This window comes from Bacillus yapensis (genome assembly GCF_005280205.1).
GTDB classification, from domain to species: domain Bacteria; phylum Bacillota; class Bacilli; order Bacillales; family Cytobacillaceae; genus Robertmurraya; species Robertmurraya yapensis.
In genome coordinates this window covers 1-115,343 of sequence record NZ_SUND01000009.1, presented here as the reverse complement: position 1 = coordinate 115,343, position 115,343 = coordinate 1, and the positions used below count along the sequence as shown (strand labels likewise).

121 protein-coding genes, 4 pseudogenes, 2 riboswitches and 2 other annotated features (1 of these 129 running past the window's edge) are annotated in these 115,343 nt (G+C 37.3%); of the genes and pseudogenes, 90 read left to right on the top strand and 35 right to left on the bottom strand.

Going from position 1 to position 115,343, the window contains the following annotated elements; genetic code table 11:
- The 4 genes from FAR12_RS12380 to FAR12_RS23450 all read left to right on the top strand — a co-directional run.
- Positions 1-1,154: the 3' portion of a recombinase family protein gene (locus FAR12_RS12380; RefSeq protein WP_126408974.1), read on the top strand. The gene continues 322 nt to the left of window position 1, outside the view; 1,154 of the gene's 1,476 nt are visible here — the last part of the coding sequence; its start codon lies off the left edge, out of view; the stop codon is at positions 1,152-1,154.
- A gap of 135 nt (positions 1,155-1,289) precedes the next feature.
- Positions 1,290-2,531, top strand: coding sequence for an IS91 family transposase (locus tag FAR12_RS12375; protein WP_126408973.1), 1,242 nt, complete (start codon positions 1,290-1,292; stop codon positions 2,529-2,531).
- Positions 2,506-2,748: a hypothetical protein gene (locus tag FAR12_RS12370; protein WP_126408972.1), complete on the top strand. Its 243-nt coding sequence runs from the start codon at positions 2,506-2,508 to the stop codon at positions 2,746-2,748. The genes FAR12_RS12375 and FAR12_RS12370 overlap by 26 nt, the downstream gene beginning before the upstream one ends.
- Positions 2,749-2,923: 175 nt before the next feature.
- Complete coding sequence (locus FAR12_RS23450; RefSeq protein WP_170972190.1) at positions 2,924-3,199, top strand: hypothetical protein; 276 nt, start codon at positions 2,924-2,926, stop codon at positions 3,197-3,199.
- 716 nt (positions 3,200-3,915) lie between these two features.
- Here FAR12_RS23450 and FAR12_RS12365 read toward each other — a convergent pair.
- The gene (locus FAR12_RS12365) at positions 3,916-4,374 is read right to left on the bottom strand and encodes a hypothetical protein (protein ID WP_126408971.1); all 459 of its coding nucleotides are present in this window, start codon (positions 4,372-4,374) and stop codon (positions 3,916-3,918) included.
- A 694-nt stretch (positions 4,375-5,068) separates the two neighbouring features.
- Positions 5,069-6,303 (bottom strand): annotated as a pseudogene (locus FAR12_RS12360) (IS110 family RNA-guided transposase).
- Between the two features lie 358 nt (positions 6,304-6,661).
- On the opposite strand from FAR12_RS12360, the gene FAR12_RS12355 reads away from it, so the two are divergent.
- Positions 6,662-7,699, top strand: coding sequence for a serine hydrolase domain-containing protein (locus tag FAR12_RS12355; RefSeq protein WP_126408970.1), 1,038 nt, complete (start codon positions 6,662-6,664; stop codon positions 7,697-7,699).
- Between the two features lie 192 nt (positions 7,700-7,891).
- Here FAR12_RS12355 and FAR12_RS12350 read toward each other — a convergent pair.
- Positions 7,892-8,023, bottom strand: a pseudogene (locus tag FAR12_RS12350) (IS110 family transposase); the annotation flags it as partial.
- A gap of 250 nt (positions 8,024-8,273) precedes the next feature.
- Between FAR12_RS12350 and FAR12_RS12345 the strand changes: the two are divergent.
- Positions 8,274-8,606 carry an HNH endonuclease signature motif containing protein gene (locus tag FAR12_RS12345; RefSeq protein ID WP_185819431.1) on the top strand — a complete coding sequence of 111 codons (333 nt, stop codon included), beginning with the start codon at positions 8,274-8,276 and terminating at the stop codon, positions 8,604-8,606.
- Between the two features lie 212 nt (positions 8,607-8,818).
- Here FAR12_RS12345 and FAR12_RS12340 read toward each other — a convergent pair whose 3' ends face one another.
- From FAR12_RS12340 to FAR12_RS12305, 8 genes are all read right to left on the bottom strand, one after another.
- Complete coding sequence (locus FAR12_RS12340) at positions 8,819-9,502, bottom strand: DUF421 domain-containing protein (protein WP_126408969.1); 684 nt, start codon at positions 9,500-9,502, stop codon at positions 8,819-8,821.
- 23 nt (positions 9,503-9,525) lie between these two features.
- Positions 9,526-10,104 carry a CBO0543 family protein gene (locus FAR12_RS12335; protein ID WP_126408968.1) on the bottom strand — a complete coding sequence of 193 codons (579 nt, stop codon included), beginning with the start codon at positions 10,102-10,104 and terminating at the stop codon, positions 9,526-9,528.
- A 171-nt stretch (positions 10,105-10,275) separates the two neighbouring features.
- Positions 10,276-11,793, bottom strand: a complete 1,518-nt coding sequence (locus FAR12_RS12330) for a phospholipase D-like domain-containing protein (RefSeq protein ID WP_126408967.1) — start codon at positions 11,791-11,793, stop codon at positions 10,276-10,278.
- A 299-nt stretch (positions 11,794-12,092) separates the two neighbouring features.
- Complete coding sequence (locus tag FAR12_RS12325; RefSeq protein ID WP_170972189.1) at positions 12,093-13,472, bottom strand: S8 family peptidase; 1,380 nt, start codon at positions 13,470-13,472, stop codon at positions 12,093-12,095.
- A 114-nt stretch (positions 13,473-13,586) separates the two neighbouring features.
- Positions 13,587-13,823 (bottom strand): hypothetical protein, encoded by a 237-nt coding sequence (locus tag FAR12_RS12320; RefSeq protein ID WP_246010380.1) that lies wholly within the window; start codon positions 13,821-13,823, stop codon positions 13,587-13,589.
- Between the two features lie 169 nt (positions 13,824-13,992).
- A complete protein-coding gene (locus tag FAR12_RS23445) occupies positions 13,993-14,298 on the bottom strand; it encodes a hypothetical protein (RefSeq protein WP_170972188.1) in 306 nt (101 codons plus the stop codon).
- 67 nt (positions 14,299-14,365) lie between these two features.
- Positions 14,366-14,713, bottom strand: coding sequence for a spore coat protein (locus tag FAR12_RS12310; protein WP_041903726.1), 348 nt, complete (start codon positions 14,711-14,713; stop codon positions 14,366-14,368).
- 13 nt (positions 14,714-14,726) lie between these two features.
- On the bottom strand, positions 14,727-15,008 hold the full coding sequence (locus FAR12_RS12305) for a hypothetical protein (RefSeq protein WP_041844980.1): 282 nt from the start codon (positions 15,006-15,008) through the stop codon (positions 14,727-14,729).
- A 692-nt stretch (positions 15,009-15,700) separates the two neighbouring features.
- Between FAR12_RS12305 and FAR12_RS12300 the strand changes: the two genes are divergently transcribed.
- The 8 genes from FAR12_RS12300 to FAR12_RS12265 all read left to right on the top strand — a co-directional run bounded on the left by FAR12_RS12300 (position 15,701) and on the right by FAR12_RS12265 (position 20,441).
- On the top strand, positions 15,701-15,907 hold the full coding sequence (locus FAR12_RS12300; protein ID WP_025910027.1) for a DUF1657 domain-containing protein: 207 nt from the start codon (positions 15,701-15,703) through the stop codon (positions 15,905-15,907).
- Between the two features lie 84 nt (positions 15,908-15,991).
- Complete coding sequence (locus FAR12_RS12295; protein ID WP_126408965.1) at positions 15,992-16,465, top strand: YhcN/YlaJ family sporulation lipoprotein; 474 nt, start codon at positions 15,992-15,994, stop codon at positions 16,463-16,465.
- 21 nt (positions 16,466-16,486) lie between these two features.
- Entirely contained in the window at positions 16,487-16,966 is a 480-nt protein-coding gene (gene spoVAC / locus FAR12_RS12290; protein ID WP_126408964.1) for a stage V sporulation protein AC, read from the top strand.
- Entirely contained in the window at positions 16,966-17,979 is a 1,014-nt protein-coding gene (spoVAD, locus tag FAR12_RS12285) for a stage V sporulation protein AD (RefSeq protein WP_126408963.1), read from the top strand. The genes spoVAC and spoVAD overlap by 1 nt, the downstream gene beginning before the upstream one ends.
- Position 17,980: 1 nt before the next feature.
- Complete coding sequence (gene spoVAE / locus FAR12_RS12280; protein ID WP_126408962.1) at positions 17,981-18,331, top strand: stage V sporulation protein AE; 351 nt, start codon at positions 17,981-17,983, stop codon at positions 18,329-18,331.
- A 12-nt stretch (positions 18,332-18,343) separates the two neighbouring features.
- Entirely contained in the window at positions 18,344-18,550 is a 207-nt protein-coding gene (locus FAR12_RS12275; protein WP_126408961.1) for a DUF1657 domain-containing protein, read from the top strand.
- 14 nt (positions 18,551-18,564) lie between these two features.
- The gene (locus FAR12_RS12270) at positions 18,565-19,425 is read left to right on the top strand and encodes a DUF421 domain-containing protein (protein ID WP_126408960.1); all 861 of its coding nucleotides are present in this window, start codon (positions 18,565-18,567) and stop codon (positions 19,423-19,425) included.
- Between the two features lie 431 nt (positions 19,426-19,856).
- Entirely contained in the window at positions 19,857-20,441 is a 585-nt protein-coding gene (locus FAR12_RS12265) for a YitT family protein (RefSeq protein ID WP_230131362.1), read from the top strand.
- 684 nt (positions 20,442-21,125) lie between these two features.
- Here the strand turns inward: FAR12_RS12265 and FAR12_RS12260 are convergent.
- Positions 21,126-21,491 carry a hypothetical protein gene (locus FAR12_RS12260; RefSeq protein ID WP_025910033.1) on the bottom strand — a complete coding sequence of 122 codons (366 nt, stop codon included), beginning with the start codon at positions 21,489-21,491 and terminating at the stop codon, positions 21,126-21,128.
- A 476-nt stretch (positions 21,492-21,967) separates the two neighbouring features.
- On the opposite strand from FAR12_RS12260, the gene FAR12_RS12255 reads away from it, so the two are divergent.
- The gene (locus FAR12_RS12255) at positions 21,968-22,411 is read left to right on the top strand and encodes a cell wall hydrolase (RefSeq protein WP_126408959.1); all 444 of its coding nucleotides are present in this window, start codon (positions 21,968-21,970) and stop codon (positions 22,409-22,411) included.
- A gap of 253 nt (positions 22,412-22,664) precedes the next feature.
- On the opposite strand, the pseudogene FAR12_RS12250 reads toward FAR12_RS12255, so the two are convergent.
- Positions 22,665-23,902 (bottom strand): annotated as a pseudogene (locus tag FAR12_RS12250) (IS110 family RNA-guided transposase).
- A 645-nt stretch (positions 23,903-24,547) separates the two neighbouring features.
- Between FAR12_RS12250 and FAR12_RS12245 the strand changes: the two are divergent.
- The 12 genes and pseudogenes from FAR12_RS12245 to FAR12_RS12195 all read left to right on the top strand — a co-directional run bounded on the left by FAR12_RS12245 (position 24,548) and on the right by FAR12_RS12195 (position 32,198).
- Positions 24,548-25,267 (top strand): hypothetical protein, encoded by a 720-nt coding sequence (locus FAR12_RS12245; protein ID WP_126408958.1) that lies wholly within the window; start codon positions 24,548-24,550, stop codon positions 25,265-25,267.
- A 122-nt stretch (positions 25,268-25,389) separates the two neighbouring features.
- Positions 25,390-25,683, top strand: coding sequence for a hypothetical protein (locus FAR12_RS12240; protein ID WP_126408957.1), 294 nt, complete (start codon positions 25,390-25,392; stop codon positions 25,681-25,683).
- A 21-nt stretch (positions 25,684-25,704) separates the two neighbouring features.
- Positions 25,705-26,373 (top strand): acetolactate synthase large subunit family protein, encoded by a 669-nt coding sequence (locus tag FAR12_RS12235; protein ID WP_170972187.1) that lies wholly within the window; start codon positions 25,705-25,707, stop codon positions 26,371-26,373.
- Positions 26,357-27,652, top strand: coding sequence for a replicative DNA helicase (locus tag FAR12_RS12230; RefSeq protein ID WP_170972186.1), 1,296 nt, complete (start codon positions 26,357-26,359; stop codon positions 27,650-27,652). Before FAR12_RS12235 ends, FAR12_RS12230 begins: the two co-directional genes overlap by 17 nt.
- 56 nt (positions 27,653-27,708) lie before the next feature.
- Positions 27,709-27,891: a hypothetical protein gene (locus FAR12_RS12225; protein WP_126408954.1), complete on the top strand. Its 183-nt coding sequence runs from the start codon at positions 27,709-27,711 to the stop codon at positions 27,889-27,891.
- 44 nt (positions 27,892-27,935) lie between these two features.
- Complete coding sequence (locus FAR12_RS12220) at positions 27,936-28,382, top strand: COG3415 family protein (RefSeq protein ID WP_126408953.1); 447 nt, start codon at positions 27,936-27,938, stop codon at positions 28,380-28,382.
- 87 nt (positions 28,383-28,469) lie between these two features.
- Entirely contained in the window at positions 28,470-28,985 is a 516-nt protein-coding gene (locus tag FAR12_RS12215) for a phage terminase small subunit-related protein (protein ID WP_126408952.1), read from the top strand.
- 427 nt (positions 28,986-29,412) lie between these two features.
- Entirely contained in the window at positions 29,413-29,553 is a 141-nt protein-coding gene (locus FAR12_RS23440) for a hypothetical protein (protein ID WP_156474937.1), read from the top strand.
- 98 nt (positions 29,554-29,651) lie between these two features.
- Positions 29,652-30,287 (top strand): annotated as a pseudogene (locus tag FAR12_RS12210) (hypothetical protein); the annotation flags it as partial.
- A gap of 328 nt (positions 30,288-30,615) precedes the next feature.
- Positions 30,616-30,789 (top strand): YozD family protein, encoded by a 174-nt coding sequence (locus FAR12_RS12205; protein ID WP_126408951.1) that lies wholly within the window; start codon positions 30,616-30,618, stop codon positions 30,787-30,789.
- 111 nt (positions 30,790-30,900) lie between these two features.
- Complete coding sequence (locus tag FAR12_RS12200; RefSeq protein WP_126408950.1) at positions 30,901-31,671, top strand: sporulation protein; 771 nt, start codon at positions 30,901-30,903, stop codon at positions 31,669-31,671.
- Between the two features lie 218 nt (positions 31,672-31,889).
- Positions 31,890-32,198: a YodL domain-containing protein gene (locus FAR12_RS12195; RefSeq protein WP_126408949.1), complete on the top strand. Its 309-nt coding sequence runs from the start codon at positions 31,890-31,892 to the stop codon at positions 32,196-32,198.
- Positions 32,199-32,234: 36 nt separating this feature from the next.
- Here FAR12_RS12195 and FAR12_RS23980 read toward each other — a convergent pair whose 3' ends face one another.
- Both FAR12_RS23980 and FAR12_RS23975 read right to left on the bottom strand, forming a co-directional pair.
- Positions 32,235-32,363, bottom strand: coding sequence for a hypothetical protein (locus FAR12_RS23980; protein WP_281275666.1), 129 nt, complete (start codon positions 32,361-32,363; stop codon positions 32,235-32,237).
- A 15-nt stretch (positions 32,364-32,378) separates the two neighbouring features.
- A complete protein-coding gene (locus FAR12_RS23975; protein WP_281275665.1) occupies positions 32,379-32,507 on the bottom strand; it encodes a hypothetical protein in 129 nt (42 codons plus the stop codon).
- Positions 32,508-32,647: 140 nt separating this feature from the next.
- Here FAR12_RS23975 and deoD point away from each other — a divergent pair, with 140 nt between their 5' ends.
- From deoD to FAR12_RS12170, 5 genes are all read left to right on the top strand, one after another.
- A complete protein-coding gene (deoD, locus tag FAR12_RS12190; RefSeq protein ID WP_126408948.1) occupies positions 32,648-33,349 on the top strand; it encodes a purine-nucleoside phosphorylase in 702 nt (233 codons plus the stop codon).
- Positions 33,350-33,521: 172 nt separating this feature from the next.
- Positions 33,522-34,364, top strand: a complete 843-nt coding sequence (locus FAR12_RS12185; RefSeq protein ID WP_425456173.1) for a M15 family metallopeptidase — start codon at positions 33,522-33,524, stop codon at positions 34,362-34,364.
- A gap of 124 nt (positions 34,365-34,488) precedes the next feature.
- A complete protein-coding gene (locus FAR12_RS12180; protein WP_126408946.1) occupies positions 34,489-35,976 on the top strand; it encodes a lmo1851 family serine protease in 1,488 nt (495 codons plus the stop codon).
- Positions 35,977-36,095: 119 nt separating this feature from the next.
- Positions 36,096-36,491, top strand: coding sequence for a hypothetical protein (locus tag FAR12_RS12175; RefSeq protein ID WP_126408945.1), 396 nt, complete (start codon positions 36,096-36,098; stop codon positions 36,489-36,491).
- A 681-nt stretch (positions 36,492-37,172) separates the two neighbouring features.
- Entirely contained in the window at positions 37,173-38,000 is an 828-nt protein-coding gene (locus FAR12_RS12170) for a hypothetical protein (protein WP_126408944.1), read from the top strand.
- A gap of 19 nt (positions 38,001-38,019) precedes the next feature.
- On the opposite strand, the gene FAR12_RS12165 is transcribed toward FAR12_RS12170, so the two are convergent.
- On the bottom strand, positions 38,020-38,268 hold the full coding sequence (locus tag FAR12_RS12165; protein ID WP_126408943.1) for a DNA alkylation repair protein: 249 nt from the start codon (positions 38,266-38,268) through the stop codon (positions 38,020-38,022).
- Positions 38,269-38,449: 181 nt separating this feature from the next.
- On the opposite strand from FAR12_RS12165, the gene FAR12_RS12160 reads away from it, so the two are divergent.
- Positions 38,450-38,908, top strand: coding sequence for a FixH family protein (locus tag FAR12_RS12160; protein WP_126408942.1), 459 nt, complete (start codon positions 38,450-38,452; stop codon positions 38,906-38,908).
- Between the two features lie 48 nt (positions 38,909-38,956).
- Here FAR12_RS12160 and FAR12_RS12155 read toward each other — a convergent pair whose 3' ends face one another.
- On the bottom strand, positions 38,957-39,478 hold the full coding sequence (locus tag FAR12_RS12155; protein WP_342772319.1) for an Hsp20/alpha crystallin family protein: 522 nt from the start codon (positions 39,476-39,478) through the stop codon (positions 38,957-38,959).
- Positions 39,479-39,525: 47 nt separating this feature from the next.
- Positions 39,526-40,887 (bottom strand): MATE family efflux transporter, encoded by a 1,362-nt coding sequence (locus FAR12_RS12150; protein ID WP_126408940.1) that lies wholly within the window; start codon positions 40,885-40,887, stop codon positions 39,526-39,528.
- 115 nt (positions 40,888-41,002) lie between these two features.
- On the opposite strand from FAR12_RS12150, the gene FAR12_RS12145 reads away from it, so the two are divergent.
- Complete coding sequence (locus FAR12_RS12145; protein WP_126408939.1) at positions 41,003-41,155, top strand: DUF2639 domain-containing protein; 153 nt, start codon at positions 41,003-41,005, stop codon at positions 41,153-41,155.
- A gap of 45 nt (positions 41,156-41,200) precedes the next feature.
- On the opposite strand, the gene FAR12_RS12140 is transcribed toward FAR12_RS12145, so the two are convergent.
- Both FAR12_RS12140 and FAR12_RS12135 read right to left on the bottom strand, forming a co-directional pair.
- Positions 41,201-41,761 (bottom strand): GNAT family N-acetyltransferase, encoded by a 561-nt coding sequence (locus FAR12_RS12140; protein WP_126408938.1) that lies wholly within the window; start codon positions 41,759-41,761, stop codon positions 41,201-41,203.
- 363 nt (positions 41,762-42,124) lie between these two features.
- Complete coding sequence (locus FAR12_RS12135) at positions 42,125-42,904, bottom strand: undecaprenyl-diphosphate phosphatase (RefSeq protein ID WP_126408937.1); 780 nt, start codon at positions 42,902-42,904, stop codon at positions 42,125-42,127.
- 160 nt (positions 42,905-43,064) lie between these two features.
- On the opposite strand from FAR12_RS12135, the gene FAR12_RS12130 reads away from it, so the two are divergent.
- The 6 genes from FAR12_RS12130 to dapF all read left to right on the top strand — a co-directional run bounded on the left by FAR12_RS12130 (position 43,065) and on the right by dapF (position 47,667).
- Positions 43,065-43,385: a DUF4870 domain-containing protein gene (locus tag FAR12_RS12130; protein WP_126408936.1), complete on the top strand. Its 321-nt coding sequence runs from the start codon at positions 43,065-43,067 to the stop codon at positions 43,383-43,385.
- Between the two features lie 138 nt (positions 43,386-43,523).
- Positions 43,524-43,688, top strand: coding sequence for a hypothetical protein (locus FAR12_RS23435; protein WP_170972184.1), 165 nt, complete (start codon positions 43,524-43,526; stop codon positions 43,686-43,688).
- Between the two features lie 48 nt (positions 43,689-43,736).
- Positions 43,737-44,510: a hypothetical protein gene (locus FAR12_RS12125; protein WP_126408935.1), complete on the top strand. Its 774-nt coding sequence runs from the start codon at positions 43,737-43,739 to the stop codon at positions 44,508-44,510.
- 125 nt (positions 44,511-44,635) lie between these two features.
- Complete coding sequence (locus tag FAR12_RS12120) at positions 44,636-45,211, top strand: TlpA family protein disulfide reductase (protein WP_126408934.1); 576 nt, start codon at positions 44,636-44,638, stop codon at positions 45,209-45,211.
- A gap of 110 nt (positions 45,212-45,321) precedes the next feature.
- Positions 45,322-46,596 carry an EAL and HDOD domain-containing protein gene (locus FAR12_RS12115; RefSeq protein ID WP_246010379.1) on the top strand — a complete coding sequence of 425 codons (1,275 nt, stop codon included), beginning with the start codon at positions 45,322-45,324 and terminating at the stop codon, positions 46,594-46,596.
- A gap of 81 nt (positions 46,597-46,677) precedes the next feature.
- Positions 46,678-47,667 (top strand): diaminopimelate epimerase, encoded by a 990-nt coding sequence (gene dapF / locus FAR12_RS12110; RefSeq protein ID WP_126408932.1) that lies wholly within the window; start codon positions 46,678-46,680, stop codon positions 47,665-47,667.
- Positions 47,668-47,697: 30 nt separating this feature from the next.
- Here dapF and FAR12_RS12105 read toward each other — a convergent pair whose 3' ends face one another.
- The gene (locus FAR12_RS12105; protein ID WP_126408931.1) at positions 47,698-49,527 is read right to left on the bottom strand and encodes a DNA ligase D; all 1,830 of its coding nucleotides are present in this window, start codon (positions 49,525-49,527) and stop codon (positions 47,698-47,700) included.
- Between the two features lie 149 nt (positions 49,528-49,676).
- Here FAR12_RS12105 and ku point away from each other — a divergent pair, with 149 nt between their 5' ends.
- The 6 genes from ku to FAR12_RS12075 all read left to right on the top strand — a co-directional run bounded on the left by ku (position 49,677) and on the right by FAR12_RS12075 (position 55,319).
- Positions 49,677-50,528, top strand: coding sequence for a non-homologous end joining protein Ku (ku, locus tag FAR12_RS12100; RefSeq protein WP_126408930.1), 852 nt, complete (start codon positions 49,677-49,679; stop codon positions 50,526-50,528).
- An 86-nt stretch (positions 50,529-50,614) separates the two neighbouring features.
- A complete protein-coding gene (locus FAR12_RS12095) occupies positions 50,615-51,535 on the top strand; it encodes a ketopantoate reductase family protein (RefSeq protein WP_126408929.1) in 921 nt (306 codons plus the stop codon).
- 42 nt (positions 51,536-51,577) lie between these two features.
- Positions 51,578-52,411, top strand: a complete 834-nt coding sequence (locus tag FAR12_RS12090; protein WP_126408928.1) for a nucleotidyltransferase domain-containing protein — start codon at positions 51,578-51,580, stop codon at positions 52,409-52,411.
- 1,016 nt (positions 52,412-53,427) lie between these two features.
- A riboswitch (ZMP/ZTP riboswitch) is annotated at positions 53,428-53,511 on the top strand.
- A gap of 34 nt (positions 53,512-53,545) precedes the next feature.
- Positions 53,546-54,388, top strand: a complete 843-nt coding sequence (locus FAR12_RS12085; RefSeq protein WP_126408927.1) for a bifunctional 5,10-methylenetetrahydrofolate dehydrogenase/5,10-methenyltetrahydrofolate cyclohydrolase — start codon at positions 53,546-53,548, stop codon at positions 54,386-54,388.
- Between the two features lie 180 nt (positions 54,389-54,568).
- The gene (locus FAR12_RS12080; protein WP_126408926.1) at positions 54,569-54,769 is read left to right on the top strand and encodes a cold-shock protein; all 201 of its coding nucleotides are present in this window, start codon (positions 54,569-54,571) and stop codon (positions 54,767-54,769) included.
- Positions 54,770-54,914: 145 nt separating this feature from the next.
- Positions 54,915-55,319, top strand: coding sequence for a cytosolic protein (locus FAR12_RS12075; RefSeq protein WP_126408925.1), 405 nt, complete (start codon positions 54,915-54,917; stop codon positions 55,317-55,319).
- A gap of 38 nt (positions 55,320-55,357) precedes the next feature.
- Here FAR12_RS12075 and FAR12_RS12070 read toward each other — a convergent pair whose 3' ends face one another.
- Both FAR12_RS12070 and FAR12_RS12065 read right to left on the bottom strand, forming a co-directional pair.
- Positions 55,358-55,651, bottom strand: a complete 294-nt coding sequence (locus FAR12_RS12070; RefSeq protein WP_126408924.1) for a DUF6509 family protein — start codon at positions 55,649-55,651, stop codon at positions 55,358-55,360.
- A gap of 74 nt (positions 55,652-55,725) precedes the next feature.
- Entirely contained in the window at positions 55,726-56,349 is a 624-nt protein-coding gene (locus tag FAR12_RS12065; RefSeq protein ID WP_126408923.1) for a LysE family transporter, read from the bottom strand.
- A 320-nt stretch (positions 56,350-56,669) separates the two neighbouring features.
- On the opposite strand from FAR12_RS12065, the gene FAR12_RS12060 reads away from it, so the two are divergent.
- The 13 genes from FAR12_RS12060 (at position 56,670) to FAR12_RS12000 (ending at position 68,288) form a co-directional block, all read left to right on the top strand.
- Positions 56,670-56,870 carry a cold-shock protein gene (locus FAR12_RS12060; RefSeq protein WP_126409031.1) on the top strand — a complete coding sequence of 67 codons (201 nt, stop codon included), beginning with the start codon at positions 56,670-56,672 and terminating at the stop codon, positions 56,868-56,870.
- Between the two features lie 165 nt (positions 56,871-57,035).
- Positions 57,036-57,893, top strand: coding sequence for a metallophosphoesterase (locus tag FAR12_RS12055; protein ID WP_126408922.1), 858 nt, complete (start codon positions 57,036-57,038; stop codon positions 57,891-57,893).
- Between the two features lie 201 nt (positions 57,894-58,094).
- Complete coding sequence (locus FAR12_RS12050; protein WP_126408921.1) at positions 58,095-58,469, top strand: hypothetical protein; 375 nt, start codon at positions 58,095-58,097, stop codon at positions 58,467-58,469.
- A gap of 102 nt (positions 58,470-58,571) precedes the next feature.
- The gene (locus FAR12_RS23650) at positions 58,572-58,841 is read left to right on the top strand and encodes a hypothetical protein (protein ID WP_185819430.1); all 270 of its coding nucleotides are present in this window, start codon (positions 58,572-58,574) and stop codon (positions 58,839-58,841) included.
- Between the two features lie 234 nt (positions 58,842-59,075).
- The gene (locus FAR12_RS12040; protein ID WP_126408920.1) at positions 59,076-59,297 is read left to right on the top strand and encodes a hypothetical protein; all 222 of its coding nucleotides are present in this window, start codon (positions 59,076-59,078) and stop codon (positions 59,295-59,297) included.
- A gap of 160 nt (positions 59,298-59,457) precedes the next feature.
- Positions 59,458-60,510 (top strand): zinc-dependent alcohol dehydrogenase family protein, encoded by a 1,053-nt coding sequence (locus FAR12_RS12035; protein ID WP_126408919.1) that lies wholly within the window; start codon positions 59,458-59,460, stop codon positions 60,508-60,510.
- Positions 60,511-60,714: 204 nt separating this feature from the next.
- Complete coding sequence (locus FAR12_RS12030; RefSeq protein ID WP_126408918.1) at positions 60,715-61,053, top strand: SCP2 sterol-binding domain-containing protein; 339 nt, start codon at positions 60,715-60,717, stop codon at positions 61,051-61,053.
- Between the two features lie 76 nt (positions 61,054-61,129).
- Positions 61,130-62,266, top strand: coding sequence for an acyl-CoA dehydrogenase family protein (locus FAR12_RS12025; protein ID WP_126408917.1), 1,137 nt, complete (start codon positions 61,130-61,132; stop codon positions 62,264-62,266).
- Positions 62,263-63,465 (top strand): acyl-CoA dehydrogenase family protein, encoded by a 1,203-nt coding sequence (locus FAR12_RS12020; RefSeq protein WP_126408916.1) that lies wholly within the window; start codon positions 62,263-62,265, stop codon positions 63,463-63,465. The genes FAR12_RS12025 and FAR12_RS12020 overlap by 4 nt, the downstream gene beginning before the upstream one ends.
- A gap of 33 nt (positions 63,466-63,498) precedes the next feature.
- Positions 63,499-64,287: an enoyl-CoA hydratase/isomerase family protein gene (locus FAR12_RS12015; protein ID WP_126408915.1), complete on the top strand. Its 789-nt coding sequence runs from the start codon at positions 63,499-63,501 to the stop codon at positions 64,285-64,287.
- A gap of 57 nt (positions 64,288-64,344) precedes the next feature.
- A complete protein-coding gene (locus FAR12_RS12010; protein WP_126408914.1) occupies positions 64,345-65,187 on the top strand; it encodes an SDR family NAD(P)-dependent oxidoreductase in 843 nt (280 codons plus the stop codon).
- A 63-nt stretch (positions 65,188-65,250) separates the two neighbouring features.
- The gene (locus tag FAR12_RS12005; RefSeq protein ID WP_126408913.1) at positions 65,251-66,393 is read left to right on the top strand and encodes a thiolase family protein; all 1,143 of its coding nucleotides are present in this window, start codon (positions 65,251-65,253) and stop codon (positions 66,391-66,393) included.
- 56 nt (positions 66,394-66,449) lie between these two features.
- Positions 66,450-68,288, top strand: coding sequence for an AMP-dependent synthetase/ligase (locus tag FAR12_RS12000; RefSeq protein ID WP_126408912.1), 1,839 nt, complete (start codon positions 66,450-66,452; stop codon positions 68,286-68,288).
- A 47-nt stretch (positions 68,289-68,335) separates the two neighbouring features.
- On the opposite strand, the gene FAR12_RS11995 is transcribed toward FAR12_RS12000, so the two are convergent.
- A complete protein-coding gene (locus tag FAR12_RS11995; RefSeq protein WP_170972183.1) occupies positions 68,336-69,814 on the bottom strand; it encodes a response regulator transcription factor in 1,479 nt (492 codons plus the stop codon).
- Positions 69,815-70,292: 478 nt separating this feature from the next.
- On the opposite strand from FAR12_RS11995, the gene FAR12_RS11990 reads away from it, so the two are divergent.
- From FAR12_RS11990 to FAR12_RS11980, 3 genes are read left to right on the top strand one after another with little or no spacing between them, the layout of a single operon-like run.
- Positions 70,293-70,877: a DUF6230 family protein gene (locus tag FAR12_RS11990; RefSeq protein ID WP_126408910.1), complete on the top strand. Its 585-nt coding sequence runs from the start codon at positions 70,293-70,295 to the stop codon at positions 70,875-70,877.
- 27 nt (positions 70,878-70,904) lie between these two features.
- On the top strand, positions 70,905-71,372 hold the full coding sequence (locus tag FAR12_RS11985; protein WP_170972182.1) for a DUF6114 domain-containing protein: 468 nt from the start codon (positions 70,905-70,907) through the stop codon (positions 71,370-71,372).
- Positions 71,373-71,410: 38 nt separating this feature from the next.
- A complete protein-coding gene (locus tag FAR12_RS11980) occupies positions 71,411-73,051 on the top strand; it encodes a hypothetical protein (RefSeq protein WP_126408909.1) in 1,641 nt (546 codons plus the stop codon).
- 63 nt (positions 73,052-73,114) lie between these two features.
- Here the strand turns inward: FAR12_RS11980 and FAR12_RS11975 are convergent, their stop codons facing one another.
- Positions 73,115-74,410: an NCS2 family permease gene (locus FAR12_RS11975; RefSeq protein ID WP_126408908.1), complete on the bottom strand. Its 1,296-nt coding sequence runs from the start codon at positions 74,408-74,410 to the stop codon at positions 73,115-73,117.
- An 85-nt stretch (positions 74,411-74,495) separates the two neighbouring features.
- Positions 74,496-74,596: riboswitch (purine riboswitch) on the bottom strand.
- A gap of 176 nt (positions 74,597-74,772) precedes the next feature.
- Between FAR12_RS11975 and FAR12_RS11970 the strand changes: the two genes are divergently transcribed.
- The 4 genes from FAR12_RS11970 to FAR12_RS11955 all read left to right on the top strand — a co-directional run bounded on the left by FAR12_RS11970 (position 74,773) and on the right by FAR12_RS11955 (position 79,062).
- Complete coding sequence (locus tag FAR12_RS11970) at positions 74,773-75,879, top strand: glycoside hydrolase domain-containing protein (RefSeq protein ID WP_126408907.1); 1,107 nt, start codon at positions 74,773-74,775, stop codon at positions 75,877-75,879.
- Between the two features lie 129 nt (positions 75,880-76,008).
- Positions 76,009-76,581, top strand: a complete 573-nt coding sequence (locus FAR12_RS11965; protein WP_126408906.1) for a YkoP family protein — start codon at positions 76,009-76,011, stop codon at positions 76,579-76,581.
- A gap of 3 nt (positions 76,582-76,584) precedes the next feature.
- The gene (locus FAR12_RS11960; RefSeq protein ID WP_126408905.1) at positions 76,585-77,706 is read left to right on the top strand and encodes an MGDG synthase family glycosyltransferase; all 1,122 of its coding nucleotides are present in this window, start codon (positions 76,585-76,587) and stop codon (positions 77,704-77,706) included.
- A gap of 18 nt (positions 77,707-77,724) precedes the next feature.
- Entirely contained in the window at positions 77,725-79,062 is a 1,338-nt protein-coding gene (locus FAR12_RS11955) for an amino acid permease (RefSeq protein WP_126408904.1), read from the top strand.
- Positions 79,063-79,092: 30 nt separating this feature from the next.
- Here the strand turns inward: FAR12_RS11955 and FAR12_RS11950 are convergent, their stop codons facing one another.
- The gene (locus FAR12_RS11950; protein WP_126408903.1) at positions 79,093-79,953 is read right to left on the bottom strand and encodes a manganese catalase; all 861 of its coding nucleotides are present in this window, start codon (positions 79,951-79,953) and stop codon (positions 79,093-79,095) included.
- A 187-nt stretch (positions 79,954-80,140) separates the two neighbouring features.
- Between FAR12_RS11950 and FAR12_RS11945 the strand changes: the two genes are divergently transcribed.
- Complete coding sequence (locus FAR12_RS11945; protein ID WP_126408902.1) at positions 80,141-80,479, top strand: hypothetical protein; 339 nt, start codon at positions 80,141-80,143, stop codon at positions 80,477-80,479.
- Positions 80,480-80,529: 50 nt separating this feature from the next.
- Here FAR12_RS11945 and FAR12_RS11940 read toward each other — a convergent pair whose 3' ends face one another.
- A complete protein-coding gene (locus FAR12_RS11940) occupies positions 80,530-81,159 on the bottom strand; it encodes a LysE family transporter (RefSeq protein WP_126408901.1) in 630 nt (209 codons plus the stop codon).
- Between the two features lie 267 nt (positions 81,160-81,426).
- Here FAR12_RS11940 and hutP point away from each other — a divergent pair, with 267 nt between their 5' ends.
- The 6 genes from hutP to FAR12_RS11910 all read left to right on the top strand — a co-directional run bounded on the left by hutP (position 81,427) and on the right by FAR12_RS11910 (position 87,955).
- Positions 81,427-81,870: a histidine utilization transcription antiterminator HutP gene (gene hutP, locus FAR12_RS11935; RefSeq protein ID WP_126408900.1), complete on the top strand. Its 444-nt coding sequence runs from the start codon at positions 81,427-81,429 to the stop codon at positions 81,868-81,870.
- Positions 81,871-82,034: 164 nt separating this feature from the next.
- Complete coding sequence (hutH, locus tag FAR12_RS11930) at positions 82,035-83,555, top strand: histidine ammonia-lyase (RefSeq protein ID WP_126408899.1); 1,521 nt, start codon at positions 82,035-82,037, stop codon at positions 83,553-83,555.
- Between the two features lie 33 nt (positions 83,556-83,588).
- The gene (gene hutU / locus FAR12_RS11925) at positions 83,589-85,271 is read left to right on the top strand and encodes a urocanate hydratase (RefSeq protein WP_425456172.1); all 1,683 of its coding nucleotides are present in this window, start codon (positions 83,589-83,591) and stop codon (positions 85,269-85,271) included.
- Positions 85,268-86,536 (top strand): imidazolonepropionase, encoded by a 1,269-nt coding sequence (gene hutI / locus FAR12_RS11920; RefSeq protein ID WP_126408897.1) that lies wholly within the window; start codon positions 85,268-85,270, stop codon positions 86,534-86,536. The genes hutU and hutI overlap by 4 nt, the downstream gene beginning before the upstream one ends.
- Entirely contained in the window at positions 86,529-87,497 is a 969-nt protein-coding gene (locus FAR12_RS11915) for an agmatinase family protein (protein WP_126408896.1), read from the top strand. Before hutI ends, FAR12_RS11915 begins: the two co-directional genes overlap by 8 nt.
- Positions 87,498-87,604: 107 nt before the next feature.
- Positions 87,605-87,955: a rhodanese-like domain-containing protein gene (locus FAR12_RS11910; protein ID WP_126408895.1), complete on the top strand. Its 351-nt coding sequence runs from the start codon at positions 87,605-87,607 to the stop codon at positions 87,953-87,955.
- Between the two features lie 109 nt (positions 87,956-88,064).
- Here FAR12_RS11910 and FAR12_RS11905 read toward each other — a convergent pair whose 3' ends face one another.
- Positions 88,065-88,850 (bottom strand): CAP domain-containing protein, encoded by a 786-nt coding sequence (locus tag FAR12_RS11905; RefSeq protein ID WP_126408894.1) that lies wholly within the window; start codon positions 88,848-88,850, stop codon positions 88,065-88,067.
- Positions 88,851-89,372: 522 nt separating this feature from the next.
- Here FAR12_RS11905 and FAR12_RS11900 point away from each other — a divergent pair.
- Positions 89,373-90,365, top strand: a complete 993-nt coding sequence (locus tag FAR12_RS11900; protein WP_425456170.1) for a CAP domain-containing protein — start codon at positions 89,373-89,375, stop codon at positions 90,363-90,365.
- A gap of 178 nt (positions 90,366-90,543) precedes the next feature.
- On the opposite strand, the gene FAR12_RS11895 is transcribed toward FAR12_RS11900, so the two are convergent.
- Both FAR12_RS11895 and FAR12_RS11890 read right to left on the bottom strand, forming a co-directional pair.
- Positions 90,544-90,723 (bottom strand): H-type small acid-soluble spore protein, encoded by a 180-nt coding sequence (locus FAR12_RS11895; RefSeq protein ID WP_126408893.1) that lies wholly within the window; start codon positions 90,721-90,723, stop codon positions 90,544-90,546.
- Between the two features lie 66 nt (positions 90,724-90,789).
- On the bottom strand, positions 90,790-91,116 hold the full coding sequence (locus FAR12_RS11890; protein WP_126408892.1) for a hypothetical protein: 327 nt from the start codon (positions 91,114-91,116) through the stop codon (positions 90,790-90,792).
- A 192-nt stretch (positions 91,117-91,308) separates the two neighbouring features.
- Here FAR12_RS11890 and FAR12_RS11885 point away from each other — a divergent pair, with 192 nt between their 5' ends.
- The 3 genes from FAR12_RS11885 to FAR12_RS11875 are packed head-to-tail and all read left to right on the top strand — an operon-like array spanning position 91,309 to position 94,846.
- Positions 91,309-92,058 (top strand): DeoR/GlpR family DNA-binding transcription regulator, encoded by a 750-nt coding sequence (locus tag FAR12_RS11885; protein ID WP_126408891.1) that lies wholly within the window; start codon positions 91,309-91,311, stop codon positions 92,056-92,058.
- A complete protein-coding gene (gene pfkB / locus FAR12_RS11880) occupies positions 92,055-92,981 on the top strand; it encodes a 1-phosphofructokinase (protein ID WP_126408890.1) in 927 nt (308 codons plus the stop codon). Before FAR12_RS11885 ends, pfkB begins: the two co-directional genes overlap by 4 nt.
- Positions 92,978-94,846 (top strand): PTS fructose transporter subunit IIABC, encoded by a 1,869-nt coding sequence (locus FAR12_RS11875; RefSeq protein WP_126408889.1) that lies wholly within the window; start codon positions 92,978-92,980, stop codon positions 94,844-94,846. Before pfkB ends, FAR12_RS11875 begins: the two co-directional genes overlap by 4 nt.
- A gap of 45 nt (positions 94,847-94,891) precedes the next feature.
- Here the strand turns inward: FAR12_RS11875 and FAR12_RS11870 are convergent, their stop codons facing one another.
- Positions 94,892-95,425 (bottom strand): DJ-1/PfpI family protein, encoded by a 534-nt coding sequence (locus FAR12_RS11870; RefSeq protein ID WP_126408888.1) that lies wholly within the window; start codon positions 95,423-95,425, stop codon positions 94,892-94,894.
- Between the two features lie 139 nt (positions 95,426-95,564).
- On the opposite strand from FAR12_RS11870, the gene FAR12_RS11865 reads away from it, so the two are divergent.
- Positions 95,565-96,392, top strand: coding sequence for a DUF2935 domain-containing protein (locus FAR12_RS11865; protein WP_126408887.1), 828 nt, complete (start codon positions 95,565-95,567; stop codon positions 96,390-96,392).
- 83 nt (positions 96,393-96,475) lie between these two features.
- Here the strand turns inward: FAR12_RS11865 and FAR12_RS11860 are convergent, their stop codons facing one another.
- On the bottom strand, positions 96,476-97,027 hold the full coding sequence (locus FAR12_RS11860) for a DJ-1/PfpI family protein (RefSeq protein WP_126408886.1): 552 nt from the start codon (positions 97,025-97,027) through the stop codon (positions 96,476-96,478).
- 168 nt (positions 97,028-97,195) lie between these two features.
- Between FAR12_RS11860 and FAR12_RS11855 the strand changes: the two genes are divergently transcribed.
- The gene (locus FAR12_RS11855; RefSeq protein ID WP_126408885.1) at positions 97,196-97,990 is read left to right on the top strand and encodes an alpha/beta fold hydrolase; all 795 of its coding nucleotides are present in this window, start codon (positions 97,196-97,198) and stop codon (positions 97,988-97,990) included.
- 6 nt (positions 97,991-97,996) lie between these two features.
- Here FAR12_RS11855 and bcbE read toward each other — a convergent pair whose 3' ends face one another.
- Positions 97,997-99,256 carry a bacillibactin exporter BcbE gene (gene bcbE, locus FAR12_RS11850; protein ID WP_126408884.1) on the bottom strand — a complete coding sequence of 420 codons (1,260 nt, stop codon included), beginning with the start codon at positions 99,254-99,256 and terminating at the stop codon, positions 97,997-97,999.
- 205 nt (positions 99,257-99,461) lie between these two features.
- Between bcbE and FAR12_RS11845 the strand changes: the two genes are divergently transcribed.
- The 9 genes from FAR12_RS11845 to FAR12_RS11805 all read left to right on the top strand — a co-directional run bounded on the left by FAR12_RS11845 (position 99,462) and on the right by FAR12_RS11805 (position 108,512).
- On the top strand, positions 99,462-100,100 hold the full coding sequence (locus FAR12_RS11845) for an MOSC domain-containing protein (RefSeq protein WP_126408883.1): 639 nt from the start codon (positions 99,462-99,464) through the stop codon (positions 100,098-100,100).
- 56 nt (positions 100,101-100,156) lie between these two features.
- Positions 100,157-100,407 (top strand) — a binding site (T-box leader).
- Between the two features lie 43 nt (positions 100,408-100,450).
- Positions 100,451-100,878: a binding site (T-box leader), on the top strand.
- A gap of 63 nt (positions 100,879-100,941) precedes the next feature.
- A complete protein-coding gene (gene trpE, locus FAR12_RS11840) occupies positions 100,942-102,330 on the top strand; it encodes an anthranilate synthase component I (protein WP_126408882.1) in 1,389 nt (462 codons plus the stop codon).
- Entirely contained in the window at positions 102,327-102,938 is a 612-nt protein-coding gene (locus FAR12_RS11835; RefSeq protein WP_126408881.1) for an anthranilate synthase component II, read from the top strand. The genes trpE and FAR12_RS11835 overlap by 4 nt, the downstream gene beginning before the upstream one ends.
- Positions 102,910-103,935, top strand: coding sequence for an anthranilate phosphoribosyltransferase (gene trpD, locus FAR12_RS11830; RefSeq protein ID WP_126408880.1), 1,026 nt, complete (start codon positions 102,910-102,912; stop codon positions 103,933-103,935). Before FAR12_RS11835 ends, trpD begins: the two co-directional genes overlap by 29 nt.
- Complete coding sequence (trpC, locus tag FAR12_RS11825) at positions 103,936-104,727, top strand: indole-3-glycerol phosphate synthase TrpC (RefSeq protein ID WP_126408879.1); 792 nt, start codon at positions 103,936-103,938, stop codon at positions 104,725-104,727.
- Positions 104,724-105,341: a phosphoribosylanthranilate isomerase gene (locus tag FAR12_RS11820; RefSeq protein WP_126408878.1), complete on the top strand. Its 618-nt coding sequence runs from the start codon at positions 104,724-104,726 to the stop codon at positions 105,339-105,341. The genes trpC and FAR12_RS11820 overlap by 4 nt, the downstream gene beginning before the upstream one ends.
- Complete coding sequence (gene trpB / locus FAR12_RS11815) at positions 105,338-106,540, top strand: tryptophan synthase subunit beta (RefSeq protein ID WP_126408877.1); 1,203 nt, start codon at positions 105,338-105,340, stop codon at positions 106,538-106,540. The genes FAR12_RS11820 and trpB overlap by 4 nt, the downstream gene beginning before the upstream one ends.
- A complete protein-coding gene (trpA, locus tag FAR12_RS11810) occupies positions 106,537-107,316 on the top strand; it encodes a tryptophan synthase subunit alpha (RefSeq protein ID WP_126408876.1) in 780 nt (259 codons plus the stop codon). Before trpB ends, trpA begins: the two co-directional genes overlap by 4 nt.
- Positions 107,317-107,417: 101 nt before the next feature.
- Entirely contained in the window at positions 107,418-108,512 is a 1,095-nt protein-coding gene (locus FAR12_RS11805) for an AI-2E family transporter (RefSeq protein WP_246010377.1), read from the top strand.
- Between the two features lie 40 nt (positions 108,513-108,552).
- On the opposite strand, the gene aroD is transcribed toward FAR12_RS11805, so the two are convergent.
- Together aroD and FAR12_RS11795 are read right to left on the bottom strand one after the other, a co-directional pair.
- On the bottom strand, positions 108,553-109,308 hold the full coding sequence (gene aroD, locus FAR12_RS11800) for a type I 3-dehydroquinate dehydratase (protein WP_170972181.1): 756 nt from the start codon (positions 109,306-109,308) through the stop codon (positions 108,553-108,555).
- Between the two features lie 250 nt (positions 109,309-109,558).
- Positions 109,559-109,657, bottom strand: coding sequence for a YjcZ family sporulation protein (locus FAR12_RS11795; RefSeq protein WP_126408873.1), 99 nt, complete (start codon positions 109,655-109,657; stop codon positions 109,559-109,561).
- A gap of 482 nt (positions 109,658-110,139) precedes the next feature.
- Here FAR12_RS11795 and FAR12_RS11790 point away from each other — a divergent pair, with 482 nt between their 5' ends.
- Both FAR12_RS11790 and FAR12_RS11785 read left to right on the top strand, forming a co-directional pair.
- Entirely contained in the window at positions 110,140-113,892 is a 3,753-nt protein-coding gene (locus tag FAR12_RS11790; RefSeq protein ID WP_126408872.1) for a S8 family serine peptidase, read from the top strand.
- A gap of 144 nt (positions 113,893-114,036) precedes the next feature.
- Positions 114,037-115,185 carry an acyl-CoA dehydrogenase family protein gene (locus FAR12_RS11785; RefSeq protein ID WP_126408871.1) on the top strand — a complete coding sequence of 383 codons (1,149 nt, stop codon included), beginning with the start codon at positions 114,037-114,039 and terminating at the stop codon, positions 115,183-115,185.
- Positions 115,186-115,343 lie beyond the last annotated feature (158 nt).

Here is a 115,343-nt window from a genome sequence, read left to right as displayed (position 1 = left end):
ATCTTACTCAGGAAAGTAATGAGATGTTATATTCGTTCCAGGCAATGTTGGCAAATTTTGAGTATAAGCAAATCAAAAAACGTCTAAGTCGAGGTCGATTAGCTGCTGCAGAACAAGGTAGATGGACAAACAGTAATAAGGCACCCTTGGGATATGAAAAGGACAAAAATCAAAGATTGGTCATTGTTGAAGAAGAAGCAAAAATAATTAGGTACATATTCCAAAAGACATTAGAAAGAGTTAGTGCGAATGAAATAGCCAAACAATTAGATACGCTAGGTTGGAGAAGTAGAATTGGAAAAGTCTTAACTTCCTCCCATATATCATCATTAAGAAGAAATGTTGTTTACTATGGTGTAGTTCAAGCATGTAGAAGGGTAAACGGTAGAGTTGTTGATGAGGTTTTCGTTGAAAATGCACACGAACCGATCATTGAAAAGCAACAATGGTTAGAGGTGCAAAAAATACTTGAAGAAAACACAGCAGGAAAATTTTTCAACAAAAAGAAAGCAACACGAAAACTACAAAACCTAATTTATTGTAATTGCTGTGAAAGAAAAAGATATATCCAAATAGATGGAAACGAAACGGATTATATCAAATCTTGTAGTTATAAAATAAGCAATAATACTTGCAGAGATAGGGGGCATAAATATCTTCCGGTGGAAGATTATGTGATTAATAAGGTCAAAGAAAAGAAGGTAGACTTAGAAAAGGCAATTCAGAAATTAAAATCTCTTGATACTTCGGATGAAGAAAATAAATTAAAAAATCAAGTCGATTCCTTAGGAAAGCAATTAGAAAAATTTGAAAAGAGACAAAAAAATTTAACAATAATGAGAGCAGACGGCGAAATTAGTAAGAGTGATTTTCTTGTAATGAGTGAGGAGAATGAGAGACAAATTAAACAGGTAAAGCAACAGCTGGAATTAGTGGATATTCAAATAAAAAACTTAAAAAACACTGAAAAAGAACAAAGAAGGTTAGAAAAAATTATTGATGTAATAGATAGGATAGAGATGCTTGACCCAGAGGAGTGTAATGCTTTCCTAAAAACGTTCATTAAAAAAATTTGGTTTTCAACAAATGCGATTGCAAATCATAATACTAAAACAGAGGTTCCTGAAGTAACAATTGAAATTGAGTGGCTATAAACAGCATGTTATGTACTTTTAAGTCTAGGTTAAATATTTACCTAGGCTTTTTCATTTGTTTAGGAAATTATAAATCCTCTCGACTTGTGGATAACCGTTCGATAAAATGTTCGTATAATAGCTAGGAGTATTGGTATGAGTAAACAAAGTAGTGGAGTTATTAAACGTATTCTGAAGGACCATTTTGATGGGTTTTGGAAATTGAACGAAAAAAGGTTTCCTGCTGCCTACCGAAAGGATATAAAAGAAACGGTTGAAAAAGCTATTCAATGTGGAACCCGTGATTTAGGGTATTCTCGATATGAGTGCTTAGGTTGTGAAGGGAGTCCTAGGCCTGTTTTTGTTTGCTTTACTTGTAAAAGTCGTTTCTGTCATAAGTGTGGCAAAAAATATACAGATGATTGGTCAGACAAACAACAGGATATGATTTTTGATGTTCCGCACCGACACATGGTGTTTACCATACCGAAAGAACTAAGAAATGTATTTTTTGAAGATCGAAAAAAGCTAAATGAACTTAGTAATCAAGTCGCAGAGGTATTTCAGTATCATTACCAAAAGAGAAGTAAAAAGCGTAATTTGAAGGTTGGGGTAATCACAGTTATTCATACCTTCGGTAGGGACTTGAAATTCAATCCTCATATTCATGCTTTAGTTACAGAAGGTGCCCTAGATAACAGGAATGAATGGGTTTCTAGTGGATTTATTCCTTATGAATTTTTGAGGAAATCCTGGCAAAAGGTCGTGTTAGATCTACTAAAGAAATGGTTTCCAGATAACCAGAGAGTCATCAATCTCATTAATGAATTGTACCAGAGATACCCGAAAGGGTTTTATGTGAATGCGGAAAAAAGGATGAAAGATGCCAAAGGTGCGGCAAAGTACATTGGGAGATATCTGGCAAGACCCGCAATAGCTGAGTATCGAATTGAGAAGTATGATGGGAAAGCCGTGAGTTTCTGGTATGAAGATCATCAAACAGGGAAACGAGTAGATGAAACCCTTCCGGTTTATAAATTTCTTTATAAATTAATACAACACATTAATCCCAAGCATTTTCGAATGGTTGGTCGCTTTGGTTTATACAGTAGACGAACATATGAAAAGGCAAAGAATGTTCTTAGTTTATATGCATTTATGAGAACTAAACAACTTTCATTACTCTTAGAGAATAAGAAGAAAAAGAAGACATATCGGGAAAGAATGATTGAAGCCTTTGATAAAGACCCGCTCCTGTGTCCTCATTGCCATCGTAAGATGGAATTAGTGGAAATATGGCATGCAGATTACGGATTTTTGTATCATTATATGGAAGATATGGACTCTATTAAAACAATGAGGAGGATAAATCTTGAGCAAGAACAAAGAGCAGGATGAGCTGTTAAAATGGCTCGATGAAGAAGATCCATTTGGACTAAATGAAGAAATGGAATTCATAATTTTTAAATGTATCGATTGTGGTAAAGAAGATGAAGTTCCAGATTATGTGGTGGAAGAGTTTCATTTTGATTTAGAAGAAGATGAAGAAGTGGAAGTGGTCTGCCCTTTTTGTAATGGAACAATGAGACAGGCGAGGAAAGACCCAAGTGAATAATCAACACTTGGGTCGTAATTGAGTCGCGTTAGCGATTTTGTTCTTAGAAAAAAATGCTACTCATAGGAACGTATGTTTGTTATGGTGTTAATGAGGTGATTTCATGCCATATCACATTATGTTGACAAAAAAGGTTTTTGATATAAAAGGTCAATCACAAATATAAGTCCAGGTGATGGATACAGCCGCTCCACAAATAATCTACTTTACACTGGATGAGCTAACAGAAGAACTAAAGGAATACATAAGGGTATTCTGCCTCAAATTAAGGCAGGTAGGTGGAGTTATGGATGGTAAGAATGAGAGTAATAAAAGGATTCAGACATTTACTGAATCCTTTTTTCATTGTTATTTTCTTTTAAGTGAAGAAACTACCATTAGATCAGTAATTGGTTTATCCGTTACAATAAATGATCTTTGGTATAGAGGATATTTTTCTACTATTTCTTGATAAGTTCCTGTATCTATTATAAATTCACGTTTGTATATAAAACATTTTACATGCAGTATCTGCGTAAACATGGTGTCAGTGTAGACTTTATCATTTCTCTTAAAAGGTTTCCTACATGCCATACATGAGGTTGAACTTTTTCCCTTCCCATAAAACACCCCCTTCCTGTCTTAAACATACACATTGTAAGGTAAGAATACTTGGAAAATCGGAAAAATTCATTTATCTTCACATGTCGATCCAAAAATTGTGAAGGATTGCACTTAAACAAACGGAGCCGGTTAGTGAAACAAGAGGGAGAAAAATCTACATGTCTTTTTACGTCGTATTTGAACCAAAATTCGAAATAAAGAGGAGCATTATAACCTCTTCTTCACCTAGCGACAAGATTTATAGATCTTCTGACCAGATGAAAAAAATAAAAACGTCCACCCCTAAACGTAAGGATGGACAGCACATCAAATATTTACCAAGCGACACTAGGAACGTGGCATGGATTTATTCTGTACATTAATTACAAAATAATACAATGGTTTACGTAAGATGATATGGAACCCATATTATGTATTGAACCAACAGGCGACCAAAAAAACTTTTATTTAAAGGGAAAAGTCGAGAGCATCAATCCCTCAACCACTAATAAGTATAGTGCTTCAAAGTAACGAATGTAATGGTAAAAACATCCAATAAATATTTATATTAATGTTGGACAGTTTTTAGTTTCTATACTTTGAACGAGTTATAAATAATTGGAATCCGTAGATAACAAGAGCAAAACTAATGGCTGTATAAAAAATGTGTTTCGACTTGAAATTAACTAATTTGTATACTCTTAATTTCTGCATTAACCAATTAATTGGGTATGCCAAAAATAAATCCATAAGTGCATTAACCATGATGTACAGCCAAAATTTCCCGAAAGTAAATCGGAAAATCCAAATGGTCCCAATAAAGAACGGTCCTAAAATCAAACTCAAGTCATTAAAAACCTTATTCAAATTTCCGCCTTTGACGGTCCACCATTTAAAAGGAACAGATAACATACTTTCAATTACAACAAGTAATGCTGCGAAGCTTGCAACAGGAGTATATTTTTTAAACTCATTTTTTGGAATAAAGAAAGTAGTTAACCAAGGAATTAAAAAAAGACCAGTTCTAATTGACGCTACTAACATTTTCATACTCAGATGTTTTTCTTTATCATGCTTATTATAGGAAGAAAAATACACTTTTAAAAAAAATGTCGCAATTCGAGGAAAGTATAACATGACAAAAATTGCACAAAAGGAACACCCAAAAGAAGGGGAGTCAGTTTGGGTGTTCTTACGACAAAATTGACTCTAGAATTCGGAGGAAATTCCGAGGCAGCGTCAATCCTATTATGAACAATTTTTAACCACGTAATCCGTAAGGTAGTCAATATTTAGTAAACTTTATCTCTGCCACAATCTTACTAAATTAAGTGGAACAATTTCTTTACCATTTATTTGTTTATGGATTATTGGATATTTGAAAGGATCATGAATTAGATCGTCTTCATTAAGATTAAGATAACGAGCTCGCACATCAACACCAAGAATACTTTTAATTTTATTACTATAAGTCAATTTTAATCATCTCCTAAATATTAACTTTAAATTATTATTTTTCTTGGGATTAAAAAAAATGCACTAAATATTTATTCATAATCAAGTACGTAGTTCGAGGATATTGTGAAGCAATGTACTTAAGCTAAACCAGCTAATAGTTTGTCAATATTTTTCAATAAAAACTTAAAATATCTCGTGCTATACTAAAAATGTGCATGCCAAATAACCTTCCGTTATTCTAATTTTGGAAGGTTTTGTGTTATTTAGTTTATTTTTGGTTCTAAGCTATATCTTGGAAAGTGGTTCTGTTCTTTAAAAGGGCAAATATCCAATGTAAGAGTTTATTTACACATGCAATTACAGCTACTTTAAAAGGTTTTCCTTCTCCACGTTTCTTGTCGTAAAACTCTCGCATTTTCTTGTTGCGAGGGATGATTTCGTCCGTTGTTTTCTTTTTACGGCAATCACGAATCGCACAACGAACAGCCATATATAAGGCGTGACGAAGCCTACTTGACCCTCGTTTTGTGATTCGATTCTTTGTGGCTGTAAACTTACCAGATTCGAATACACTTGGATCAACTCCAGCGAAAGCTACCAGCTTTTTAGGATCAGTAAATCGATCTATCTCTCCAATTTCTGAAATAATCGTTGCAGCGATTTTTTCTCCGATACCAGGGATAGATTTGATAATATTATATTCTTCAATTTCTTTAGCGAGGCATCTATCTCTGATTCCAACTTTGATAGGTGCTCTTTGTATTGAAGAATCATATTAATATACATACCAAGGCTTAAAATATGACTCTGGTAGATTGTCTTTTCAAAAGGGTTACGAGTTGCCGCAGCCTTAAGTTTAATCGCACTTTCTTTTGCCCACCTGATTGATCGACTTTTACATAATTCATGTATCTTATCTGTAATTGTTTCTTCACTTGCTTTAATAATATCCTCGGAAGAGGGGAACTCTGAAAGCGTTAAGAGTGATACCACCGAATATAAATCTCCAAAAACCCCCTTATATTCTGGAAACACTTGTTCAAGAACAGCTTGAAATTGAAGCTTCGTTTGGATAGTGACTCCAGTAATATTTTCATGCTGTCTTGTAAGATTCCGAAGGTTTAATAATTGGACACCACGCTTTTTATAAGGCTCTAACTCCTCTTTGTAGAACAACTCACAAAGAAGATAGGCATCTACGGCATCTGTCTTTACTTTTCTTAAACTTGAACCTCTTGCCTTGTATGAAATCAACGGATTGATAATAATCAATAAATATCCTCGTTCTTCCAAGTAATGAACTACAGGAGTTTGATAATGCCCTGTAGCTTCTAGAATGATTGAAGGCTTCTTACCAGACTCTTTTTTCACATCCTCCAGAAACGTTACAAGATAACTAAGCCCTTCAATAGTATGAGATACTTTAAAACTCTTACGATAAGGTTTCCCTTTATCTAAAAATGCTTGAACCTGACTTTCTCCTTTTGAAATATCCAGACCAACGACTGGATTCATTCTAAATCCTCCTCCTAAACTAGTATTTGCCAGTACCCCTAATTCCTCCATGCAGTGTCACAGCTTCGCTTGTTATACGAGATCAAAGTCCCAACCAGCCTCAATCATGTTTCTACAAGTAGGGGGCGAACGGTTTAGCTGACGGGGTCGAAGCCCCACGGGGCAGTTACGTTCTACCCTGGCTACTGATATAATAAGACCATAAAAAATAAGGTCAACCAGAAATATTTAGCATTCTGGCTAACCTTATAATACGAAGAAGCAGTTTTGTTCAATAGGAAATCTTGTTTCCAAATAAATACATCAGAACGTACATTCGTGTTATAATTTCATTATAAAGTTATCTAGGAGGAGAATAATGAAATTAAATAACATCAAAATTGAAGAACGAATGGAACATTATAATGTAAACGGTTTAAGTATTGCATTGTTCGAAGAAGGTAAAATCAGCGGAACAGAAAACTATCGTTTACTTGAAGTTAATAGTGATAGAAAAGTAAATGATGATTCTATTTTTAGTGCTTGTTCAATTAGTAAATTCTTAACTGGAATGTTAGCAATAAAGTTACTAGAAGAAGGGCATCTTAATTTAGATGAAATTGTAAATGAAAGACTTGTTACTTGGAAAGTGCCTGAAAATGAATATACAAAAAATAAAAAAGTTACTTTAAGAAACTTGCTTAGTCATCAATCTGGAATCAAGGACCCTGAAGGTAGTTTTTTAGAACTAAATTCAGATATAGGTTTTCCTTCGATGGTTGAATTGTTAGAGGGAAAATCCCATTATTGTAAGGTTCCTATTGAAGTTCAATTCGAGCCAGAGAGTGAATTCCATTATTCAGATGCAGGCTATTGTATTATTCAGCAACTAATAGAAGATGTAACTAAAAAGCAGTTTTATCAAGTGGTAAATGAGTTCATATTTGAACTACTAGGAATGAAAAATAGCCAATTAAATACAACAATGTCGGAATTGGATAGAGATAACTTTTCTTGCGGTCATAACAAAAACGGGGAATTAGTAGATGGTAAACATCCTATATATCCTTATCCAGCAGCTTCTGGACTATGGACAACTTCTTTGGATTTAGCTGAATTAGTTCTTGAGTTAATGAATGCAGTAAAAGGAGAAAGTAAGCTGGGTATTTCGGAAAGTTTAGCAAAAGAAATGATAACCCCGCAAAGAGGTGAAAGCTGGACAGGATTAGGTGTGTTTCTTGAAGGCTCCGAAAAAGAACTAGAAATTACATCACTCGGTTGGGGAGTAGGTTTTCAATGTATGATGGTGGCACATCCACACTTGGAAAAAGGTGCCGTTATTATGACGAATGCAGAATTAGGCGTTCATCAATTGGAAGGGATTATTGGAGAGATATATAAATCTCTTCTATCTTAAAAAGCGTTAGTTTTATAAAAATGACCGTGTTAAGGAATTAAATATCTTATTGAACTAAACCAGCTAATAGTTTGTCAACATTTTTCAATAAAAAGTTTATTAGACTCATGATATACTAAAAAAGTTCATGCCAAATAACCTTCCGATGTACTCTAATTGGAAGGTTTTGTTGTATTTAGTTATTTTTAGGTCCTAAGCTATATCTTGGAAAGTTGTTCTGCTTTTTAGTAAGGCATAAATCCAATGTAAGAGCTTATTTACACAAGCAATAATAGCTACTCTAAAGGGTTTTCCTTCTTCATGTTTCTTATCGTAAAACTCTCGCCGTTGGGCATAGATAGGGACAAACACCATTTCCCTTATCTTATAAAACCTTGGTTCATAGCCCTTGTAGCGTTTTTGTAATGTACTAGTCTTATCGGACATACATGCTGTTTATCCCTTTTTCTCGGAAAACCTCCCCATCAAAACGAATCTTTGTTTTTCTCAAGGCATCTATAATTACACTGCCAACGGCAGAGCAAAGATACACAAAACCCAGAAGGCGATTAACAAAAATGTATTAAGTTATCTCATGAAAAACTTTATTCCAAACCGCACGATTGAATATAACGATAATCGCGTTAGTCGGTTCATTGCCCAATATGGTAAATGTGCTGTTTCAGGAATTGAACTTGGCTTTAATGATTGGCACAGTCATCATAAAAATCCCTATCACCTTTCAAAAGATGATAGTTATTCAAATTTGATAGTGTTACATGAAGGTGTTCACCGACTCGTACACATGAAAGATATTGATAAAATCCAGTCTTTACTTAATGCTTTACAATTAAACAATAAGCAAAAAGAAAAGCTCAATGAACTCCGCAAACAGTGCAATAATAAAACAATCCGACTTGGAGAATAACTTCGCTTCATTAATATACATAGAAATTGAATGAATTGGATTAGTTGGAACGCCGTTGGTGAAAGTTTCATGTACTTTGTTAACAGGGGGAAAAGGCGGCGATAACTTCAAACCCTAACCTATCTGTATCAATAAGGAATAACAATGAAGAGCCAGAATTATGCAAGTTTATATTCACCAAGAAAATTGATATGCTCTTATCCTAACAAATTTTATTTAGGACTTACATGTATGCCTTCACTCTCTCGCCAATCTGCGTAAAGTATACGCTTTACATTATTATATCCATTGGTCGTTAATTGGTTATCTAACCACTGTTGATCAAATCCGAGTCCATGTAAATTATCCCATAAAATTTCCCCATCTATAATTAGCGATGTTGGGAGGTCTACTGGACTTTCTGGAAGATTGAAATCCTGCTTTTCGGGTTTTTGATACTTCGATTGTAATAATACACTTATTTGCCCATTAGCTTCCAATATACCGTATTTGACTTCGCGAACTGAAAAGACATTATTTTGACGGAGTATACTCAATACTTGATTTACATCCAATTTGTTCTTTGTAAGTAACTTTCTGTCCATAACACCATCTCGAATGATGATGTTAGGATTGCCTAATAAGAGAGAACGTGTCGATTTATTTTTTAGAGTCATAAACTCTATTCCCAACATAAGAAACGTCCACAATCCGATGGCATATAAAAAATGAAAAATCCCTACCTTATCTTCATAAATGGTATTTCCTAAAAAATCTCCAAGTACTAACACAAAAACTAAGTGAAACGGGGTTAACTGATAGATGGATGTTCTGCCTGTTATGGTAATGATAAAAAATAAAGTGGCAAAACCAACGATGACTTTGATCGTCAGTAAACCAATATTAACTTCTTCCAAAGTTTTTTCCTCCAATTTAAATTTTACTTAGTTGTAAGATCTTGAGGTCTAGATAAAGAGGCTAGTTTTAGTATTAAAGCTCGAGTTACAATTCCAACAATGATGTAATATATGAATGAATAGCTGTATCTCCACTCTAAATAATTAACAAGTTTGACCCACTCGCAAAAGGGTTCACCTATAAAGGCATATGTTAGTGCCATAATGATCTGGGCTAAAATAAAAGATTTCCATGTTCTAAAATATTGATATAACAACATATAAGCTACAGGTACCATTGAAAAATCAAAAGGAAAGGCCCGAGGAATAATAGGTAGGAATGCAATGGGGTAATCCCAAAAACTATAGTGTGCACCAACTACATCTAATAAGGTTGTTGTCAAGATAATGATGGTACCAAATAACAAAATTTCTAAAATAATGTCTCTTTTAACAAGTTTAGCCCATATAACCCAAGGCACAATTAAAAAAACGACTAGAATCCACCATTCCCAAGTTAAAAACTCATTTTTTAGCCAACCATTTAATTCTAAATGATAAAGCTTATCTTCTAATAAACGTATTTCCTTAAGATTTTCAAATATATTATTTATTGATATCACCCCTATATTTAAATTAAAAGGTAACAGATATTTTTGAATTCAAACTCTTTGGGCTGTCTTTTTAGTATTACCGATTTTTTGTAATGCATTTCCATCGTAAAAAGAAAAAAACCAATGTTGAAAGTTCTTCTAACACGGGTTTTTGACTTTTCAAAAACAGGATACATCTACTTATAATAATGGAGAAAGCAGGCGAGAACCCTGTTCAACAATGCGCTCGGTCAGGGATCGTTGCAACAAGTCTTCCATTCTTAATGGTACAGAATCAGTAAGATCCCTCTCGAACTGCTCTGTGAGTTCCCTTGCCACATCAGCACTGTACACGACTTGACACACTTCATAATTCAGGCGAAAACTTCTCATATCATAGTTTGCTGCGCCTACTTCTGCAATTTCCTCATCAATGATCATCAGTTTCGCATGTAACATTCCTTTATTGTACTGGTAGATTTGGACCCCAGCTTCTATAAGTTCCCCGTAATAGGTACGACTTGCAAATCCAACGATTTTTTGATCAATATGGCGAGGAACTAGTAATCTTACGCGTACACCACGAGCCACAGCTGTCTTTAATGCCATAATGATATCTGTTTCTGGTATAAAGTAGGGCGTTGTGATATCAATGGTTTTGGTTGCTTGTGTAATTAATATAAAGTAAGCTTGACGAATAACTGGTGTAGGAATTCCAGGATTTCCTTCCAACGTGTGAATGTATGCTTTTTGAAATTCTCCTGTCTTTGTTGGGGTATTGTCTGTTTTACCTTCTATAGTCCATAACTCAAATCCGAATTCAGCAGACCACCTTGAAAAATCTATGCTGCCGGTTGGATTGATTTCCTTTGAATTATATTTTGGGATTTTAGTGGGCTTTTTCGTTGCATCAGAATTTGTTTTTGACTTTATCTGTTCTTGTACAGCAATATTCCAATGAACGTCGAAGATAGTCTGCAAGTCGTCTGTTGCTTCCCCTTTAATTTGCAAATGAGTGTCCCTCCAAAATCCTACGTCTGGCTTTAATCCTGTATATTCATACCCAATGTTCATACCGCCAGTAAAGGATTCCTTGCTGTCAATCGTGACAATCTTACAATGATCGCGATAATTCCAATTGGATAAAATCCAGGGAAAGCGTAAAGGAAATATTGTCCGACATTCTATCCCTGCTTCCACCATCTGAAGAATTTTTTGACGCGGAAATTTTTTACTCCCCCAACCATCTCTAATAAAACGAACCCGCACTCCATTTACTGCTTTTTCAATCAGCAGTTCTGTGATGGTATTACCAATTTGGTCGTCCCGATAGATGAAGTATTCTAAGTCAATAGTTTTTTTGGCATTTTGCAGGGATTCGATAAGTTGTTCATATTTTGCTATTCCATTGTTAAGTACTTGGACTTTGCCGACTCGAAGCCCGTCTACAGTAAAATACTTTAAAGCATTGGCGATTATCGATGCTGAATCACTAAATGTATCAGGTAACTGATTAGCCTCATTATGAGAAGAGGTCAATCTTTTACGTTGAATAAACTTGGGATTTGATATGCTAAGATATAGTAAGAAACCAATGACAGGCAAAACAAGGACGATTACTATCCAATTCAAAGCTTTGGCTGGCCGACGAACATCCCAAGTTGCTATGAATAACATAAAGAACGCATTTAACAGGTATAGATAAAAAATCCACTCCAACTAAAATTCCCCCTTAGTTTTTCTCTTAACATGTACAAACTATGTAGCGAGTATACGTTGGGAATACAAAGAATTGTTAAGATACCTTTTCTTATGAAACACCTCAAAATATTTTGGAATTAGTTTATTTTGTAAAGCTCCAAGGATAAGAAAGCGGGGGTACAGGTCTAAACCAAGAGAAAAACCGCCCCTTTCTTCCATGATTTTGGAAGAAAGGGGCGGCAGATTTTCAGTTGGATTATTCATTTCCTCAGAGTTAGGACTACTTGGGGACACTATGTAGCGGTCTCAAAAAGGGATTATTGCCTTTTGCTTTGGGCTGCTTCCAATCCATTCTTTACATTAATTAAGCCACTACCGAATTCGTTATCAGCTCCAGGGATTCCTAAATCATAAGTAGAATTCTTAATAATGTCTATTACTTCTTGGTTCGTTAAATTAGGGTTTACTGAAAGCAAAAGACCTGCTAGTCCTGCTACATGTGGTGAAGCCATAGAAGTGCCTGAAAGGGCAGCATACTGCTGGTTAAAATAGGTGCTCGGAATTTGAACTCCGGGAGCTGCAACATCAATATAATCTCCATAATTTGAGAAAGGGGCACGTTGTCCGGTGTTACTTACGGCGGCGACACTGAGAACATTAGGAAAAGCAGCTGGGTAGCTCGGTTGCATAGTATTTTCATTTCCTGCTGCAGCAATCAAAACAACATTTTTACTGTATGCATAATCGATGGCCTCTTTTAAAAGGGAAGAATGCTGATAATTGCCTAAACTCATATTAATGACATCGGCTCCATGATCCGCTGCCCAATAAATCCCTTTTGCTATATCAAAGGTTGTCCCATGCCCTTCGGCACCCATTGCTTTTATAGGCATTATTTTGTTATACCAGGTAACACCCGCAAGACCTTCATGGTTGTTAGTTTCCGATGCAATGATTCCTGATACATGGGTGCCATGCCCGTTGTCATCATCAGGGAAATTATTATTCAACAGTACATTATAACCATTTGTTAATCGTCTTCTTAAATCAGGATGGTCCAGATCAACGCCAGTGTCTATAACAGCAATAATGATATGTTCATCCCCTTTGGTGATATCCCAGCCTGCTTCTGCTTGAATGGCCGATAAGTTCCATTGATATTGTTCTCTATACAGCAAATCATTAGGAAGTTCAATTTGATTTTGCAGATAAAGATAATTGGGTTCAGCAAATTCAACCATAGCCTGTCTGTTAAAATATTCAATAAGTTCCTTGGTCGAAAGCGTATTAGAACGAAAAACAATCGTAGAATTTAGATTTTTAAAGATAGTGCCATTGATCTCCTGTGCCATTCTTTCTAATTCCTTTGTTGATGGATGAGTCTTGAATGTAACGTTTACTTCTTTCTTAATATAATGACTCTCCGTTTTTTCATTGTGTTTAATTAGAAAAACGGAAGGATCATTTCTTAATTGATTCTTAATGGTTTGACCCATGGAAAGACTGTTTATTTGAAGAAGATTTTTTTCGTTTTCAACATTTTGGACACTAGTTATAGGGGGATTGTTTTTGACAGCAACTGTTTTATTTTCGTGATTCTCTTTGTTTCTTGTATTTTGTACTAAGAATAATAACCCTATAGATAAAAGAATAAGTACGGAAACCGTAACCAATAAGGACCTTGATATTTTTGTCATGAGACACCTCTATATAATTTTATGATTAGAAAATGCTTCGATAATCAAATTTCTAATGCGTCCTTGAATCTTAATACATAAAGAACACCGTTTGAGAACAAACGGTGTATAAACTTATTCATCTTTATTATCTGCGTCATTTACATCTTTAGGATCTTCAATTGGTTCTTCTGTATCAGTGTTGTCATTATTTTCATCAATAGTATCTGGATCTGTTGCGTCTTCAGGATCTTCAATTGGTTCCTCTGTCCCAGGAGTTACATCCTCAGGTGGTGGATTATTATCGTCATCTCCATTATTACACCCTAATAACAAGAACATTGAAAGAAAAACTGTTGATAAAAGTTTCATCCACTTATGATTCATCTTTACCGCCCTTTCGATTGTTGTAATTTCTAAATTATTTTTTACGTTTATTCTTTTTTTATTCAGATAGTCTAAAAAAGAAATTTGATGAAATACAGTAATAAAATTAAAAATGAGGCAATTATGTATGATAATATTACAAAGTTTCCCTATTTTATCCGATTCTATTTTTTGCTTTTTGAATAACCTCTACTACAAACTGATCTTTATTTTCTAATTCACCAAGTGTAAGTTCTCCATTAGCTAATTTTTCAGAGAGCACATTAATATCTTCCTGGACGGAAACAGGGATTTGATTTTCAGTCAACATTTTCTGAAGCTCATTTGCAATTTTAGTTTCTTGATTCATTTTTAACACAACCTTTATTTTAGTATTTATATGGCAGGATTTGAGCAATTTAATACTTTGAACACGTTTGTAGGAAGGTTCTAAAGAAGAGAAAGGTTGGTTAACATCCAACCAACCTTTTGTCTTGCATAATTATTGTTGTTTTACCCTGAGTTTGCTTTCCTTTAACACGTGTTCTTTATTGTATTAAATTGCCTCTATAAGGATCTTGACTTTGCATGTAGTTAGAAAATTGTTGAACCGATTGTTGAATAGTTTGTGGAGTTTCTTTTTCCAAAGCATACCATCCGTTTTTAAACATTAAGTTATATAGATTGCGGTGACAGTCTTCTGTTTCTTGGGAAATAGACGCAATTGTACGATACAACGACCCATGGCTTGCTTCTTTTAATGCAGTCGAATATGAGGAAGATATATATTTTTCCGTAGTTAAGGCATCGTTTAGAAAATCTCTATCGTTCATTTGCGGCGTCTTGGGAACTGGTGTTTCAGGATTCTTAATTTTGTTTGGAGTATTATTTTCCACTATCGTATCCTCCTTATTGATTCATATTTTGTGAAGGTTGAGTTACATACTGTTGCATCTGTTGAAGCAGCTGTTGATAGTGTCGGTCGTGCATTTGTCCAGCTTGTTCAAGTGCTGCTCTTACTTCTGGATTTTGACATTGTTGAGCGAAAAAATGCATTTTCTTCATCGCAAGTAGATTCCAGCTTAACATATCGTTTAAATAGAGATGATCCTTTGTTGACATTATTTCAGGCGGCTGCGTCATGAAAGCTTGTGCTTGTTGATTAACCATACCCGTCTGCGGTTGTTGCATGATGTTTCCTCCTTGTTAACAATGTTGTAATCACTTGGGTAGATTGCCACATAGTGGTCAAAAATATGCAGGTATTTTAGACTAGTGTTAAAGAACCAGCCACCTTTGGACATATCATCCCTTTGGTTTCACTATAGGCATTAAATACTCCCCACCTATACGCAGGTGGGGAGTATTTGTCGCTTAACTAAATATTAATTGATCCTATTCCAGATTCTGTCTAGATCCAAGGCAACATATATTTTATCACCATTAATTTCCTTATGTATGATAGGATGGGAAAAATACTGATTTATATTTCTATTAAATTGCTTAGACCTTGCTCGTGGTTTTGGTCCTGAAATCGTTTCAAGATAGTCCTTATACATACTCCGTCTACCTCTTTTTTATTATTTAATGAAAAATACAAACTGCATCAATACTCATTTCTAAATAAAAAAGCATACCAGTCTTACTTCTCGAAAAGAAAATTCCCCTCGAATGGTAAAACAATTGTACTTTCATCAGCTTTTATAAAAGTTCAACTGTCCAATTTACCCTATTCTCCCTTCCTTAATTTTTTCCTGCCAAGAGTATTTTTTCCTAAAAGATAAGAAGTATAATTTAAATTTTAAAAACTTTGTATGAATAAACATTTCTATCTTGAAACATTCTAAGAAAGGTTTCAAAGAAAAATATAGGAGGTGAAAGTCATGACAGTTATTAATGACGTTAAGACAGCTCTAGCGGGATTGAAAAGTGCGCAGGCTAGCTTTGAAACTTTTGCTCTCAGTACAGAGAATCAACAAGCAAAGCAACTTTACCAAGATGCCGCTAACCAAACTCAATCCGTTGTAGACAGCATTGAGCCACGTGTTCAAGAAATTGAACAAGAAGAACCTCAATACAAACAACAATAATTAATAAGGCAAAAAAAGGTTGGTTAAGTTTTTACCAACCTTTTTTAGACCCTTCAATATTGGATAAAAAACAGAGGTGAATTCATGAAAGACAAAACAACAAAATTGAAAATTTTTCTTTTGATTTTTACAGTCATCCCCTTTGGATCAGGATGTAACAGTAACCAAAATCAATTAGGTCAGGATCATAATGATTTGAGTATTTCACAAGTACATACCAGCAAGCCAATCGACCAATCTGTTGCTAATCATACAAAAGAAAAGATTATCACGAAGGATGGAATTTCTGATGTAAAGGCAGTCAATACGGATAAAGATCTTTTAGTAGGGATAAAGGTTGACAATTTTGATCGTTTTCAATTAAAGAATATTAAAAAGAAAGTACAATCAGACATAGAAAAAATGTATCCGGATCATCAAGTTACCGTTTCGACTGATCAAAAAATGTATTGGGAACTTGACAAACTAGAACAAAGATTACAAAAAGATAGCACGAATATGAAAAACTTAAAAAAGGATATTAATAAAATCAAAAGTCTTATGAAGGAACAAACGTAAAGAGAAAGAGGGTGTGTACCGATGTCAAATAATCAAAAGAAACAGTTATCACCTGTTCAACAGGAATACCAAGATATTCAAAAACAACGAGAAATAAAAAGGCCAGTAGTTAAAAATTGCATCAAAGCATTTTTAATAGGGGGACTTATCTGTCTAATCGGTCAGGTTATTCAAAATTTTTATATATATTATTTTGATTTTACAGACCAAACGGCTGGAAATCCAACTGTGGGAACTTTAATTTTTATTGCTATGCTTCTTACAGGTTTCGGAGTTTATGATCGAATTGCACAATTTGGAGGAGCTGGAACAGCTGTGCCTGTTACAGGGTTCGGTAATGCCATTATATCAGCAGCCATTGAACATCGAACCGAAGGATATGTGTTAGGTGTTGGTGGCAATATGTTTAAATTAGCCGGTTCCGTGATTGTTTTCGGTGTATTTTCAGCATTTGTAATTGCTTTGATTAAAACGATTTTGATACAGTGGGGTGGTTTGTGATGCTAGCAGGTCATCGTACATGGGTCTTCGAACAAAAGCCTGTAATTATTTCTACTGGTACAGTTGGGGGACCATTTGAAGCAGATGGGGCGATTGCAGAAGATTTTGATCTTCTTCATGCCGATTTATGGCTAAAACAGGATTCCTATGAAAAGGCGCATAAAGTTCTTTTTGAAGAAGCCTGTCAAAAAGCCATGGAAAAAGGGGGAATCCAAAAGGAACAGGTTCAGTTCATCCTCGCAGGAGACCTAATCAACCAGATTACCCCGACTAGTTTCGCAAGCCGAACGATTGGAGCTCCTTATTTTGGTTTGTTTGGTGCTTGTTCTACCTCTATGGAAGGATTGGCTCTAGGCGCCTATATTATTAATACAAAAGGAGCTAAATATTTGTTAACAGGAGCTTCTAGTCATGATACTGCTGTTGAAAAACAATTTCGTTATCCAACTGAATATGGCGGGCAAAAGCCCCCTACTGCACAATGGACCGTTACAGGTGCTGGCGCAGCATTATTAAGTGACTCCGGAGAGGGGCCGCGTGTGACTTCTGCCACAATAGGACGCGTTATTGATATGGGACTGACCGATCCTTTTAATATGGGAGGAGCAATGGCACCGGCTGCGGTTGATACCATTGAAGCACACTTAACGGAACGAAACATTGATTCAACTTATTATGATTTAATCGTAACCGGAGACCTTGGTCAAATTGGACAAGAAGCGTCATTGGATTTATTTAAAAAGCATGGAACCCCTATTAGTAAAGAACAATACCAAGATTGCGGTCTCATGATCTATCGAGAGGGGCAACCAGTCCTCGCAGGAGGAAGTGGCGCGGGGTGTTCAGCAACAGTAGTGTATGGTCATTTATTAAATCGCATGAAAAAAGGTGAATTTAAAAGAATGTTAGTAGTGGCTACAGGCGCTTTATTATCACCCCTATCCTTCCAGCAAAACGAAACCATACCTTGTATCGCCCATGCGGTCTCGATTGAATACGGGGGTGGACAATAAAATGATTTATTTTTGGGCTTTTGTTGTTGGTGGTTTGATTTGTGTAATCGGGCAAATTATGTTTGACGTATTTAAACTGACACCGGGACATACCTTAAGTACCCTTGTAGTGGTCGGTGCCATTTTAGATGGGGTAGGTTTATATGAACCCTTAATTGATTTTGCTGGGGCTGGAGCTACAGTACCCATTACAAGCTTTGGGAATGCACTTGTACATGGTGCCATGCAAGAAGCTGAACAACACGGCTTAGTTGGCATTCTTACAGGGGTGTTCGAAGTAACAAGTGCCGGTATTTCAGCTGCCATTATATTCGGTATGTTAGGGTCGTTGATTTTTAAACCAAAAGGATAAGGAGAATACTGAATGACTATTGCATCAAATGTAAAGCAGTGTCTTGCCAGTCTTAAAGGCGTAGAAGCCGATTTATCTAGTTTAGCACTCCGCACCGAGGATACGGAATCGAAGCGTTCCCTACATGAAACGATGATGATTGTGCATGAAGTGGTGACGGATTTAAAAAAACGCGTTGGAGAAATCGAACGAGAGGAATTGCAGTATAAAGGATTTTAAGGGAGGGTCTACTAATGCCTCTTTGGCTAAATGTTGTTTCTCGAGTTATTTTGTTTATGATTGTTCTGTTTTTTATCACAAAATTTCTAGGCAAAAAGCAACTATCCCAACTTTCCTTCTTCGAATATGTAACAGGTATTACAATAGGAGGAATTGCAGCAATCGTTATCCTTGAAGTAAGACATAGTATTATTATAGGAGGATTAGCCATTCTAGTTATGGCAGCTATACCATATATAGTTGGTCTTATTGCTTTAAAAAGTAAAAAATTCCGTGATTTTATAGAAGGGAAACCAACTGTCTTTATTAAAGATGGAAAAATTATGGAAGATAACTTAAAAAAGGAAAGATACACAACAGATGAATTACTAGAATTACTCCGAAAAAAGGATGTTTACCAGGTTTCTGATGTAGAATTCGCGATATTAGAAGCAACTGGTGATTTATCTGTCATGTTGAAAAAAGAAAATCAACCTTTAACAGCAAAGGATGTAAACTTATCGGTTGCATCAATCAAGGAGCCTCAAACCGTCATTATGGATGGCAAAGTATTGGATGAACCACTTTCGACAATTGGACGAAGTCGAGCTTGGTTACATATCGAATTGGAAAAACTGGGGGTAACGATTGAAAATGTTTTTCTTGGACAGGTAAATTCTTATGGAGAGTTAACGGTTGATCTATTTGACGATAAATTACAAGTGGCATCTCCTCAAGAAAGACCTTTAATTCTTTCGACCCTGAAAAAATGTCAAGCGGATTTAGAGATGTTTGCCCTTGGAACAGAAGTAAAGGAAGCCAAGGAAATGTTTACTAAAAATAGTGAAAAATTACAAGAAGCCATTGATAAAGTATTTCCAATTTTAAAAGGATAATCGTTTTATTTCATTGTGATGTACCTTTTTCGATTTTGGTCGTAATAATAGATGGATGTTTGGAAATAGACGTAAAAATAGAGGCATGATGCTTACAATTTGCCTAATAAAAATTTTAGATCTTAAATTTTTGATTCATTGCATCTACATTTAAATGAGGATAAATAAAACCCTTAGTCCCAATTTTGGACTAAGGGAGAACTTTCTTTACGAGGTGTTCAAAGTGTTCTTTTTTTAGTTAAATCAATTTTTATATATATTTGTTTAATGGAGCCGTGAAAATTTTAGGGAAATCGGCAATTGCACAGCTTACCCCTGACGATTTTGGGGCCATTCTTCAAGAATTACAGAACAATCAACTCATTCCCAATCTTAGCCTACTTCTGAAATATAATGCTTGTACATATAATAAGGTAAACAAATGATAAAAGGTGATTTATATTTTTCAAAAAGTAGCAGCTATTCTTATAGGTAGTTTACTAATAAGCATTGGAATAAACGGTTTTTTAGTTCCCCATCATTTATTAGATGGAGGGGTTACAGGAATTGCACTTATACTACATTATTACTTTAGTTTTCCAACAGGTTTAGCAATGTTCCTTTTAAGCATTCCTCTAATTATATATGCATGGATCTATGAACGAACATTCTTTTATAATAGCTTTCTAGGTTTGATTGTTTCTTCTATACTCATTGATTGGTTAGCGCCTTTAAGAAATCAATTTTCGCTTCCTACTTTTACGAGTTCGTTATTAGGAGGAGTATTCATTGGTATAGGGGTGGGAATCATGCTTCGATATAAGGCAAGTACTGGAGGAACAGACCTGTTAGCTCAATTTATTTCAGAATCTTTTTCTGTAAATATAGGGATTTTTATTTTGATGATTGATGGCCTTATCGTAATAGCAGCGTTTAATACGTTAGGACTAAAAGTATTTCTTTTTTCTTGCTTAACTATATGTATCGTAGGAATAATTACTTCATTGATCGCTAGACCATCGAAGATAACTATTTGAAATAACTGTAGCTTTAAGCGAAAAAAAGGTGTTTGGATGGAGGCTCTTTCACCCCTCTAAGAAACCAATCCATAGAATAACACACTTTAAATCTACATTTGAGACAAATGCCTAGTTCTTGGGGCATAAGCGGAACATCGAAGAACATAATAGAGGGCTTTTTTTGAAAGTGATATCCATATCATAAAAGTATATAATCCCTGGCCAAATCGCATGGTGTTACGCTGGAAAACAATGTAAGTTTTGCTTTAAAAAGTGTTCTTTCAAATTGAAATACAAACCGTTTCGCCCCTGACACAAAGCAACTGGAGCGTTTACAAGCCTGTATTAGTAGATGAAAATGATACTTTTATTAGCTCTTAGTTTTATGATTAATTGATGACTAAAAAACCTGAAAATCAAATAGATCTTCAGGTTTTTTTGTTATTCTTTTTTTTCATCTTCAATAACTTTAAAAGCTTTGTCATCTTTTTCTCTTCGCTATCTAATCCAATGCTCTTATAGTACTACAGAACATTTAACGTTGATTCTTATAACATGTGTTAGGTAACGGTGGAGATATGGGGGTGCTCATATTCTACTTCGATTTCCTTCCTGGTCCGAATATCTGTTCTTGGTAGTGCTACGAAATTTTTGTAAAATTCCTGTTTGGGTATTTCTAAATTAAAAGCCATTTGGATAAGTTCAATTATCAAGTTCTTCTACTGTGTCATTTTCCTGACCTAGTATTTCTATTCCCCTATCAAAGTTAGAGGACAACTCACCTATCTTCCTCACATCAGATTCAACTTCTTCTTTACAAGGTTGTGATTCTCTATATAACAGTTTATACTGATCATACAGATTTTGAGCTTTCTGATAGTGATCAAAGTCTTCTTTTAAATCTGCCTGTAATTTTCCTTTTAATTCGTTGTATGATTCTTCCCATTCCTCCAAACTTTTTAGATCAAATTGTTTTGAAAACCTCGGTTTCATTCTTTCCCAATCGGAATAAGTATCATTGCACCAATCTAATAACTTTTCAAGATATTGTTTTTGTTCTTTTTCCATTCATATCCCTCACTTAGTTAAATTTATTTTTAATATTCTTTCAAAACATTAATAAAGCATTTTGGGCAGTATCTCCGATAAGACGAAACCAATCGTTTGGTACCACAAAAGTTGACTTTTCCAGGAATAATATTCAAAACAAATGCACATCTCTATGTTTTCCTTCAAATAAACAACTCCCCATGATAATTTCATCTTCGTGAAGACCTTTAGCCTATATTACGTACGACTTTTGTCCTAGGTGTAGGCGTTTTCGTTATAATTTCTTTATTTGGGCTAAATTACCAAAAGTAACATTTGCTTGGAGACAACATACATTTAGGTAGATGCCACTCTTTTTATAACAAACAGGCAAGATATTAATTCTGATAATAAAAAAGAAACCCTTGAATCAAACAAGGGTTTCTCGTGATTTATTATATAAACAATAACATGAATGTAGGCTTTTTTTCATATTATATTTTTGGGGTGATAAAATGCCAAGAGTAAATTATCGAAGTCATGAAGTAGACGAAATGGCAAGGATGATGAGAGCAGAGGCCGAAGGTGAAGGAAAACAAGGTATGTTATATGTTGGAAATGTAATAGTGAATCGTGCAGTAGCAACCTGTTTAGACTTCAAAGATGTAAGATCGATTCATGATGTAATATTTCAAATTCAAGGAGGAAATTATTCTTTTGAAGCAGTTCAAAAAGGAAATGTTTTTTATCAAAGAGCAAGAACATCTGAAAGAAGATTAGCAACCAAAAATTTGAATTATTGGAGAGATCACCCAGCGAAATATGCACTATGGTATTTTAATCCAACGGCGCCTGGGTGTCCTCCTACATGGTACGATCAACCTTTTTCTGGTCAATTTAAAGAACATTGTTTTTATGAACCAAAACCTGGAACATGTGATAGTGTTTATAGAGGTTAAGCTTACTCTTTGAGTAAGCTTTTTTACATAATTAGAATATTTACACAAAATAGAATAATACTTTTAGTAATAGTTTTTATCCAAGAAAGCAAGATTGTGAAATATTGTACTTAAGCTAAACCAGCTAATAGTTTGTCAACATTTTTCAATAAAAAGGTTAATAGACTCATGATATACTAAAAAGGGCCATGCCAAATAACCTTCCGATTTACTCTAATTGGAAGGTTTTGTTGTATTTAGTTAGATTTAGGTCCTAAGCTATATCTTGGAAAGTTGTTCTGCTTTTTAGTAAGGCGTAAATCCAATGTAAGAGTTTGTTTACACATGCAATAATCGCTACTCTAAAGGGTTTTCCTTCTTCTCGTTTCTTATCGTAAAACTCTCGTAGTCTTCTATTGCGTGGAATGATCTCAACAGTCGTTTTCTTTTTACGGGAATCCCGAATACCACTTTGAACAGCCATATACAAGGCGTGGCGAAGCCTACACGAGCCACGTTTGGTTATACGGTTTACCGATGCAGTAAATTTTCCTGAAGCGTACACACTAGGATCTATTCCAGCGAATGCAACTAACTTCTTGGCATTATTAAAGCGATCTATCTCTCCGATTTCAGAAATAATCGTTGCCGCGATTTTTTCTCCGACTCCAGGGATAGATTGAAGAATCTCATATTCTTCAATTTCACTAGCGAGGGCATTTATTTCATCCGCAATATTGGATAGATGCTCTTGGTATTGAAGAACAATCTTAACCAAGATTTCAAGGTTAAAAATATGACTTTCGTAGAGATTGTTTTGAAAAGGATTACGAAGGGCTGCTTCTATTAACTTCTGTGCCTTTTCCTTTGCCCAAGATTCTGAACGACTCATACATAATGAAGCTATTTTATCCGTTACTCTTTTTCACTCACACTTAATACAGCCTCAGAAGTAGGGAATGCTAGTAAAGTAAGCAAAGATACCTTTGAATAGAGGCTCCCAAACACCCCTCGATACTCAGGAAAAACCTGATCGATTAAAGAATGTACCTGTAACTTTGTTTTGGCTGATATTTCTGCAATACTCTCTTGTTGCCTTGTTAGATTACGAAGGTTTAAGAGTTGAATTCCACGCTTCTTGTAAGGCTCTAGCTCCTCTTTATAAAACAGTTCACAAAGGTGATAAGCATCAATTGCATCAGTTTTTACCTTTCTTAGGCTTGAGCTCTTGGCTCTATGAGAGATAAGAGGATTGACAATAATATAAACATATTTTTGTTCCTCTAAAAACTGAATAACGGGAGTATGATAATGACCAGTTGATTCTAAAACAACCGAAGGTTGATAGCCGCCAGCTGCTTTTTCTACTTCTTGAAGGAACTCCAATAAATTTCCCAAACCTTCAAGATTATGTTCAATACTAAAGCTCTTACGATATGGTTTACCTTTATCTAAAAACGCTTGAACCTGGCTTTTCCCTTTTGATACATCCAGACCAATTACTGGATTCATTTTAATTTCTCCTCCTCCTAGAAATACATATTAGTCGGTAACCCCTAACGCTCCTTGTAATGTCATAGGTTCGCTTGTTAAACGGGATCATGGTCCCAACCAGCCTGAAACATGTTTATACAAGCAGGGGGTGAACAGTTTAGCTGACGGAATCGAGTTCCACGGGTGCGACGTTCTACCCCGACTACCGTAATGATAAGACCATAAACAAAAAGGTCAACCAGAAAAATCTGGCTAACCTTATATTACGAACGTGGTGCGTTAGTTGAAGAAGGATTGTCTACTAAAAGAGGAAAAAGCCCCACTCAATTGAGAAGGGCTTTATACTTTATTACATCTAAATTGTCCTCTTTTGTCCTCCAATGTTTTATATCGCATTTAAAACATTTAAGTTAAACTATTTAAAAACGTTGATTTTAAGCCTTTTCTTATACACCGTTTCATTCTGTTTTATATGAAAATGAATGGGCGGCGTGATGTAATTAGGGCTTTAAAACCCTGTTATATGAACGTTTAAAATGATATTATAAAGTGGCTTTAAGAAATTTAATTTAATAAATTTCAGGAAAAACGTCTAGTAAAGTGAAATTAAGCACCTATATATAATGAGTTATTTACTCATAATATAAGGAGGTTTTATTTTTTATGGGGATAATGGGAAAAATTAATAACTTTTTTGTTGGAATTGGAGCAGTTGCTGAAACAATTATTGATGGGACAAAAAACATCGAAAAAAAGCTATCTAATGCTCTAAATATTGTTCAAGAGTGTGTTGGTACATTCGATGTATATAATGTTTTGGATTCGTTGGCAAATCACCCATGGATTAATGACCACGAGAACATACTGGCTGTAAAGTTAGTTAAAGCATCTTTTAAGGAAGGCGATCTAGAAATAATCGATTGGTATTTAGGCGACCTAGGTTTAAAACCAAGCCATTATAGCAGACAAGCATTGTGGTTTAATATTGAACACTGGGACGCATGGGAAAATAAAGAACCCGATGAAATTAATAAGTACCTCCGTGTTGCTGTTTATAAAGAAGCGGAAAGAATAAAATGGGATGGAGTAAAAAGAGATAAATTAGAGAAGAAATATAAGGTGGTTTATGGGGATGTGCTGTTCAATTTTCTTGAGAATAATAGGTTTAAAAACCCGGAGGTTGCTATTTTACAAGAGGAAGAAAGGCAAATACGAGAGAAAGATAAGAAAATCAGGCTCAAACTTATTATAGATTTACGGGAAAGTGGTTCTCCCCGCGAAAAAGAAATTATTGATTTACTCCTAGCCGGCTATACCCCTGCAGAGTGTTTGAAGGCACTGGGAGAGAAATGGTCACTTTATCAATCGATACAAAGAAATTAAAAACAAAATTAAGAAAATTTCATAAAAAACGTCTAGTAATCTGATTTTTAACACCTATATATATTGAGAAGAAACCGTTCATTGTGAGCGGTTTTTTTATTTTTAGTAAAGAGGTGATAAAAGTGGCATTGATTGAAGCGGTTTTAACTTATTACCCTAAAGGGATTGGTGATCAATCTGGTCAAGTGATTATTGGACGAACAGAAAATACTTATATTTTGCGGTTGTTACGGGATCACATAGTATCTGAAGCAATGGAAGAAGTAAATATGTGGGAATCAATTGATCCTGGCATAGCTGCGGTGTGTCAAGCAGACGTTCAAAAATTAATTAATATCTTTTCCTTCCTTATTCCAGAGGAAGAATTAAAACCAGACCTAAAGAGCATAAAGGGTGGCTATAAAGATGAAGGGTAGGTGCTGATAATTGGAAAACTTTTGGTAGAGGAACCTCCTTTAATTGTTTTACCTACATTAGCAAAAAGTATTGGTCTTAATGAGGCTATATTCTTGCAACAGATCCATTATTGGTTACAAAGAAGTAATCACGTTATTAGCGGAAGAAAATGGATTTACAACAGCTATCCAGATTGGGAAAAGCAATTTCCATTTTGGTCCAAGCGTACATTGATTCGAATTATAAAGTCATTAGACGATCAGGGGTTAATTACTATCGGCCAATATAACAAATATAAAGTTGATAAAACCAATTGGTACACGATTAATTATGAAAAGGTGTATTCCATAGTGACAACTTGTCACCATGGTAGTGACAATCTGTCAGTAGCAATACCAGAGACTACTACACATAAAAAGAAATATGCAAGTAGTGTTAACCTTTTTATAACAGAGTATGAAGAGCTAATAGAAAAGTATGGCCCCGAAAAGACCAACGAAATGATCGAACTTCTAAATAATTATAAAGAAGCTCACGGGAAAAAGTACAAATCTGATTATCACGCCATCCTTCAATGGGTTGTACAGGAAGTGACAGGCAACAAAAAGAGGCTTGTAAGGCACGAAAAAGAAATAGATTTCCGGCAACGGGAAATAGCCTTAAATCGATGGATAGAAGAAGGGAATGATCCAAATGATTTTACCTACTAGCCAAACATACTCGCTCGAAGCAGAGACGTCGGTACTTGGAGCGGTTTTATACGATCCGGATATAATCGACGGAGTTGTCCCTAAATTGGAAGAACGGGATTTCTATAATGCTGCACACCGTCATATATGGAATGGGATTTTGAATCTTTATAGAAAAAATAAACCTATTGATGTAGTGACAGTTTCTGAACAGCTAAATCAAAAAGGGATATTACAGGATGTAGGAGGTGTTACCTATCTTACACAATTAGCTGGCTCAGTACCCACTACAGCGAATAGCATCTATTATTGTGATTTGGTAAAATCCAAAGCCTTGCGTAGGCGAGGCATTGAAGCAGCAGAAAAAATAAGATATTTATCGGAGGAACGGGAATTTGAAGATGATGAGACATTTTTGACAGAAATAGAAAATCAGGCTTTAAAAATTAGACCCAAAGTTTCTGGTAACATAAAGCAATTAAGTGAAAGCCGCTATGATTACCTGGAATATTTACTTGAAAAGGATGATTTCATCTATACCGGGTTTAAAGGGTTTGACAAATGGATGGGAGGAATAGGTCGTGGATGGCTTTATATTCTTGCTGCAAGACCAAGTGTTGGTAAAACTGCAAAAGCAATACAAATGGGTTTAGGTATTGCTAAACAAGGTATAGGAAATGTTCTCTTTTTTTCTCAGGAAATGACACGAAATCAATTGTTTAATAGAATGATATCTTCATTAACCTTAATCCCTGCCAACAAGATAAGACGTAAGGAATTATCGGTAGAAGAACTTGGGGAAGTTGAGGACGCATTCAAAAAATTAGAAAAACTCCCTTTATTTATAGAAGACGCAAGTAATATCAGCATCCATGAGGTGCGTGCCAAAGCTAATCAGATAAGAAGGCAATATGGAGATATATCAGCAATCATTGTTGATTACTTAACAATAATGAATATCCCACAATCACCTGGACAAACCCGTTCTCATGCTGTTGGTGAAGTGACACGGACAGCAAAGAAAATTGCTATTGAATTAAACGTACCTTTTATTATGTTAGCACAGCTGAGTAGAGAAGGTGCCAAATCCTTGGAGCCAAGGCTAGACCATCTACGGGATTCGGGAGAAATAGAACAGGATGCTGATGTAGTGGAGTTATTGTGGCATGACCCTAATGATTATCATCGAGAAGGAAAAGTTATCCAAAGCATAATTGCCAAAGGTAGGGATGTTGGTATTAATAAATTTCGGTATTTATTTAAAGGCTGGTGCCAGAAGTTTGAAGAACTGGAAGGATAAGTTCGGAAATAATTGGGGGCAGATTCCAAAAATTTATATAAAACGGTGGTGGAAATATGAATCAGTATCGATTGTATGAATGGCTTAAAAATGAATATATCCAACATGGAGCCATTTATGATATGCAGCATGTAAAGGACAAATATAAGAATTTGGGATTAAGTGATAAAGAAATTATCGATGGTTATGTTGATTTTTATTATTTTGCTTTATCCAATTTGCGAAGTATTTATAGGTAGTGCAATGACATGGCAATCATTCAATCTATTTGGAGTCATACAAAATGAAGGAGAGAAAAACGATGATAAAAGTAGCGAAAATAGACCAAAAAGAGCAGTTCATCGAGTTACGAGCAAAGGGTGTTTCCTATGATGAAATATCAAAGGGTATCGGGGTTAGCAAGCCCACATTGATTAAATGGGGCAGGGATTTGCAGCTGGAAATCAGCAATCGTTATGCGTTGGAATTGGAGCTGCTTCAAGAAAAGTATTATGTTTCAAAGAAAAAGAGAATTGAGTTATTTGGGGAGCAGTTAGTCCGTTTAATAGAAGAATTGGCAAATCGGGATTTATCCGAAATTCCAACAGAAAAACTCTATGATATGACCATGAAAACCGCTGCTAGTTTAAAACAAGAAGAAACCCAAATCACTTTAAAAGAAGTGGGCAGCATGGAAGATACATTGGATGATTTGTTGAACAAGTCTGCTTATATCGAGTGGAAACCATAACATTAATGGGTAATTGTTCACGATCGTAGCGAGCTACTTTACTAAAAGTTAACCGCCAGTTAACCGAAAAGGAGGGTTTCATCCATTATGAAGCCTCTATATGAGCGACAGGAAGGCGAAAGTAAACAAGTCTTTGAGGGCTTTACTATTTATAGAAATTTAGGGCTTACAAGAAAGCTTAAGGATGTTGGGAAAAAACTAGGTAAAAATCACTCTTTGATTAAACGCTGGTCATCTCAACATAACTGGGTGGAACGTGCTGAGGCATTTGATGAAGAGATGGACAAGCGGGCTATTTTGGAGAATGCTCAACTGCGAAAACAGATGATTAAAGAGCATGCCGAAGTTTCCAGAAAGTTGCTTCTTAAGGTAAAAGCCGCAGTAGAACACATTAGGCCTGAAACATTATCACCTTATGAAATTGCAAAACTACTGGAAATTGCAGTGAAGGTTGAGCGGTTGAGTCGTGGCCAAAGTACCGATATATCTGAAATCAGCCATAGTGGGGAAATCACCGACAAGGTTGATGAACAGGATATTTTCAAGCGGGTTGACCAATATGCGGAACTCTACAAACAGATTGCAGATCAAGGAACAGCCTAAAAAACAAGTGTACTCGAAGTGTACCAAACGAGAGGGTGAAGGGGCTATATCAATGCATATTATGAAGTTGGAGAAATGCACAGTTATTCTTACATCAGAGGAAATTAGCAACTTCTACAAAAGGATATTGATATCTTTAAAACGGCTTTAAAACGAGGGAAGTATTTTTATAGAAATCGAGTGCAGCAAGAACGTGAAGCGACCAAATTTCAGAGGGAACAGATGGTGAACCCGAAACTTTAGAGGATTCCTGGGAATTAATGGAAGGAATTTGAATGATCAATTTAGAATGAACTTCTCCAAGATGTTGTTATGTTCCGACTGGATCCATTGGGAGGAGAAATAATAAGTGATTAAACATCAAAAAAAAATACGTTGTCAACAAGACAAAACCCTCTCGCATATTTTATAACGAGGTGATTTCATCGTGAAAGTAAAATATGGTGAAAGAGGAACTTTTGATCCGGTGAAAGCAGCCAAGGGACTAATTGAATTGTATAATAAAATTAACAATCCAAATGTTCAAGATAAACAAGCAAAAGATAAAGCAAAAGATAAAACAAATTAAACCCGTGTGCCACTTAGGTATACGGGTTTAATTTTTTATTTAAAAGAAGAAGATAACCCTTATTAGTAAAGGTTGAATCATCGAATAAAAATAGGAATTTAACAGATGTTAAATGGCTAGATGGGATGCATGTGTATGGGGTTAATGGCAGTGAAGGTTTATTCATGGAATCAAGTCTCCAGGATATTAATGAGTACGAAGGAAGTATCACGGAAAAAGAGCAGATTGATATCGAATATCGTTACTTTATTGGAGACCTTGTTCAGGTAAGAGGCTATGGTGCCGATTTATTTAAAATTGTTGGCTTTCGAACCGAAATATGGAGATATAAAGAGGATGCATGGGAAGATGTAATTTACGAGCTTGCAAGAGTGAAAGATGGAGAGTGGCTAGAAGCTGGCGATGAAGAGCTAACACTTGTAGCTGATGCTGATAGTGCCGATACGTTTATCCAAAAGCTAGGACTCTTGTATTTGGCTAATAAAAAACAAAATCCGGTTGAAGTCCATGAACCGATGTTAGCCCATCGGAAAGCAGAAAAACAAATTTTAGATGAGAAAAAAGAATTAAGACAGACAATCGATGCGCTACTTGATATATATAATGATTATTCCGTGTTATATAACCTTTTTCAAGATGAAGAATATAAGCATATTATGAGAGTTGTTGTAAGGAAGCTTCAACTCCTAGTTAGCAATAATCGCTCTCACAATCAGAGAAAAAGCAACATATAGATTAATAAAGGAATACCTAGTATCAAAACCCCTTTAAATAAAAGTGAGGTTATTTTTTCAAAAAATGCTATCGTGCGACTTTCCTCAAGCTGTAGATCCTCTCTTATTGTTTCGAATGTCTTTGAAATGGTTATCATTTATGTATCCTCCTATTTATCATATATTTTTACGCTAGGGGCAAATGTTGTTTTAATCTCTGTGTTTTACTTACTAACCATTTCTATGCTTGTCCATCACTTAAATATGACTAAAAGGAAACATAAAATTTGTCTGTAGAAGAATGAAAAGAGGTTCGCCATCATACATTCTGTACAAAGGGGGCGATGCTGTGAGAGAAATTGAAGTATTTATTGATACGGATGAAATTGCAGATTTTTTCTTCCAGGAATTATTACGAAGAGGATACGCACCTTCTGATGGTGAAGTAGAGGAGCTCGCAGACATTACTTTTGAATATTTATTAGCAAAATGCATTATTGATGAAGAAATGGAAGATAGATAAAAAAATGTTCGCCATCAGGCGAGCATTTTTCACGTTTAATGAAACTATTTTTTTGGGCATTCGTATACTTAGCATAGAAAAATAAAATTTGGTCTTTGGGGAGGAAATGGGATGTCGTTTTTTAATAAAGTATTTGCGAGTGTAGGAATTGGAGCAGCAAAAGTAGATACAAAGCTTGAAAGAGAAACCGTTACACCAGGTGAAGAAATTAGAGGTGTAGTTGAGATTCAAGGTGGAAATATTGAGCAAACGATTGATTCAATCTATTTGACCATTCACACAACCTACATAAAGGAACGTGATGATAAGAAATTTACAGATGTAGGTCAGGTTGATAAGTTCAAATTAACAGAACCGTTTACTATACAAGCGAATGAGCGAAAGGAAATTCCTATTGCGTTTCGAATTCCAAGTGACACACCATTAACGATTGGTAGAACAAAGGTATGGGTGGCAACCGGATTAGATATTAAAAATGCTGTGGATCCAACTGATAAAGATTTTATAAAAGTTGTTCCCAATCGTTTAATGGAAGCTGTGTTAAACGGAGTGAGTGATTTAGGATTCCGTTTACGTGAAGCGGATTGTGAAGAGGCACCTTATCGCCTCCGCCGACGTCTACCTTTTGTGCAAGAATTCGAATTCGTACCAGTATCTGGTCCATATCGTGGTCGTCTTGATGAACTGGAGCTTGTCTTTTTCCCTACTTCAAGTGATGACATGGAAATCATGTTACAGGTAGATAGAAGAGCAAGAGGCTTAGCTAGCCTGTTTGCTGAAGCATTAGAAATGGATGAAACAAACGTACGTTTACGCGTTTCTTCATCTGATATTCCGACTATTAAACAAAAGATTCAAAGTGTCATTAATCAATATTCGTAAGTAATAGCCTTGCACGTTAAGCAGTTGCTTGGTGCGGAAATCACCCTTATAAAGATAATCTGTAACGATGAAGCCAAAATAACGAGGCTTCATCGTTTTTTGATCAGAAAAAGTGCCAAAAACAACACTTCGACAATAATAGTGAAGTTTTGATGAAGGAATCGACAACAGCAATCTTTAATGTAATAAAGCAAGAAACTTTTAGGAGGGTGAGGTAAATGATTTATGAGTTATCTCGAGTAAAGAAGAAAACCTACGATGTTACCATTTTTCAAACTCCTGAATTTAGACAAACAAAAGGATATAAAAAGGTTTATAGAATCGAAATTGAAGGAAATACTCATGATGAATGCTTAGAGAATGTCTTCCGTCAATTCAATATTACTGATTGTATTCCAGCAGACTATGAAGGAAGATTTATTTGTACTGGGGATATCGTCTTTATTGATGAAGGGAGACTAGGACAAACCTATTACAAACTGGTCCCTGGAGGTTGGACACCCATAAATCGAATTCATATCCGTTAAGATTAAGAAAAACCGGGATATTTCCCCGGCTTTTCTTTACGTGCTTTTTCGATCGCGTGATGTATTTTCTTTTGCATGAGCTTCATGCTCAGCAACGATTGCTTCTGGTGGAATATGATTATTTTTCTTTGGTTGATTAATTCGACTTCGATGTTTTTTTCCCATGGTACCCTCCAGTGTTTATTGTTTATGCTGCCTTCTTACAGTTAAAGATGTGTGTGGCTCAGTATTTCTCCTTGAAGAAGGATTTGTTTCATTTGCATGTCGAACAGCTTGCTTAAGCTTTTTGCTCATGTTTTCCTTTGGCATTCTTGTTCCTCCTTTAAAAGACTAATGATATTTTTCCCGGATGAAATAAAAAAATCCCTCATGAAAATCCTTGACTCTACAGACAATATATATCAAGGTATAATAGAACATAGTTTCAAATCTTAAGGAGGAAATACATAATGAGTATACATATCGGTGCAAAGGAAAATGAAATCGCAGAAACGGTATTGCTTCCAGGTGATCCGTTGCGCGCAAAATATATTGCGGAAACTTTTTTAGAAAATGTAGCTTGCTATAACGAAGTACGTAATATGTTTGGGTATACTGGTACATATAAAGGACAAAGAATTTCAGTTCAAGGAACTGGAATGGGAGTACCTTCTATCTCTATTTATGTAAACGAACTCATGCAGAGTTATAATGTTCAAAACTTGATTCGTGTTGGGACATGCGGTGCCATTCAAAAGGATGTAAAAGTTCGTGATGTGATATTGGCAATGACTGCTTCAACTGATTCTCAAATGAACCGTTTAACTTTTAATGGCATTGATTATGCACCAACAGCGAATTTTGATCTATTGAAAAGAGCCTATGATGTTGGTCAGGAAAAAGGGCTTAATCTAAAAGTAGGAAACGTGTTTACAGCAGATATGTTCTATAATGACAATGCAGAACACGAAAAATGGGCACAATACCAAATCCTTGCGATTGAAATGGAAACAGCTGCTCTTTATACACTAGCGGCTAAGTTTGGACGCAATGCTCTATCTGTATTAACAGTAAGTGATCATTTAATCACTGGGGAAGAAACAACAGCAGAAGAAAGACAAACAACTTTTAATGAAATGATTGAAGTTTCACTAGAAGCAGCAATTAAATAAGGACAAAAGCTTCACTACTTATAGTGGAGCTTTTTTATCATTTCAGGAAACAGGCCCATCCTACCAATTAATTTCCCTGTTATTATAGAAAAAGATATTGTAGAATAAGTTAGTAATTCTTTATTGGAATTTAACTGTTAATATATATGCTACTAATTCTTAGAAAAATTTGGTGGGAAAAATGAAAAAAACAATTGTACTAATTAGCGGAATAAGTTTAACACTCTTTTTAGGTGGATGCAGCGAGTTCGATGGAATTGTCAGCAAGATTCCATTTGTCAACCAAAATGACAATCAAGCGGCACCAAAGGATATAGAACCTACAGAAGAAGAGCAAAAGCCAACAGAAGAAACACAGGAATCACCGGAACCAAAGCTTGAATCCCAGTTCTTTAATGAAATTGAAGAAGTTGATGGGAAAAGTATTATCCAAAATCCTTTAAATATTTTATCCCTTGTAAATAAGCAATTTGCATTACCGGATTATTATGCGCCGGAGGACCTTGTGCGTCCAAATGTTGCTTTTTCTTTTGGTAATTTGGATATTGAAAAAAGCTACATGCGAAAGGAAGCAGCAAAGCACTTAGAAATTATGCTGGATGCTGCTAAAAAAGAAAATATAGAGATCTTTGCTGTATCAGGCTATCGTTCTTACGAAAGACAAAAGAGTGTCTTTGATGCAAAAGTAAGTGAAGCGGGAGTAGTGGCAGCATCAGAAGTCGTTGCTGTACCTGGATATAGTGAACATCAGACTGGTTTGGCGATGGACGTATCAAGCCGAAGTGTTAACTTAGAATTAATCGAAGAGTTTGGGGAAACGGTCGAAGGAAAATGGTTAGCAAAAAATGCTCATAAATTTGGATTTATTGTCAGGTATCCTCTAGGCAAAGAAGATATCACAGGTTATCAGTATGAGCCATGGCATTTTCGCTATGTAGGTGTGCAAGCTGCCACCGTTATTTTTGAAAAAGACATAACACTTGAAGAATATTTCGATATCGTGGAAAAAATATAAGTCTCTTCATACTTTGTTAATATTTTGTTAATGGAATGTACATTTTTCTTTGTTAATTTATTAGTTAAAATGTTATTCTAATTAATAAAGGATTTTTCTGAAATCAACAACAAAGTTTTTCTCTATGGAAATGAAAGTGGTGACAGGATTGGAAAATGAAGAATTAAATAAGGAGCCTAATGAAAAACAATCTGGTTCCATTCAAATGAAAAAATTTCACTTCATTATGCTATTGTTTTTCGTTGTGTTTCTTTCTGCAGGTATCACAACATTTGCATTAGCATTCGGTGATGAAAAGGCAGTTCCTGTGATCAGTGAAAGAAAAGAATTTGACAAGCTCTATACTGCTTTTGATACGATAACAAAAGGCTATTACAAAGAAGTAGATGAAAATAAGCTTGTTAATGGAGCAATAAATGGAATGATTGAATCGCTCGATGATCCTTATTCTGATTATATGAATGAGGATGAAGCGGCTAGTTTCCATCAAAGCATCTCTTCTTCCTTTGAAGGGATTGGAGCAGAAATCCAAGAAAGAGATGGCTTTATTGTTATTGTTTCTCCTCTAAAAGGATCACCTGCAGAAAAAGCAGGCATTAAGCCGGAGGATAAAGTTTTAACAGTTGATGGAAAAAGTATTCAAGGAATGAGTTCAACAGAAGCTGTTATGTTAATCAGAGGAGAAAAAGGTACAAAGGTTGAGCTTGAAATTGAACGACCTGGTGTCGAGTCACCTCTTAAAATTACAGTTGTTCGTGATACTATTCCACTAGAAACGGTGTACGGGGAAATGATTGATGAAGGGATTGCTAAGGTCCAAATCACTTCATTCTCAGAAAACACTTCGAAAGAGTTAATTGATAAACTTAATGAGCTACAAAATCAAGGAATGAAGGGTCTTGTTCTTGATTTAAGACAAAATCCAGGTGGATTATTGGATCAGGCAATTAATATTTCTAGCCTTTTCGTACCTGAAGGGGACATCCTTTTCCAAATCGAAGATCGAGATGGAAATGTAGAGGAAATGAAGTCCAATAATAAAGATAATCCTAACCTTCCTTTAGTTGTTGTCATTGACAAAGGAAGTGCGAGTGCTTCAGAAATACTTGCTGCTGCAGTAAGCGAATCTGCCGATGTACCTTTAGTCGGTGAAAAGTCTTTTGGTAAAGGGACAGTTCAAAGAGCTCAGGATTTTGAAGATGGCTCTAATATCAAGTTTACAACTGAAAAATGGCTGACTCCGAATGGGAACTGGATTCATGAAAAAGGAATTACGCCAAATTATGAGGTTGCACTTCCGGACTATTCAACGTTAACACTTGTTAATCCAGAAGAGGAGTTTAAGCTTTCAAGCTCGTCAGCTCAGGTAAAATCGGCTCAAGGAATGCTAAAAGCTTTAGGCTATGACCCTGGTAGAGAAGATGGCTTCTTTGATGAAAAAACTGAACAGGCATTAATCAGTTTTCAAAAAGCAGAAAAGCTTGAAGCGACTGGAATTCTTAAAGGTGAAACGACGTTAAAGTTAATGGAAAAGCTAAGAGAGCTAATTAATAATAATGACACACAAATCCAAAAGGCTGTAGAAGTATTAAAAGAAAAACTTAAATCTTAATCTTTAACCCTCCTTGCTGGAGGGTTTTTTACTTTTTATTTGTAAGAAAATTGGAATTGAGCTAAAATGACTCCTTAGAGATAGTTTAGTTTCAATGAGGCAGTACACGAGGTGATAAATTGTTACAGGTGATTGATTTTAATAATCAGGTCAAAAATCAAATTTTGACTTTAGAGAATAAATGTAGCGACATGTGCAAACGAATGGAAGAAAAACATCGGGATGAATTCCAAAAATTAGATGCACATTTAACGATTGAATGCTTAAGAACTTTAAAAGGAAAAATCGTAGATCAAACGAGTATGTTTGAGCCTTGTTATGAATCCTTTATCGAAATTGGAATAGAAAAAGATGAAGAATCCTATCCAAATGCGTATATTCCAATTTGGCGCTGTAAAAGTGAATTATTTCATAAGGTAGGCTATATGACTAAGTACAGTTTCTTAGAAATTGAAAAGAAAGTTGACTATATGATACAGGAAATGCTTCAAGAAAGGCTAGAAGAAATCGATTAGTAGGGGTAAAATCAGGCAATCATCGAAAAGATGATTACCTACAGTCTTTTTCTTTTAAAATAGCCCTCTAAATGTTGATTTTTTGTTCATCTATCATATGGTTGAAAGCCTCTATTTAGGGATTGGTCGTTTACGTATCTATCCTACTGTTTTGTTTAAGATGATCTTCATATAGTACAATGTCATATTTAGGAAGCTTACTTAGAAGAGTAGAACATCTACGGCACAACGGTGATATCAAATAAATATAGGTGAAAAGAAGAAGAGAATAGATAGTGTCGTTGCAGGTGATGTTTACATTTGTTTCCATATATTTAAAGAAAATAACAACTTGGAATTGGCGAACTGCTTAAGTGACAGCCAAACAAGTTGATTGGAGCGGAGGGTGCTTGACTCCTGGGGGATTAGCAGGACAGGTGAGATCCCGCAGGAGCGTCAGCGACGAGGAAGCTCACCGCCTGCCCCCCGGAAAGCAAGTGCCTGGAGCGGAAATCAACATATTATAACCGCAACACTATCAAAAAAATGACAAACATCATCGAGAGGGAATTCGCCTGATGCCTATTGCCCTATTTTAATAGCGCATTCATCACCAACTAGGAATTTAGTTGTATGTTCTCTTAATTGTAGGGGAAACTTTTTATATGTAAATTTCGAAAAGTATGGAAGTGTACTCGGGATATGAGAATTGTTATATGGTTCCTTTGTTCTTTTTTACTGATAGGGACTCCGTTCAATGTATCGGCTGCTAAAAAGAATAATGACATAATAAAAACAGAGATGCTTGAATGGGAAGAAGTGAACCTTCTCCTGCCAAAGTATTCAAAGTTTACGGTTAAAGATGTCATAACGGGCAAGGAATTTCGTGTCCAAAGAAGAGCAGGCAGTAGGCATGCTGATGTTCAACCCCTTACCAATGAGGATACCGCTACAATGAAGGGAATCTATAATGGAACATGGAGCTGGAAGCGAAGGGCGATTATCGTTCTACATGAGGATAAAAAAATTGCTGCTTCCATGCATGGTATGCCTCATGGTGCTGGTGCGTTGAAAAATAACTTTCCAGGTCACTTTTGTATTCATTTTTATGGTAGTACAACCCATCGGCGAAATTTTATGGACTTGTCGCATAAGCTTATGATACTAAAAGCGGCGGGAAAATTAGAAGACCATTTGCAAAAGGCCAATCCGTATGAATTGATAAGTGCTTTAATTGCTGGCATCAAAGAAGACGATGAAACTATTATTGATCAGGTTGAACTCCAAGATTTAAAATGGGCAAAAATTCTCAAACAAGTGGATAATGTTGCGATTACAAGTATGCCTCAATTGCCTGATGAGGACTTAACGGGAAAATTAACGCTAGCAGTTCCGATTGAAGTGGATTGGCAAATGCAAGGCGGGAGATGGAAAAAATATCGAGGAGAAATCCAATTAGTGAGATATACTCTTTTTGATAGTTGGAAAATAGATGTAGACAAATTTCGAAAAGAGAACTTTAGTGAGTAATGCTTGAGAGGATTTCCTCTCAAGCATTACTCTTTTCTCCAAATTTTATAAATGTCCGTTCATCTTCAATTAATCCACAAACAGCACATTGGACACGTATCTCCGGTCCGTTATAGGCCAAATGAAAAGGACTTAGTTGCTCATTAGTATATTCCTCCATAACTTCTCCCGTTTGAGGGTTCATTTTTACTGAATGTGGTTCCTGATTAATCACATTAAAGCGGGTTCGGTTCGTTTTGCAATTCGGGCAACAATAAGGGGTACTCATTTTCATTCTCCTTTCAAATACACTTTCTCAAGTTATTTTTTGCATATTCCGTTATAAATATGTAATGTGAAAAAAGTGAGGATTTTGTGACCATTTCGTTAAATCATTGGACCTATCTATCAACTATTTGGAAATCTATGATAAGATTGCTTTGGATCGATAGTCAAAGGAGAATAACATAATGAAAAAACTTTTATCTATTCTATTAATAACTTTAGTGGGTATCGTTTTCATCACTGGTTGCGCACAAAAAGATGAAAAGTCAGAAGAACCTCTTTTTACGGAAGTGGAGCTTTCAGTGAATCCTGAAAATGGAGAGGTAAATGAACCTGTAATCATTGAAGCAAAAGTGACCTATGGGGAAGAAGAAGTAACCGATGCAGACGAGGTATTATTTGAAATATGGCGTTCTCATGATGAAGAACACGAAAAAATGGAAATCAAACATGCTGAAAATGGCATTTATCGTTTAGAAAAAAGCTTTGAGCAAGAAGGAACCTATTATGTCATTTCACATGTAACAGCTAGAGAAATGCACAATATGCCTAAGACCGAGTTTGTGATTGGTGAAGCAAGTGAACCGGAGGAAGACTCTTCATCTCAAATGAACATGGAAGAGCATGAAGAAGGGGAGCATTAATTAAATGCTTGAATAAAATGAGCATCCGGATGAATTCGGATGCTCATTTTAATATTTCTCAGTAATATCAATTTCAGAGTATTGCATATCGATATTTTTCGGTATTTTAATTTCGAGAGTTCCATCCTTATAGGTGGCTCTCGATCCTTTTTTCCGAACAATAGCAGGAAGGGTAATGGTTTGTTTATCCTCAGGCTCAGGTATATGCTCAATAATCAACTGATTAGATGTATAATACAACTTCATTTTTTGTAGCCAATCTTCGTTGTTTATCGGTATCATCACATATACATAGTCTAGAGATTCAAACACAGATACTGAAAGTGACGGAGATGATTCCTCTGTTGAAGAATTAAAACCCTTTGTAAAATTCATCCCTTGCATCTCGGGTGGGAACATTTTCCCCATTACTTCGCTTACATAGTTTTCGACTTCTTCAGGTCGCATCCGTTTAAGCTTCTGCATTGTCTCTTTATTAAATGGCGAGAAATTCCATGGGAACATAATGTTCATCCTTTCAAGCATTGCGATAAGGATATACGCATGATAAAAATGGATAGTAAAATTCATTGATATTCTATGCAAATAAAGGATGAATGGTTATTTGTTCAAACAAACTAAGCTTTGCTATCTTGTAACTTCTGTCTTTTTTGAACAGATACCAGTCTCGATGCTAAGCTTGTTGCCCCAACGGCTAGCCCACTAATTAAGCCGATCCAGTATCCATATGGACCCCAATCTGTATAAGTCGCTAAATAGTAACCGAGCGGAAGTCCGATAACCCAGTAGGAGACTAGGCACATCACAAATGTAACATTTACATCCTTATACCCTCTTAATGCTCCTTGAATAGGAGCTTGAATGGCATCAGAGAGCTGGAAGAAAATCGCGTATAGTAAAAAATGTGCAGTCAGTTCTAACACCCGGTTATCTGTTGTATAAAGTCCAGCGATTTCTTGTCGGAATAGTAATAAAATAACCCCGCTAACAAACGCCATCAATACACCCATTGCGACGCCAATCCAACTATATTCCTTTGCGTCGTTAAGACGTTTCGCTCCAACTTCATATCCTACTAGAATCGTTAGGGCCATCGAAATACTAAGAGGGATCATGTACATGAAAGAGGCGAAATTGATCGCAGCCTGATAAGAAGCAATGGTAATCGTATCAAAGACACTCATTAATAGTGTTACTGCTGAAAAAATACTCGTTTCAAAAAATATCGCTAGTCCAATCGGGACACCGATAACCAATATTTCTTTCCATTTTACGAAAGAAAGACGGTAAATTTTCGAAAACAAATGATAGGAGGCAAAAGGCTCCTGTTTTGCGATAATAAAAATAGCAATTCCTAATATGATCCAGTAGGTAATGGCAGTTGCGTATCCTGCTCCTACCCCACCGAAGCTAGGGAATCCAAATTTTCCAAAGATCAGAACATAATTAAAAAATACATTAATCGGAAGTGCTGATAATGTAATGAACATTGATACTCTTGTTTTACCTAGTGCATCGATAAAGGAACGAAGAACATTATAAAGAAACAATGGAAATACACCAAAGCCTAATGCGAACAAATAATCATGTGAAATTTGTTCGACTATTGGTTCTAAGCTCATGACATTCAGTAAAGGGTCTAGTAAGAATACACCAGCAAGGATGATCGCAAGTCCCATTAAAATGCTTAAGTACACAGCTTGAATAACGTTAAATGCCACTTCATTCTTCTTTTTACCGCCTATTAACTGTGCGACGATAGGGATGACTGCCATCAAGATACCGCTAAGTCCTGTAAAAATAGCAACCCAAATCGAGGAGCCGATCGCAACCCCAGCTAAATCATTCGGACTAAATTTTCCGGACATCATCGTGTCAAAGAAATTCATTGAAAACATCCCAAATTGTGTGACAAGGATGGGAAGTAAAACGTAAAGGAGTTGTTTAATTTTCTGTTTTTTTCCGTAAGTCTGGTCCATATGTTTACCTTTTCAAAAATTTACGCAATTGAATGCATTATACCACAGCAAACAGTCATAATGTCAGCATTCATGCATATAGTGTACGGACATGCATTTTGAGAGGAGAATGAAGGTGGCTTATCAAGGTTCTAAGGGTTGGTATGTTCAAAAATTAAAAGAGCTAGGGGTCTATTATCATCCGGTTGAGAGAAAAAAGTTAGAAACCTATAAATCATATGTATTACGTAATCTTTACTTAGAAATTATCGAAAAGAAAAATAATTAAAACAACCAAAAAAACACACCAACTACAAAATTGGTGTGTTTTTGCTTATGCTTCTAACAAGTGATTTTCTTCCTGTTGCTCGTGTCCATGGCGTAATACATGTAAAGTATATAAATCTTTTGGGATTTCATATAAGTTATAGATTTTCTCGGAAGGATTGAGTCGAGCGAATAAATCTTTTTTTGTTTCATTGGCTTGGATTACGTAGGGGAGTTTTTCAGCAGCTTTTTGAGAGCGAATGTTTTCCGTGCGGATGCGCATGAAGACTGTTTCAATACCTAATGTATAGAATAATTCTTCGAAAAAAGCATCCTTCGCTATCTTGTTGTAGCCTTTCCCATGATACGGCTTTCCTAACCATGTTCCTAAAAATCCAGCTTGGTCTTCAATATCGTATAAATTAATGGTGCCAATCGGCTGACCCCATTCATCGAGAATCGTTCGTGATATTAATTCACCACGTTCTTCAGATTCGATTGTTTGCTTTGATAAAAAGAGAAATTCCTCATAAGAATGGGCTTTTTGGCGCACGAAAGGGAAGACATCTGGGTGCGTCATCAGCTCGTATAAAGCTTGGCTATCTTGAAGTTCTCGTTTTTTAAGCATGAACATTCCCTCCATTCTGAGGACAGTCCTGTTCATACTTAAAAGAACTAGACCCACCCTCGAAATTTTTTGTGATGTAGCTAAAAAATTTCGGGGTGGGAATCGAACCCACTAGAACCAATAAGTATTTATTAAACCAGCCAGCAGAATTTCTTCTTGCTGATCTAATAAATACTTACAGGTGGCGCACCATTTGCCTTCCCTATTGCTTTTACTTTTTTGATATTTCCATTCTGTATCATACAAAAAATAATAGGAAAAAGAAATAGTTTTTTTATAAAAATTTTTCACCAAATTTTTCATCATTACTTTACAAATTTGGACAAAAAAATAACAGCTAAAATGGAGTGAACGTTTTAAGAACTAAAACACTCCAGTTAACTGCAAAGTAAGGATCGCGAGGCCTAAAATCCAAACATATATGGCGAAAATTTTGAGGGATCGCTTTTTCAAGTAATTAATCATCCACACAATCGCGAAATAGCCAAATAAAGCCGAAGAAAGGGTGGCAACTAGCAAGCTTCCGAATGTTATAGCCTCTATGTGTCCCGACGCAATTTCACCGACCTCAAGGACGATTCCTCCTGCGATCACGGGGATTGACAAGAGAAAAGAAAAATAAGCCGCTGTTTCGCGGTCTAGTTTGCGAAATAATCCAGCTGCAATCGTTAGTCCTGAGCGAGAAACGGCTGGAAAGATTGCTACTGCTTGAAACGAACCGATAAATAGGGCATCCCCATATGTGATGTTATCCATATTTTTACTCCCTTTTTTCACACCATCTGCTATCCATAGAATGAAACCTGTGAATAAAAATTCCCAACCGATCGTCACTCCGGTTTTAGAAATCGTATCAAATAAGTCATTCAATAGTAGACCTACAATAACTGCAGGGATGGTCCCAATAATGAGTAATAAAGAGAGTTTTCCAAATGGGTTCTTTATGATTTGAATCAATTCATTTTTATAGACCACAAGAACAGCCAATAGTGTCCCAACATGAAGCATGGTATCGAGAAAAAGGCCTGCCTCATCTAGTCCAAATAAATGGCGTCCTAAATATAGATGGCCTGTACTAGAAATTGGGATAAACTCGGTTAATCCTTGTATGATTCCAAGAATAAAGGCTTCTAGTTTTGACATCATAAATATCACCCTTCATCAAGTTGTCCTATATAATATGTATTCATATTGTTTATTTCAAGAACAATGAGAAAGGACTATAATGAAGAGAATTGAATCTTTTGTTGGTTTTTTTCGTATATGTATGTAAGAAAGTATTTTAATTTGGGAGGAAAAAGCAATGCCGAGTAATAATGATCGCTTATTTGCAGCCGCTATATATATTATTAGTTTTTTTACAGTCTTTGTAGGTCCGTTAGTGATTTGGATAATTAAAAGGGACTCACCGTATGTGAACTATCATGGGAAGGAATACTTTAACTTTTTTATCACGTATGTGATATATTCCACGATTAGCTGCTTGCTGATGCTTGTTCTCATCGGTTTTATTACCATTTGGATTGTCGGATTACTTTATTTTGTCTTCACGATTATCGCAGCAATAAAAGCGTTTGAAGGGTCAACATACAGAATTCCGTTCATTATTCGTTTCATTCGATAGGGATGCAGCTAGAGTCTAGGAGAAAATCCTAGGCTTTTTCTTTTTAATAGAACAGTTAGTGAAAAAGTAGAATGATTAGAAAGTAAGAGAATATAGTAATAACAAGGGATACTACTCATAGTGAGAGGGGTTTTTAGCATGTGGCCGTGGATAGTCATTATTCTTGTAGCATTTTTAATTCTAGCAATATTAGAAGAAACCACTCAATTTTTCGTGAATCGCTATACTTTTGGTCCGGCACCATGGGAAAGCAAGCTAAAAAAGTTACTAAAAAGATGGACCAGGAAAAGAGCAAACAATTAAATGGGTTGTCCCTATAAGGTATTATCTAAATTTTCGAGGAGATAAGTTATGAATATACACCAATATTATCGACAAGCAGCATCTACGGCTGTAAATAATAGCCTTGCTGCACTTGTACCAGTCATTATTATGATTATTCCTCTATACATGTTGTTGCCAAATAAGAAAATTCTCATGTTTTCTCTACCATTTCTAGTCTACAGTTTTATAGCATATCAATCATACATTCTTCATCGTGAACGTGCGTCCGCAACTGCTGATACGTTCAAAAAAGAAAAAAATCAAATTCCTAATGAAAAGAACCACTACCTATTGGCCTTTATGCCCGCACCATCTTTACGAATGCTTCTCTTTTATCCGAATGGCACAATAAAGGGAGAAATCCGTGATTTGCGCTTTACGAAATTACGCTGGTATCTTCCTTATTTTATCGACCGAATGATTCCAGCAGAGTACGGTTTTTATAATAGAGAGAAAAAATTGCAGCTGACAATGAAGTGGTCAAAAGCGCAGTGTGAAGTCAGAGACCCAAAAGGAACGCTTGCTTTTACAATCGAAGAGAATGAGAAAAATCAATTTCAGATGAATGATAACCTATTCATTCAACTAGATTCGAACTCTATGTATACAGATGTGCAATTCCTTAATAAGGAAGGAAGCGTTATTGCTCGCGTCAGAAAGGGTTGGATGCCTTTGGAATGGTCTCAATTTATCAAAGACGCCAATACGCCAGTCTTGTCATTTGACGAAGGACTTTCAAAACAAGAGCAGCTTTTTATTCTTGCTATTCTTATTAAAATCTACCGCTATCGGAATCACTAATATAGCTTATGTTAGGTGATTAAAGTAAAATAAATATCGAGTGTATTTTGTAAAACTATGTACTTTGTGTGTTTTTCTGCAAAATACACCGAGAAAGTAAGAATAGTGCAAGGAGATTTACTGGCATGAAAAAAATTCTGCTCATTGTAGCAATTATTATTGGTTTTTTATTTATCATGGATATGACTATTTTAAAAGATAATGGACTCGTTGAAAATACAGCCAATAATGAGAAGTATGAGAAAATAGAAAAACCGAACGACTTACCAGTAGGACTGGAAGTTGAGGAAAGAGCACCTTCCTTTGAACTAACTACTCTAGACGGAGAGAAGATCACATCCGAAGATTTAAAAGGGAAGCGAGTTCTTCTTAACTTCTGGGCAACTTGGTGTCCACCGTGTAAAGAAGAAATGCCGGATATGCAAAAGTTGTATGAGGAATACAAAGATGAGGACGTCGTTGTAGTCGGTGTTAATGTAACGAGCACAGAAAAAAATAGAGAAGACGTCGAGAAATTTGTTAAAGAATATCAATTGACGTTTCCGATACTTATGGATGAAATAGGAGAGGTTACCCATCAATTTGAAATTCTTTCTTTTCCCACAACGTATTTCATAGATTCTGATGGAGTTATTCGTAGCAAGGTGATTGGAGCATTAAGCAAGGAAAAAATGTACGCTGAAATGAATCTTCTACCATAATTTAGTTAATATCTTGTCAATTTTTTATATATTTTTCAAAAAAATATAAATTATTTACAAACTTCGACAGCATTATCAGAATTAATTGATTAAAATATGTTTATTCCAACATGAAAGAGAGAAAACGGGGTGAAGGGATGGAGGTATTTGTTGCAAAACAACCTATTTTTACTAGGGAGCAAGAGGTTTATGCATATGAGCTTCTATACCGTAGTAGTACGGAAAATTCATTTCCAGATATAGACGGTGATCAAGCAACAGCTGATGTCATTATTAATAGCTTTTTAAATATTGGCATTGAAGAGCTTTCGAACGGAAAGCCTTGTTTTATTAACTTCACTGAAAAATTACTCCAGCTTCGTCTTCCGACATTTTTTACACCAAGGGAGATTGTAGTGGAAATTTTGGAATCGATTGAGCCTTCTGAAGAACTAGTTGGTATTTGTCGAGAATTGAAACAGCTAGGCTATCAAGTTGCTCTTGACGATGTTGTTCTAAATGAAAAGAACCCTTATTCTTATCAATTATTTCAGTGTGCTGACATGATTAAGGTTGACTTTCTGTCAACTCCAAAGAAAACTCGAAAAAGAATAGAAAAGATGGCAAAAGAAAATTCAATCAAACTAGTAGCGGAAAAGCTTGAGACAAAAGAAGCTTTAACAGAGGCTAAACGAAGTGGCTATGACCATTTTCAAGGCTATTATTTGGCGCAGCCAGAGATTTTGTCTACATACGATGTCCCTGCCTATTTTTATTTTGATTACAAAAATATTGAAGAGCTCGCTATGACAGAGTCGAATATGGATACTATTACTGAATTGATTGAAAAGGATCTTTCTCTATCATATAAACTCTTGAAGTTGGTAAACTCACCGTTTAATCGAACAAGGCAAAAAATCTATTCGGTTAAGCAAGCGGTCATGCTTCTTGGGTTAATAGAGATTAAGAAATGGCTATATATCTTTTCAGTTCGAAACAAAGTTCAAAAGGGCACAGAACTTTCAAAGGATGTTGTCCAGCTATCTTTGACTCGAGCCAAAATGTGCGAGTCAATTGAAAGAATAGCGAATTACAAAACTGCACCATCTGCTAGTTTTACGTTAGGAATGTTCTCGATTATGGACAAGCTTACTGGAGTTCCGATGGAGAAGATTATTTCAGAGCTTCCTTTTGAAGAGGAGCTTAGAGATGCACTTACTGGAGTGCAAAATTCCCTAAAAGATGTTCTTGATTTAGTTACAGCAGTTGAAAAAGCCCAGTGGGGTATCATTCGAAAAAAATGTGCAGTTCTTTCGATTGAAGAAAAGGAATTATTTAAAATTTATGCTGAATCCTTAAGCTGGTCGAATCAGCTGATGGAAGCGGAACGATTACAAATTATTTAAACCTGACGAAAGCAATCGTCAGGTTTTTTTGATAATATAGGAATAACAATGAAATTTCAAAGCAATGTGGAGGTATTACAAGTGGAGTTAGAAATTATCAAATGCCATGGTTCAGGAAATGACTTTTTACTAATAGATGAAATATCAAATCATTATTCCTTCACAGAGAAACAGCGGAGAGAGCTAACAATAGCCCTTTGTAATCGGGAAACTGAATTAGGTGCCGATGGAATCCTTTTTGTCATGAATAGTGACAAAGCAGATGGAAGAATGCGTGTGTTTAATTCGGACGGGTCTGAGGCTTCAATGTGTGGAAATGGCTTACGCTGTGTGGCACGCTATGTATGTGAACTCAAAGATATGTCAGAAGCTGTCATTGAAACGATGAAGGCAGACCTAGCCGTACGAAAAGACGAAGATATTTTTCCAGAGATCCCAACATATTTAGTTGAGATTTCACCGGTTTCTTTTAACGTCAAAGATTTGCCATTGCAAATTGACAAAGACACATTGTTAAATGAGGAAATTCCTTCGCTATCTGAGGAATTAGCATTTACGGCCTTAGCGGTACCAAACCCTCACTTGATTACAATTGTAGACAATGAAGTAATTCGTTCAGATGTTCAAAAAGAAATTAGTCAATACGTTAATGGTCCAAATGAACTTTTCCCAGACGGAGTAAATGTGAGCTTTGTTAAAGCTTTAAAGCCTGGTCAAATATATGTCCGTACTTTTGAGCGTGGAGTAGGGTTTACGAATGCTTGTGGTACTGCAATGTCTGCCTCTACTTTAGTAAGTTGTTTAAACGGACTTAATGAAATTGAAGAGCCGGTTGAGGTATTCAACAATGGGGGAAAAGTAAGATGTGTTGCTCATAAAGAAAACGACACTTACAAAATAGACCTAATTGGTAATGCTACCTACGTTAATCAAACAAAGGTACAGGTTGATCTTGATGCACCTGAGAAATTTACATGTTCAGCAAAAGAGGAATTCGTGCAGGAAACGAAGCAATACGCGAAGCTTCAGGAAGAAGTTAAGGGTTTCCTTAATGAAGCTTTAAATGCTTAAACAGTGAAAGGAGCCGATTTTTAAGGCTCCTTATTTTTTTTGCTTCAAAAATGCCAAAACGTCATCAAAATTTTGTACTTCTTTTGACTGGAAGAAGGTCCGAAATGGGTCACCCTGCTTTTCTATTCTTTTTAGGATGTTTGGTATTTGAAAATCTTCTATTTTTAATTGGTCGTTTACTTCTTCCCAATAAAGTGGCGTAGCAACAGTTGCTTCAGCCTTTCCTCGTGGAGAATAAGGTGCAATAATCGTCTTTCCTTCAGAATGCTGTACATAATCTACGTACAGTCGATTGCCTCTATTCTTCTTCATTCTTTCAATGGTGAAATCCGCTGGCTCCTTTGAAACTAAATATTCCGCGATGAATGCCGTAAATAATCTCGTGTCGTCAAAGCTGTAGCGATTTTCCGGTAAGGGAATATACACTTGCAGACCTTTACTCCCAGAAGTTTTCACAAAACTGATTAAATGTAAATGGTCTAGGACTTCTTTAATTAGGAGGGCAGCTTTGATTGCTAAATGAAAATACTCTCTTGAAGGTGGGTCTAAGTCAAAGACAATTTCACTTGGCCCCTTACTTTTAACCGTTTGAAAAGGAATATGAAATTCAAAGGAAATTTGATTTCCTAGCCAAAGCAACGTTTTAAGATTGTTACAAACGATATAATTGATTCCATCATCGAGCTTTGTCTCGACGTATTCGGGTGCATAATCAGGACAATTTTTTTGATAAAAAGCTTCACCAAATATCCCGTGTGGATAACGAATGACTGTTAAAAGACGATTTTCTAAAAAGGGAAGAAAGTAGGGTGAAATATCTCTTAAATAATGAATGTAATCCATTTTTTGAACAGGTGGATGCTCCCAAAGTGGCTTTTCTGGATGAGAAATTTCAACGTCACTCGGTAAATTCTTTTGTTGCCCTACAAAACGTTCATATGTACAGTCTTGAGGAGTGAGGTCAAAGCGAAATCGGTCAAAATGAGGTTCTCTCATTTGCTCTTCGTATATTTCTAAGTACTTGATTTCTACACAGATGGCAGGCTCTACATAGATAAATTGTTGCTCTTCGTTTACTTTATTGTCTTTTATGGTTTGAAAAAGAGCTTGTTTTTCATCAGGCTTTATTCCAAATAGAAATTGCCCGATCGGTACAATTTCCTTCTGATTGTACACTCCTACATAGAAATAGCCATTCGATTTTTCATAAGCCGTGACAAAACATGAAACGTACTTCCAATTTTTGAACTTTACCCAAGTGTTCGTGCGTTTTCCTTCCTCCCATTGATTCTGGATATGCTTTGCGACTACGCCTTCTCCATCAAAAAGGGTCACTTTATCCCAAATATCAGAAAAGCTTTTATAGGGTGGAATCATTTGCAATAGTGCATTACTCTTTTCATCAGGAGTTGTTGGTAATCCGATTTTCTTGAAAAATGAAATTAGTAAATCCTTTCGCTTGAGATAGCTTTCAGACATGACATTTTTGTTGTTCAAAACTAATACGTCAAAAATTAATAAGTAGCATGGAGCTTGTTTAGCCTTTTCGGCAATTCTTATATCCGATCGCATTCGTCCTCTGACTTGAATGTTTCCGAAGTTTGCTTTGTATGGATTTTCTAAATAGACAAGTTCACCATCTAAGCTTAGCGGTAAAAAAGGCTTTATTTTTTCTTCATTTTCCAATAAAAAGGATTTGATTTCCGGAAAGATCTCGAGAAGTGACTTCCCGTTTCGGCTAACAAGCCTGATCTCTTGATCCCATGTTAAAAGTGCCCGGAAACCATCATATTTCACTTCATATCTCCATTCGTCACCTTCTGGTATTTCAAAGGTAAGACTTGGTAGCATCGGCTTCATGACCATCTCTCCCAAAGTTCTCATTATCTGTAGTTTTCCTTTCTTTCATTGAATTAGCAGCATAATCTCAATTCAACTTCCAAATCTTTTACAGCATGACCTAATCGTAGGCACACAAACTAAGCCTAAAAAAGATTGGAGATACTTTGATGCATACAATTTGGAAAGGCAGTATAAGCTTTGGGCTCGTCAATATTCCAATCAAGCTTCATACAGCAACAGAGGATAAGGACATTAAGCTAAGAAATTTGCATAAGAAATGTCATTCTCCCGTCAAATATGAAAAAGTTTGCCCGGTATGTGACGTAGAAATATCAAACGATGATATTGTGAGAGCATATGAGTACGCTAAGGGAAAGTTTGTCGTCCTCGAGGATGATGAGCTAGAAGGTTTAAAAAAGGAAAATGAGGAGAAGGCAGTTGAGATTCTTGATTTTGTCAAAATGGATACAATTGACCCGATCTATTATAATCGAAGCTATTTTATGTCACCGAATGAAGGCGGAAGTAAGGCGTATTCCTTGCTTCGAAAGGCATTAGAAGAGTCAGGGAAGGTTGGATTGGCAAAAATCGTCATTCGCTCGAAGGAACAAATGGCGGTCCTTCGGGTTTATGAAAATACACTTGTGATGGAAACCATCCATTTTCCAGATGAGGTTCGTTCGGCAGGAGATGTTCCGAATGTACCAGCAGAGGACAATGTCACAAAAAAAGAACTTGATACGGCTATTCTTCTAATCGATCAGCTAACGACTGAATTTGAACCATCTAAATATACAGATGACTATCGCGTTGCTCTATTGGAATTAATTGAATCGAAGAGAACGGGCAAAGAGGTAGTGACACCTACCGCTGCAAACGAACCAAAATCAAATGTAACGGATTTAATGGCAGCCTTGCAGGCGTCGATTGACAGAACAAAACCAGATGTTACTTCAGCTCCAGTAAGGAAAAAACGAGCAGCTACAAAAACAAAAACGAAGGCTAAAAAAGAAGCTTAAAACGTAATCGGTATTGTGAGCGAACAATACCGATTTTTTTGAGTATTGTGATAAACTAAATGCAAAAGGGATTTGGGGGGATTACGATGAAAATTTTAATCGTTGGGGCTGGCGCTATCGGTGGATATTTTGGTGGACGTTTGCTTGAAAAAGGGGAAGATGTCACATTTTTAGTTCGAGAAGGAAGAAAAAAACAAATTGAACAACATGGACTTCGTATTGAAAGTGTTCATGGAGACATAAACTTGCAGCCGAAATTGGTTCTTCGTGAGGAAGTCAATGAAAAGTATGATCTAATTATTCTTTCTACTAAATCCTATCATTTACATGCTGCCATGGAAGATATTCGTCCATTTGTGACAGAAGAAACGATGATTTTACCACTTCTAAATGGAATTTCTCATATAGAAACGTTAGTGAATGAATTTGGAGATAGGCATGTTCTTGGGGGGCTTTGTTTTATCGAAACAACGTTAGCTACGAACGGAAATGTCGTACAAACGAGCCCAATACATAATTTAGTTTTTGGAGAAAGAAATGGCGAGGAAACAGAGAGAATTAAGAAAGTAAAAGAAGCTTTCTCTCATACAAAAGCAAATTTTATTTATTCGGATCAAATCATGAAAGAAATGTGGCATAAATACTTATTTATCTCATTGCTTTCAGGAGCAACAACGTTAATGCGAGCTCCAATTGGACCGATTCGTGAAGTAGAGAGTGGTTTTGAGGCATTATCAGAAATCGCCACAGAGGTAGTGACGGTGATGGAGAAAATCGGTGCTCCTGTCGGACAGGAATTAATTGGGGCACAGCTTACGAAAATAAAAGAGATGGGCTATGAGATGAAATCATCAATGCAGCGCGATATGGAAAAAGGTATGCCTACTGAGGCCGCTCATTTCTTCTTGTATCTATTAAAGCATGCTGAAGCACATCAAATTCGAACACCATATTTGCAGTTGATTTACGCAAATCTGAAGGTGTACGAAAAAATGCTACAGGTTTAAAACTCGAAATGTCGAGATGATGGTCAGATTGGAGCGAGAGGTATGATCGTGCAATACACAATTTCGAATATTGTTGAGAGTTTAAAGCAAATCAACGGAGTAAGCGCTCTGGTTCTCGGTGGTTCAAGAGCTAGAGGGACTGAAACCCCCGGCTCTGATATAGATATAGGTATTTACTACGATTCCGAAAAAGAGCTGGACATTACCCAGCTTCGTCGGGTTGCGGCTCAAATTGATGACGACCATAGAGTAAACTTAGTGACAGAAATAGGCGGCTGGGGGCCATGGATTAATGGTGGTGGCTGGTTGCAGGTTAATCAAACTCCTGTCGATTTTTTATTCCGTGATTTAAACAAAGTTTCACACGTAGTTGAACAATGTGTTATGGGGAATATCACCATCGATTATCAACCAGGACATCCCCATGGATTTGTCAACTCGATTTATTTTGCTGAGATTGCTTTGTGTAAAGTCTTATGGGATCCTTCGGGAAAAATAAGTACACTTAAAAGTAGAACAATCCCATACCCATCTGTTTTTCAAAAAGCAATTATCCAAAAATTTTTTTGGGAGTCAAACTTTTCTCTTGAAAATGGATTTAAAGGTATCTATAAAAAAGATCTATCCTATATCGCTGGATGTTGTTTCAGGTCAGTATCTTGCTTAAATCAGGTTTTATTTGCGATTAATGAAACCTACTTGATGAATGAAAAGGGAGCTACTGCCATTGCTAATTCGTTTAGCATAGTGCCAAGCAATTACTCCCATAGGATAAATGAAATTTTCGCACTTATTACAGAGGATCAAGATGGTTTAAAGACAGCTCTAAATCTGCTGCATGAACTTATTCAGGAAACAGAAAATCTTTTGAAGTAACTGGTAAGATTAGTTAATGATTACGTCCTCATCACATTTGGCCTCAAAATATGGTTCAAACGTGCCAATTCTATTTAATGTGGCCAAAAGGTTTTCAGAGATAGCAGGGGAACTAGAATTAACGTTGCTTGAAGCATCTAGGGGACAAATTAAGTATCTAATTTGTCCTCTTAAAAGGTGAATTTTTACTTTTTTGATATGTGTTTGACAGAAATTGTAATCTGGTATACAATAAAGACTCGTCCTTTGAGGCACAAGAGTGAAAAGGTATACTCTATACGATTTATAGTAAATTGGTTAATGAGAAGACATTAAGTCTTTAAAAAAGGTTTTCCCCAACAATTCCTTCTTTTTTTGAACTTCATCAAAAAAACTTTTCCAGAGATTATCTTTCCACTTAGAACTATGAATATCCTAATTCACACCGGCGCGGTCTCGGAACCGTAATGACGAGAGAGAGGTAGGGCTTTCGTTGTTTTAGGTCGACTACATCATTATTAACGCCTCGAATAGGAGCGAAACAGACAACAGACGCTGTTGTCTCAGACCGTAGACAAACTCGAAATTCTCGAGTTTACCTACGGTCTTTTTATTTAAGCTCTGTTAAAAGTGGAAGTTATTTATTACATTTAAAAATAAGTGGAAAAATTCCGTCTAAATCAAGAACTTCAACTATTTCTCTATAAATAAGCGGAATTTTTTCGGTTAAGCTATACTTTTTTCATGATATTTAGGCTATTTAGGTCATTTAGAGGAAAATCTCCGCCTATTTCACCTAATCCCCATTAATTTTTCCAAATAAAAGAAATTTCTCCGGTTAAGTTTAAGTGGGTACACATGTCGAAAATGGTAAATGTCCGTTTTTAGCTCAGTATGTGGAAATTAAAATCATCAAAACATATACGCTTTCATTTTTGTCTTTCAATACATTTGGACATACTAATATGTAATTCACGAACGTTCAGATAAATAACACATTGAATTATATGTGTTTTTTGCTATAATAGTTGTGGAAATAAGTACGTAGTAACTGACGACGAGCGTGGAATAAACCACAGGGGAGCTACGTCTATGTATAGCCGGTCGTCTGGGCGAATAGGAAGCAGAATTATTTATCTCAGGGGAGGTATATACATGGATAACAAGATTATTTTAGACGGACAAAAGGTTTCGACACACATCAGAGAGGAATTAAAGCCGAGAATTGAAGCTTTAAAGGCAAATGGAGTGGTACCAAGCCTAGTAACCATTTTAGTTGGTGATGATCCTTCCTCTGCTACATATGTGAAAATGAAAGGGAATGCTTGCGAAAAATTAGGGATTAAATCGCAAAAAATTCATCTTCCTAAAGAAACAACTACAGAAGAACTACTTCATACCATTAATGAATTAAACAACGACACTTCTGTTCATGGAATTTTATTGCAACACCCAGTACCTTCTCAAATTGATGAACGTAAAGCATTTGAAGCGATTGCGCTTGAAAAAGATGTTGATGGAGTGACGAGTTGGGGATACGGTCAAACAGCATTAGGTTTTGGATTATATCCTTCTTGTACACCTGCTGCCATCTTAAACATTATTGATTTTTATAACATACAATTACAAGGCAAACATGCAGTTGTCGTTGGAAGAAGTCCGATTTTAGGGAAGCCAGTTTCTGCGCTACTTCTGAATAGAAACGCGACTGTTACAACATGCCATTCTTATACAAATAACTTGCCAGAGCTTATTAAACAAGCTGATATTGTTGTAGCTGCTGTTGGGAAGCCTGAATTCATCAAGGGTGATTGGCTGAAGGAAGGTGCCGTGGTGCTGGATGCTGGTTACAATCCAGGCAATGTTGGGGATGTAGAATATAGTAGCTGTTATGAAAAAGCATCGGCTATTACACCAGTTCCAGGTGGCGTAGGTCCTGTGACCATTTCAATGCTATTAAAACATACTGTGGATGCTGCAGAAAGAACGTTAAATTAATATAAAATCTATGGCTGGGTTAAAGGGTCGTTAAAAGCGATTTTTTGTACCAGTCTTATTTTTTCTAAGCATTATTTAAAAAAATCCTGAAAAAATGATTTAAAAGTTGATTTTTTGGCAAACTATAGATGTGATACATAGGTATCATCAAATGTTTTCGATTTTTAGGAGGATTAATGAATGGCAACTGGTAAAGTAAAATGGTTTAACTCAGAAAAAGGATTTGGATTTATTGAAGTTGAGGGTGGAGAAGATGTATTTGTACACTACTCAGCTATCCAAACCGAGGGGTTTAAAACCCTAGAAGAAGGTCAAGAAGTTACTTTCGACATTGAAGAAGGTCAACGCGGACCACAAGCTGTTAATGTGAATAAGGCTTAACAGTAAAATATAAAGGAGTCCAAATTACTGGGCTCCTTTTAAAATTCTCTAAAATCCTTTCTGAATGCAGCACATGTAGAATTCTGGGAACTTTAACTAAGTTATGGTATGTTTGATAGTGATTACTAATAAGGAGTTGTCAAAAATGAAAGCTTTCACGGTTAATTTCCACAAAGAAGACCAAGTAGATTCCATGAATGTGCAAAAATTATCAGAAGAAGATTTTTCGAAGGTTACAGAGGGTGGCACGAGACATTTATTTGAGCTAGATACGAATATTGGCTTCTTCGTTTATTTTGATGCTGTCAATAATGAAGGGGTAGAATCTTATCTTGTTTTACATTATGAAGATGAGCAGGAAGAGCCAAGCGGCTGCTATGCATTCGAACTTAAAGATTTCTACCAGTTCGCTGCATTGCATTTAAATGATTTAGAGTTTCATGATGAAGTGGGAGAAGAGGAAGAGGAAGAAGAAGAATATAGTCCGATTCATCATCTGGCGCATTTAATGTATCATATTATCGAAGAAGGAAAAAATATCCAAGAATAAAAGAGCCTTGGCTCTTTTATTCTTTCTAAGCAGTATTCTTATTCTTGGTCTTCTTTTAGCTGCTCTCGGCAATAATCTAGAATTAGTTGTTCCTCGTCTTCCTCGAGTTCAAAATCTAAAACTTTTTCTGTTGTATTTTCGATAATATGATAATGAGACATATGTATTCCGTTCTCATCTTCTATAATTAAAACTTTTACTTTTAATCCTTTTTCTGAAAAAAGCTCGTCATCTTCTGGCACTTCTATATGTAAGAAAAACTCAAAACGATTTCCTGATAATATGCCAAATGGATCTTCGATTAGTTCTACTGTGTGGTCTGTAATCTCCATTTTGTTCATCCTCTCTATTATATAAAGCCACTCATATTTTACCCTACTATTTACCTGAGTAAAACCCTGAAGTCTTAAAATAGTATTTTAACGGCTTCGTACCCGAAATAGATCCCAAAGCCAATGAGTGAAATAGAGGATGCAATAGTAATAGAAGTTAACACTTTTGTCGTCAATAATCTTCTGGCGCTACTAGCAACAAAAGCCATTGTAATATCCCAGATTACCAGTCCTAGTATAATCGCACAGCTGTATATCAGTAATTGTTCTTTTTCATACATAGCTGACGTTTTTGCTAAGACAGAACCGTAAATTCCAAGCCAAAAAAGAATCGTTAATGGATTGGAAATAGACATAAGAAAACCGGTGAAAAAGGATTTAGATAACGATTCACTCCCTCGGTTGTTAGAAAATACGATATTTCTTGCCCCCCATAAACCTTCAAAGCCTGTATACACTAAAACGAAAAAACCGAATAACCACAAAAAAGCTTTAACGATTGGGATTTCGATAAATTGAGCAAGCCCTAAAAATACTGAAAACATATAGAATAAATCGGCAAGTACGGAGCCCAGTCCTAGTATCCAGGCGTTGAGGAATCCGTGTTTGATTCCTTTGTCCATTTGGGCTGCATTCACGGGGCCAATAGGAGCAGCGAGAGACAGCCCAAGAAATACATAACTGATGAAAATTCCCATGAAAAAGTGGCCTCCTCATAACAAATGACACTTGTACCCATTCTATTCAGAGGGGGTGGCCTGTACCACTATTCGAGGGAAAAAATCTCTTAGATAATTTCAGTTTTTTAATCCCAATTCTTGTGAAGTGCTATACAATTTGACAAAAATGTGGTATTCTAATAATAGATATTGCATATTGCTTGTAATTCACGTATTATAAAAAGTTACATGTGTTTTTGGAGCTTTTTATGGTAGTGATTTTTTTATTTTTAGATACTTTTCCCGTTGCTTATCGTCGTCAAAAGGATCTATGTATATCACAATTGGGAGTGGATAGAATGGGTTTTGGTAGAAGAAATCAAGAAGAAATCGTTACAGAAGAAACAAAGATTTGGGTTTGTAAATCAGAGAATTGTAATGCTTGGGTTCGAGATAATTTTAAAAGCAGTGAAACTCCAACATGTCCTATCTGCAAAAGTGATATGGAGCAGACAACGAGGGTTCTTGAAGTCATTAATAATCCTGGAAAACACTTCTAAACACATAAAGAAAACGTAAAAACACTATTTGAAAATGAATAGTGTTTTTCTTTTGCGATTTGGCCACTGGCCATCAAGATTAACATTTTACGTAGGTATTCCATGAATTACCGGCAGTATTCATTTCTATTTCCTGTATAATTTTCAGGAAAGGGAGTGATGTATTTGAAACTATTATTAATTACTGCATTGCTTATTATTATTATTATTATTGTTTATTTTTTCAAGAAAGCATATCTAAATACAAAAGATATCGCTATTAATAAAATTGAAATCAATCAAACTGAAATGCATCAACCTACACTGAAAATATTGCATTTATCCGATTTACATTTAGAAAACATATCAATAACTCCTGATGAGCTTTATGGAAAATTGAAGGATGAATCAGTTGACTTGATTGCTCTTACTGGTGATTTTTTAGATCGAAAAAGATCGATTCCAAAACTAATTCCTTATCTAGAAATTTTGAATCAACTGCATCCGACTTATGGAATGTTTGCTGTACTTGGAAATCATGATTATGTGTTAAAAGGCAAGAACCTTAATGAATTAACGCAAACGCTAGAACAATATAACTGTAAGGTCATGAGAAATGAGACTAGAGAAATCTTCATTCAGGGAACACGAATCAATATTATTGGAATTGATGATTTTAGTACAAAAAGAAGCAATCTCGAAATGTCCTATAAAGGTCTTAAGGAAGGCTATAATTTGGTATTAACACATGATCCAAATTTAGTTCTTCATATGAAAAATTATCATTTTGACTATTTATTAGCAGGCCATTTTCACGGCGGTCAGATTTGTTATCCAAAAGCATATCATCTTGTTAAAATGGGTAAGCTGGTTCGAATGAACATGATCAAAGGGTTACAAAGACATGATGATAAACCATTTTATATTAGTGAAGGTCTAGGACAAACGGGTGTAAATATCCGCGTTGGAAGCCGACCTGAAATAACGATTCACGAAATTGGACTCTCTAAGATAATCAGTGACGAAATACGATCAGTTATTTAAAAGCTGCTACTGGCAGCTTTTTTGTTTTGCCTTGTTTTTCTCCTTTTTAATGTTCACGAAAAATAGTCTAGCTATGAATGGAAAATAATTAAAAAGCTAATTTACATAAAAATCATCGTTGCAAATCAATCTAAAGGTGAGAGAATGATTTCTCTCGATATGTGATTTACTGCTTGACCCTTTGTTTGAGGAGGAAGTTAAATGAGTGGCAATCAAATGGCCAAATTTTTTACAAAAAGCATGGGCGGAAAAAGAATGCTTCGTGCAATGACGAAAAAAAGCGGTAGAGGCAAATCAAACTGGATGCTTGTTGCTGTTAGTGGAGCTGTAGCTGCTCTCGCGTATATGTTCCGCCGTAACTCTAACGGGGATATGATGAATAAGGCGAAATCTGCTCTATTTAAACCCCAAAACGGCAAGCCTAGTGGCATGAACTTTCCGGTAAATCAGCAATTTGCAGCTGAAATTGCGGAGGAATTCTCTCAGGCGATTAAGGATAAACCAGAGGACCAAACAGCTAGTAAGAGTACCCCAAGTAGTTCAAAGGCTCATACAGAGAAAAAAGAACAACAGTAATATTGCAGGAGGTACTTCATGAATAAAAAGCTTCTTCTGACTGCGGTTTCAGCTACTTTGTCATTGGGAATACTCGGCGCTTGCGGTGTCGATAATAACAGAATGAATAACGACGATGATAACGATGTGAATTACAGTCCGGTTCGATATGATCGGCAGGATAACGGGATCTTTAACAATCGGGACAATGACGGATTTGAACCAGTGCGCTTTGACAACAACAATACTAATTATCGCAGAAATGATTTGGATCGGGACTTCAATACCGATTTGATTGATAATAACCGAGGGGCAAACGGCATTGATCCTGGGACCAATGGTCGAACAAATGGACCGACTGGTAATAGGGCAACGATGAAAAGCGGAAGCTAATAAGTAAAAGAGGACACTAACGACATCGTTAGTGTCCTCTTTGTTAGTCCAAAAGACCTATTTGTATTTTCTGAAAACCTTTTAATTGTGTTATTCGATTATACGATATATAATTCTGAATAAAGATACATATATTAACATATTCAAGAGATTTAATCTTTAGTTATATATATATTTCACAAGATTGTAATAAACATTTTACAAAAAAATGAACGAAGTGGGGGAGGAATAGTCATGATTCGAATGACTGCTGCAGGAATTGGGGGATTTTTGCTAGTGTTTCTAGAATCATATATCGTGATGCTTCTTAAGGGCTACTACACGATCGAATTTGGAGGAATGGCACCATTCGTTAGCGTATGGGCAATGAATTTCTTTTTATTGTTCGCCATTTTTACTCATATTCAATTATGGTATAAACAACGCATTGCTACACGAGAGGAAACTTTAAACTAAGGTTAACTTCTGAGTGCTAAATCACAATTGATTTGGCGCTCTTTTTTTATTTATTTGTGTAATTCTCTTATATTTGCCTTTTATATTTTTGTAAGCATTTTCATAGCAAGAGATGAATACATTTTACTAGGTTGGTCAAAGAAAAAAAGGGGGAAGAAAGATGAGAGCAGCTCAAATAATAGAAAACCGAAAACCACTTCGGATTGGAAATGTTCCTGATCCAACGCCAGGCCCACATGACGTGATTATTAAAATCGAGGCTAGTGGTGTCTGCCGAAGTGACTGGCATGCGTGGATGGGAGATTGGGCATGGTTAGGATTAGCACCTGAACTTCCAATCATACCAGGACATGAAATGGGTGGGATAGTCGAAGTAGTCGGAAAAGAGGTAAAGAATTTTCGTCCAGGAGATCGAGTGACTACTCCTTTTCATGAAGGATGTTCGCATTGCTTAAATTGCTTAAGCGGCCATTCAAATCGCTGCGATAACCTTCAAATATTTGGATTTGGCTATGATGGAGCATATGCAGAATATGTGAAGGTTCCGAATGGAGATTTTAATCTTGTAAAATTGCCAGATGAAGTAGATTTTGTCACAGCGGCAGCAATTGGGTGTAGATATATGACTGGCTACCATGGTGTTTCTCGTGCCAATGTTAAGCCTGGAAACTGGCTAGTTGTTCATGGTGCTGGGGGAGTAGGACTTTCATCGATTCAAGTAGGGAATGCGGTTGGTGCTCAAGTGATTGCGGTTGATGTGGATGATGCAAAGCTTGAGATGGCGAGAAAAGAAGGTGCGGTTGCCACAATTAATGGACGGAATGAAAATGTCATCGAGGCCGTTAAGGAAATCACAAAAGGTGGGGCTCACGCATCGATTGAAGCTCTAGGTATTCAGGAAACCATTTTAAATTCTGTATTATCCCTACGAAAAGGTGGGCGTCATGTCCAAATTGGCTTAACTACCCACAATGAATCAGGGATTGCGGGAATTCCAATTGACGCGGTAACCGCGCAAGAACTTGAAATTGTAGGAAGCTTAGGAAATCCAAAGACAGAGTATGATGGTCTACTATCATTAATTGCACAAGGGAAGCTGAATCCGCGTTCCCTTGTATCAAGAGAAATTGCATTGGATGATGTGAATGAAGTCTTGAATGATATGACGAACTATAAAACCTATGGATTTAACGTTATTACTAGCTTTAAATAACTTAACTTAAGTAGAAGCTGACTTAAAAGATCGTGACTCATCTTTTGGTCAGCTTTTTGTTTTTGCGTTATACATACAAAGTTAGGGACTAACATAAAAACCTATTCGAAAATCCCTACATTTTTAGGAATATATTATTGAATTATCAGAATTTAAGATTGAGATACACAGCAAAAATAATGTAATTAGAGGAGGAAATGAAGGATGGCAGAATTAAAAGAAATCTTTCGTGAAATTGATGAAGCATTGAGTGCTGACCCTAGTCGTCTAAATGGTCTTGAGGCGGTCTATCAATTTGATCTACATGGAGAGAAAGCTGGCTCCTATCAGATTGTCTTAAGAGGTGAGAATAGCTATGTAGCTGAAGGAGGAGACGAAAAACCTGACTGCATTTTAAAAATGGCAAGTGAAGATTTTGAGAAGATGGTTGAGGGAAGCTTAAATGGCACACAAGCATTTATGAGTGGAAAATTAAAGCTACAAGGAAACATGGGTCTCGCATTAAAGCTTCAAGGTGTTTTAGCAGCCTACAGAACGGTTTGATTTAGAAATGATATTAGGAAGAATAGAAACTTCCGCGCCATGTGGAAGTTTCTGTTTTAAAAGAGGGGGAAAAGTAGTGACATCCTTTTTACCAACAGATGAAGAAAAAGAGTTTATTCAAGTAGCCAAAAGCATTGCCATCGAAAAAATTCGACCAGTTGCTAGAGAAATAGAAAAAAATCAGGTAGTCGATGCTTTTCTTGTGAGTGAACTAGATGAACTTGGATTTCTTGCCTTAGAAACACCAGAGAATTGGGAGGGCCTAGAACTTCCTATGATTACTCAGGTACAAATTTTACAAGCTTTAAGTTACGGAGACTTAGGTGCCATTCAAGGATTGCCTGGATTAGGAGATGCATCGACACTATTTCGGTTATATCCTAATCATCCTCTTTTATCCACCTATAGGGACGATATTATTCATGCGAAAAAGTCAGTGGCGCTTCTGGACCTAACGGGAAATACCCATGTAACCATAGAGAACAATAACGATTCATGGGTCATCAATGGTATCTCTCAACCCGTTCGATTAGCATCCTTTGCAGATTACTTAGTTGTGATGGGGGAGGATAGTGATGGTTTGCCGTTAGTGATCTGGGTTGAGGTATCCGAACAGCAAAACCTAAAAATAGAATTTGGGGATTATCGATTAGGTTTACTTGCATCAGGAATGGGCAAATACGTGTTTGAAAATGTGTTCGTATCTGAAGAGCTAATCCTTGCAAGAAATGAAGAAGCCCTTCGATTAATAGGAAAAATTCGACCTAGAGTCCAGCTTTTACAAGCAGCAAAGGAAGTTGGGTTGATGGAAGCAGCCCTTGACTATGCTACAGAATATACGGCTGGACGAAAGGCATTTGGACAGGAAATTGCAAAATTTCAAGGTGTTTCATTCCGAATTGCGGATATGGCAATGGAGACTCGGATCGCCAATCATCTCGTCTGGCAAGCAGCGCTTGAATTAGATGAGGAGAAAGAATCAGCAGGCGGCTCCGTCCTAAGGGCGCTCTATCGTGCCCATCGTTCAGTCAGGTATGTAACTGATTCAGCGGTGCAACTCTTAGGAGGACATGGTTATGTTCAGGAATACCCAGTTGAAAAATGGATGAGGGATGCCCAAGCACAAGTGTCTTTGTATGGGCGCGAAAGAGAGCTATTAATTGCAAGAGGAGAGCAATTGATTGGTGAGCCGATAGGGGTGAAAAACAAGTGATAACGTACGAACTAACTGAACAACAAAAACAAATAAAGGAATTAACACATTGGTTTGCTGAGAATGAGATTCGACCGATATCGCTAGAGGCTGACCGGTTAGGGAAAGTACCTGATGAATGGCTGGATAAAGTAAATAAAATGGGCATTCAACTAAATACATCATCCTTTGGTGGGGATGATGCTGATAAGAAATCATCCAAAAATGAACGTCAAGGTAATCGCTTAGGGGTAATTGCCACAGAGGAAATTGCATGGGGGGACCCGGCAATTGCATTGTCATTGCCCGGCGCAGGACTAGGAGGACCTCCTATTCAAAGTAGTGGAACACCTGAACAAAAACAAAGATTCCTATCCATTTTTACAAAAGATAAACCGCGTTGGGGTGCTTATGCGCTGACCGAACCAGAAGCGGGGTCTGATGCATCAGGTGTTCAAACAACAGCACAAAAAGTTGATGGTGGATATATATTAAATGGACAGAAAATTTTTATTACAAATGGTGGTCGTGCTTCATGGGTTGTTGTATTTGCAACTATAGACAAATCCCTAGGGCGTGCTGGACAGCGGGCATTTGTTGTTGAAAAAGGGACGAAGGGCTTCAGTTGTACGAAACTTGTCAAAAAGATGGGATTAAGAGCGAATGAAACGGCTGAACTTCTTTTTGAGGACTGCTTTGTACCGGATGAGAATTTACTCGGTGGTGAAGAGTTTTATAAAACGGCTGCTTCAAAGCCATCTGGGTTTCAAGTCGCGATGAAAACTTTTGATAGTACACGTCCAATTGTAGCGGCAATGGCCATCGGAATTGCGCGTGCTGCCTATGAATATACAATCGATTTGGTTCGCAAAGAATATCCGAAAGTTGGACAGTTTCCTACGATTGCCTCTGAACTTTTGGCAGAAGCCGAACAGGATATTGCGGCTGCAAGATATCTTACATGGGAGGCAGCTTGGAAAGCGGATATTGGTGTAGCAAATGCAAAGGAAGCGGCAATGTCTAAAGCGTATGCTGGGCAAATGGCGCTGGATGTCTGTGTGAAGTGTCTTGAAATTTTAGGTCCAATTGGCTTGGATGGTCATTTAGTAGAAAAATTGTATCGGGACGTGAAAGTGTTCGATATTTTTGAAGGGACGAACCAAATCCAACATTTAGTAATCGCAAGGCGTCAATACGCTCCATATAACGTGAGGGTTTAGGGAAGACCACTGTTGAAGAAAGGAGGAGATTTGTTGGATTATCAGACACTTAAGGTAGAAAAACGTGCTAAGGGAGTTACCTGGGTTACCATAAATAATCCTCCAGCAAATGCGATTGGCGATAAATTAATGTTTGAACTAGAGCACGTTGCAAATGTATTGAAGGATGATCAATCTGTTCGTGTCATTGTTATCACAAGTGCTCACCCCAAGAGCTTTCTAGCAGGTGCCGATTTAATGGGAATTATTCAATCTGTGGATCCGCAAGCGGTAGATGATGATCCAATTGCTAATCTGAGTGCCAGAATGCAAGCGTGCTTTCATACATTTGCTACCTTGCCAAAACCAGTGATAGCGGCCATTAACGGTCATGCTCTTGGTGGAGGCTGCGAATTTGCCCTTGCCTGCGATTTTCGTTTTATGTCAAAGGGGCGCATTGGACTAAGCGAGCTATCACTTGGAATTATCCCTGGGGCAGGAGGTACTCAAAGAATGACGAGATTGCTAGGTCGAGCAAAGGCAATTGAGCTAATTTTTACAGCGAAGAAATTAGAACCGAAAGAGGCAGAAGAGCTTGGTTTGATTACTCGTGCTGTTGCTCCCGATGAATTGGAATCGGTCACAACTGAATTTGCTGAACAACTGGCAGAAGGTGCCGTGCATGCCATGGGTCTAGCAAAAAGAGCGATCAATGCGGCAGAGTACCCGATTGCGGAAGGATTAGCAATTGAAGCAAAAGCATTTTCTGAGACGTTTCTAACAGATGAACCGAGCATTGGAATAGCGGCTTTTTATCTAAAAGAAAAGGCGAAATTCTTATAATAGACTCTGAATAGATGAATGTCTAAATTTTAAGGCCAATCTAATTGAGGTGAAATGATGTCTTCTTGGAATGAGTTGTTAAAAGGGAAGGTGGCAATTGTCACCGGGGCTTCCCGAGGGTTAGGAAGAGCAGACGCACTCGCACTTGCCGAGGCTGGTGCTGATGTAGTGATCACAGATATTTTAATAGAATCAGATTCTCATAATGAGCAGGAGGCACTCAAATATGGTCCGATTGCTCAATTTATGCAAAGCACAAATATCATGTATGCAGACAAAACAGCAAAAGAAATTCAAGAAATGGGGAGAAAATCCTTTGCTTGTAAAATGGATGTGACAGATAAAGAACAGGTGGAAGCAGTATTCGCGAGGGTTAAGCAGGAATTCGGACGTATCGATATTTTGGTGAATAACGCAGGGACTCTCGACCATGTTTCAAAAATTGAAAATCAAAATGATGATTTCTGGGAAAGAGATTTAAAAGTAAATTTGACAGGTGCTTATAATTGCACGAAAGCTGTGTGGCCCTATATGAAGGAGCAGGGCAGTGGTAGTATTATCAATATGTCATCTGTCGCTGGTACACTCGGAGGCTTTGGGCAAGCTAGCTATTCTGCAACGAAAGGTGGACTTTTAAGCTTTACAAAGAGTATGGCATTAGAAGGTGCCAAGCATGGGATTCGGGTGAATGCGATTGTACCTGGAATCATTGGTACGGAAGCCTTTAAGCTGGGGAATCCAGCCATGAATGAACGGATGATTCAACGTACTGCATTGAAGCAACCAGGAGAGCCGGAGGATATTGCGAATGCGATAACCTTTCTCGTCTCAGATAAAGCGAAGTACATTACAGGTATTGGCTTAAATGTATCAGGTGGGATAGAACTATTTACTTTTTAGCAATGGCTATTTTCTCAATCTACTAAAAACGGCTTTGGCGAAAAAACAAAGGAGAGACATATCGTGAGAGAGGTTGTAATCGTTGATGCGATTCGAACGGCAGTTGGGCGTAAAAATGGTGCGTTATCCAATACACACCCTGTAGATCTTCTCGTTCCTGTGTTACAGCAATTAGTTGAGCGAAATGGGATAGAGTCTGCAGATGTGGAAGAGGTTGTCACGGGATGTGTCACAATGACGGATGAACAGGGTGGTAATATTGGGAGAATGGCGGTACTAGCTGCAGGCTTTCCAGTTGAAGTACCTTCCTTTTCACTAAACCGAATGTGTGGCTCTAGTCAACAGGCCATCCATACGGCTACACAAATGATCCTATCTGGGGATGTAGATATTGCTATTGCATGTGGCGTAGAGAATATGTCACGTGTCCCAATGGGAAGCGATTTGGGAAGCTTCAGCAATGAGTTAGTAAGTCGTTACAATATTGTCCCACAAGGATTTTCTGCAGAAATGATTGCGAAAGAATGGGGGCTTACGCGAGAGGAATTAGATGAATACTCGCTGGAAAGTCATCGAAGAGCAGAATTTGCGACTGACCAAGGTTTGTTCAAAAGAGAAATTATTCCCCTTAAGTTAAAAGTAGAAGGTGGAGAAATAAGCTTAACTGGAGATGAGGGGATTCGCAGAGACACATCTATTGAAAAATTAGCCGGATTAACACCCGTTTTTATCCCAGACGCAGGGGTGATAACGGCAGGAAACTCAAGTCAAATAAGTGATGGTGCAGCAGGACTTTTGCTTATGTCTAGGGAAAAAGCAGAAAGTCTCCACTTAAAGCCCCGGGCTAAAATAATTGCCCGCACAGCCGTCGGGATTGACCCAGTCATGATGCTAACAGGCGTGATTCCAGCAACAAAAAAGGTACTAGAAAAAGCAGGTCTGACTTTTGAACAATTAGATGTGATTGAAATAAATGAAGCTTTTGCTTCAGTAGTGAAAGCATGGGCGAAGGAATTTAATCCGGATATGAAAAAGGTTAATCCTAGAGGTGGGGCTATTGCCTTGGGGCATCCTCTTGGAGCAAGCGGAGCTAGATTGGCAACGACTTTACTTCACACACTAGAGGATACAGATGGAAAATATGGTCTTCAAGTCATGTGTATTGGTTTTGGGATGGCGACCGCGACAATTATTGAAAGAATTTAATGTCGAGATGATGAGATTACGAGAAATGGAGAAGTGATTATGTAAGGGGGCTTCTAATGAAACCGAATAATTTGGTTGAAATGCTTTGGAATACTGTGAGTAAGTTTCCGACAAAAGTGGTTTTTATGTGGAAGGTAAACGGCACCTACCAAGAAATGACCTATGCGACCTTTTGGAACAATATTTACGAAGCTGCCTCGGGATTTGCAAAATTGGGGATTAAAAAGGAAGACAAAGTCGCGATCCTGTCTAATAGCAACCCAATGTGGGGGATAACGGACTTTGCCATTGCAAGCTTAGGGGCGGTTACAGTTCCGATTTATCCTACATTGCCCACCGAGCAAGTCAGGTATATTTTAAAAAATGCGGATGTCAAAATGGTTGTAGTTGAAAATGAGGAACAGCGTAAAAAAATCGAATTAGCTGACTCACTTGAACATTGTATTATGATGAATCTCTCTCAAGGAAATGGAGACTTTAGTTTCGAAGAGTTAATGGCGATTGGTGCTGACAATCCATTACCCAATTGGGAGGATAATTGGAAAACTCTTGAACGAGATCAACTTTCCACAATTATTCATACTTCTGGCACGACTGGCAAACAAAAAGGGGTTATGCTTACCCATGGAAATTTCCTTGCCAATTTGGAAGGCGTACAATTTTGGTTAATCGAACTTCTTCCAGAGGATGTTACATTATCCTATTTGCCATTATCTCATGTGTTTGAAAGAATGGCGGGACATTATATGCCTCTATCAGTAGGTTGTACCATTGCTTACGCCGAAAATATTAATACCATTCAAGAAAATATGCTTGAAGTGAGACCAACTGTCCTTACTAGTGTTCCGAGATTGTTTGAAAAGGTGTACATGAAGGTAATCGATGAGATTGAAAATGGATCCTTTATTAAGAAGAAGATCTTTAATTGGGCAGTATCCGTTGGAATCGAGCGTTATGAGAGTTACCTAAATCGTCCCATTCAAGACTTGATCCTCAGAGACTCCATGCCAAAATCATTGCAACGCAAGTGGAAAATTGCAGACCGCCTTGTCTTTCAAAAAGTGAAGTCCAAGTTAGGTGGTAGATTAAGAGGAATGGTTTCAGGGGGCGCAACGCTAAATCCTGAAGTGTCAAAATTTTTTTGGGCACTGGATCTACCGGTGCTTGAAGGATATGGACTAACTGAGACTTCACCTGTGATCACTACAAATCCAATGATAAGGACAAAGACTGGAACGGTCGGAAAGGTTCTTCCCAATTTGGAAGTGCGAATAGCTGAAGATGGAGAAGTTTTAGTTAAAGGTCCTAGTGTTATGAAAGGGTATTATAAAGATGAAAAATCAACAGAAGAGTCTTTTGAAGGAGAATGGTTTCGTACAGGAGATATTGGCCAGGTAGATGAAGAAAATTATTTAAAAATCCTTGATCGGAAAAAACGTATCCTTGTCCTTTCTACTGGTAAAAATGTTGCCCCTCAACCACTTGAAAGTGCCATTAATGAAAGTAAATATGTTCATCAATCCGTTATTTTTGGAGACCAGCAAAAGTACATTATTTGTCTAGTCAATCCAGATTATGAGGAATTGGTTCCTTGGCTAAAACATAAGGGCTTGGAGATTCCTTCTTTTGAAGAGCTTTGTCTAAATCCAATTGTACAGCATCTGTACGAAACAGAAGTACAACGGCTAACAAGTGGATTTGCCAAATTTGAGCAGCCTAAAAAAGTCATTATCATAAGTGAACCTTGGACAATTGAGGGTGGCGAGTTAACCCCTAAATTATCCATTCGAATGAAGGAAATTGAAGAGAAATATAAGAAAGAGATTATGCAAGGGTTTCAAGAGTCCATCGATCAAGAATCCTTATTAGAAGTAGTCGCAGCGATGGAAAAATAAATGCGAGAAAAGACATGATTTACTTCTCTCGCTTGTCTAAGCCACTATCAAATAAAGCCCTCACGAATTGCTTTTGCAACAGCTTCAGTTCGGTTTTTAGCTTCCATTTTCTGCATAATGTTAGACACGTAGTCTCGGACGGTATACTCACTTAAATTGAGCTTATTAGCTGCCTCGTTGGTAGAAGCACCGTCAGCCATGAGTTTCAGCACCTCAATCTCTCTTGGTGAAAAATGTTTTGTTCCTGATTTTTGCTGTTCACTCGTGGTCGAGTAAAATCTTGATAATAATTCGCCAGCACTTTGCCCAAATTTCAGAAGTGCGGAGAACGTTTCTTTTGGAGCTTTGAAATATTTACCCGGTCCTTGATCAAGAATTGCTGCCCCTAATAGCTTGTTGGTTGAAGTAGTAAATATAGGAGCAATAACGATGGAACCGAGTTGGAATTGTTCAACATATTCTTTTGGAAAACTGGCAGCCGCATCTTTAATAAAGATTGGCTGAATGAAGTTGTTATTCCTTCCCAAATGTTCAAGTAACTGGAGATAGTTTTGGATGATCGGAAGATTGTTAATGTCTTCTGTAATACTTTGGATCGCTTTATTATCTAAATGTTTTCCAAACAGACCAAATCCCATTTGCTCGTTCATGGAATAAGAAAAAAGAGCACAGCGTTCAAACGGTAGAAATTTGATAAAACCTACAGAGATTTGTTCTACAGCTTCTGCAAGGGTTTTGGAACGCATAATATTCTCGTTAAACATGATCACAAAATCTTTCCACATGATTTCCTGCTGTGAAATTTTTAAGGTTTCCCGTCCTTTTTGAAAAACTTGTAAGGAATAGCTTAAAAAAGGCAGAATAATGGCTGGATTTTCCGTTGTGTAAATTAAAATCGTACGGTCCTCATGAGGGATAGGAAGTACACTCCCGTTTTTAGGTCTATCCTTGGAATTTAATCGGATAAGTGCTTCAGACAATGAATAAATCGAATCCGCTCTCATTTCGTCTGTTTTGAAAGAAAGAGTTTCATCAGAGGAGTCAAACCATTTTTCAACAGTGAATATATTATCGTTTTGCTTAATGATTGCTGCCCAGTTAATCGGCAATTGCTGAGATTGAACAAGATCCTTTAGAAATATATCGATATCGAAGGGGATAAAAATTTTCTCGTTAATAATGGAAAAAACAAATTGGATCGCATGGTGATATTCGTGATATTCAGGTTCAATCGCTTGAATCACCTGAAGGGTGGAATTTTCTAATAAAGTACCAATAAATTTATTACCTGTATAGCTTGGAAGAGTGGTCACATGTTGAGCGTTCTCCAGTTCCAACAGAGGTTCATGTTCATCGAAGTTCTTTTTAAAAAGAATCGAAGAATAAAATTCAACCATATCTTCAGCGACATGTACTGAATTTTTACCAGTATTCCGTAAGTGAAAGATAACCTTCTCCCATTCCTTTAAAATATCTTTTTTACTAGCCCTAATTTGTGTAATACCACGCAGAAAAATAGAATTCATATGGTCATTTACCGAAAGGGACATGATCGTTTACCATCCTTTCAAAGTAAGTAAGTTGATTAAATATATTCATTTTCTACAGAGCTGTTAGAAACCCTTTAAATAGATGATCATTAGACAAAACTTCTATTCATTCGACAAGTTGACTACAGTGTGACATGCCTAATTCATGGTTATTCGTTTAAGAGTAGTTTTATGTTTTTACCCTTAGCTACTGTGAAAAAAGATTTATCGAATATAGGGCTAAAAATGCACATCTCTTTCGAATCAATGTAAAAAGAGCCGAATTTTCATTGCACCTTTAGGTTTGACATACAAAAGTAGGGGGAAATGATATCTAAATTGAAAAAAATCCGAAGAACTTCGGAATTGGTTAAATTCGTCCTTCAAACTAGAATGAAAAGAAAGCGCTTCAAAATTAGAAAGGGGGAAAGTTTTTAGAGTTTCATAGGTAGATATCAAAGATGAGGTGAAGAAGATGGAAAATAGCGTTACAGTAAGTAAGACCATAAAAAAGAAATTCTCTATCGCATTGGTTTCTGGATTGTTGGCGTTAGGTGTGCTAATTTCTATATTTGGATTCACCGGGAGCGCATTTGCCGTTCCGCTTGGAGGAATTGGAGATTTTTATGTTGAGTTTGATGAACTTAGAGGTACACAATTTCAACTATTACCACATGTCGGTGAGACAGGAAACTCCAATGCAGAACCAATGGTCCGTAATAAAATGGACACAGCAAATATCACAAACTTACACATTTATAAGGATCTAAAATTACCTACAGGAAATTGGGTGCGTTTTCATGTTCGAGCAGGAGAAACGACCATTAAAGGATTAATACATGATGCTCGCTTTATTGATGCGGATTTTAATTTTTCTGAGTTGGCCATTAAAGAAACCAATACATCAGATTTTACAAAGAACTGGGGTCAATCTGCAACATCTATCACAATTACCGATGCGAAAATTGTAACAGATTACTTGTTTCAAAGTATGGTTAGTTTAGGTGGAGCAAAAATTTCAGTAGAAAAAATAAGCCAACCAGATATGACAAATCAATAAGTACTAGGTTAGAACGGAGGTACTTTTATGGATAGGAAAGAAAGACGGAGGCAAAAGAAGGAAGAAAAATGGAATAAGAAAACGCAAATCGTTGCACAATCGGGGAAATTTAAACAATGGAGAAACAAGCGCCCATTTTGGGGGGCAACTTTAACTATATTAGCCGCACTCATCATTATGTACATTCCATTACAGTTATACGCAATTGCTTTTATTCCAGGGAGTCTAGTGTTTATCGGATTTCTATTTAGTGGCATCCTTTTAATCATCGGAATATTCACATTTATATATCCGCAGTTTTCCACCATTTTTGGCGTTCTTACCATATTTCTATCGGTCCTTTCGATCATGGGAGCATTAGGAGGATTTATTATCGGAACGATTATTGGAATCATTGCAGGTGCGTTATGCATCGCGTGGGATAAGGAAGAGGTAGCGATACGGGAAAAGTTTCCTTCTAAAAAAGACGAACAGCAGTATTCCATTCAAGCATAAAAGAGTTGGGAAATGACGATTTCATGAGGAGAATTCGCATGAAAAGAAAAAGTAAAAAAAGAGTTTCATTGTTTTTAATTGTATCCATCATGCTGGGATGCGTCTTTTCCTCTTCATTCATTGAAAGCACATCCATTCGAGCCAATGCTGAAGCAACTTCAGAAGATAGTGGTGGTTTTATTATTGAATCCGAAAAAGTCGATGGAGTCCTAGACTTAGTTGGGATTGTAGCTGGTAAAATCACGATTTATGAAGGGGATATTTATGGCTTAACAATTACTAAAAAAGTCAACAGGGGAGATAATCAGGAGCCATTGGTTATTCGGATTAAATCTCCAGGACCAATCCCGGTTAAGCAGTTAACGGCATCAACAAAAGGGAATTCAATCCCAGAATTTACAGGTCTTTGTACTCCAGGAAAAGCTGGACGAATTTGCATGGAGAATGTCACGATGACGGTAACGGCACAACAGGCAGCATCGATTGCACTTCCGAATGCAACGGTTGAGACATGTTATGCAAGTCAGTGTGGTCCAGTTGCAGATGGTGGTTCGATGAGTGAAGAGGATTTGAAAAAGCTATTACAACAGTTTGAGGATAACGAATCATCTTTAAAAGAAATTCTCGAGATGTTAGAAAGTGATTCTGAACAGATACCTGCTTTAAAGGACCTATTAGATTTGGCGAAGAATACATTTGAAACGATTGATCTAGACCAGGCAAAATCGCTTGAATCTTTACTTCAGAGCGTCACAACAACTTTGGATAATGCAGATACTGAAACCATCAATACGGAAGAATTAATCAATGAAACGAATGAATTGTGGCGTCTAGAGGACAGCTACTTAAAAGTTGTTTCACAATTTTTTGAGAAGATGAACGATATGGAAACCGTGTCGGAAACGTTAGAGAATAATCTAAAAACCATGGAAGAGAAATTAGCTACTATTGAAGCATTTGAGGAAAAATCCGATGACAAGATCCAATTGGCCAAAAACTATGCCGAATTAATAAAAATCGCAAAGAGGACGAAGGCAGCAGAGCAAACGAATGTGGAAAGTACGCAGATTGAATCTGCAACAGTTCGGACTAGATTAGAAGAATACAAAAAAGTAGTTCTTCCAATGATAGAGGAAATTAAGAATCTGCAGTTGAAAATGTCCTCACTTAATAAAGAGAAGGCAGAAATAGAATCTGAGACGAGTGCAATAAAAGAAACCATCACTAAGCAAAAGGGTATTTTCAGTGAAGAGGAAATTAAAAGGCTATTAGGAGAGCTGCTTTCTATTCCAGGTAAGCTCATTAACAATGGAGAAAAGGAAACTCCTAAAGATTCTACTAATAAACAGGAACCTGTTCAAGATTCTAAGGTTAATGAAGAAGTGAAAGAAAAAGTGCAAGAAGTGATAAATCAACTACCGACAGACAAATTAACCGAAGTGCAAGAAGTGATAAATCAATTACCAGCAGACAAATTAACCGAAGTGCAAGAAGTATTAAAACAATTACCAACAGCTGGTTTAACTAATGAAATCCCTGTGCCAGTCATTGAAGAAATAGTTGAATCGTTGACGGAAGAGGAAAAAGAAAAACTCCTTGAGGATAAAGAAAATCCTCTTGAACAATTGCTAGAGATATTGAATCCGAACAATTTAAAAAATCTCTTAAAGCTTCCATAAAAGAAGGAGAAGAAATTGCTAGGACATTCCTAACGATTTCTTCTCCTTTTTCATTTTAAGCTATTAAGCTACGAAAATATAATATAAACAAAAGAGAATACAAAGTACGTACATAATTGGATGAATCTCTTTGAAGCGTTTTTGCGCCATTAATGTTAATGGATATAAGATAAACCCAAGTGCGATCCCAGTTGCAACACTATAGGTAAGTGGCATCATGATAATTGTAACAAATGATGGAATAACAACCTTTAGCTTACTCCAATCAATTTTCCTAATCTCCATCGCCATTAAAGCTCCGACAATCATTAACGCTGGACCTGTTACTTCAGGAGTAATCACAGAAAGCACAGGAGAGAAAAATAAGGCAATAAAAAAGCAAGCAGAGATGATAATCGACGTGAATCCAGTGCGACCACCGACTGCGATACCTGCAGATGATTCTACAAATGAAGCAGTCGTTGAAGTTCCTAAAACAGCACCGACAACTCCGGAAGTAGAGTCCGCCAATAACGCCTTCCCAACATTCGGGATTTCATTATTTTTGATTAATCCAGCTTGGCTCGCCACCGCTATGAGTGCACCTGCTGTATCAAAAAATGCAACAAATAGGAAAGTGAAAATTACGGTTAATACTTTTACTGTGAAAATATCACCAAGATGAGTGAAGACTGCGCCAAAAGTTGGTTTGAGGCTTGGAACACTTCCTACAATAGATGAAGGAATCTCGATTAAACCAAAGATCATTCCGATAATGGTTGTAATCACCATTCCATAAAATATTCCCCCGTGGATTCCACGAACCATTAGAATGACAGTTAAAACAAATCCTAAAACAGCAAGGGCAGTCATCGGAGAAGTAAGATCACCAATTGAAACGAAAGTAGCGTCGTTTCCAACAATAATTCCTGCATTTTTCATTCCAACAAATGCGATGAAAAATCCAATTCCAGCAGCAATTGCATATTTTAAATCCTGTGGAATAACATTAATAATTTTTTCTCGGATTTTCAATAGGCTTAAAATCATGAAGATGATACCAGCTATAAATACACCGGTTAAGGCAACTTCCCAGTCAATTCCCATTCCAATACATACAGAAAAAGTAAAGAATGAGTTTAAACCCATACTAGGTGCAATTCCGATTGGATAATTTGCTAAAATTCCGATTAGTAGTGTTCCGACAATCGATGCAAGAGCAGTTGCAGTAAAAACAGCACCTTGGTCCATTCCAGACTGACTTAAGATCACCGGATTAACGACTAATATATAAGCCATTGAAAGAAATGTAGTAATACCAGCTAGGGTTTCCTTCTTATAAGAAGTCCCACGTTCTTGAAACTGAAAAAATTTATTCATGACCCTTTCCTCCTAAAACTATATTTAAAAAACAAAAAAACTTTGGCTACGGCTGCCAAAGTTGATCTACAGAAGGAATAGGAAATTTGCATTTTCTAAACCTCGTAGACAAGCTATTTATGGTAGCTGGTAGAAACGTTCAAGCCATATTCTTGAACTTATACAAGGTGATTACTATATTAATATATTAAAGAATCTTAGCAAGTTCCCTGAAAGGAGTCAAGATGAAGGAAAAAAGTCTGTAGATTAAGTTTATTGAAAGCATTTTACATGGAGAAAGGATTGCCAATTTTTCACAAGCCCAACCGGTCAGAACCTTTGCGGAATAGAATGTCAAAGAAAAGAGACAAGGAGGGCATGATATGGAAAAAGGTAAATTAATACCTTTATTTGTCACAGCATTTTTCGTAGTTGTCGTTACCATATTTTCTTTCTCACTTGTAAAATCTAATTCATCTGAACCAGTAACAGGAAAAGTTTCTGCAGATGGTAGTGAGACTGTAGAAAATGCGGAAAATGGTGATGGCACAGTCACGAACAATGTGGAAAATAACATAAACGGAGAAAATGCAGAAGTAACTAACACAATCAACAATAGTGTGACAAACGGAGCAAATAACACAGTAGACAATAATGTTTCCAATAATATTGAAGTTAATGTAAATGTTAATGTCACCAATGATATTGGAAACAATATTGAAGGCCAAAACGCAAACGCAAGTCAGGAAAATACTCAAGAAACTTCTAATAATGGTCAAGAGGAAAAGCCTGAGGACCAGAATGGAAATACAAATGCAAAGGAGAATGATCCCTCAAATGACGATGAAGTCGTTTGGGGTGTCGATTCTGCCAGTAGCACTGATTCAGAGATGCTTTCCTGTGTAAGAGAAAATTATGGGGAGCCAAAGGTATGGGGACGATATTTAGGTGAGAAGGAAGGAGTTTCATCTGGAATCACAACTGATGAAGCTGGACTTCTTCATTCGAACAATATATTAATTCTGCCGATATGGAATCATTTTACGGATGCAACAGGCTATGAGAATGGTAAAAGTGAAGCAGAACAAGCTGTTAAAAAGGCTGAAGAGTTAGGAGTGCCAGCTGGTGTGCCTATTTTTGCTGATATTGAGCCAAGCTATCCTGTCGACTCAGAGTTTATTAAAGGTTGGTATGAAATAGTAGCTAACTCGAATTATAAGCCAGGAATTTATGGTGTTTTTGAAGCAGGAAATGAATTAACAACTGCTTTTGAAGAAGCAGCGGGAGCCGATAAAAATATTCTCGAAGGCATATATATTTGGACAGCTTCTCCTCATACAGGTATCACTACTGAATCCAATGCCCCAGCCTATGAACCAGAAGCTCCAGAAAATTCTCTTGTAGGAGGATGGCAATACGGAATCGATGGGGAGGCTTGTAATATTGATACGAACCTCTTTAGTGGAAAAATAACTGAGATTCTATGGTAGAGATGGATTGCAAAATCCATCTTTTTTTTGTTTTATGCGTCCGTTTTTTTATAAATAAATTGAGGATAGAAAACAGCCAGAAATTAAAAACTATCAAAAAGGATTGTTTTTAAAGGAGAGACAGAAAGAATGAGAAATCAGATTCTTTCAATTTGGAAAATATGCGATCCATTTTATTATTTTTGCTCACGACTTACATATGTAACAACGAATGGGGATAATATTTTCAGAATTCGGCTGACAAAATATAAAGGAAGAAATATTACATTGTCTGATGGGACTCAAATTCTCAAAAACGATACGTTAGTGAAAATTCATCTTCATAATATTCGTTTATTAATGGAGGTTAAGGACATTAAAAGCGAGCTAAAAAAGGCGAAGTTGATATACCGATATGTTCAAAACTCCCTTCCAGGAGTTGAAAACTTTATTCGAAATCATCATAAAACTTCGGATATAAAAGGCATAGTTGGGATTACTTCATTAAGTAAAGGGACCGAAAGATTGGGTTTTGAAATCATTGACATTATGAATCCTTTTTATAAATGGTATAAGAAATTAAGTTTTCTCCCAATTGGCCTTCTCTCCAATAAAGGGACGAGCGTGAATCAAATATTGAAGGTTGAAAGTCCCATCTATTTGTTCATGTCAAAGGACAAATTATCTCAAATATACGGACAAAAAGATAACTTCCAGAGGTGAACTATGGAACAGTCAACAAAAACTGTACTTTTTATGCCGTTTCTACAAATTCCTTCTGGCCATCATCAAGTAGCTAATACATTAATCGATGGGCTCAAGAAAATTCATCCCCATATTAATTGTGAAAAAGTTGATATTTTGGCTTATAGCTACGGGAATATTGAAAAACTAATTTCAAGTGTCTATTTAAAATGGATTAAGCTTTTTCCAAAAACCTATAATTTTGTCTATCGCAAAGTGGTCATTAAAAATAATCAGGAAGACAAGCGTTATCGCTTATATGAACTCCTTTTCATGCCTTTCATAAAAAGGCTCTTAAAGGAAAGTGAGCCCGATTTGATTGTTTGTACCCATTCACTCCCTGCCTATATGCTTAATCATCTGAAGGAAAGGGATGGATTAAATATTCCAGTTGTCAATGTTTACACCGACTATTTCGTGCACCGTTTATGGGGAACTAAAAATATAGAATATCATTTTGTCCCTTCATCATCCATGAAGGGATATTTAAAGGAAAAAGGTGTTCGAGAAGAATGCATTTTTGTAACAGGCATTCCCGTACATACGAAAATCAGAAAGAATGATTTAACATGCCGCTCTAAGGTGCGAGATAACTACAATGTCCTTATTACAGGAGGAAATCTGGGAGTCGGAGCGATCGAAGAATTAATCGATCAGTTCAAAGATAGTGCTTCCCCTTTAAAGGTCAAATTTTATATATTATGCGGAAAGAACAAGAAATTATTGGAGAAGCTTGTCTCACTTCAAATGGAAGAGCTTGTTCCATTTCCATATATCGATTGCATGGAAAAAATGAATAACTTATATGATGAGATTGACGCTGTCATTACAAAGCCTGGAGGAGTAACAATAAGCGAATGTCTTTCAAAAAGAAAGCCCATCTTTATTTACCATTCCTTACCTGGACAAGAGAAGATTAACCTACTTGAACTTCAGAAATTAGGAGTAGTGTTTTTATTAACTAAAGACAAGCCGTTTGAGCATCTTTTTGCTCTTCTTCAAGAAAAAAAAGCTCTCTTACACTATCAACAAAGGGTGGCAGATTATCTACAAGAAATCCATTCATCAGAACCAGCGAGAATCTTGGCTTCATTCTTAGGATAGAAAAGGAGGAGTGCCTTCGTGGAAATTCCAGCATCGGCAGGGGACCGGGGAGGAAAGAAGAAAGAGAATAAATTAGCATGGTGGCAGCTTTCCCTAATTGGGGTTGGCTGTATTATAGGGACTGGCTATTTTCTTGGTTCTGGCATTGGGATCAAAATGGCAGGAACCTCTATACTTGTTTCCTTTATCCTAGCAGCTATTGGGACCTTAATTGTTTCAGATGCATTAATGAAGATGGCAGCAAAAGACCCGCAAAAAGGATCATTTCGCTCTTATGCAAAAAAAGCTTTTGGGAAATGGGCGGGATTTAGTAGTGGTTGGGTATATTGGTTTTCAGAGATGTTGATAACGGGTAGCCAATTAACGGCTCTATCGATACTATCTCGATTTTGGTTCCCGAATGTTCCCCTTTGGATCTTTGCTTCAGGCTATGCAATCTTAGGTATTCTTGTAGTGGTGATTGGCACAAAAGGGTTTGAACGCGCGCAAAACATTTTTGCCATTATCAAAGTCGCTGCTATTTTGATGTTCATTGTTCTAGCTGTTGCTGTTCTATTTGGTTTGTTTGGTGGAAGCAGTAAAGATTTTAACGTACCCAATAAAATGAATGAATTTTTTCCAAATGGGATGATGGGGCTGTGGTCCTCTCTTATTTATGGCTTTTATGCTTTCGGAGGAATAGAAATCATGGGAATCATGACACCTCGATTACGAAAAAAGGAAGATGCACGAAAATCGGGGGCTTATATGCTTTTCATACTAACTGCCATTTATCTTATTTCCATGGTGTTAGCGACGGGCCTCGTGTCAATAGATAAGTTTTCCTCTGAAGAAAGTCCTTTTGTCAGTGCGCTCCAGAAATACAATATCGATTTTTTTCCTCATTTCTTTAATGGAGCAATCATTATCGCTGGTTTTTCTACAATGGCTGCCTCGTTATTTGCGGTAACCAGCATGGTCGTCACTTTATCGGAGGATGGGGATGCACCGAAGTTATTTTCGAAAAAAGGTTGGCTGAAGGTACCACCTTATGCCTTAGGCTTAACCATATGCGGGATCATTGCATCGATTATTTTATCGTTTTTAATGCCGGACAGTGTATATGAATACATCACTACTGGTGCGGGATTGATGCTTTTATATAATTGGATGTTTATCTTAGCGTCTTTTCCAAAAATCATTGAAGCTACAGGTTTTGACCATCTAAAACGCTTTATTGGTATGGGTTTGATTTTACTAGCGGTTAGTGGAACTGTCATAGAAGATTCAAGTCGACCTGGATTTTTTGTAAGTGTCTTATTTGTGGTTCTTGTTTTAATTGTCCTAATGGTTATGCATTTTAAGAATAAAACATGAAACCCCGTATGGTCGGGGTTGTATGTTTTATTAGTTCACATGTGGTGGTAACATTCTTTTGTTCCCCTTAAGTACAGAAGGAAGTGTATTGTGTATATAAGGTGGGGCAGGATTCAATTTAGGTACTTTTGCAAATGGAACGGGATTTTCAACATAATTAAATGTTCCTAATTTGTCCATACTTGGACCGCTAGCCCATCTGCCTGTTGCACTTTCATTACCTCTTGAAAAATTAAAAAGCGTATATGAAGCTTCTTGTATTTCTAACTCTTTTGGAAAGGTACTTGGAACTACAATGTTTTCTTGAGCCTCAAGTTCTTTAATGGCTGCTATCCATTGGTTTTGGTGCATGCGATCACGAGCGATAAGCCATGATAGCATATCTTTTACACCGCGATCAGTTGTTGCTTCATAAAGCCTAACAGCTTGCAGACGACCTTGTGATTCAGCATTAAGATTAGCTCTAAAGTCAGCGAGTAAGTTTCCACTTGCAATAATATAACTTGCTGTCCAGCGATTTCCCATACTATCAGCTGGCATAGCTCCGAGTCCAGAAACGATCGCATGCTGAGGATTCATCCCACCAAGAATCGCTCCAATTACGGGATCCTTAGCGGCCTTTTCTAAATCTCCAACAGGTGCTCCGTCAAGAAGACGAGCGATCATAGTGGCAAGCATTTCAATGTGAGCTAATTCTTCTGCCCCTGTGTCCATTAACAAGTCTTTATATTTTCCATTGCCTCTTACATTCCAACCTTGAAAAAAATATTGTAGTGCCACAGAGATTTCTCCAAATTGACCACCTAATACCTCCTGTAACTGGTTAGCGAAAATGGGGTCGGGTCTTTCTGGTTTAGCATTATATTGTAGTTCTTTAATATGATAAAACAACGTTTATCACCTCGGATCTTTTTATTAAATTGGAAGTTCGAATTCATTATATTTTTCTTGTGTACATTTGTGTTTGTCCGTGATAAATACCCATATATATCCGCAATTGCCCATGCCTTTGGAATAAAGATACTTTATTGGAAAATAATAATTTTATGGTTGTCTAATATTATAGGGAGTGAAGAAAATGTCTATTTTTGTATACCAAACTTTCGAGGTCAAACAGGAAAAATTTAAAGAAGCGATAGAATGTGCAAAGAAGATAAAAAAGTATCGAAACGAGGAATATAATCATCATATTGAAATCCTCACACCAATAACAGGTCAGGATTATACATATGCTTTTTTAGTAACATACGAAGGTCTTGCAGAAATGGAACTACAAAATAAGAAAATGTTTGATGATGAGAAGTATATAAAATTAATCGGGGAATTTTTTTTAGAAAATATTGTTCAAGGCAGTATGAATTCCCAAATCTTTAGGGCCATGAACGACAAAATTGAGGACAAAGAGAAAAAGGAATAGAGTATTAAGAGGACTGAGGATAAGCAGTCCTCTTATGTAATAATAGACCTCTAAAATACAGCTATTAATCCTTGAAAAGTAAAGTATAAACCAAATCCTATAAGTGATAATCCTGAAAGAATGGATATGACAGTCAAGCTTTGTTTGTTCAAAAACTTCCGGAAACCAGTGGAAAGCGATGCAATAAGGATGTCCCAAACAGTTAAGCCTAAAAAGATCATACTACTGTAAATCAATAAAGATTCTGGACCATTAATTTGGGCGGTTTTGGCTAAAACCGAACCATAAATACCGAGCCAAAATAAAATAGATAAAGGACTTGTAATCGACATCATGAATCCAGTAATAAAACATTTGAACAAACTGTCTTTTCCTCTGCTATCAGTCAATGTTATGGAACTTGCTCCTATTATACTCTCTATCCCTGAATAGATAAGAACAAAGCCTCCAAAAAGCCAAAGAAAAACCTGTACAATTGGGATTTCCAAGAAATGAACCGTTCCTAGATAGACCATGAGCATAAATATCCCATCTGCAAGCATGGACCCTATTCCCACTAACCATGCATGCCAAAATCCATGCTTAATCCCCTTATCCAAACGTGCAGAGTTAACTGGACCAATTGGGGCAGCAAGTGTGAAGCCTAGAACGATATAGCCGAACAAAAGGCTCATACTCATAGTAACCACGACTCCGCATCATTATTATAACTTGTACATTGTATGTAAAAGGATATTTAACTATGAGTACTTGTACAAAAATGGATCGTGAAAACAATCATTATAATAATTAAGGTATTTTTTTAAACTAAAGAGTTCATCCATTTTAATGGTTAATATTAAAGGTAACCACCTGTTGTTATTTCGATTGACATATAAGAATACTTCCCATATTCTAAAAATAGATATTAGACATTAGTGAATATGAGAAATTGTGAGTGATGGTCAATGACTTTGAAGAAGGAACATCGAATAGGACGTCATGCTACATTGCTACTGTTGATGGAAGAAACTCATGAGTTAGAGAAGATCACGAAGCAACTGAACTGGAAAACCTGTTTGGGAAAAGTAGGTTCGATGGATTCACAAAAGGTTGTCGCAGCGATTGAGGTTGCAGCCAAACAGCAAGGTATTATTCAAGAGAACTTGTATCGAGAAAGCCATGCTTTATATCATGCCATTATGGAAGCACTTCATGGTATCACCCGTGGCCAAATGCAGTTAGGTTCTGTGATGAGAACAGTGGGACTACGATTTGCCGTAGTTCGTGGCAATCCATACGAGGAAGAAGTAGAAGGTGAATGGTTGGCTGTTGCAATATATGGAACAATCGGTGCACCAGTTAGAGGATTAGAGCATGAAACATTAGGGCTCGGAATCAATCATATTTGAGCCATCTAGTTTCACGTAACAAATTAATTAAATAACTTTTGCCCAGAGCGATTAGATACTAGGGGGCTGTACTATTGAAATCAATTATTGATTTCTGTAGTATAGCCCCCTTTGTTATTGTTGCTTTACTTGGGTAAAGGACTACAAAGAAAGCAGGTGAACATATGGTGGTATTAACAGGAAATTCACTTACATTAGATGAAATGAAAAGAATTCTATTTGAAGGAGAAATGGTATCAGCATCGCCAGAATCGTGGAAGAAGGTAGAGGAGAGCCGTAAAGCAGTTGAACAAATTGTTCAGGAAAACAGAGTGGTATACGGCATCACGACAGGTTTTGGGAAATTTAGTGATGTGCTTATCAACCCTGAAAATGTAGAGGAGCTACAACTGAACTTAATTCACTCCCATGCATGTGGAGTCGGGGACCCTTTTCCTGAACTTGTATCGAGAGCCATGCTTGTACTTAGGGCGAATGCTTTATTAAAGGGCTATTCAGGAGTTCGAAAAGTCGTGATTGAGAGATTGCTTGAGTTTGTGAATAAAGACATTCATCCGATTGTTCCACAACAGGGGTCACTTGGAGCAAGTGGTGATTTAGCTCCACTGTCACACTTAGTCTTACCTCTTCTTGGTGAAGGAGAAGTATTTTACAAAGGAAAAAGAGTTGAGGCACTAGAGGCAATGTCGCAGGAAGGCATTTTTCCCATTACATTAACTGCCAAAGAGGGTCTCGCTTTAATAAATGGGACACAAGCGATGACAGCGATGGGGGTTATCGCCTATCTTGAGGCTGAAAAGCTTGCCTATCAATCTGAAAATATTGCAGCGATTACGATGGAGGGACTAGAGGGAATTATCGATGCTTTTGATGAGGATGTTCATATTGCTCGAGGTTATCCTGAACAAATTGCTGTAGCCCAAAGAATGAGGGAGCTTCTAGAAGGAAGTAAGCTGATTACAAAGCAAGGGGAAATCAGAGTACAGGATGCTTATTCCTTGCGTTGTATTCCTCAAGTTCATGGGGCAACTTGGCAGACATTGAAATACGTAAAGGAAAAGCTGGAAATCGAAATGAATGCAGCAACGGATAATCCACTTATTTTTGACGGTGGGAAAAAAGTGATTTCCGGAGGGAATTTTCATGGGCAACCAATCGCTTTTGCGATGGACTTTCTTGGAATCGCAATCGCAGAGCTTGCTAATATATCAGAAAGAAGGATTGAAAGGCTCGTCAATCCTCAGTTAAATGATTTGCCTCCGTTTTTAAGTGCAGAGCCGGGGCTGCAATCAGGCGCGATGATCATGCAATATTGTGCAGCTTCACTTGTTTCAGAAAATAAAACGTTAGCTCATCCAGCAAGCGTCGATTCTATTCCCTCATCCGCCAATCAAGAGGACCATGTGAGTATGGGAACGATTGGTTCAAGGCATGCCTATCAAATCATTCAAAATACAAGACGGGTATTAGCGATTGAGTTTATTTGTGCGATGCAAGCAGCCGAAATTCGTGGAAAGGAAAAAATGGCTCCAACTACAAGAGAGATTTTTGAAGCGGGGAGAAAAATAGTTCCTTATATCGAAAAGGATCGAGTTTTTTCTAAGGATATTGAAGAAGCAACTGGCTGGTTGAAAACCGAGTTTTCACCAACGAAAAAAAAAGTGAGTTTTGAAGTCGAAATGTGACGGAATACAAGATTTTTTGAAACCTAGGAGGGTATGAAAATGAATAAAACAACTAATAAAGTAGTTCGTTACAGAGGAACACAGTTAAATACGAAGGGTTGGCAGCAGGAAGCAGCCTTACGTATGCTCATGAACAACTTGGATCCAGACGTGGCAGAACGTCCAGAGGATTTGGTCGTATACGGTGGAATCGGAAAGGCCGCAAGAAACTGGGAAAGCTTTGAGGCGATTGTTGAATCCTTGAAGAAGCTTGAGAATGACGAAACATTAATGATTCAGTCGGGAAAGCCTGTTGCCATTTTTAGAACGCATGAAAATGCACCAAGAGTATTGATTGCAAATTCCAATATTGTCCCAGCCTATGCTAATTGGGAAACCTTTCACGAATTAGATAAAAAGGGTTTAATGATGTATGGGCAAATGACAGCGGGAAGCTGGATTTATATTGGTTCTCAAGGGATTGTCCAAGGAACATATGAAACCTTTGCAGAGCTTGCAAAGCAACATTTTAAAGGAACTTTAAAAAATACAATCACATTAACGGCTGGTCTTGGTGGAATGGGTGGTGCACAACCACTTGCTGTTACGATGAATGGTGGTGTTTGTATTGCTATTGAAGTGGAAGAATCGAGAATCGATCGTCGAATTGAAACAAGATATACCGATGTGAAAACGAAATCGCTTGATGAAGCATTACAACTTGCAAAAGAGGCAAAGAGTGAAGGAAGAGCACTTTCAATTGGGTTATTAGGAAACGCGGCAGAAGTTTTACCTGAGATGCTGCGCCGAGGTTTCATTCCAGACGTGTTAACCGATCAAACCTCTGCACATGACCCGTTAAATGGCTATATTCCAGTTAATATGACTCTTGCAGAAGCTACTAGTTTAAGAGAATTAAAGCCTGAGGAATATGTAAATAGTTCGAAGGCTTCGATCGCGACTCATGTAAAAGCAATGCTAGAAATGATGGAAAAAGGTGCGATTACCTTCGATTACGGCAACAACATTCGTCAAGTGGCAAAGGATGAAGGAGTAGAAGATGCTTTTGCTTTCCCAGGATTTGTTCCTGCGTTCATACGTCCACAATTCTGTGAGGGAAAAGGACCGTTCCGTTGGGCTGCCTTATCAGGAGATCCAGAGGATATTTATAAAACTGATGAAGCGTTATTACGTGAATTCGCTGATAATGAACATTTGTGTAATTGGATTCGAATGGCGAGAGAAAAGATTCAATTTCAAGGGTTACCTTCTCGCATTTGCTGGCTTGGTTATGGAGAACGAGCACGATTCGGGAAAATCATTAATGATATGGTCGCCAGTGGCGAATTAAAAGCCCCAATTGTCATCGGTCGTGACCATCTTGACTCAGGCTCTGTCGCCTCGCCAAATCGGGAAACCGAATCGATGCTGGATGGTTCAGATGTAGTATCCGATTGGCCAATCTTAAATGCATTAATCAATGCAGTAGGTGGAGCTACTTGGGTTTCGGTCCATCACGGTGGTGGAGTAGGAATGGGGTATTCACAGCATGCTGGTGTAGTGATTGTGGCAGATGGATCGAAGGAAGCGGCCGAACGGATTGAAAGAGTGTTAACAACAGATCCTGGAATGGGTGTTGTCCGCCATGCCGATGCCGGATATGAGTTAGCTAAGAAAACGGTTATCGAAAAAGGGATCAAAATGCCGATGCTTAACCAAGAAGGTGCAGCTGAATGACGAAGCCAATTTGGATTATCCATGCCAATCAGCTTACCACCCTTGCATCCAATCATAAAGGTCCACGTATAGGCAAAGCGATGTCTGATCTTGCCATCATTGAAGACGGGAGCCTTTGGATTGAAAAAGGTGTGATTGAAGCAATTGGAACCACGCAAGAGTTAGCGAAAGATTTTGCAGACCGCTTAGAGGAGGCTGAAATAGTTGATGCCTCCAATCATTTGGTTACACCAGGACTCATCGATCCACATACCCATGTTGTCTATGCGGGAAGTAGAGAGAAAGAATTTGAAATGCGCCTTGAAGGAGCCACATACATGGAGATCATGAATGCAGGTGGAGGAATTCACGCTACTACTCGCATGACACGTGAAGCGACTGAGGTCGAGATCATGGAACAAACTTTTATACGACTCGATTCTTTTTTACAGCATGGTGTGACAACAGTAGAAGGAAAAAGCGGTTATGGAATGGACTTAGAGACCGAATTGAAACAACTACGAGTTATGAAGAAATTACAGAAGCAGCACCCAATCGATCTCATTCCAACTTTTATGGGAGCTCATGCAGTTCCGCCAGAATACAAGGGCAAAGAAGATGAATACGTAGACACTCTCATTCATGAATGGCTCCCGATTATAGCAAAAGAAAAACTCGCAGTCTTCAATGACGTCTTTTGTGAAAAAGGGGTTTTTACTCCTGAGCAGTCAGAGAGAATTTTAGAGGCTGGTAAGAAATGGGGATTGGTTCCGAAAATTCACGCTGACGAGATTGAAGCATACGGTGGAGCAGAATTAGCGGCACAGGTAGGGGCGATTTCTGCAGAGCATTTGTTAAAAGCGACGGATGAAGGTATTGAGAAAATGGCTGAGGCTGGTGTTATTGCGTGCCTTTTACCTGCGACCGCCCTGTATTTACGTGAGGAAGCAGCGGAAGGAAGAAAGATGATCGATGCTGGAGTACCAGTTGCAATTTCAACCGACTGCAATCCAGGTTCTTCACCAACGACATCAATGCCACTCGTGATGAATCTAGCTTGCATTACTATGAGACTTACGCCGGCAGAGGCACTAACTGCAGCGACCTTTAATGCAGCTTGTGCCATTAAGTGTGAACATCTTGTCGGCTCCCTTGAGGTCGGCAAGCAAGCAGATATCGTCATGTGGAATGTGAAGGATTACCGCGAACTTCAGTATTTATTTGGTGTGAATCACGTAAAGGCTGTATGGAAAAAAGGAATTCAGGTGGTGGACCGAGGTGAGTGAAAATTGGTTACAAGCGCCAGAATGGCAATGGACTAATACTGTGGATAAAGTAGAGTTTGTTTACCAGTGGGTGAAGCCGCTAAAGGATTGTTACGGAAAACCAGATGTCATTCTCTATGGTGCTCCTATTTCCCGTTCATCCATCAGTGTCTCGGGAGCCTCTCAATACCCAGATGAATTTCGCCGACTATGGAAGAAGTATGCTACCTATAATTTGGAGGAGGACGTCGATTTATCCAATTTACAGGTCGGAGATGCAGGGGATGTGAGCATGCATACGACCGACATTCTTCTCTCCCATCAACGGATTGAAGCAGCGACAAAATATTTGGTAGAAAAGTATCCCGAATCGACTACCTGTATGATTGGGGGAGACCATTCGGTTACAGCCTGTGCCATACGGGGGATAAAGCAGAAGTATTCACAAGAAAGTATTGGAATTTTGCAGTTGGATACGCATCTCGATGTAAGAGATCCAAAGGAACTTGGTCCAGCAAATGGGACACCTATTCGGCAACTGATTGACGGTCATGTGGTTCAAGGAAATCATATCGTTAACATCGGTTTACATGGTTACTATAATGCAAAATTCTTGATCGATTACGCTAAAGAACATGAAATTCAAATGATTCCGTTGAAAAAGGCAAGAAATAAAGGGATTCTCTATACGATTCGTGAATCGATTGCATTTTTATCAAGTCAAGTGGACCGAATCTATGTAACGGTCGATATGGATGTTCTAGATATTGCTTTTGGTCCAGGTGTTCCAGCTTCTACAACTGGTGGAATGACATCAGCGGAGTTGTTCGATATTTTATTAGAGATTGGAAAGCATGCAAATGTTAAACATATAGATTTTGTTTGTCTTGACCCGACGAAGGATTCTCCAGTTCAAGAAACAGTCAAAATCGGTGTTCATGCCTGGCTTCAATTTATGACGGGTAGAGCCATGAAAGAATAAAGTGAAAATTTTAAAAAAGACAATACGTCTAAATTGACCTTACGCAAATATGTGGGTAGAATAAATTCTATCTGAGCACTACATTTGCGTACAGGATGGGGAAGGAAATGGCGATATTCGGATTAATAGCTGGTCTCGTAATAGTTTTTATGTTTTTGAGGTATCTCCCAGTTTGGGGGGTACGTTGCATTCACTTGTTTGATATTGATGAGAAAGAGCTTATTGTAGTCGATGTAAGAGACTATAATCAAGCATACAATGATTCTGTTCATTCCACCATTAATATCCCAGTTGCATATTTAAATAGATATTTTCATGAAATTCCTGATAAACAAATTCATGTTGTGGCTGCGAATCCTCTTGAAAAAAATATTAGTATACGTTTCCTACGAAAAAAAGGATATCATGTCAAAAGTTATACATTAACAGATGGTCAGTGTGATAAAAAACTAGCATAAAAACCTCTGTCGTGCCAACTGTCATAAGTAGAGCGTTTCGTTCCTTAAATCTATAGTCTTAGGCATACAAAGAAACCAGATCAAGAGATCTGGTTTTTGTATGCTTATATTATTTACCAATAAACATTTGTGTCCAGTAGTTTCCACTCTCTACATATCCAACTCCGATATGTGTGTAAGAACCATTTAGAATGTTAGCGCGGTGTCCTTCACTATTCATCCACGCTTGTACTACTTCTTCAGGTGATTGTTGTCCCATCGCGATATTTTCCCCGGCAGAACGATATGAAATACCGAATTGCTTCATCATATCAAATGGAGAACCGTAAGTTGGGCTCGTATGGCTAAAATAGCCTTTTGAATTCATATCCTGAGATTTTGCTTTCGCTACTTTGCTTAATTCAGTGTCTAATTTTAAGGCAGGAAGGCCTTGTTTTGCGCGCTCCTGATTTGTTAGATCAACTACCTTTTGTTCAAATGCGCTTACTTGGGAAGTTGCATTATTTTCTGTTTGCTCTGTTGGAGCAGGTGCAGGTGTTTGAGTAGCTGACTTTTCCTGCTGTACAGGTGTTGTTGGTTTTGGTGCAGTTTGCACAGGCTTTTGAGCTTGAGCCGGCTTTTCAGCTTCAACTGGCTTATTAGCTGGTTTTTCTGGTTGAGTTGCTTCTATACTAGGTACTTGTTTGTTTAAGAAATCCCAATTAATATTGAAGTCTTTTAAATATTTCTCTAAAAAACTATTTATTTGTTCTTTGTTGAAGTTGCCAGATTGGTAGACATAGACGTTCTTTTCCACTTTTGTGTCTAATTCAGTGGCATCCGCGTTCGTGATTCCAGTTGAAGTAAATAGTAGGCCAGCTGCGGCCGCAATAGGTAAGATCATTTTCTTTTTCATTCGTATTCCTCCTAAAAAAGATTCGTGTTTTGCTTGCACCTAAATAGTAGCATGCGTTTTTTGTCATATTTTAGGAAGGATTTTACATTGCAGGAATTCTTAAAAATTGAACTTTTTGAAATATCTTCTTTAAGACCATCAGGACAAAGTGAAATGCCAAATTTTCTTATGTAAAACAAATGGAAAAAAAATCAAGTTAATCCGTGTATTTCCTGCAAAAGAGGGTTGACAGGCACTGGAATTGATAAAGAACTTTACATACATAACGAAAGTGTGTCCAGTTTGATAGATTTGTTTCAAGAATTACGTGGAAGCTAAGTGAAATCATTAATAATCACTAAAGCACCAAAGACAAGCTTTTATGTAAGTTCGGCACAATTCTTAAATATATTCTGTCCTTCTTTGAATAATTCATGAACGGAATACCGTTTCCAATTGCAACGATAATTACCATCTATATATTCCCTCGTGATAATCAAAACTAAGTACGTAATTAGAATATCTTAAAGGAGGAGTTTTGAATTGTTAAGGAAAACACGTAATGTTCTAGTTACATCTGCGTTACTACTCGGACTTACTGCATGTGGTGTGGGGGATGATACAGCGTATGATCCATCAAATGATAACCGAGCGGGTACCCTCAATGTTCGAAATGATGGAAACAATCGGGGATACTTTGATCGAAATTGGACAAATGGGGATAACTTTAATCTGGACAATGTCATAAATGACAATAATGACAGAAGGAATGAAAGAAATAATAAAAATGAAAATCCAGACATTTCTGCTTCCTTTACTAATATGTCGAGTCAAAATTATCCGCATACGAGAGCGGTAGTAATAGAAGATGCAAAATATTCATTCACGCCAATTGACGGTAATCAAATTGCGGAGCTACAAAAACAAATTGAACAACAGCTAAAAGCAAGATTTGGACAATTAACACCACAATTAAGACAACAGGCACAGCAACAAGCTCAGCAACAGGTGCAAAAACCACAAGCTCAACAACCGGCACAACAACCGCCAACGCAACAACAACCGGCGCAGCAGCAGCCAACGCAACAACAACCGGCAAAACAACAGCCTGCACAGAAACAACCAGCACAACAACAGCAACAAAATGCAGGAGGCAATATTAGTCAATACGCTCAACAGGTCATTGACTTAACGAATCAAGAAAGAGCTAAAGGTGGCCTTCCAGCTTTAAAGGCAGATGCTCAATTAAGTTCAGTAGCACTAAAGAAATCGCAAGATATGCAGGCCAAAAATTATTTCTCGCATACAAGTCCAACATATGGTTCACCATTTGATATGATGAGAGATTTTGGCGTAACTTACAAATCTGCAGGTGAAAACATTGCCCAAGGTCAAAGAACGCCACAAGAAGTTGTACAAGCATGGATGAATAGTGAAGGCCATAGAAAAAATATTATGAGCAAGGATTTTACTCACATTGGAGTCGGTCACGAAGCAACTGGTAACCATTGGACTCAAATGTTTGTAGGAAGATAAACGATTTAAAGGAGTCTTATTTTAAACAATAAGGCTCCTTTTTATTCATTAATAAGAAAGAAAAAAACCGCTCCAATTGGAACGGCAAAATAAGAGACGGTGTTCGAGTAAGAACGACCATATGTAATAAAATTATTCTATCATAGGGAACTGTGTAATTCAACCTATTACTAAATGCTCATTTTTCTTCTAACTCAGTGATATCAACAGTTGTTCGTTCTTCTAATGGTCCACGTAAATGCACAGTTACAGTTTGTCCATCTTCATTTAATTTGTCTATCCAAACAGATGCCCCGTTATATTGCACTTCAATATCGGCTGAAGATGATAAGATCTGCTTTACACGCTTTACTTCCATTATCTCACCCCTCACTTTTGGTCATTTTAGTTTGTGAGGGTTCTTAAAATTTATGCAGTCATTTGTTTAAAATAACATTAAAACATAAGGAATCAAAATGAGTGCAGATGAAATTAGAATGATGATGTTAATGGTCTTTTTAGGCAATCGCTTTACTTTTCTTTTTATTGGCAGTCCATTTTTATAAGCAATTAATATAAATCCTAAAAGTCCAAGAGCTTGGATGAAAAATAAAGATTTATAGAAGAAACTTTTCGCCATCAATTCGTTACTAGCTGAATCAGTAATTAATTGAATAATACGATCATTTAGTGTACCGAAAAGTCCAAAAAATAGTACTACAAGAAGAAGTATGATGAAAAACTCACGATAAAAGGTTGTTATTTTTGACATGTATTTTCTCTCCAATTCTTTATAAATCCTTATACATGCTACCATGCCTTCAGCAAAGACACAATCATTCATTAATTTGACGGATTTTGAACGTTTTTGAAAAATAATGAAGGATTTTGATTGATTTTGAATATATTTTGAAGTATGATAAAAACACAATAGATGAAAACGCTTTAAAGGAGGCGGTGCCATTTGCTAGAAACTGAACGTCATGAGAAGATTCTACAGCTCTTAAAGGAGAAAAATACAGTCAAAATTCAGGAGCTTGTAGAGTTAACTAGTTCTTCAGAATCTACAATCCGTCGTGATTTAACCGTGCTTGAAAAAAAAGAATACTTAAAAAGAGTCCATGGTGGTGCATCTAAATTACAAGGTAAATTACAGGAACCAACCATGAATGAGAAATCTTCCAAAAACCATCAAGCAAAACAAAAAATCGCTCAATTTGCAGTTGGTCTGATCGAAGAAGGTGAATCTATTTATTTAGATGCAGGTTCGACAATTGTAGAAATGATTCCTTTTCTACCGGAAAACATTGTTGTTGTTACGAACGGAATCACTCACATTCCATTATTACTTGAAAAAAATATAAAAACTTATTTGATTGGAGGATTCGTGAAACCTTCAACGAATGCGGTTGTTGGCCGTGATGCGATAGCGAGCCTTGAACATTATCGTTTTGATAAGTGTTTCATGGGTGTTAACGGAATTCATCCTCAATATGGCTATACGACTCCAGATCAAGAAGAGGCTGCTGTAAAACAATTAGCGATGTCCTTATCTAGAGAGGCTTTTATTCTAGCCGATGATTCGAAGTTTTCAGAGGTTGCTTTTGCCAGAATTGCCGACATTAAAACAGCTACTATAATTACAAATGACCTCGAATCTGACATTAAAAATCAGTATGCAGGTAAAACAGATATAAAGGTTGTGACAGCATGATCTACACAGTAACGTTAAATCCATCTTTAGACTATATCGTCGAACTAGAAGAAGTCCTTTTAGGAGGCTTAAATCGTTCCAGTAATGAATCGAAATTTCCTGGAGGAAAGGGAATAAACGTTTCACAAGTTCTCAAGCAAGTTGGAGTAACTAGTAAAGCTTTAGGATTTGTTGGCGGCTTCACTGGTTCATATATTGAAGACTTTTTAAAAAATAATGGAATTGAGACTGATTTTGTAAGAGTCGATGAAGACACGCGTATAAATGTCAAGTTACGTGCCACTGAAGAAACGGAAGTAAATGCAAAGGGTCCAACTATCTCAGCGCATGATTTTGAATCACTAAAAAACCAAGTTCGAGGGCTTAGCGGAGAGGATGTTCTTGTTCTAGCTGGAAGTATTCCAAACTCGATGCCAAGTAATACGTATGAGCAATTAGCGGAAATTTGTCAGCAAACAGGTGCAAAATGCATTGTAGATGCGGAAGGGGATCTACTGAAAACGATCCTTTCTTATAATCCTTTCCTAATAAAACCAAATCATCATGAACTCGGTGGATTTTTCGATGTGGAAATAACAAGTGCTGAACAAGCGATTCCTTATGCGAAAAAATTAGTGCAAATGGGTGCTGATAATGTGATTGTTTCGTTGGCTGATAAAGGGGCTGTATTTGTTAATAAAGACATCACATTAATCTCGAATACACCTAAAGGGGAACTAAAGAGTTCTGTTGGTGCAGGAGATTCAATGGTGGCGGGTTTTATTGCTAAATACCAAGAGACTAACGATTATAGAGAGGCATTTCGATTTAGTGTTGCAAGCGGAAGTGCAACCGCATTCTCAATGGGGCTTTGTACGAAGGAAAAGATAATAGACGTTTTAGCACAAGTCGAAATAGAACAAGAAATGGGGAACGAAATATGAGAATTACCGAATTGTTAACTAAAGATACCATTAAGCTTTCCATAAATGGAAATAGAAAAAATCAAGCAATTGATGAGCTTGTTGATGTACTTCAGCAAGCAAATAAGCTAGCCGATATAGAGGAATTCAAAAAAGCGATTTTGGCAAGAGAGGGTCAGAGCACAACGGGAATTGGAGAAGGAATTGCAATTCCGCATGCTAAGACGAAAGCTGTTCGAGAAGCAGCTATTGCTTTCGGTCGTTCCGTTTCCGGCGTAGATTATCAGTCATTAGATGGACAACCAGCTCATTTGTTTTTTATGATTGCTGCAACAGAAGGTGCCAATAATACTCATTTAGAAGCACTTTCAAGACTTTCAACGATCCTCATGAATGAAGAAGTCCGCAAGCAACTTTTAGAAGCTGAAACAGAAGATGATGTCCTTAAGATTATTGACAGTCATGATAAAGAGGAAGAAGCAGAAGAGCAATCTATGGCTGGGAAGAAAAACTTTATTGTAGCAGTAACAGCTTGTCCGACTGGAATTGCTCACACTTATATGGCAGCGGATTCTTTAAAACAGAAGGCGCAGGAAATGGGTGTAGAGATTAAGGTTGAAACAAATGGTTCAGGTGGAGCGAAAAACGTATTAACTGCAGAGGAAATTGAAAACGCTGTAGCAGTTATTGTGGCTGCTGATACGAATGTGGAAATGAATCGTTTTAGTGGGAAACATGTAATTGAAGCACCAGTTGCTGATGGAATTCGCAAAGCCCAGCAATTAATTGACAGAGCGCTCAAGCAAGATGCTCCAATTTTTAAAGGAAAAGGGACTTCTACTAGCGATGCAAAACAAGAAACGAGAGGAATTGGCTCAACCATCTACAAGCATTTAATGAGCGGTGTTTCTAATATGCTACCGTTTGTGGTAGGTGGAGGAATCTTGATTGCTATTAGCTTCTTATTTGGGATTAACGCTTCAAATCCAGATGACCCAACCTATCATCCGATAGCTGAAGCTTTAAATACGATCGGTGGAGGAACAGCGTTTGGCTTAATGGTTCCGATTTTAGCAGGATTTATCGCAATGAGTATTGCTGATCGTCCAGGATTTGCAGCTGGTATGGTAGGTGGATTGCTTGCTGCAAATGGGGGAGCAGGCTTCCTTGGTGGATTAGTGGCTGGTTTCCTTGCGGGTTATTTAGTCGTAGGCTTAAAAAAGCTGTTGTCTGGCCTACCTGCATCTCTTGAAGGAATTAAGACAATCTTACTCTATCCGTTATTAGGAATTGCTTTAACCGGATTTATTATGCTTTATGTTGTGAACAAACCAGTTGGAGCACTGAATACAGCGATTTCAGATTGGCTTTCTAGTCTAGGTACTGGGAACGCAGTCCTATTAGGAATTGTTTTAGGATTAATGATGTCATTTGATATGGGTGGTCCTGTAAACAAAGCTGCGTATGTATTTGGAACAGGATTGTTAGCAAACGGAGTGTATGAACCGATGGCAGCCATTATGGCAGCTGGAATGGTACCACCATTAGGAATTGCTTTAGCTACAACATTCTTTAAAAATCGCTTCAATAAGCAAGAACGTGAAGCAGGAAAAGTAAATTATATTATGGGATTATCCTTTATTACAGAAGGGGCCATCCCATTTGCTGCGGCAGATCCTGTTCGTGTCATTCCGTCACTGATGGCAGGTTCAGCAGTTGCTGGTGCTTTATCCATGCTATTTGGAATTGGACTTCGTGCACCACATGGGGGATTATTCGTTATTCCTCTTGTTGACGGAGGTTGGTTTATGTATTTACTAGCAATTATTATCGGTGCCATCGTTTCTGCATTATTACTTGCTATTGTTAAGAAACCAATTAAATAATGTCGCAAAAAACGAACAAAGTCTAATGATTTTGTTCGTTTTTTCTTATCGATACCAATTTGGATTATAGTCAAGCTCTAGAACTTGACCAAATTTATTGGCAAAGTCAATAAAGTAGGCTCCTTGAGCTGTCAATATTCCTTTATCAAAAACATAGGGAGCATCAACAAACCCTTTTTCAGAGAATACACCAAGAAATTCACGCGCTTGTTTTGAAATTCCTGTTGTATAATATCGATCCAGTAAAATACCCGATTTAGCCAATAAAAATGGGGCGCTAGAAATGGCTCCTATAACTGCATCTTGTTCGTAAACCCTTCTTATAAAATGAAAAAGGGGTTCTTTATCGATTAAATGCTGGAAGTCATCAACGCCAGGAAGGACAAGACTTTGGAGCATTTCTATATTGACGTTGTCGATTGTTGTTTCTGGTAAGCAAGTAAGTCCAGCCTCGCCTTTAACAGCTTGATCATTTAAGCCGATAAATATTTTCGGATGATTGGCCTGTGTTAAGATGGATATGATGACAGACAGCTCATATTCACTGAATCTTGGATAAAGAAGTATGCCGGTGGTCATCAGCTTCACCTCCAAAAAAATATTCCTTTTCGCATACATAATTCCACATTTTCTTGTAAACTCCTTCAAATTTCTAAAAATTGCAAAAAAAGAATAGAGATGCTTTTGTCATATTTCTAAAGTCATTTATGTATATTTTATGAGGAAGAAGCTGAGAGGGGAGAAACGGGTGGCAAACTATGTAGAAACAGCTAGATTTGAACATCTATTTTGGCTTCAGGTATTAGGTGATCATGCTAGATTTATCCATGATTCTTTAGGACCAAATGAGAAAGAAGCAATCGAACAAGCAAAGAGATTTATTACTACTTTTGATCAATTACTCAACAAAGTTAATGAAAGTGATTTGATTTTATTGAGTCAACAAGCTGAAGCAAAGGTAAAGAACTTAAGAGAGTTTAAATTAAAGTTAATTGAAAGACACTTAGTGGGAAAAATCACGATCCACCTGGGTCCTACTTTTTTGAGTCACATGGTAAACGAACTTGAAGAGTATTTGCTGATACTAGGATATTTAAAAAATGGTTCGGTACCTCCGATTTTTCATGAGTTACATCATCACTTGCTTTGGCTTCTTGATGGAGCAGGTCATGCAGGAGCAATTTCTGATAATATGGATCGAATCGAGAAAAAAATTAAAGAAAAAAGTGATGAATTTACGAAGGATTTTGAGGATTTTTATCTAAAAGCTGTTGAATTAACTGGATTTTTACGAACTAATCTACATGAATTTCCTGCACTAGACCGCTTTAATGAAGATGTTTTACTCGAAATGAAGTTATTTATGGGTTTTCTCGATGAGATTGAGGAGCTTGAGTTGAGTAAAGAAGCTTTAGGAACCTTTGCTCCTTTAATGGCGGATCATATGATGCGTGAAGAATGCTATTATTTAACGAAGCTTGCACAAAGCTCATCAAAGCTTACGAAACCAGACTGTGATCCGACAAAGCCAAGATTAGAGGAATAATTCTTGTGAAAATTTAAAGGCAATTGAAAGGCAGACTTAGTGTAATGACTTTCAATTGCCTATTTGCATAACTTAATTTTCAATCATTTTCCGACCTGTTTGATGAATTCCCTCATAAATCCGGGAAGGTCCGGCCATGCATGACCTGATACAAGATTGCCTTCCACATGCAAATGCTCTTCAATGTATGTAGCCCCTGTAGCTTCAACATCTGGTTTACATGCGATATAAGCTGTTAACTCACGATCTTTTAGGTATTGGCTTACGGTCGTTAAAATTAGACTAGCATGGCAAATTGCCGCAACTGGTTTATTTGTTTCAAAAAAGTGGGCAACAATCTTCGGAACATTTTCGTTAAGGCGGATATATTCCGGTGCTCTTCCACCTGGAATTATTAAGCCATCGTATTCTTCCGGATTGACCTCTTCAAAGGATAGATGGGATTCGATTAAATACCCTTTACTTTCGGTATATGTGTCCCACCCAATAAAATCGTGGACAACTGTTTGTAGTTGCTTCTTAGATGGAGCGGCAATCTGTACTTCATAACCTTCCTCAAGGCAGCGGAAATAAGGATAATAAATTTCCAAAGCTTCTACTGCATCGCCTGCAATAATGAGTACTTTTTTAGACATGCTTTCTACCTCCTCTCCAAAATTAAAACCACTCTGTATATATTCGATTTCGTTCGTGAACATTCCTACTTGTTCACAAAAATTTCAACTGAAAAGACAACTTTGCATGATTATTTTATCGGTTTCTCATATTAGAAATAGGTCTATCTATGTTAGGAAGGATAAAACATGCCGATTTTTAACTTTGAAAAAACTCAGATTTTTTTTGAAGATTATGGAACTGGAATTCCTATTGTATTTATTCATCCACCTGCAATGGGTAGAAAGGTTTTTCATTTTCAATCCCAATTAAGCGACCGTTTTCGAGTGATATTTCCAGACTTAAGTGGCCATGGAGATTCGATTGGTCCATCCAGAGATGTCTCCATAATGGGATACGCTCAAGAAATTAAAGGATTGATAGAGCATTTGCAGATTTCAAAAGCGGTGGTCTGCGGTTACTCATCAGGTGGTCTTATTGCTTTAGAATTTGCATTGTCCTTTCCTGATCACACATCAGCCGTCATTTTGGCTAGTGGATTTCCTGAAGTAAAATCTGTAGCATTGAAATATGAACATTTAATGGGTATGTACTTTGTCAAAAAATTTCCCCGCTTGCTTGCTAAACTTATTAGCCAGAGTCATTCAAGGGATAAGTCGCTTAGAGATGAAATTTATGAGCATATGTTAAAAACGGACCGAAAAACATGGTTTCGATATTATGAAGAATCGTTGCATTATTCATGTGTAGAGCGGCTCCAGCTTTTGAAGGTTCCTTTATTTCTGTTATACGGATCAAGAGATTTTGCTACCCAAAATATAAAAATCTTCAAAAAAAAGCTTAGCTTTCAATTGGCGATAATAAAGCATGTAGCACATCAAATTCCTACAAAAAAATGGGAAATCTTTAATGAGCATATTACTGATTTTGTAACCGAACAGGAAAATGAAAATAAAAATAAAACAAGTCACAGCTACGAGTGACTTGTTTTATTTGGGATCGGGTTTAATGGCAAGTAAGGTGAGGAACACGGAAACTATCCCAATACCGCTCAAAATATAAAATAAACCACCTTCCATATGTGACATTAATATTGCCATAACAGGTGGACCTGCAGCTACTCCGACAAATCGCATGGAATGATAAATGGATGTGATGGTACCTCGCTGTTCCTTTTTGATTCCTTCTGTGATAAGTGAATCCAGACATGGCAAACTTGCACCAATGCCGATACCACTTAATAAGAACATGATAATCATAAACCAGAGCCCCTTGGAAAAGCTTAATGCAACAATGGATAAGGACAGGAGGAGAAGACCGCTAAAAGTAATCCATTTCATTAACACCTTATTTTCTTTTATAACTTTACCTGAAATCAAAGAGGTTAGACACAGTGCCCCAAGTGGAAATGCAAGATAAAGTCCTTTTTTTACATTGACAATATCGTAATGCCTTTCGAGAGTTTCCGATAAATAAAAAAGGACCCCAAATAGAACGAACATCAAGATTATCCCAATAATAAAAATGGCGAAAAGCCATCGACGATTGTTTCTAAAAATTTCCTTAATTTGATGTATAAATTGCTTAAATGGCATAGGTTCATATTCTGTATTTCCTCTTCGCACAAAAAAAGCGAGAAGGAGGATGGAGATTAAGCAAAAGACAGGAAAAGCAAGAAAAGGTATAAACCACACAAATGCTGCCAAGAATGCACCCAAGATAGGACTAATGACTTTTCCTAACGTATTTGAAGTTTCAATAACACCAAGAGAGCTGCTTACTTCTTCCTCACTTTCAAACATATCTCCAACTAATGGCATGACAATAGGGGCTGCACCAGCTGCGCCTATTCCTTGTAAAGCCCGACCTATTAATATTATCCAATAGGGATTGTCTATTTTCCAAGCGGCCCATCCAGAAATGAGCCCTCCAATACCTGCGATAATTAGACTTGGAATGATCACTTTTTTTCTTCCAACATGGTCAGATAAAAATCCTGCTATCGGAATGAGGACAATAGCAACAATTGAATACACAGTAATAATCATGCTTGATTGAAAGGATGAAATATGCAATTTATCTTCCATGACAGGTAAGACAGGAATAAGCATGGAATTTCCCAACGTCATAACAAGAGGAATGGAAGATAAAGCTAGTATTGCCCACTTATTAAGCTTCTTCTTGTCGGATCTATTAGAAGCTGAACTCGTTTCACTCTTTTTAATAAGAGAGTTTTCAATGTAATCCATCTTCGCCCCACCCTTGTTAACGAATATTTTCGTTATTCTGAGTAAATCCAACAGCATAAAGGAGTTCTAACAACTTTAATATTTACATAAAACAAAAAATCTAACTGAAAAAAGATTTACTTTTTATGGAATAAGAATCAGGTTGCCAATTTTTGCATAGTTCTATTAAAATGAATACATTAATCAAAGAGAGAAGGCAGGACAGATGAGAAAATTAATTTCCTTGAATGTGGGTGAACCAAAAGAATATCTATTTAACGGGAAAGCGGAAAAGACGGGTATCGGTAAAAAACCAGTTGTGAGTGCTAATCTACATAAATTGGGATTTGACAATGATCAAGTGGCTAGTACTGAATATCATGGAGGAGTAGATAGAGCTGTCTGTCTGTATCCGTATGAACATTATGAACAGTGGGAAAAAGAATTTAACATCAAGCTGCCACTTCCGGCTTTTGGTGAAAATTTAACGACAACGGGAATGCTTGAGAAAGACATTTACATTGGTGATACTTTTGAGATTGGAACAGCTGTAATCCAAGTGACTCAGGGAAGGGTCCCATGTGCAAAAATATCGAAATTCAATGGAGTCGATTTACTAAGTCGTATCATGGAGTCATGCTATACTGGCTATCTTTTTCGGGTTTTGGAAGAAGGAGTAATCCATGATGATTCGACTATAAAATTGGTCGACCGTGTCCAAGAAAAATATTCCATTTTAGAAGCAAATCAAATTATGCTTCATGATCGTAAAAATGTTGAAGCAATTGAAGAAATGCTACAAATAAAGGAACTTGCGACCGTTTGGAAGAATACATTAGGTAATATGCTTGAGAAAATTAAATAATTTTTTTCGGAAATACGGTTGACTTAAGAGAAAATTCTGTTTAGTATTACAGTTAATATTAGGCGTTGATGAAGAAGAGTAGCTTAAAAGGATACTTAAGAGAGCTGATGGTTGGTGCAAATCAGTGTTGAACTTTAAGTGAATGGGCTTCGGAGCTTCCAAACCGAACCAGTTTTTTTCTGCAGTAGGCTTTGGCGAATCGGTCTCATCGTTAAAAGAGACAGGTATTAGAGCATACGCTCTTGATACCATAAAGTGAGCTAATGTTAGCTAATGAAGGTGGCACCACGGGTTTCTCGTCCTTTTCCTAGGATGAGAAGCCCTTTTTGTATTTCACGGAAATTAAATATAGTAAATCGTCGAGTAAGAAGAGTACATGGAAAGCTGATTTTTCAAGAGAGCCGGGTATGGTGAGAGCCGGTAAAATCAATTTCATGGAATGGGCTTACGAGAGACAGCTTGAAAAGTTAAGTAGGGCTGAACGGAATTCCACCGTTAAAAGGATAGGATTTATTTTAATATAAGAAAGTATAATTCTCTATTTTGAGAATTGTCTAGCTCCAGCGCCTATCGCCTAGCAAACTTCAGGTCATCTCCCTACGATAAGTCAACTATGAATTGCTCACGCAATTCAAGTTTCCTTTATCTCAGTCGATGCCCCTCCAGTTTGTACGGCGATGAGCAAGGCGCTTGCGCTTTTCTTATTTGAATCCGAAAAGAGGGAGCATTTTTTGCTCCAACTGAGGTGGCACCACGGTACACTAATATCGTCCTCTATAAGCACAGGTCTGTGTTTATAGGGGACTTTTTTATTTTCTAAGAGGAAGGGAGTATAGTCCAAATGACGAAACTGCAGGAACGAAAAGTGATAATTGAGGAACTTCAAGGAGACACGCTAACACCGATTTCGATTTTTCAAAGGCTTTCTGGAAAAAAGAAGTTCCTTTTAGAAAGCTCATTAAAACATGAGGCTTCTGGTAGATATTCCTTCATTGGAGCAAATCCAGCATATGAAATTCAAGGTTTTGAGCAAAAAACGATTGTTCTAAAAGATGGGCAAGAAGAGGTAATCAGTGAAAAGCCCCTGGAAGTATTAAAAAGGCTTGTGCCAAATGTAGAGGATATTCCGGAATTTATCCCTTTAGTTGGCGGTGCAGTTGGATTTGTCGGCTATGATGTCATTCGTCATTATGAACAGATTGGTGATACTCCACTAGATGAATTTGCCCTTCCAGATGTCCACTTTATGATGTTTGAAGAGCTCATCGTCTTTGACCATCTGCAGCAAAAGGTCTTTCTTGTTGGAGTTCCTTTATTAGAAACGACGGAGGTAGAAAATTTGAAAATCCGCCTTCTAGAAAGGAAAAAAGAGATTTTAACAGGTACGGATCAGGAACAACCACCAGTAAAGCTTTCTTCTTTCGAGGCGTCAATCTCAAAAGAAGAGTTTATCGAAAAAGTTAAAAAAGCGAAGGAATACATTGTTGAAGGTGATATTTTTCAGGTCGTTTTATCACAACGGATGAAAGCAAAGATTGATGGAGACCCATTCTCATTTTATCGAAAGCTTCGAATACAAAATCCTTCTCCTTATATGTATTATCTTGATTTTCAAGATTATGTTGTTGCCGGAGCATCGCCTGAAAGCTTAATTAAAGCATCAAATAATAAGGTCGTTACCAACCCGATTGCAGGTACGAGACCAAGGGGAAAAACAGTCGATGAAGATGAAGCCTTGGCAAAAGAACTCATAGGTGATGAAAAGGAACTAGCTGAGCACCAAATGCTTGTAGATTTGGGAAGAAATGATATCGGCCGAGTGAGTGAATTCGGGACGGTACAGGTTGATAAATATATGGAGATTGAGAAATACAAGCACGTCATGCATTTGGTTTCAGAGGTGAGCGGAACCCTGACCAATCAATATACTCCACTCGATGCCTTAATTGCTTGTTTGCCAGCAGGAACCGTTTCGGGTGCGCCGAAAATACGTGCAATGGAAATCATCAACGAATTAGAAGAAGTAAAAAGAGGCGTCTATTCAGGTGCGATTGGCTATTTATCGGCAAATGGAAATATGGATTTTGCTCTCGCGATAAGAACGATGGTCATGAAGGGAGAAGACGTTTATATCCAGGCTGGGGCAGGGATTGTCTATGATTCGGTGCCAGAAAAAGAATACGAGGAAACTCTTCATAAACTTAAGGCATTTTTGGAGGAAGACAAATGATTTTATTAATTGATAACTATGATTCGTTTACCTTTAATTTGTATCAGTATTTGGGGGAATTAGGCGAGGAAATTGTTGTGAGGCGCAATGATCAAATCACAATAGAAGAAATCTCGAACTTAAATCCAGAGGCAATTTGCTTGTCACCTGGACCGGGAAGGCCAGAGCATGCCGGAATATGTGTAGAGGTTATTCAATCCTTTTACAAGAGATTTCCGATTCTTGGCATTTGCCTTGGGCATCAAGCAATCGGAGCTGCCTTTGGTGCGAATGTGGTTAAGGCAAAAATGATTATGCATGGGAAACGGTCGCAAATGACACATACGGGAACAGACTTATTTGACCAGCTGTCAGAGCCAATCGAAATTATGCGATATCACTCACTTGTGATTGAAAAAGGAACATTAGGGAACGAGTTTCAGGTGCTCGGTGAATCGAAGGATGACAACGAAATTATGGCGATTAAACATAACAGCTATCCACTGTATGGTTTGCAATTTCACCCTGAATCGGTCGGAACTGAAATAGGAAAGCAGTTGCTAGGAAAATTTCTAGAAGAGATTCGAAAGGAGAAGGAAAATGAGAGCTTATCTACAGCGTTTATCTGAAAGAGACTCTTTGACACAGTTTGAGATGAAGGAAGCGATGGAGCAAATTTTTTCTGATGAAACAACAGATAGTGAGATTGCTGCATTTATGGTTGGGTTGAAAACAAAAGGGGAAACAGTTGAAGAAATTGTTGGTATTGTGGAAGCTCTAAGAGAAAAGGCCCTACCTTTCCAAACTAAAATTCCTAATGTGATCGACAACTGCGGAACAGGTGGAGATGGTTCAAAAAGCTTTAATATTAGCACAACCTCTGCTTTTGTGATGGCAGGTGCTGGTGCAACTGTTGCAAAGCATGGAAATCGAAGCATCACAAGCAAAACAGGAAGTGCAGATGTGCTCGAATATTTAGGCGTGAATTTGGATTTTCAGCCGGAAGTCTCGATTGAGCTACTTCAAGAAGTCGGCATCACGTTTTTGTTTGCACCATATGTTCATCCGAAAATTAAACGAATCATGAAGGTTCGCAAGGATCTAAGGATTCCTACAGTTTTTAATTTAATTGGGCCTCTAACAAACCCAGTTGAATTGGATTCACAGCTTCTTGGTATTTACCGTAGAGACCTAATTGAAATGTTTGCTGAAGTGTTAAAAACGCTAGGTCGAAAAAGAGCAGTGGTATTGAACGGAGCGGGCTTTATGGACGAAGCATCTCTAGCAGGAGAAAACCATCTAGCGATTTTAGACAATGGGGAAATTGAACACCGCGTTCTTCATCCAGAAGAATTAGGGTTTGCGATTTACGAAAATGAAGCCATTAGAGGTGGAGATTCCAAGGAGAATGCAGAAATCCTCTTAAAAGTTTTGAAAGGTGAAAAAGGAGCTTATCGAGATACGGTTCTTCTCAATTCTGGTATAGGAATTTTTACAAACGGTCTTGCTCCAACGATTGAAGCCGGAGTTCGACTAGCAGTAGAGAGCATTGATTCAGGTGCAGCACTTGAAAAGCTGGAAAGGCTTGTGGAGAAAAGTAAAGTGTATAAGGCTGAGGTGATTTAAATGGAGACGATTTTAGATAAGATTATTGCCGTGAAAAAAAAGGAAGTAGAAGAGCTGAAGACAAGGGGAAATCGTCCAGCTGTTGTAAGTCAAAAGAGAAGGTCTTTTATCGAAAAACTTGAACGCGCTACTGACTTATCCATTATCGCCGAGTTTAAACGGGCCTCACCATCAAAAGGAGATATCAATCCAGACATAGACCCGAGTGTGCAGACACAATTGTACGTTGAAGCTGGTGCTGATGCCGTTTCTGTGTTAACAGATCAATCCTTTTTTAAAGGCTCAATGACTGATTTAACTGCAGTAAGAGCTACAATTGAAAATCCGATTTTATGCAAGGACTTTATTATTGATTCCATTCAAATTGATGCAGCGAAGCAAGCTGGAGCAGATATCATCCTTCTGATTGCCGCAGCTTTGGATGATGAAAATCTACACAATCTTTATCAGTATGCCATTGAAAAAGAATTGGAGGTACTGATGGAGGTTCACAATGAAGAGGAAGCAGAACGGGTTTTAAAAACAAATAATCGTTTGGTCGGTGTCAATAATCGTAACCTAAAAACCTTTGAGGTCAATTTAGATGTAACAGAAGGGTTAGCGCCATTAATCAAAAGCGAAGGACGATTTTTAATCAGTGAAAGTGGGATTAAAACGATTGATGACGTAAAGCGCGTAATAAATGCAGGTGCAAACGGCATTTTGGTCGGAGAAACCTTTATGAGACATGACAATCCACGGGATGTGATCCAAGCAATGAAGCTTCCCTTAGTCGAGGTGCCACAGCGATGAAAGTAAAAATTTGTGGAATTATGGATGTAGAAGCAGGGCTTTATGCAGTCGAGAACGGGGCAGATGCACTAGGCTTTGTCTTTGCGGAAAGTAAAAGAAAAATCACTCCTGAACTTGCTAAGGAAATTATCAAACAACTACCTGAACATGTATTAAAAGTAGGGATATTTGTAAACGAAAAACCAGAAGTTATCATGGAAATTGCCAATCAAACTGGTTTAACCGATGTGCAATTACATGGAGATGAATCTCCTGAGGATTGTGAGGCTTTCTCCATCCCAGTCATAAAAGCTTTAAGCATTGGGACTATAGCCGATTTAGGAAAAATCGATCAATATGGCTGTGATTACGTACTTCTTGATAGCCCAAAGGGTAAGTATCGTGGAGGCAACGGCGTGAAGTTTGACTGGAGCTTATTAACCGGCATCGAATCGAATGGTAAGAAAATCATTCTCGCAGGAGGATTAAATCCAGAAAATATTGCGGAAGCAATTGGAATTGCAAATCCATATATGGTCGATGTAAGTAGTGGAGTGGAAACAAACGGTAAAAAGGATTTAGGAAAAATACAGACCTTTTTAGCACGAGCGAAGAGACGGGAGGAAGTAAGATGAGCACATATACATTACCAAATGAAACAGGACATTTCGGAATATACGGAGGGAGATTTATCCCTGAAACTCTGATGCAAGCGGTAAAAGAGCTGGAAGCAGCCTACAAAGAAGCGATGAAGGATGAAGCATTTCATTTAGAATTGAATTCATTATTAACAGACTATGTTGGCAGAAAGACACCACTATATTTTGCTGAAAATCTCACGAATTTCGCAGGTGGAGCAAAAATATATTTAAAGCGTGAGGATTTGAACCATACCGGTGCTCACAAAATCAATAATACAATCGGGCAAGCACTTCTTGCAGTACGGATGGGCAAGAAAAAAATCGTGGCTGAGACTGGTGCAGGCCAGCACGGAGTCGCGACTGCCACCGTTTGTGCGCTCTTAAATCTAGAATGCGTAATCTTTATGGGAGAAGAAGATATCAAACGTCAGCAATTGAACGTTTTTCGTATGGAGCTGCTAGGAGCAAGAGTCGAAAGCGTTACTTCTGGAAGCAAAACGCTTAAAGATGCTTGTAATGAAGCTCTTCGTTACTGGGTTTCTAATGTCAATGATACCCACTATATATTAGGGTCTGTTATGGGACCTCACCCATTCCCAATGATGGTACGAGATTTTCAAAGTGTAATTGGGAAAGAAACGAAGGAACAATTTTTCGAAAAAGAGGGAAGGTTACCGGAAAGCTTAGTGGCTTGTATAGGTGGGGGCAGCAACTCGATGGGGATGTTTTATCCGTTTATAGAGAATCAAGAAGTGAAGCTTTATGGTGTTGAAGCTGCCGGATTAGGGATTGATACAGATAAACATGCCGCTTCACTTACAAAAGGAAAGCCAGGAGTGTTACATGGAGCGCTGATGTATCTATTACAGGATGAGGCAGGCCAGATCCAAGAAGCTCATTCCATTTCAGCAGGTCTGGATTATCCAGGTGTTGGCCCAGAGCACAGCTATTTGAATGATATCGGTAGAGTTCAATATCACTCGATTACAGATGACGAAGCGCTAGAGGCGTTGCAACTTCTTTGCAAATTAGAAGGGATCATTCCAGCTTTAGAGAGCGCTCATGCAGTAGCTTATGCGATTAAGCTCGCCAAAACAATGGATGCTGAGGAAGGCATGGTTGTTTGTTTATCGGGGCGTGGCGACAAGGATGTTCATACGGTGAAAACAAGATTGGAGGGAGATGCTGAATGAATCGGTTAGAAAAAGCATTGAAGCGTACAAAGGAGAAAAATGAAAAAGCATTTGTTCCGTATATCATGGCAGGAGATGGTGGACTGGACTCGTTAATGGAACGGATCGTTTTTCTAGAAACTTGTGGGGCAACAGCAATTGAAATTGGAATCCCATTTTCCGACCCGGTTGCCGATGGACCGACGATTCAAGAGGCAGGATTGCGTTCGCTAAAAGAAAATACGACTTTAAAAGCTGTACTCGAAACCATTCTAAATTTGCGTCCGATTGTCTCTATACCAATTATAGTAATGACGTACATGAATCCGATTTATGCATATGGCATCACCTCTTTTATTGAAGATGCGAGTCGGGCAGGTGTGGATGGATTAATTATTCCAGATGTGCCAATTGAAGAGGAAGAGATCATCCTTTCGCATTTAACTGTTGCTCAAATCGAACTAATCCGGTTGGTTACGTTGACTAGCTCCGAGGAACGGATAAAAGAAATAGCAAAGAGGGGCAATGGTTTCCTCTATGCTGTCACGGTAACAGGGATAACAGGGGCGCGAGTTGATTTTCACAAACAAGTTGGGGACTATTTGAAGAAGATTCAAAGCATCAGTCCAATTCCTGTTCTCGCTGGATTTGGAATCTCAACTCCAGAACAGGTAAAGGAAATGGGACAATATTGTGATGGGGTAGTGGTAGGAAGTAAGATCGTTGATTTATTTCAAGAGAATAAACTTGATGAAATTGAAAAATTGATTCAGGCTGCGAAAACAGTAAATGTGTAAAGTATGCGGATGGGAGACCATCCGCTTTTTATGATTTCATTGGATTTTTAAAGGAAAGCTTGATATATTCAAGAGAGGAAAAATTTGGTCAAATGTAGGATGTGAATAGTGTAGTGTCATTATTGGAAAAAAGATGGTTTAAAGTGATGCTGGCCATCATATTATTTTTACTTATTGTGTTTTTACTCAATGTGAATCAGTTCTTATTAGTACCTGTGGTTGTGCTGATTCAGACAATCTTTCTACCATTTGTGTTAGCGGGAATATTGTTCTATTTATGCCGTCCATTGGTTACGTTTCTTGAAAAAAGAAAAGTACCAAAATGGATAGCGATTCTTGCAGCTTATGTCGCCATCGCTTTATTTATCTATGGCGTTGTTAAATTAGTGGCACCAGCAATAAATGATCAGTTAGAAAACTTCATTGAAAATTTACCGACAATGGTTGCGACTGTAACGGATTGGATTAATTATTTGCAGGTGAATTGGAATACCTTCCCAAGCTTTGTTCAGGATGCAATCAATTCTGCTACTGAGGATTTACAAACAAAAATTCAAGATAATGTAGGGAATATTGCAAATGGGGTTTTAGGAATATTTGGTGTCATCGGTGGGTTTATTAACACACTGTTTGCGATCGTACTTGTTCCGTTTATTCTCTTTTATATGCTTAAAGATAGTCCAAGATTTGCGAAAACTGTCACAGTATTTTTCCCGAAATCAAAAAAGGATCATGTGCTTAAAATCTTAAAGGACATGGATAAAACAATTGCTACCTATATTCAAGGGCAAATGCTTGTAAGCTTGATAGTTGGAATTTTGTTATACATCGGATATCTCATCATTGGGCTCGATTATTCGCTCGTTTTAGCAGTGTTTGGCATGTTTACGAATGTTATTCCTTTTTTAGGTCCGTATATCGCGGTTATCCCTGCAGTCTTGGTCGCTGTTTTCCAAAAACCGATTATGGTGCTATACGTTGCCATCATTATGGTTATCGCCCAGCAAATTGAAGGAAATATTATTTCTCCTAATATTATGGGGAAATCGTTGAATATTCATCCATTAACGATTATTGTGTTAATTTTAACAGCAGGAAATCTCGTCGGATTAATCGGGGTCATCTTTGTCATTCCGGCTTACTCGATTGTGAAGGTCATTGTAGTCAATATCGCAAAAATATATAAGACCACATAAAATTATGGCCGACCATGTTGATTACGTGGTCGGCCTTTTACTATTCCTGATATGTACCAATTGTCTTGATTAATTCTTGCATTTCTTCAATTGGTATTTGACCTGGGGCCGACCTGTTCGTTCCCACTGTATATATGAGCCTTGACCCGAATACCCAACCGAACATTCTGCTTATTGCTCCAAGACTGTTCAAGGACATAGTCGCTACTGGAATTTGAAGAACATCTTTCGCTTGATTGGTCACATCGAGTAATCGAATGACATCACCATGGTCATTTGGCATCACAGCAATTTTAGCTACATCTGCACCTAGCGATTGCGCTCTTTTAAAGATATTAAGTAGCTCTTCGTTAGAAGGGGTTTTAGAATAATCATGAAACGATAAGATTAAAAATTTCCCGTGTTCAAGAGCGGCCTCTTTGATTTGTCGGATGTCTTCATCAGGATTATTTATTTCATAATCGATCAAATCTATGAAGCTAGTTTTACATATATGTATCAGCAGTTCCACAACTTTCAACGATGAAAGAGAAGTTGGATTCCCGCCTTCGGCAACAGAACGCAAGGTAAGAAGTAATGGAATATCTTTAGAAACTTCTTTGAGTGTCTGTGCGACCTCTACAACCTTTTCGAAATCATGAATGTCTTGAAAGTAGTCTACTCTCCATTCAATGATATCAGGATTTTTTATGCTTACACTCGCAATTTCATCAATTAGTTCTTCTTTTGATTTGCCAATGATGGGAGTGCATAAAAATGGTCTATTGGATTGCTTAAATTTATCTGAAAACCGCAATTTTACCGCTCCTCTAATGGATAATTATTTAAAATCATAACACTATCATCAGACAAAATCTATATGCCCCTCAGTTAAATAAAGTTAATCGTTATCGTTAATAAAAAGCTCATCGACCGTTATGCCGAGCACCGTTGCCATTTTAAATGCCAATTTAAAGGTAACAATCTAACAAATAACAAAAGATCAGCCTCTGGCATTAGGCTGACCTTTTTTAAAAGCAAACTGGTGGTGGCGAACGATTATTAGTTTAGTAGTTGAAATAGCTTGTTCCCACAATGACAAGCAAAATAAATAGAACAACAATCAAGGCAAAGCCACTACCGTAGCCTCCATTACCGTAGCTCATATAATCACCTCCATCCAGCAGCTTAACAACAAGCCTTCTTTGTTGTCCCTATAGTTTATGAAAAAATGTACCATAGGTTTGGACAAGTAAACGACTCCAAAAGCCCAATTTAAACGAATTTACAAAAGACCTTGCCAAAGATGGGTATTTTTAAGTGTAAAAGTCTGAGAAATTTGGATTATAACTCTATATTAATAGTCGATTTAAGAGTGAGTCAGGTGCATTTATAGGTCTGATGGCTTGTGTTGTAGTTTATCAAAACCCTTCTTTTAAGCTGTTTATTTTTAGTAGAAAAATAGCTTATAACATAAAAATTAAAGGAATGCCGTCGAATCACGACATATGGGTCGAAAGAATGATTCTATTATCCTAGAATGTTTGTAAATTTGTGGGCCTAAAGTCTCTGTTTATAAGGAATTTGGTTGTGATAATTTTAAAAAGAAATATTCAGAAAATAAATAATTATCACAAAGGAGGATCTTATGAAGAAAAAAAGCGTTTTTATGTTTTTATTAATGTTTTTGCTTGTTTTCTCAAGTTCTGTTTCGGCAGCTACATTGCCTCAACAGAAGGAAACAACGCAACGAAAAGTTTCAACAGTTAAGTCAATCTCGAAGTCAGAGGTAGAAGAGCAATACAAAGATTCTGATATTGTTCGGGTAATTGTTGAGATGGAAAGTGAGCCGGCTATTGAATACGCTCAAAAATTGAAGAAGCGTTATAAAGAGCTTCCTGAGGCAACAAAGAAAAAGCTGAAAGACGAAAAGTTAGCTGAACAAAAGAAAGTAAAAGATAAAGTGAAACAAAAGAAGGTTAAGTTGCAAGAAAAAGAAGCCTTTACAACTGTTGTAAATGGATTTAGTGCAGAAGTTAAGTATGGAGATATTAAGGCTATTGAAGAGCTTCCAGAAGTTGCAAGTGTACAAGTATCTCTAGAATACGAAAGACCGGAAGAAGCTCCGGAAATGATCTACAGCAAAGAATTGGTCCAAGCACAAGAGGCTTGGAGAGATTATGGATTTAAAGGAGAAGGCATGATTGTAGGTGTAATTGATACTGGAATCGACCCTACACATCGTGACATGGTACTTACATCGAAAAAGGATGCTTCACTTACGAAAAAGTCCGTGAACAAATTCATAAAGGATAATGCTCTAAAAGGACAGTATTATTCAGACAAGGTACCTTATGGATATAACTACATGGATGAAAATGATATTATTCGTGACATTGCTCCAGGTGCTTCTATGCACGGTATGCACGTTGCGGGTACTGTAGGCGCCAACGGAGATGAAGAAAATGGTGGAATTAAAGGGGTAGCTCCTGAGGCACAATTATTAGCTCTTAAGGTGTTTGGAAATGATCCTGAGGTAGCTGTTACTTATAGTGATATCTATGTGAAGGCCATTGATGACGCAATTGTCTTAGGTGCCGATGTTCTTAATATGAGCTTAGGTTCTACTGCGGGATTCGTAAGCCCAGAAACACAGGAACAAAAGGCTGTTGAAAGGGCTGTGGATAACGGAATACTTATGTCAATATCTGCAGGAAACTCAGCGCATCTAGGCAATGGTTGGGCTAATCCTTTGGCAACCAATCCGGATATTGGAGTATCAGGTTCTCCAGGTGTATCTTACGATTCATTACAGGTTGCATCTGTAGAAAATACATTTATGGACCTAGATGCAATTAATTATGAAATTGCTGGAGTAGCTGATAAAGCACCGTTCTTATCGGCGAGTAGTGTTCATCCTAATGATGTTGCGACAAAGTCATTTGAAATTGCTTACGGTGGACTAGGTAAGCCTGAGCAACTTACAAATGTTGCAGGTAAATACGCCTTAATTCAACGTGGCGAGCTTGATTTTACTGCTAAAACTTTAAATGCACAAACTGCAGGTGCCGTAGGGGTTATTATTTATAATAATGTTGATGGCTATGTAAACATGGCGACAGATGCAGCTATAACCATTCCACAACTTTTCATGCTTAAGAACGATGGGGACAAGCTTGCGTCAGCGTTAGCAAATGGAGAACCAGTTACGATTTCTTTTAATGGAGAAAAAACAACTGCTCCAAATCCTGAAGGCGGAAAAATGAGTGCCTTTACTTCTTGGGGATTAACACCAAATCTAGACTTTAAACCAGAAATAACTGCCCCAGGTGGACAAATCTACTCGACTCTAGAAAACAATCAATACGGAATGATGAGTGGAACATCAATGGCAGCTCCGCATGTTTCTGGAGGAGCAGCACTTGTAATGGAGAGAGTGGATAATGATTTCGGTGTTACCGGTTTTGAACGAGTAAACTTTGCTAAAAATATTCTGATGAATACATCTAGTCCAATCAAGGATCAGGGCTTCGTGAATGGTGCATTTGGATGGGATAACCCTTATTCACCAAGAAGACAGGGTGCAGGAATTATGCAGCTACATTCTGCTCTCAAGACTCCTGTTATCGTCACTGAAAATAATACAAATGAAGCAAAAGTTGCTTTGAAAGAAGTGGGCAATAAATTTGAGTTTACCTTAACTGCGCAGAATTACAGTGATGAAGCTGTAGAGTATGACGTTTCTGCGAATCTTCAAACGGATTTCGCTGGTTGGGGAGAACTAGGTTATGAAGCTAATATTCTCGAGTCCGCACCAATATATGACGCTAGTATTTTAGTAGATGGACAACCTTCTACAACCGTTACAGTACCTGCGAAAGGGTCTGTATCTTTTAAGGTCAATGCTAATCTCCGAAATGCTAAGGTTGTTGAACCGTCAACTGGGGAGCTTGTGGATATTGCAAGTGTCTTCCCGAATGGATATTTTGTAGAAGGATATGTGACTTTGAAGGATGCTGAGGATGTAAATCCAACCTTGAGTGTTCCTTATGTCGGTTTTAAAGGAAAATGGGATAAGGCACCAATTATAGATGGAATGGCATATGACGAGCAGTCGTTTTATGGTATGGGTGGTGCAGTATATGATGGCGGTTCTACCTATAATTACTTAGGGTACGATCCACTTACAGATACAATTGTAAAGAACAACATTGCCATATCGCCAAATGGGGATAACGTCCAAGATGAAATTATCCCGATACTTTCCTTCTTAAGAAATGCAAAACAGGTAGAGTTGGCAATTCTTGATAAAAAGGGAAATGAAGTTCGAAAGCTAAGAACAGAATATGAAGTGACCAAGAACTATTATGATGCTGGATTAGATCCAAATTATACTTTAAATCCACTTTGGGAATGGGACGGTAAAATCAATAATTCCAATGCGAAAGATGGGCAGTACTACTATGAAATTCGTGCTGTTATCGATTATCCAAATGCCAAGTGGCAATCCGTATCGATTCCAGTCAAAGTAGATACCGTGAATCCTACTATTAATGCGGAGCAACAAGATGGGAATCTTGCGTTAGATGTAGTAGATAATAAAAATGGTTCCGGAATTTCCTATATTGATATTTTAGTAGAAGGAGAGTCAATCCTAACTGCTCCTCTTGCTGGAGATACTACTGAATTTACTTTACCGGAAGAAGTTAAGAATAGTGTTGTTACAGTTGTCGCTTACGACAATGCAGGAAACGTGGCAGAGAAGGATGTTGAACCAACAGGTGAGACTACACCACCATTTGTCTATTTACTAAATCCTCAAGCATTAGAAGCGTACAATAGCAATGTCCTTCAAGTGAATGGATATATTGTTGAAGAAGGCTCAGGGTTAAAAGAATTTACTATTGCAGGACAAGAGATTCCTTTTGAGTATAATTCTGCAACTAAACACTATGAGTTTGATTCAACAATTGAGGTAGAGGATAACTTCCATCGCTTAGCTGTAAAAGCGGTTGACAATGCTGGAAATGAGTTCGCGATTAAGCGAGATGTGATTGTTGACGGCACAGGGGCAGTTATTGAAGTTACAGGTGTACCAAAAGACCAATATGTCAAATTCAATGCTAAAGATCCTGTCGTGGATGTGAAAGTCACTGATAATTTTGATGAAATTCGGTTCTATTTAAATGGCAATGAGGAATTCTATCAACAATTCCAAGAACCATTTGCCATGAGAAGCTTTTCAAAAACTTTTGAAGACCTTGTTTTAGAGCTAGAAGACGGTTGGAACACGTTCACGTTTGAAGCTGTCGATATAGCAGGAAATAAAACGACAGAAACATTTGAGTTATATAAACTCAAAAAAGGTGAAAAAGCACCAAAAGAAAAAGGCAAAAAATAAGAAATTGTATGCTGACTGATAAAGGTTTCGCGACCTTTATAGGTCAGCATTTCTTTTTGCTTGCCTTGCAATTGTTTTAAGGTCCATAATGAATATATAGTAATTCCTACAAAAATAGTAGGCTTAATAAGTGAGGGATATCATTTGAAATTTCTTGAGGCTAGTACATTAGAGGAAAAAATCAAGCTCATAAACGAAATGTCGGAGAAGTTTTTAGCGAGAGCTGGGAAAGTAGATGAGGAAGGTTCGTTTCCATATGAGAATATTCAAGAGCTTATTGATTCTGGTTATACCCAACTGACCGTACCAAAGGAGTATGGTGGGGAAGGAATTTCCCTTTATGAGCTCGTCCGACTTCAAGAACAAATCGCTGTAGGTGATGGAGCTACAGCATTATCCATCGGCTGGCACATGGGCATCATAAAAAATCTTGCTGAGAAAATGTTGTGGAAGGAAGAAGTCTTCAAACGAGTCTTGGAAGATGTGAAAAAGGGAGCATTGTTAAACGGAGCAGCAAGTGAACCGCAGACAGGTAGTCCTACACGAGGTGGAAGGCCGACCACAACTGCTGAAAAAAGGAAGAATGGGTGGACTATAAATGGGAGAAAAACGTTTACTACTTTATCTCCGATGCTCGATTATTTTATCGTCAGTGCTTCAGTTAAAGATTCTGATGAAACCGGAAATTTCCTCGTCCACCGCTCTCTTGCTGGAGTAGAGATTGAGGAAACATGGGATAGCATTGCCATGAAAGGAACTGGGAGTCATGACCTTGTATTAACAGACGTAATGTTGAGTGAGGATGATTATGTTGAACGGTTTGTTCCTGGGCACAAAGGAGTAAATGGTTGGTTATTACATATTCCGGCATGCTATTTAGGAATTGCTGTTGCGGCTCAAAAGTATGCCATTCAGTTTGCTAAGAGCTATTCACCAAATAGTATTGCAGGTACAATTGCTGATATCCCAACAGTTCAGCAACGAATCGGACAAATGGAGCTCCTTCTAATGGAGGCGAAACATTTTCTATATTCGGTTGCGAAACAGTGGGACGCTGCTACTGACGAAGAAAAGGCAAAACTCAATCCTGAGCTAAGCGCAGCGAAACTAATTGTCACGAATAAAGCGATTGAGGTTGTAGATTTAGCGATGCGGATTGTTGGTGCAAGAAGTCTTTCGCTTCAAAATCCGCTTCAGCGTTATTATCGTGATGTTCGAGCGGGTCTTCATAATCCACCGATGGATGATATGACCATTCAAATTCTTGCCAGAAAAGCCATTGAAGCTAACTAATCAAGAACCACCTTCATTCGAGAAGGTGGTTCTTTTAATTATGCTTTTTAAACCACACGCTCTGCGTGTGTGAAAACGAAACTTCTAGAGTTGTATTAATAAACAAAAAAATCTCCAATCGTTATAATAGATCTTGGCCGTCAAACCGAAATCTAAAT

Bases quoted from the DNA above. Each gene is read 5' to 3' on its own strand.
- trpD (WP_126408880.1), top strand. From the start codon at position 102,910: ATGAGAGCTTATCTACAGCGTTTATCTGAAAGAGACTCTTTGACACAG.
- FAR12_RS12170 (WP_126408944.1), top strand. From the start codon at position 37,173: ATGAGAATTGTTATATGGTTCCTTTGTTCTTTTTTACTGATAGGGACT.
- FAR12_RS11845 (WP_126408883.1), top strand. From the start codon at position 99,462: ATGAGAAAATTAATTTCCTTGAATGTGGGTGAACCAAAAGAATATCTA.
- FAR12_RS11905 (WP_126408894.1), bottom strand. From the start codon at position 88,850: ATGAAAAAGAAAATGATCTTACCTATTGCGGCCGCAGCTGGCCTACTA.
- trpC (WP_126408879.1), top strand. From the start codon at position 103,936: ATGGAGACGATTTTAGATAAGATTATTGCCGTGAAAAAAAAGGAAGTA.
- FAR12_RS12155 (WP_342772319.1), bottom strand. From the start codon at position 39,478: ATGAATTTTACTATCCATTTTTATCATGCGTATATCCTTATCGCAATG.
- spoVAE (WP_126408962.1), top strand. From the start codon at position 17,981: ATGATTTATTTTTGGGCTTTTGTTGTTGGTGGTTTGATTTGTGTAATC.
- FAR12_RS23980 (WP_281275666.1), bottom strand. From the start codon at position 32,363: ATGGGAAAAAAACATCGAAGTCGAATTAATCAACCAAAGAAAAATAAT.
- pfkB (WP_126408890.1), top strand. From the start codon at position 92,055: ATGATCTACACAGTAACGTTAAATCCATCTTTAGACTATATCGTCGAA.
- hutU (WP_425456172.1), top strand. From the start codon at position 83,589: ATGAAAATGAATAAAACAACTAATAAAGTAGTTCGTTACAGAGGAACA.
- FAR12_RS11870 (WP_126408888.1), bottom strand. From the start codon at position 95,425: ATGACCACCGGCATACTTCTTTATCCAAGATTCAGTGAATATGAGCTG.
- FAR12_RS11965 (WP_126408906.1), top strand. From the start codon at position 76,009: ATGAGAAATCAGATTCTTTCAATTTGGAAAATATGCGATCCATTTTAT.
- FAR12_RS12090 (WP_126408928.1), top strand. From the start codon at position 51,578: ATGATCGTGCAATACACAATTTCGAATATTGTTGAGAGTTTAAAGCAA.
- FAR12_RS11975 (WP_126408908.1), bottom strand. From the start codon at position 74,410: ATGAATAAATTTTTTCAGTTTCAAGAACGTGGGACTTCTTATAAGAAG.
- FAR12_RS11855 (WP_126408885.1), top strand. From the start codon at position 97,196: ATGCCGATTTTTAACTTTGAAAAAACTCAGATTTTTTTTGAAGATTAT.
- FAR12_RS12085 (WP_126408927.1), top strand. From the start codon at position 53,546: ATGGATAACAAGATTATTTTAGACGGACAAAAGGTTTCGACACACATC.
- FAR12_RS12355 (WP_126408970.1), top strand. From the start codon at position 6,662: ATGAAATTAAATAACATCAAAATTGAAGAACGAATGGAACATTATAAT.
- spoVAD (WP_126408963.1), top strand. From the start codon at position 16,966: ATGCTAGCAGGTCATCGTACATGGGTCTTCGAACAAAAGCCTGTAATT.
- FAR12_RS23450 (WP_170972190.1), top strand. From the start codon at position 2,924: ATGGATACAGCCGCTCCACAAATAATCTACTTTACACTGGATGAGCTA.
- trpA (WP_126408876.1), top strand. From the start codon at position 106,537: ATGAATCGGTTAGAAAAAGCATTGAAGCGTACAAAGGAGAAAAATGAA.
- ku (WP_126408930.1), top strand. From the start codon at position 49,677: ATGCATACAATTTGGAAAGGCAGTATAAGCTTTGGGCTCGTCAATATT.
- FAR12_RS12295 (WP_126408965.1), top strand. From the start codon at position 15,992: ATGAAAGACAAAACAACAAAATTGAAAATTTTTCTTTTGATTTTTACA.
- FAR12_RS12070 (WP_126408924.1), bottom strand. From the start codon at position 55,651: ATGGAGATTACAGACCACACAGTAGAACTAATCGAAGATCCATTTGGC.
- FAR12_RS12080 (WP_126408926.1), top strand. From the start codon at position 54,569: ATGGCAACTGGTAAAGTAAAATGGTTTAACTCAGAAAAAGGATTTGGA.
- bcbE (WP_126408884.1), bottom strand. From the start codon at position 99,256: ATGGATTACATTGAAAACTCTCTTATTAAAAAGAGTGAAACGAGTTCA.
- FAR12_RS12200 (WP_126408950.1), top strand. From the start codon at position 30,901: ATGTCGTTTTTTAATAAAGTATTTGCGAGTGTAGGAATTGGAGCAGCA.
- FAR12_RS12165 (WP_126408943.1), bottom strand. From the start codon at position 38,268: ATGAGTACCCCTTATTGTTGCCCGAATTGCAAAACGAACCGAACCCGC.
- FAR12_RS11820 (WP_126408878.1), top strand. From the start codon at position 104,724: ATGAAAGTAAAAATTTGTGGAATTATGGATGTAGAAGCAGGGCTTTAT.
- FAR12_RS12375 (WP_126408973.1), top strand. From the start codon at position 1,290: ATGAGTAAACAAAGTAGTGGAGTTATTAAACGTATTCTGAAGGACCAT.
- FAR12_RS12120 (WP_126408934.1), top strand. From the start codon at position 44,636: ATGAAAAAAATTCTGCTCATTGTAGCAATTATTATTGGTTTTTTATTT.
- FAR12_RS12345 (WP_185819431.1), top strand. From the start codon at position 8,274: ATGAAAAACTTTATTCCAAACCGCACGATTGAATATAACGATAATCGC.
- FAR12_RS11890 (WP_126408892.1), bottom strand. From the start codon at position 91,116: ATGTCAAAAATAACAACCTTTTATCGTGAGTTTTTCATCATACTTCTT.
- FAR12_RS23650 (WP_185819430.1), top strand. From the start codon at position 58,572: ATGAATAACGACGATGATAACGATGTGAATTACAGTCCGGTTCGATAT.
- FAR12_RS12305 (WP_041844980.1), bottom strand. From the start codon at position 15,008: ATGCAACAACCGCAGACGGGTATGGTTAATCAACAAGCACAAGCTTTC.
- FAR12_RS12050 (WP_126408921.1), top strand. From the start codon at position 58,095: ATGAGTGGCAATCAAATGGCCAAATTTTTTACAAAAAGCATGGGCGGA.
- FAR12_RS11795 (WP_126408873.1), bottom strand. From the start codon at position 109,657: ATGAGCTACGGTAATGGAGGCTACGGTAGTGGCTTTGCCTTGATTGTT.
- FAR12_RS12035 (WP_126408919.1), top strand. From the start codon at position 59,458: ATGAGAGCAGCTCAAATAATAGAAAACCGAAAACCACTTCGGATTGGA.
- FAR12_RS11860 (WP_126408886.1), bottom strand. From the start codon at position 97,027: ATGTCTAAAAAAGTACTCATTATTGCAGGCGATGCAGTAGAAGCTTTG.
- FAR12_RS12135 (WP_126408937.1), bottom strand. From the start codon at position 42,904: ATGTCAAAACTAGAAGCCTTTATTCTTGGAATCATACAAGGATTAACC.
- FAR12_RS12320 (WP_246010380.1), bottom strand. From the start codon at position 13,823: ATGAAACTTTTATCAACAGTTTTTCTTTCAATGTTCTTGTTATTAGGG.
- FAR12_RS12125 (WP_126408935.1), top strand. From the start codon at position 43,737: ATGAATATACACCAATATTATCGACAAGCAGCATCTACGGCTGTAAAT.
- FAR12_RS12365 (WP_126408971.1), bottom strand. From the start codon at position 4,374: ATGTTAGTAGCGTCAATTAGAACTGGTCTTTTTTTAATTCCTTGGTTA.
- FAR12_RS12160 (WP_126408942.1), top strand. From the start codon at position 38,450: ATGAAAAAACTTTTATCTATTCTATTAATAACTTTAGTGGGTATCGTT.
- FAR12_RS12220 (WP_126408953.1), top strand. From the start codon at position 27,936: ATGAAGGAGAGAAAAACGATGATAAAAGTAGCGAAAATAGACCAAAAA.
- FAR12_RS11875 (WP_126408889.1), top strand. From the start codon at position 92,978: ATGAGAATTACCGAATTGTTAACTAAAGATACCATTAAGCTTTCCATA.
- FAR12_RS12230 (WP_170972186.1), top strand. From the start codon at position 26,357: ATGATTTTACCTACTAGCCAAACATACTCGCTCGAAGCAGAGACGTCG.
- FAR12_RS11945 (WP_126408902.1), top strand. From the start codon at position 80,141: ATGTCTATTTTTGTATACCAAACTTTCGAGGTCAAACAGGAAAAATTT.
- FAR12_RS12275 (WP_126408961.1), top strand. From the start codon at position 18,344: ATGACTATTGCATCAAATGTAAAGCAGTGTCTTGCCAGTCTTAAAGGC.
- FAR12_RS12180 (WP_126408946.1), top strand. From the start codon at position 34,489: ATGGAAATGAAAGTGGTGACAGGATTGGAAAATGAAGAATTAAATAAG.
- FAR12_RS12225 (WP_126408954.1), top strand. From the start codon at position 27,709: ATGAATCAGTATCGATTGTATGAATGGCTTAAAAATGAATATATCCAA.
- FAR12_RS11910 (WP_126408895.1), top strand. From the start codon at position 87,605: ATGGCGATATTCGGATTAATAGCTGGTCTCGTAATAGTTTTTATGTTT.
- FAR12_RS11985 (WP_170972182.1), top strand. From the start codon at position 70,905: ATGGATAGGAAAGAAAGACGGAGGCAAAAGAAGGAAGAAAAATGGAAT.
- FAR12_RS11865 (WP_126408887.1), top strand. From the start codon at position 95,565: ATGAGGAAGAAGCTGAGAGGGGAGAAACGGGTGGCAAACTATGTAGAA.
- FAR12_RS23435 (WP_170972184.1), top strand. From the start codon at position 43,524: ATGTGGCCGTGGATAGTCATTATTCTTGTAGCATTTTTAATTCTAGCA.
- FAR12_RS12270 (WP_126408960.1), top strand. From the start codon at position 18,565: ATGCCTCTTTGGCTAAATGTTGTTTCTCGAGTTATTTTGTTTATGATT.
- FAR12_RS11895 (WP_126408893.1), bottom strand. From the start codon at position 90,723: ATGGAAGTAAAGCGTGTAAAGCAGATCTTATCATCTTCAGCCGATATT.
- trpE (WP_126408882.1), top strand. From the start codon at position 100,942: ATGACGAAACTGCAGGAACGAAAAGTGATAATTGAGGAACTTCAAGGA.
- hutI (WP_126408897.1), top strand. From the start codon at position 85,268: ATGACGAAGCCAATTTGGATTATCCATGCCAATCAGCTTACCACCCTT.
- FAR12_RS12325 (WP_170972189.1), bottom strand. From the start codon at position 13,472: ATGACAAAAATATCAAGGTCCTTATTGGTTACGGTTTCCGTACTTATT.
- FAR12_RS11940 (WP_126408901.1), bottom strand. From the start codon at position 81,159: ATGAGTATGAGCCTTTTGTTCGGCTATATCGTTCTAGGCTTCACACTT.
- FAR12_RS12105 (WP_126408931.1), bottom strand. From the start codon at position 49,527: ATGAAGCCGATGCTACCAAGTCTTACCTTTGAAATACCAGAAGGTGAC.
- FAR12_RS12195 (WP_126408949.1), top strand. From the start codon at position 31,890: ATGATTTATGAGTTATCTCGAGTAAAGAAGAAAACCTACGATGTTACC.
- FAR12_RS23975 (WP_281275665.1), bottom strand. From the start codon at position 32,507: ATGCCAAAGGAAAACATGAGCAAAAAGCTTAAGCAAGCTGTTCGACAT.
- FAR12_RS11835 (WP_126408881.1), top strand. From the start codon at position 102,327: ATGATTTTATTAATTGATAACTATGATTCGTTTACCTTTAATTTGTAT.
- FAR12_RS12075 (WP_126408925.1), top strand. From the start codon at position 54,915: ATGAAAGCTTTCACGGTTAATTTCCACAAAGAAGACCAAGTAGATTCC.
- FAR12_RS12300 (WP_025910027.1), top strand. From the start codon at position 15,701: ATGACAGTTATTAATGACGTTAAGACAGCTCTAGCGGGATTGAAAAGT.
- FAR12_RS12000 (WP_126408912.1), top strand. From the start codon at position 66,450: ATGAAACCGAATAATTTGGTTGAAATGCTTTGGAATACTGTGAGTAAG.
- FAR12_RS11970 (WP_126408907.1), top strand. From the start codon at position 74,773: ATGGAAAAAGGTAAATTAATACCTTTATTTGTCACAGCATTTTTCGTA.
- FAR12_RS12245 (WP_126408958.1), top strand. From the start codon at position 24,548: ATGGGGATAATGGGAAAAATTAATAACTTTTTTGTTGGAATTGGAGCA.
- FAR12_RS12215 (WP_126408952.1), top strand. From the start codon at position 28,470: ATGAAGCCTCTATATGAGCGACAGGAAGGCGAAAGTAAACAAGTCTTT.
- FAR12_RS12260 (WP_025910033.1), bottom strand. From the start codon at position 21,491: ATGGAAAAAGAACAAAAACAATATCTTGAAAAGTTATTAGATTGGTGC.
- FAR12_RS12010 (WP_126408914.1), top strand. From the start codon at position 64,345: ATGTCTTCTTGGAATGAGTTGTTAAAAGGGAAGGTGGCAATTGTCACC.
- hutH (WP_126408899.1), top strand. From the start codon at position 82,035: ATGGTGGTATTAACAGGAAATTCACTTACATTAGATGAAATGAAAAGA.
- FAR12_RS11990 (WP_126408910.1), top strand. From the start codon at position 70,293: ATGGAAAATAGCGTTACAGTAAGTAAGACCATAAAAAAGAAATTCTCT.
- FAR12_RS12150 (WP_126408940.1), bottom strand. From the start codon at position 40,887: ATGGACCAGACTTACGGAAAAAAACAGAAAATTAAACAACTCCTTTAC.
- trpB (WP_126408877.1), top strand. From the start codon at position 105,338: ATGAGCACATATACATTACCAAATGAAACAGGACATTTCGGAATATAC.
- FAR12_RS12130 (WP_126408936.1), top strand. From the start codon at position 43,065: ATGCCGAGTAATAATGATCGCTTATTTGCAGCCGCTATATATATTATT.
- FAR12_RS12095 (WP_126408929.1), top strand. From the start codon at position 50,615: ATGAAAATTTTAATCGTTGGGGCTGGCGCTATCGGTGGATATTTTGGT.
- FAR12_RS12040 (WP_126408920.1), top strand. From the start codon at position 59,076: ATGATTCGAATGACTGCTGCAGGAATTGGGGGATTTTTGCTAGTGTTT.
- FAR12_RS11980 (WP_126408909.1), top strand. From the start codon at position 71,411: ATGAAAAGAAAAAGTAAAAAAAGAGTTTCATTGTTTTTAATTGTATCC.
- FAR12_RS12060 (WP_126409031.1), top strand. From the start codon at position 56,670: ATGGGTTTTGGTAGAAGAAATCAAGAAGAAATCGTTACAGAAGAAACA.
- deoD (WP_126408948.1), top strand. From the start codon at position 32,648: ATGAGTATACATATCGGTGCAAAGGAAAATGAAATCGCAGAAACGGTA.
- hutP (WP_126408900.1), top strand. From the start codon at position 81,427: ATGACTTTGAAGAAGGAACATCGAATAGGACGTCATGCTACATTGCTA.
- FAR12_RS11995 (WP_170972183.1), bottom strand. From the start codon at position 69,814: ATGAATTCTATTTTTCTGCGTGGTATTACACAAATTAGGGCTAGTAAA.
- FAR12_RS11790 (WP_126408872.1), top strand. From the start codon at position 110,140: ATGAAGAAAAAAAGCGTTTTTATGTTTTTATTAATGTTTTTGCTTGTT.
- FAR12_RS11960 (WP_126408905.1), top strand. From the start codon at position 76,585: ATGGAACAGTCAACAAAAACTGTACTTTTTATGCCGTTTCTACAAATT.
- FAR12_RS12030 (WP_126408918.1), top strand. From the start codon at position 60,715: ATGGCAGAATTAAAAGAAATCTTTCGTGAAATTGATGAAGCATTGAGT.
- FAR12_RS12255 (WP_126408959.1), top strand. From the start codon at position 21,968: ATGCCAAGAGTAAATTATCGAAGTCATGAAGTAGACGAAATGGCAAGG.
- FAR12_RS12065 (WP_126408923.1), bottom strand. From the start codon at position 56,349: ATGGGAATTTTCATCAGTTATGTATTTCTTGGGCTGTCTCTCGCTGCT.
- spoVAC (WP_126408964.1), top strand. From the start codon at position 16,487: ATGTCAAATAATCAAAAGAAACAGTTATCACCTGTTCAACAGGAATAC.
- FAR12_RS12140 (WP_126408938.1), bottom strand. From the start codon at position 41,761: ATGCTTAAAAAACGAGAACTTCAAGATAGCCAAGCTTTATACGAGCTG.
- FAR12_RS12115 (WP_246010379.1), top strand. From the start codon at position 45,322: ATGAAAGAGAGAAAACGGGGTGAAGGGATGGAGGTATTTGTTGCAAAA.